Genomic DNA, 115,343 nt, shown 5'->3' with positions numbered 1-115,343 from the left:
GTTCGGCCAGGGCATTGCCCAGGTCATAGTCGAGCCCGGTGAGGGTGTTGGTGGCCGGGTCCTTGAAGTCCATCGGCGGGTAGTTCGGCATGATCGCTACCACGACCTCGCCTTTTTCTTTGATGCTGGCCGGTAGTTCGGCGGCCCAGGTAAAGCCGGAAGCCATAACGCCTGCGAGTACTGCTGGAATAACGAAGTTCTTCATGGTCGTTCTCTTATGAGTATTGTGAGGCGGCTCTTGATTTCCAAGCACTGCACTTAGGTTCGAACGGCAGAAATAAAGCTTTGGGTGCGCGGGTTTTGCGGACTTATCAGTATTTCTTCGGGGCTTCCAGCCTCCACGATCTGCCCGCCGTCCATGAACACCATGCGGTTGGACACCTCGCGTGCGAAGCCCAGCTCATGGGTGACGACGATCATGGTCATGCCGGTCTGCGCCAGGTCGCGCATCACCGACAGCACCTCACCGACCAGTTCCGGGTCGAGTGCCGAAGTGGGTTCATCGAACAACATCAGCTTGGGGCGCATGGCCAACGCGCGGGCAATGGCCACCCGTTGTTGCTGGCCACCCGACAATTCGATCGGGTAGCTGTTGCGCTTGTCGGCCAGGCCGACGCGGGCGAGCAGTTCCACGGCTTCTTCGTGCGCCTCCTTGGGCGAACGCTTGAGCACCTGGCACGGCCCTTCGATGATGTTTTGCAACACAGTCATGTGCGGGAACAGGTTGAAGCGCTGGAACACCATGCCGGTGGACAGCCGTTGCCGGGCGATCTGCGACTCGTTGAGCTCATACAGTTTATTGCCGGCGATGCGGTAACCCACCAGTTCACCGTCGACCCAGAGGCCGCCCTTGTCGATTTTTTCCAGCTGATTGATGCAGCGCAGCAAGGTGCTTTTGCCGGAGCCGGACGGGCCGATGATGCACAGCACTTCGCCTTGCTCGACTTCGATGTTGACGTCCTTGAGCGCGTGGAAATGGTCGTAGTACTTGTTCAGGCTCACGGCCTTGACGATGCTTCTCATGTCGGACTCCTCAAGAACGCTTGCCGGCGCCGCGAGCGAAACGACGCTCCAGGCGGCTTTGACCGAAGGACAGTACGGTGACGGTGGCCAGGTACCAGATACCGGCGACGATCAGCAGCTCCATCACCCGGGCGTTGGCGTAGTAGATGTTCTGGGCGTTGTAGAGCAGTTCCGAATACTGGATGACGCTCGCCAGGGACGTCATTTTGACCATGCCGATGAACTCGTTGCCGACCGGCGGAATGATCACCCGCATGGCCTGGGGCAGGATGATCCGGCGCAGCGCTTGCAGGCGCGGCATGCCGATCGACTTGGCGGCTTCGTATTGGCCGGTGTCCACCGACAACAGGCCGGCGCGCACCACTTCGGCGGTGTAGGCGCCCTGGTTGATGCTCAAGCCGAGCAGGGCCGCGACGAAGGGCGTCATCAGGCTGACGGTGTCCATTTCGAACAGGCCGGGGATGCCGATGGTGGGGAAGATCAGCGCCAGGTTGAACCACAACAGCAGTTGCAGGATCAGTGGCGTACCGCGAAACAGCCAGGTGTAGGTCACGGCCACGTAGCGCAGGATCGGATTGGCCGACATGCGCATGATCGCCGTGATCACCCCGAAGACGATGCCCAGGGCCATCGCCAGCACCGCCATGACGATGGTGTTGAGCAACCCCCACATGATCGCCTGGGAGGTGAGGAACTGGCCGATGTACGACCATTCGATCTTGCCTTCGGCGAAGGCCCGGATCAGGCCGAGAATGGCGATGACGATCACGGTGGCGAAAAAGATCCGCCCGTAATAGCGCCGTGGCACATGGTGATACTGGGTGATATCGAACTGGTTTTCCGCCAGTTTGCGCTCCGCCTGGAGTCGTTCTGCCTGAGTCTGGCTCATGTTGCTTCTCCGTACACTGGGTAATTCAGGCCATTAGCGATCCCCTGTAGGAGCTGGCTTGCCAGCGAAAGCGGTGTGTCAGTCAACATGGATTTCGACTGTGCCGCCGCCTTCGCTGGCAAGCCAGCTCCTACAAGGGTCTTGCGTCGTTTATCAGAGCCGGAAACCCTGATAGTTCCCGGTCCATTCTTGCTGCGCGGCGAGGGCGGTCTTCAAGCGGCCGATCTGCTCGCGCACCTGTTGCGGCGCGGTGCCTCCCCAGCCACTGCGTGCAGCGATGGCGGCTTCAAGGGTCAGGCTGTCACGCACCTCAGGCGTCAGCCGCGGATCGATCTCCGCCAGCAGCGCCGGCGAGGCTTCCCACAGTTCGATGTCATGTTTCTCGCAGGCCTGGACCAGCGCACCGGTAATTTCGTGGGCCTCCTTGAACGGCACACCGCGCATGGCCAGCCAGTCGGCGACTTCGGTGGCGAGGGTGAAGCCCAACGGCGCCTGACGCCGCAACTCTTCGACATTGACCGTCATGGTCGCGACCATTCCAGCCATGGCCGGCAGCACCAGCAGCAAGGTGTCGACGCTGTCGAGCACGCCGTGCTTGTCTTCGCTCAAGTCGCGGTTGTACGACAGCGGCAGGGATTTGAGGGTCGACAGCAGGCCGGTCAGGTTACCGATCAGGCGGCCAGCCTTGCCCCGGGCCAGTTCAGCAATGTCCGGGTTCTTCTTCTGCGGCATGATCGAGCTGCCGGTGGCGTAGGCATCGTCCAGCGCAACCCAGCGAAACTGCCGGGACGACCACAGGCAGAACTCTTCGGCGAGGCGGGAAATGTTGATCCCGAGCATGCTGGCGATAAACAGGAATTCGGCAACGTGATCGCGGCTGGCCACGGCGTCGATGGAATTTTCGCAGACACCGCTGTAGCCCATTTCCCTGGCCGACTGCTGGGGCAGGCGGGCAATGGCGGAGCCGGCCATGGCCGCCGCGCCGAGTGGCGATAGCGAAGTGCGCACGTCCCAGTCCACCAGGCGCTGCACATCGCGCAGCATGGATTGGGCGTGAGCCAGCAAGTGGTGCGCGAAGACGATCGGCTGGGCCTGCTGCAGGTGAGTGAACCCCGGGCAGATGCTGTCGACGTGTTGCTCGGCCTGTTCCACCAGGGCTTGCTGCAAGGCCAGGACTTCAACGGCCAGGGTGCGCACATGATCACGCAGGAACAGGCGCAGGTCGTTGGCGGTCTGGTCGTTGCGCGAGCGGCCGGCGCGCAGTTTGCCACCCAGGGCGCCGAGGCGCTCGGTCAACAGGCGTTCGATGAAGGTGTGGACGTCTTCGTCGTCCAGGGTCGGGGCGATGCTGCCGGCGCGGAAGTCAGCGCCAATGCGTTCCAGCGCATCGACCATGGTCCGGGTTTCCTGCTCGCTCAACAGCCCGGCGCGTTGCAGCTCACGGGCATGTGCCCTGGAACCGGCGAGGTCGTACGGGGTAAGCCGGAAATAGCGCTCAGGGCAACGGGACAGGGCCGCCAGGGCTTCGGACGGGCCGGTTTTGAAGCGGGCACCCCAGAGACGGTCGGTGGGTTGGGACATTGTTGTTTTCCTCGTCGTTGCTCGCGGGTAAATGGTGTTTTGGCCAGGAGCTTCGCTGGCAAGCCAGCTCCTACACGAGCCAGCGCCTACATGGGATGGGTTTGCGAAAGCTCACCGGAAATGATTCGGGCGTGACTCGGTCCAGGCAGTGTTCAAGAGGGCAGTTGCGCAGTGGCGTAAGTTGATCGAAATGTCAGCTTTTAACAGTTCGAAATCAGTGAGTTGGCACTGATGGGCGCAATTGATTAGCGGTTGCCAAGCCTGGTTTTCTGTGTTCATTATTATTGGCCAGCCATGTTTTTGTTGTTGTGCACAGAGTGTTGATCAGGGCGCCAGAGGTAAATAAGCATTATGGAAACCCCACTTTCCAATTCCGGAAACCCGCCGCCGAAAACGTCGCATCGGGCACCGTTGACCCTCAGTGGCCTGGACTTCAAATTGCTCAAAGTGTTCAAGGCCGTGGTCGAGGCGGGCGGGTTCAGTGCGGCTCAGAACGAGCTGAACGTGGGGCTGGCAGCCATCAGCAAACAGATCTCCGACCTTGAAATTCGCATTGGCATGCGCCTGTGCACGCGCGGCCGGGAAGGCTTTCACCTGACCGAAGAAGGCAGCTTGGTGTATCAGGCATCAATTGATCTGTTTGCCTCGGTCGATAACTTTCGTGATCGTCTTAGTTCAGCACAGAATGAACTTGTCGGCGACCTTGGCGTGGGGGTGATAGACAATACGATATCCGATGATCACTCACCTTTAATTGCTGCGCTGAGACGCATCAATGAAGAATCGCCTAAAGTAAGATTCCAACTTCAAACCTCGCAACTGGACGAAGTGGAAAGGGGCGTGGTAGAGGGGCGATTGCTGGCAGGGATAGTCCCGGTTTATCAACGAAGGGAAGAGTTTGATTACTACGCGCTGTATGAGGAGCGTTCGCAGGTTTACTGCGCGGTCGGGCACCCATTGTTCAACTTGCCGGAGGCGGAAATGGGCAGCAATGTGCTCAAGGACTACGCCTGCATCAACCACCGTTATGCCATACATCGCGACAAACTGAATTTTGCCCACTACGACAGCTTCTCGGCCTCCGCGACCCAGGTCGAAGCCGTGGCACTGTTGATCAAGACCGGGCGTTTCGTGGGTTTTCTACCCCAGCATTACGCCGCTTCGCTGGTGGCCCGGGGGCAACTTCGAGCCGTACTTCCGGACCTGATCCACATCGATACCCCGTTCAACCTGATCCTGCGTCACAACACCGTGCGCAGCCCGCTGGTCAAGGCGTTTGCACGGGCCTTGGGGGTGGATCTGAAGGCGACGGCGGGGTGATTAACGCGTAAGTGCTGCCTCCAGGCTTTTTAAATGTAAGTGCATAAATCATTCGCACCAAGGCAATGGCGCGCTTTTTTTCTCTTTCTTCACTTTGTTATTGCAGCCTGTCGATTTCCGCAATCAACGGTAATCCTTTCGTCTTGCGTCTGATCCTTTCGATACTACGCTTACCCACCAAGTGACTTGTCGTCTGCACAAAGCCATTCAGAACGGCTGAATGAAACGCACTCAATTGTTGGGATTAACATGGCCTTGATCGATGAAGTGAAGATGATTTGCGACCGTCTGGCAATGGACGCTGGTTGGCATGATCTTTTGTTGCAGCATGGGCTGGACATCAAGGCATGCCCGTTGGAGGCCGAATTAAAAAAACAATTACCTGTCGATCGTACTGTAAACGGATTTGAGGATTTTTCCCTGAAGGGGAACTGTGCCATTGAAGCGGGAAACCCCTCTCGCAGCCTGCTGTACCACGCTTTTGCATCACCCAATGTCACTACGGATTCAAAAGGCAACGCATTAACGATCTATCCCACCGCCGCTGAACTAGAGACGGTTTTAAATTATGTGTATGGCGTATGTCCGCCTGACCTTGAGGCGTTGTTTGAGCAAGCGGGCGACGGGGCGGTTTTAGCGATAGTCGTGTTTGCCATCGAGTATCGTCCGGGACCCGGTACGGCTCACGGAAAACATGCCGATCTGTGTTTTTCCCGCACCGGTATCGCTCGAGTAGGGACGGCCCCGGCATGGTATGACTCCCGGCGCCGCGGCTTCTTGCCTTGGGTTGAAGACGACCCCAAGGCAATACGGGTGATGCCTGCTCGGTTCAGTGTTTATATCGCAGTACAACGCAAAGGGGATGCAGCCCGTTTCGGACCGCAGTCTTTTCAACCCGGCGATGAGGAACGCGATTTCTGGGTGCCGTTACACAGGTTGTTCGAGGGGACGGAATGCATCGCAGGCATGGAGCTGAATGTGAACCTCGAGTGTTATCACATCAACGACAAATTACGCAGATTCCATCTTAAGTTTCCCGAACCGGATTGGCAGGAACCGGTTCTTTCCGGTCCGCCGTTTGTGCTCACTGAAGGGTTGGCACACTGGGCTGATGGACCCGGGTCTGGCCAGGGCCTGCTCTTGCCCGTGGCACAACGCTGCCTGGTTGAAAAAGCAACTTATGACCATCAGGATGTCTTTTTTACAATCCCGGCCGAACCCAACTATCGCGGTTACATCATCAATAGACGGTACAAACTGCTTGAGGACGGATCGATTGACGATTTAAACCTGAATCCCGATGTCGTCAATATCGTCAAGGCCGGTGGCTACAAGGCTCTACACTTTATCGACTTTACGGCGGAAGGTTGGGTGCGGGCGAGTTGCCCGACGCTTGACGCGGTGATACCAGCCAATGCCGTGGCTTACTCGATAATTGCCGCGCCCGACTTTTATCCTGAGTCCTCACAGCGTGAACTACTCGAGTGGAGCGACCAACAACAGTTCCCTCAACCTTTCTTTGGCCAGTCCTTGCGGGTCCTTTCGAATCTGCGTGCGGCTGGCAACCCCGATCTGAACGGAAACCATTTCCAGCCTGACGACAAGGGTATAACAGCGATCGTTTCGCACCCTGTCGACGAGGAAGACCGCGCAGCATCGGGTGCTTGCACAACAAATGGTCGTCCATCCTGGTTATCCGATCGGGCAGCCGGCTCCCTCAGCCCGGGCTGGGAGATCAGTGGCCCAGATGGCGGGGGACCGCGTCCAGCATCGCTTTGCGGCTACGAGTTGGGAAGCCCGTTTACCGAGGATGTGAGGATTTGTGCATCGATTGGCGGCTATTGGCCAGCGGTCTCCCCGGATACCTCACGGACATTTGAACCCAACGCATCCCGGGTTCCAATTATTCCACTCACCGACGAAGAGGGCGGGCAGGCAGATTCCGGCTCTTGGGACGGAGTCGACGGACCAAGACTCATCACCGATGCCCAAGGCAAGCAGGTCGTGGAATATACGGCTTTTGACCATTGCGACTACACCAAAAATGCCTTGGCAGGCCTGTTATCCCTGCATCGTACGGCGCAAACGAGCGCGGATGATTATGCGAGACGCATATGGACGCTCCATAACGCGTTCAATGCTTTAGGGGCCAGTACCCGACAGCAGAAGGCAGACTGGTCAGTCCTGTCGTTCCGGAAGATAACCCGACCTCATGTCGAGCTGGAGTTCGCAGAGCAGGAAGCGGGAGCCGTGCTGAAGGGCGATATTCATTGCTATCAAATCTATAAACCCGATAAGGGCAGCCTCTCGACGCCTCCCGGGGACTTTACCAAACGGCAGGTCGAAATCCTTGAAATGACCTATTCATTTGTTGGCGAAGAAGCACTCTTGAGCAAGCGGGGTGACGCTGCCTGGACGGTTCAATACCTTGGGTGACTACGATGTCGTGGTGATTGGCGCCGGCCCTGCCGGTTGCGCCGCGGCCATTTTTTGCGCACAGCATGGCTTGCGTGTAGCGCTGCTTGAGCAATCCGTTTTTCCTCGTGAGCGACCTGGCGAGACATTACCCCCCGGTATTGAACCGTTATTGCAGCAACTGGATGTGGCGGATGCGGTGGTGCAAGGGGGTTTTATTCGTCATACGGGGCATTGGGTGCAATGGGGCGCAGGGCGCCGGTTTTCCGCGTTTGGAGGTGGACCAGCCAATCCGTGGCGTGGCTTTCAAATTCCCCGGGCCACGTTCGACAGCCTGTTGCTTGAAAAAGCCGTTGAGCGGGGTGTCCATGTTGTACAGCCATGCCGGGTCAATGAAGTGGTTCGGCACAACGATCGGGTTATCGGTGCCAGAACAACCGCAGGCAATTTTTTTTCACGACAGCTCATTGATGCCAGCGGCTCACACTCGTGGCTGATGCGGCAATTGGCACTCGATCAATCGCGGTTTTCCCCGCTGCTGATCGCAAAATACGGTTACGCAACGGGAGAACGGGCTGCATGTGATGAGGCGCCCGGCATCGTTGCCGACGCTTATGGTTGGTACTGGACTGCCAGAGTGGCGCCGAATGTATACAACTGGACCCGTCTGTACTTTGACAAAGCCCAGGCCTGGCAAGCCGGGCCGCCGGCAATGTTCGATCACCTGACCGCCGTGGGAGGGGTCCGGGGCGCCGATGTGACCTGGCGAAGCTGTCACCGAACGGCCGGGGATGGCTATTTCATTGTGGGCGATGCCGCATTCGTGCTTGATCCAGGCACCTCCCATGGCGTACTCAAGGCCATCATGTCCGGAATGATGGCCGCACACGCCGTTATCCGTGAGAACGCTTTGCCGCGGCATCGAAGCGCAATACACACGCAATATCGACAATGGATGCAGCGCTGGTTCGTCCGTGACATGAACGCAATGGGTGAGTTGTACCGTTCGCACCCATCACCCCCGCATTGGCTGCCGATGACCGATCGGCGACATCAGGCGACGACCGAAGCCGCCGGCCATCGCTGAAGCGGAAGCGGCAATCCGCGCGATTCCCCACGCCCCATCGGGAAGTACAGGAAACCCGCGCGCGCCAGGCGTTCGGCGTCATACAGGTTACGCCCGTCGAAGATCACCGGCGCGTTGAGCCGCTGCTGGATCAGGTTGAAATCCGGCGCCTTGAATTGTTGCCACTCGGTGCAGATGATCAGTGCATCGGCACCGGACAGCGCGGACTCCGGCGAGCCCATGAGCGTCAACTTCGATTTATGGGGATACAGCTGCCGGGTTTGCTGCATGGCTTCCGGATCGAACGCACGCACGTTGGCCCCGGCCGCCCACAGCGCTTCCAGCAGCACCCGGCTCGGCGCATCGCGCATGTCATCGGTGTTGGGCTTGAACGCCAGGCCCCACAGGGCAAACGTTCTGCCGCGTAAGTTACCCTGGTAGAACGCGTTGATCCGCTCGAACAGCTTGTGTTTCTGCCGCTGGTTGATCGCTTCCACCGCTTGCAGCAGGTCGCTGGAGCAGTGGGCTTGTTCGGCGCTGTGGATCAGGGCGCGCATGTCCTTGGGGAAACACGATCCGCCATAACCGCACCCCGGGTAGATAAAGTGATAGCCAATCCGGAAGTCGGCACCGATGCCCAGGCGCACGGACTCGATGTCGGCGCCCATGTGTTCCGCCAGTTCAGCGATCTGGTTGATGAAGCTGATCTTGGTCGCCAGCATGCCGTTGGCGGCGTACTTGGTCAGCTCCGCGCTGCGCAGGTCCATGAACATGATGCGGTCGTGGTTGCGGTTGAACGGCCCATAGAGGTCACGCATCACCTCGCGTATGTCATCGCGTTCGCAGCCGATGATGATCCGGTCCGGGCGCCGGCAATCGGCCACGGCCGAGCCTTCTTTCAAAAACTCCGGGTTGGAAACGATATCGAACTGCAACAGCCGGCCGACCTTGAGCAGGCATTTGTCGATATGCGCGCGCAGGGCATCGCCGGTGCCCACCGGGACCGTGGACTTCTCCACCAGAATCACCGGTTGTTCGCGATGACGCGCCACCGCTTCGCCCACTGCCATCACGTAGCGCAGATCCGCCGAGCCATCGTCCCGGGACGGGGTCCCGACGGCTATGAACAGCACCTGGCCATGTTGTACCGCGAGTTTCTCGTCAGTGGTGAACTGCAGCCGCCTGGCGTCCAGGTTTTCACGCACCAGGCTGGCCAGTCCCGGTTCGAAAATGCTCACATGGCCTTGCTGCAACAACTCGACTTTCTGTGGGTCAATGTCCATGCACACCACGTCGTGGCCGACTTCAGCCAGGACAGCGGCTTGCACCAGGCCAACGTAACCGCTACCGAATACACTGATTTTCATCGGGGCTCTCCTGACCTGAACGACACCCTTTCAGGAGTAACAGCGCCATGTTTCAGTTCATCTATCGCGTTAACCTTGACCTGCCGGGCATGACAATTCACATTCCCGGCCACGCCCGGCAGCGTAACCGCCAGTTCTTCATCTATCGTTGTGCTTTTCCTTTGGACTTTTCATTCAAGGCCGTTTCGTTTGACTGACTTACCCGCTGTTGTTGCCATTACGCCAAAAATCAATCCGCTGACCCTGTACCTGGCGCGACTGGCCCCGTCCAGCCAGCTGACCATGCGCTACGTCTTGCAGGACGCGGCCGACCGCCTGGGTTTCGAAGACATGAATGTCGAGGAGATTCCCTGGCATGAGTTGCAGCCCGAAGATGTGATTGCGCTGGTGGCCACCTTGCGCGCGGACGGCTACGCGCCCAACACTTCTTCGCTGTACGTCAATGCCGTGCGCGGGGTGATGAACGAAGCATGGCGCATGAGCCTGATCAGTCAGGAACACCTGCTGAAAATGCGTTCGGTCAAGGGCATCTCCGGTACCCGGCTGTCCCAGGGGCGCAATTTGCGCCGCAGCCTGATCCAGGAAATGATGGCGGTCTGCGCAGCCGATCCTCGGCCGCAAGGCCTGCGGGACGCAGCGATCATCGGGATTCTGTACGGATCGGGGATGCGCAAGTCGGAATCGGTGAACCTGGACCTCAATCAGGTCGACTTCGCCGAACGCAGCCTGCGGGTCACCGCCAAGGGCAACAAGCAGTTGATCAAGTACGCGCCGGCCTGGGCCTTCGCCAAACTGGATGCCTGGCTGGAGCTGCGCCGCTCGCAACTCAAGGAAGGCGAAGAGGACGATTCCTTCCTGTTCAATCGCATCCGCCGCGGCAGTCACATCACCCGCGAGCGCATCACCAAGCACGCGATCTATTACATTGCCCGCCAGCGTGGCGCGCAAGTCGGGGTCAAGATCATGCCCCATGACTTTCGGCGCTCGTTCATTACCCGAGTGATCGAAGAGCATGACTTGTCGATCGCCCAGAAACTGGCGCATCACAGCAATATCCAGACGACCGCCAACTACGACGTGCGCGATGACAACGAGCGGCGTCGGGCGGTTGATCGCTTCGATCTGTGAGGGCGGGGGTTCAGGCTTCGCTCAGAACGTGGGCGTGGCCGATCATCGAGACGTGAACCGCGCTACCCATGGGTGGCGCATACAACCCCGAACTGCGCACCATCAAGGATCGGCCTGGCTGTTGCGCGCAATTGTGCGACTGCAACTCCACGGTCAAGGTACAGGTATTACCGCTGAAATCGCGCTCGGTCACCACGGCACGGCAGCCGACGGCCCCTGCCGGATTCGACTGGATGCTGACCAGGTGCAATTGCTCGGGCCGCAGCATGATCTGCGCGCAGTGGTTGTTCCGGTGATTGTTGACCGGAATCCGCCCCAGGTCGCAATGGGCCCAGCCTGCTTCGATCCGTGCCGGCATGACCACCGCATCGCCGAGAAACAGGGCAGTCTGTTCATCGTCGGGATAGCGGTACAGGTCCAGCGGATGGCCCGACTGCACCAGTCGTCCCTGACGCATCACCGCCAGCTGATCGGCAAACGACAAGGCTTCACTCTGGTCATGGGTGACCAGAATGGTGGTGACACCCGTATCGGCCAGCAGCCGCGCGACCAATTTGCGCATGTTGGCGCGCAAGCCGGTATCCAGGGCCGAAAACGGTTCGTCCAGCAGCATCAGGCGCGGCTGTTGGGCCAGGGCGCGCGCCAGGGCCACCCGTTGCTGCTGGCCGCCGGACAGCTCATGGGGCCAACGCTTGGCCATGCTGGCGTCCAGCGCCACGCTGTCCATCAGTTCGGCAATGCGTTCGCGTTTTTCAAGGCCCCTGGTCGACAGCCCGAAGCCGATGTTGGCGGCGACGGTCATGTGCGGGAACAGCGCGCCGTCCTGGGGCACATAGCCAATCAATCGTTGGTGGGCCGGCACCTCATGGGTGCTGTCGACCAGCGTCTGACCATTGAGCAGAAGGCGGCCCGAATCCGGGAATTCGAAGCCGGCGATCATGCGCAGCAAGGTGGTCTTGCCCGAGCCCGAAGGGCCGACTATCACCGTGCGGCTGCCCGCGGGCACCGACAGGCTGATGTTTGCCAGGGCCGTCTGGGCACCGTAGGCCTTGCAGATCGAGTGCAGTTCGAGCGTGTTCATCGGCCCGCCGTTCGTTTGGATTGATGATAAAGAATGGCGGTCAGCGGCAGCGACAGGACGATCATCAGCAGGGCATAGGGCGCCGCGGCGGCATAATCGATTTCGCTGGTCAACGCCCAGAACCCGGTCGCCAGGGTGCGTGTCCCGTTCGGCGCCAGCAGCAGGGTGGCCGTCAGTTCATTGGTAATCGCCAGAAACACCAGCGCGGCCCCCGCGGCAACGCCCGGTGCGGCCAGGCGCAAGGTGATCAGCCACAGCGCCAGGGCGGGCGAGCGACCGAGGCTGCGGGCCATGTTTTCCAACTCGATCGGTGCCTGGGCAATACCGGCACGCAAACTCACCAGCGCCCGGGGCAAGAACATCAGCAGATAAGCCAGCAGCACCGTGACCGTGGTCTGGTAAATCGGCCGGGCGAAATGAATCGTGAGGGTCACCAGCGCCAGGGCCACGACAATCCCGGGCAGCGAGCTGGTGATGTAGTTGCAGCTTTCCAGCACCCGCTGCAGGCGTCCCGGCGAGCGAATCGACAGCCAGGCAATCGGGATGGCCGCCAAGGTGGTCAATATCGCCCCGCTGATGCCCAGGAGCACGGACTGTTCCAGCGCCGGCAGCAGCTCGGACAATTGCCAGACTTGTGCGCCACCAGCGATCAACCATTTACCCAAGGTGATCAACGGCACACCCAGCGCCAGTGCGCAGGTCATGATCTGCAAGGCCAGCGCCAGTACGGTTGGCCCGGCAGACAGGCGCACGATCCGCTGCTCGCGGGGGCTGCCCGATCCGACGCGGGCATAACGCGCCTGGCCACGCGCGGCCGATTCGACGGTCAGCATCGCCAGGCAACACAAGGCGAGCACCCCGGCCAGCATGTGGGCGGCGGGTCCGTTGAAGGTTGACTTGAACTGATCGAAGATCGCCGTGGTAAAGGTGTCGAAACGGATCATCGCGTACAGGCCATATTCGGCCAGCAGGTGCAGCCCCACCAGCAAGGCGCCGCCGCAGATGGCCAGGCGCAATTGCGGCAGCACCACCCGGAAAAATACCGCCCAGGGCTTGAGCCCCAGTGACTCTGCGACATCTTCGATGGTCGGGTCGATCCGTCGCAGGGATGCCGCAATGGGCAGGTACAAGAACGGGAAGTAAGCGATGACCGACACCAGAACGGCGGCAAACAGTCCGTGAATCGGTGGCACCAGGCTGACCCAGGCATAGCTGTGGACGAAGGCGGGGACTGCCAGCGGCGCCGTGGCCAACAACGACCACCAGCGCCGCCCCGGCAGATCGGTACGCTCGGTGAGCCAGGCCAGGGCCACACCGAGCATTACACACAAGGGAATCGTGATCACCACCAGCAACAGGGTGTTGATCATCAACTCGCCAACCCGTGGCCGGAAGATCAGCGGTACCAGGGTCGCCCAGCCTGTCTCGAAGGACACGCCGATGACGAAAGCGATTGGCAGCAGGGCCAGCAGCGACACCAGCACCGACAAACCGGTCACCCACGCGCCGCCGCGGCCCGCGAACAGGCCGCGGGAACGTCGGCGTAACTGGGGCGGGATCGCCTCTGCGACACCCGCCGGTAGCGTTTCAGGCATCAATCAGAGCAGTCCGGCCTGAGTCATCAGCTCCACGGCTTTTTTACTGTCGAGTTTCGAAACGTCGACTTTCGGCGCGTCAAGCTGCTGCAAAGGCACCAGTTTTGGGTTGGATTCGGCGTTTTTGCCCACCGCGTATTCGAACGAATTGCCGGTCTTGAGGATGGCCTGGCCGTCTTTGCCGGTGACCCACTTGAGGAAGGCCTGAGCCTGATCCTTGTGTTTGCTGGACGCCAGGACGCCGCCACCGGACAGGCTGACAAAGGCGCCGGGATCCTGGTGCCTGAAGTAGTGCAGGGCGGTGTTCTTGCTGTTTTCACCGGTCTTGGCCTGATCGCCGAAACGGTAATAGTGGTAGATCACGCCGCTATCGATCTGGCCGGCATTGACCGCCTTGAGCACGGCGCTGTTACCCCGGTACGCAGTGAAGTTGCTTTTCATCCCTTTCAACCACTCGAGGGTCGCGGCTTCACCCTTGAGTGCCAACACGGCGGCGACGATCGCCTGGAAGTCGGCGCCGGCCGGCGAAGCGCCCCAGCGGCCTTTCCAGTCCGGACCTGCGAGGTCCATCAACGACTTGGGCAGCCCGGCTTCCGGCAGTTTGCCCGGGTTGTAGACGAATACCGTGGAGCGCGCGGCAATGGCTACCCATTTGCCATGGGCCGGACGGTAGGCCGCGTCGACTTGTTCAAGGGTCGCCGGTGCCACCGGTGCGAACAGTCCGGCGTTGTCCACCAGTACCATGGCCGGGGAGTTCTCGGTCAGGAACACATCCGCCGGGGAGGACGCGCCTTCCTGCACGATCTGATTGCCCATCTCGGTGTCGTCACCATTGCGCACGGTGACCTTGATCCCGGTTTCCTTGGTGAAGCCTGCAATCCAGGCTTTGGTCAGGCTTTCGTGCTGGGCGTTGTAGACCACGATGCCGTCGGCATCAGCGGCGTACCCATGGCCGGCGCTCAACAGCACGGCCGTCAGCACTGCATATTTAAGAAAAGACGGGATAGGGGGGATCATGCCGGGCAGCTCCTGTTTTTTAGAATCATGCACGCAGACGTGACCGGGACGGTCGTCAATTATTGTAGGCCAATACGAATCATTTGCAGGTTTAAGCCTGGTAAATCTCCTGTGCCGGATGCGAAAAATCGTCAGGTCACTGGGCGGACGGGCAACCTCTTTGTGTTCCATTCGCCGCCTGGGTGATGAGCGCGGCCAGGCGTTTGACGTTGCTCTGCTGGGCCGCCACCAAATCATCGATGCTAGGCCCCGAAGGCGTCTGTAAGGTGCTGCGGCACGTCACCAGCGCGTTATCGCTTTCGCCCAGATTACGCAGGCGCCATTTGACGTCGATCAGGCCGTACTGGCCGGGAATCGAGTCAAAGCGTTGCACATCGAGCCGCACTGACATCCTGCGTTGGGAATTGCCGTTGATCAGTTGATCCTGCAACGCGCTGCTCAACTCATCCACCAGGCTCGCGGCCCACCACTCGGTTTCCAGGATCGCCAGGCCACTGTTGCCCTGGCGGATGACGATCTGCGGACGATCGACCTGGGGCGGGACGCTGATCGCTTCGATCTGGATATCCGCAACGGCGGACTTCGAGTGGCCGCCCGGTTGGGTCGGGACCAGGGTGTGAAATTGAATCGGGTCACTGCGACAAGCGGTGAGCAGTAGCAGCGCGCCAACCAAGGTGATCTTCAGCGGAAAAGCCATGGGTAATGCTCCTGTGCTCAATTGCGCGGTGGCGCTTGCAGATCCATTGGCGCGGCATTGTTGGGACGCCCGCGCAGCAGCGCTTCCGGATGTCGGCCCAGGTAATCGGAAAGGTCGCGCAAGGAGCGTGACATGCGTCCCAGCTCGTCCAGGGTCTGGGTCAGTTGTTCACGTTGCGGTGAGTCTTCGGCCAGGGTCGAGGTCGCCGATTGCAGGGTTTTGCTGACGTCCGCCAGGGTGGTTTGCACGCCGGGCAGGGTCTTGGCATTGAATTGGACCAGGCCTTTGCGCAGCTCGACGAGGTTGCTGTCGAGGTTGCCGGCGATGCGCTCGATCGGCAGCTGGTTGATCTTGTTGACCATGCCCTCGAGTTTTTCCTGCAACTGCTCGAGGCTGCCGGGAATCGTTGGAATGCTGACGGGACGGGCACTCGGATCGAACGCGACTTTCTCTGCCTTGGGGTAGAAATCGAGCGCGATGTACAGCTGGCCGGTCAACAGATTGCCGCTACGGGCCTGGGCCCGCAGACCGTTTTCGATAAAGCTGCCCATCAACCGCACGCCGGCGGCCTCATCATTGGGATCATGATTTAAGGCCTTGAGCATTTTGGAGTGGGCCGTACCGAGGCGTTGCGGGTAGATGAGAATGCCGACATTGACCGGAAAACTGCGCTTTTTCGCATCATAATCCAGGTTGATCGACACCACTTTGCCGAATTCGATGCCGAGAAACTCCACTGGCGCATCGACTTTGAGCCCGCGCAACGCCTGGTCGAAACGCAAACTCAGGTACTGCCCCTTGCCGTGGGGCGGGGCGAGGGCGGTTTGCTGGTCGTCGAACAGGTCGAAGGCTTTATCCTCGCTGGCCGGCTGATCGTTGGGGCTGTATTCCGGGGCGCGGAAGGCAATGCCGCCCACCAGCAAGGACGATAGCGACTCGGTCTTCACCGCAACGCCGTTGGCGCCAACGTTGACGTCAATGCCGCTGGCATTCCAGAACCGGGTGTTCTCGGTGACGTAGGCATCGTTGGGCGCGTGGATGAACACTTCGATATTCACCCCTTTGCCGTCGGCGTTCAGGGCATAGGCCACCACCTGGCCGACCGGAATCTTGCGGTAGTAAACCGGCGAGCCGATGTCCAGCGAGCCGAGGTCCTGGGTATTGAGCGTGAAGCGCTTGCCCGGTTCGCCATAGGTGATGGGCGGCGGGTTTTCCAGCCCCGTGAAGTTCTTCGCACGGGTGTTGGACTGACCGATATCGGCGCCGATGTAGTCCCCGGACAGCAAGGTATCGATACCCGAAACCCCGCCGGCGCCGATACGCGGGCGCACCACCCAGAATTGCGAGTCCTGGCGGGTGAAACTTTCTGCCTGCTTGGACAGTTTGACGGTGGCGTTGACACTCTTCTGGTCGTCGCTCAGTTCCACGTCCGAGACATGCCCGATCACCACATTGCGGTATTTGACCTCGGTCTTGTTGGCGGTCAGGCCGCTGCCGGTCTTGAAGGTGATGGTGATGGTCGGCCCTTCCTGCATGAGGCTGTGCACCACCAGTGAAATCCCCACCAGGACGGCGACGATCGGAACGATCCATACCAGCGAAATACTGAAACGGCGGGTCTTGACCGGGGCCGGGCCGGGGGCTTGCGGCCCGTCAGTGGCTTGCGACTTCATCCATGACCTCCTCGTTGGGTGGGCTGTTGCGTGCTTTATCCTGCTTGTCCCAGATCAGGCGCGGGTCGAAACTCATCGCCGACAGCATGGTGAACACCACCACCAGGCCAAAGAACAGAATGCCCTGGCGCGGTTCGATATCGCCCAGGGCCTGGAACTTCACCAGCGCCGCCACGAGGGCGACGACAATCACGTCGAGCATCGACCAGTAACCGATGAGTTCGACGAATCGGTACAGCTTCGAGCGTTCCTTGAGCGCCCAGGAACTCCCGCGCTGGACCGTCACCAGCAGCATCGTCAGGGCGACGAACTTGATGCCCGGCACCGCGATGCTGGCGATGAAGATAATCAGGGCGATGTCCCAGGCGCCGTGCTGCCAGAATTCCAGCACGCCGCCCATGATGGTGCTCTCGGAACCGGAACCGAGCATGGTGGTGTTCATCACCGGCAACAGGTTGGCCGGCACATAAAATATCAGCGACGCCAGCAGGTAAGCCCAGGTCCGGGTCAGCGAGTCGGTCTTGCGCCGGTGCAGCGGTGCGCCGCACCGTTCGCATTCATGGGGGTCATGGGTGATGTCACAGGCCAGGCCGCAGCTGTGGCACAGGCACAGGTTGAGTTCGCTGGCGACCGGTGGCGTGGTCATGAGATGTCCCACAGTTCGCGGATATCGCGTCCGGCAATGCGGATCATCATCAAGCTGAGTACCGCCAGGGCGAACAGACCGATACCGGGCAACACATCGAGCAATCCGGCGAGTTTGAACACCGCGACCATGGTCCCCAACAGGCAGACTTCGAGCATGCTCCAGGGGCGCAGGGTTTCCAGCCAGCGCATGCAGAACCTGAAGCCGGGCGAGCGCTGGTTCGCGAGGGCATAACTCAGGACCCAGATCAGCAGCAACAGCTGGAACACCGGCGCGATGATCATTGAAATCGCCGCCACTAGCGCAATGAAGGTGATCGGGCCCTGGCTGAGGGCCAGCACCGAGTCCCAGAGCGTCGCGCTGTTTTTCAGGCCTTTGAGGCTGATGCTCATGACCGGATAGAAATTGGCGAATGCCCACAGGACTGCCGCCGTGAAGGTCAGCGCCAGACGCTGTTCCACTGAAAGACCGTTATAGCGCTGGAGCACGCCGCCGCAGCGCGTGCACAGGGTTTTCTGATGTTTGGCGAGCGTGACTTTTTCATACACGCAGTCGCAGTGCTCGCAGATGATCAGGTGGTCAGTCGTAGCCATAGGCCGCACTCGCCAGGAGACAGGAAAGTCAGAGCACCCCCTCAATATAGAAGTGCCTTGCGATTGAGCAAATCGAAAGGTTGAACGAAGCGCTGGGGGCATGATGTCGTAACGAATTAATCAAGCCACCGATGCCCCCCTGTAGGAGCCGGCTTGCCGGCGAAGGCGTCTTCAAGGGCGGTGCAGGGCTCCAGGCCGCCTTCGCCAGCAAGCCGGCTCCTACAGGGGGATGCGGTGGACATTCGAATGTCAGCCAAGCAATTCGCGCAACCGATACCAGAACATGCCCAGGGCCAGCAGCGGCGAGCGCAGCATCGGCCCGCCAGGGAAGGTCATGTGCGGCACGGCGCTGAACACGTCGAACCCCTGGCTGTGTCCGGCATGGATCGCTTCGGCCAACAGCCTGGCACACCAGTGGGTCACGTTCAGGCCATGGCCCGAGTAACCCTGGGCGTAAAACACGTTCGGATGCTGGCTCAGACGCCCGACCTGGGGGAAGCGGTTGGCGGTGATGCCAATCTTGCCGCCCCATTGATAGTCGATGCGCACGTCCGACAGTTGCGGGAACACCTTGAGCATTTGTGGACGCATATACGCCGCGATGTCTACCGGATCGCGCCCGGAATAATGGCAGGCCCCGCCAAACAGCAGGCGCCGGTCCGCCGAGAGCCGGTAATAATCCAGGCCGACTTTCTGGTCGCACAACGCCAGGTTCTGCGGGATCAACCGCACTGCAACCTCGGGAGCCAAAGGCTCGGTGGCGATGATGTAGCTGCCCGCCGGCAGTACTTTGCCACTAAGTTTCGGTTCCAGCTCTTCCAGGTGCGCATTGCACGCCAGCACCAGCGTGCCGGCGCGTACCGTGCCAGCGGCACAGCGCACCTGCACGGTGCTGCCATGAATCAACTCCAGCACCGGGCTTTGCTCGAAGATCCGCACGCCGAGGCTGTGCGCCAGTCGCGCTTCACCGAGGACCAGGTTGAGCGGGTGCAAGTGTCCCGAGCCCATGTCCACCAGACCGCCGGCATACACCCCGGAGTCCACCACTTGCTGACGGATCTGCTCCGGCCCCACGAGACAGGTCTGATGGGCGTATCCCGACTCGGCCAGGCTTTGTTGCTCCGCCTTGAAGGCGGCGAACTGCGCCTTGGTATTGGCCAGCTCACAGAAGCCCCAGTGCAAGTCGCAGTCAATCTTGTGTTCGCGGACGCGGTTACCCACCAGTTCCACCGACTCGATCCCGGCGCGCTCGAGGTAACGCACGCCTTCTTCACCGACATGCCGGGCAAAACCGCTGACGTCATGACCGACCCCGCGGATCAACTGCCCGCCGTTGCGCCCGCTGGCGCCCCAGCCGATCCGCCGGGCTTCCAGCACAATTACCGAGAGCCCGCGCTGCGCCAGTTCGATTGCCGTGTTGACCCCGGTGAACCCGCCGCCGATCACGCACACATCGGCGACCAGGTCCTGGTCCAGCGTAGGGTAGGGCGCCATGCTGTTCGCTGTCGCCGCGTAATAGGACTGCGCGTGTAGGTTGTTCATTGGCTGGATTTCACTTTGCTCCAGGAACGGGTCATCAGTCGCATGATCGGCTGGGGCGGGGTGGTCGAGATGTAGAGCTTGTCGAGGACTGCCTGAGGCGGATACACCTCTGGATTATTGACCAGTTCGGCGTTCATGTATTGCTGGGAAGCCGGGTTCGGGTTGGCGTAACCGACCGAAGCGCTGACGTTGGCGATCACGTGCGGGTCGAGCAGGTTGTTGATGAACGCATGGGCTTCTTTCTGGTTGCCGGCGTCGGCGGGAATCGCCAGCAAATCGAACCACAGGTTGCTGCCTTCCTTGGGGATCGCGTAGGCGATGTTCACGCCGTTGTTCGCTTCCTTGGCCCGGTTGGCGGCCTGGAACACGTCGCCCGAGTAACCGAACGCTACGCAAATGTCGCCATTGGCCAGGTCCGACACGTACTTGGAGGAATGGAAATAGGTGATGTAAGGGCGAATGGTCAGCAGCTTGGCTTCAGCCTTTTTGTAGTCCTCAGGCTTTTCGCTGCGCGGGTCCATGCCCATGTAATTGAGGACCGCCGGGAACACTTCATCCGCCGAATCCATCATCGACACGCCGCACTGGCTGAGCTTTTTCAGGTTTTCCGGCTCGAAAAACACGGCCCAGGAATCGATGCGGTCGATGCCCAGCACCTGCTTGACCTTGTCGACGTTGTAGCCGATACCGTTGGTGCCCCACAGATAGGGTACCGAATGCTCGTTGCCCGGATCGTTCTGCTCCAGCAACGTCAGCAGTTTCGGGTCAAGATTCTTGAAGTTGGGCAACTGCGAGCGGTCCAGCTTGAGGAAGGCCCCGGCCTTCACCTGGCGGGCGAGGAAGTGGTTGGACGGCACCACTACGTCGTACCCGGTGCGCCCGGCGAGCAGTTTGCCCTCCAGGGTTTCGTTGGAATCGAATACGTCGTAGATCACCTTGATCCCGGTGTTGGCCTGGAAGTCGGCGAGGGTGGTCTCGCCGATGTAATCGGTCCAGTTGTAGACGCTGACGCTTTGCACAGCCTGCGCACCGGAGCTGAACAGCACGGCCAGGGCGGCGGGGAGCATGGATTTCAATAGATGCATGGCGACACCTCTTATTAATTTTTTGTCAGGCTTTTTTTGTTGTATTTGAGGCCGCTTTCGCGAGCAGGCTCGCTCCCACATTTGGAAAGCATTCCCCTGTGGGACGGGTCCTCCCACATTTGGAAAGCATTCCCCTGTGGGAGCGAGCCTGCTCGCGAAGAGGCCCTGAAAGACAGCGCAAATCTCAGACGCTGAGCATCAGGAATTCCCGCTCCCAGGAACTGATCACCCGCTTGAAGTTCTCGTGCTCGGCGCGCTTGACCGCGACATACCCACGGACAAACTTGCTGCCCAGGTAGCGCCCGATGGTTGCGCATTCCTCCATCTGCGTCAGGGCGTCTTCGATGGTGATCGGCAGGCGCAGATTGCGCCGTTCGTAGGCACGGCCCTGGACCGCAGCGCTGGGTTCAATGCCTTCGACCATGCCGAGGTACCCGCACAACAGACTCGCCGCAATCGCCAGATAAGGGTTGGCATCGGCGCCCGGCAAGCGGTTCTCCACCCGCATCGAATCCGGCGTGGAGGTCGGCACGCGCAGGCCGACGGTGCGGTTTTCTTCGCCCCATTCGACGTTCACCGGCGCCGAAGTGTCCGGCAGGAACCGGCGGAAGGAGTTCACGTTGGGGGCGAACATCGGCAGCACTTTGGGGATGTACTTCTGCAGTCCGCCGATATGGTGCAGGAACAGCTCGCTCATGCTGCCGTCGGCATTGGCAAAGATCGGTTGCCCGCTGGCGATATCGACCACGCTCTGGTGAATGTGCATGGCGCTGCCGGGCTCGTCACCGATCGGCTTGGCCATGAAAGTCGCCGCAACGTTGTGCTTGAGCGCCGCCTCACGCATGGTGCGTTTGAACACGGTGATCTGGTCCGCCAGGTCCAGTGCGTCGCCGTGGCGGAAGTTGATTTCCATCTGCGCCGGGCCGTCTTCGTGGATCAAGGTGTCGAGGTCCAGGCCCTGCAATTCGCACCAGTCGTAGACGTCCTCGAACAGCGGATCGAACTCGTTGGCGGCGTCGATGGAAAACGACTGCCGGCCACTTTCCGCGCGGCCCGAACGCCCCAGCGGCGCCTTGAGCGGCAAGTCCGGATCTTCGCAGCGCTGAGTCAGGTAGAACTCCATTTCCGGCGCGACGATCGGCTTCCAGCCTTTGTCGGTGTACAGCTGCAACACTTTCTTCAACACGTTGCGCGGCGACAGTTCGATCGGATTGCCGAACTTGTCGAAGGTGTCGTGGATCACGATCGCGGTCGGCTCGATGGCCCAGGGAATCACGTAGACCGCATCGGAAACGGGCTTGCACACCATGTCGATGTCGGCCGGATCGAGCAGGTCGTAGTAGATGTCATCGTCGACAAAGTCCCCGGTTACCGTTTGCAACAGCACACTTTCCGGCAGGCGCATGCCTCGCTCATGCAGGAACTTGTTGGTCGGTGCGATCTTGCCGCGTGCAATGCCGGTCAGGTCGCTGACGACACACTCGACTTCGGTAATCTTGTGATCTTTCAGCCACGTGAACAGCTGATCGAAAGGGGCATTCATAGAGACCTCGTTATTGGTTTTATTAACGCCGGGGAGGGTGGTTTCATCCACCACCCACTTCCCCTGTGGCGCGTTGACGACTATCTTGGGCGAGCCTTGCGGTTCCATCTATCCACTTTCAGCAGCACCAAAACGCACCAAACGAGTGCGTAAGGTCACCCATGACAGCGTGCAATCCCTTACAAGTCCAAGCCTTCAACACCGCCGATGTCGCCGAGCAAATCCGCGCCACACCCGGTTGGGTCCAGCACTACCAGCAGATGTCGCCGGGGCATTTTGCCGGGCGGGTGCGCTACCTGGACCTGCAAGGCGTGGAGATCTACGAGGAACACATGAACACCCGGGTCGAGCAGAATTTCAGTGCGCCCGAGGGCTCGCTGGCGTTCTGTTTCGATCGCAGCGACAACGCGCTGTACGTGTTGAATGAGGAAAGCCGCAACATCTGGATTACCCCGGAGAACTACCAGGAAATTGCCGTGGTGTTCGGCCCTGCGTTCGTTCAGCGCCACGGCCTGAATGTCGCCCGGCTCGAAGGGCTGTTCATGGCGCCGCTGAATTCGGGGCAGAACGCGCTGTTCAGCCGCTGGCTGAGCGGGACCCTGACCCGCCTGACGCAGACGCTCGATCCGCCGAGCAAGGAGGCATTGACCCAGCAGTTGCTGGAGGACTGTCTTTACATCCTCGATAACGCCTGCGTCTGCCTCGATCGCGGAGGCTTGCGGCGCCGCGCCGAAGAACGGGCGGTGATGAAGCGAATCGGTGAATGGGCGGCCGACATTCCGGAAGAAACCCTCAACCTGCTGGAGCTTTCCCAAGTGGCCGGGGTGTCCCTGCGTCAGTTGCAGCAGGCCTTCAAGGCCTACACCGGCATGACGCCCACCCATTGGCTACGCTTGCGCCGGCTCAACAGCGCGCACCGCGAACTGCTCAAGCGCTCGCCCGCGGAGACCACGGTGGCGGAAGTGGCGATGCAGTGGTCGTTCTGGCATCTGGGCAGGTTTTCGAGCAGCTATCGGGCGCTGTTTCAAGAATTGCCAAGTGAGACGCTCAAGCGGAGTTGTCGTTAAATAAAGCTCATCCAGGTGAGCTTTATCCAGGATAATACTCGCCGTGGTCGCTATTAATATCTAAAGTGCAAACTTAATGCGTGCCCGCGAACACGCCGAGCACTTGCTGGATGAAGTGATTGGCTGGGAGGAGGAGCTGAAAGACTATTACGCCCAGTGGTTGCAAGGCGAAGAATTGCAGATGGCGCGCGGCGCGGTCAGTAGCGTGCGTATGCGTTAGCAAGCCTGGGACTGGATCAGTCCCAGGGTGGATAATCAGATCCGTATCAACTGCCCGGATTGTCAAATCCCAGAAGCGCCGGTAACAAAGTCCTGCCCAAGGAATAGTTTTTCTTCTGCTCTTTACGATTTCCGGCGGCCGGGCAGCATCCTCATTGATAAATGACTCCCTCAACTTCGTTGCGTGGACGAGCGTCGAGGGCGTTGGTTTGGAACCAAGCTGCTGCGGGAGAACTTAGAGCGCCATCAAATCGCGATGAACTTCGAGGGCGTTGCGTTCGACCCAGTTGTGCGCCAGCAAGCCATCCGGGCGTACTTCCCAGACGGCAGTGCCAAGCATTTCGAATGGCGTGCGGCATGAGCGTGCGCCGACGAAACCAAGGTTTTTCCCCGTGAGTTTCCAGCGCGAAGCCACACGAGTGCCTTCCTGATTTTGAAAAGTTTCGATGCTGTCAAAGTTGAAGTCTTCGATTTTCGACAGGAAAACGCCGATCCATTCTATAAAGGCTTCGAGCCCGACAATGTCGACGCCGCCAGAGGTAATGACAAAGTCCTCTGCAACGAAGCGTGCTGCGGCTTGCGGGTCTTTCGCCTGCCAGACTTCACGCCAGAAGCGCTCAACAATTTCTACAGCTTTATGGTCCACCATCAGGGTTTCCTCGATTTTTTGGGGCGTTAAGGCCCCTTCAGTAGTGACGCTAAATAGATCTCAGTGGGGCAGGGGCGTAAGCGATGCACCCGTGCAGGTACGACGATAAGGCTCCATGGTTGGGATATTCGGAGTTTGCTATCAAGAACTCAAACGCATAAAGTTAATGGCATCTAGTAGAAAGACGAATTCATCATGCAAGCTGGAGACGTTGAAATCGATTTGTTGCGGGCGTTCATTGCCGTGGCGGAAACCGGCAGTTTTACCGCAGCGGCCGAGGTGATTTCCCGGTCGCAATCGGCCGTCAGCCAGAAGATCATCCGCCTGGAAGAAGTGCTGGGCATGCGGGTGTTCGCACGTACCAGCCGAACCTTGACCCTGACGCCGGACGGCGAGCGCCTGCTGGTCGGCGCGCGCAAGATGATGGTGCACTTCGACAATTTCGTTCGGGAGATCAAGGAGCCAGCGGCAGTTAACCTGCTACGCCTGGGGATCTCGGAAAATCTCGTGCCCACACAATTGCCGAGGCTGTTGTCGCGGTTCAGCAAGCTTTACCCCGATGTCCAGCTTGAACTCACAACAGGCCTGAGTAGCGACCTGTTGAGCGACTACGAAGCCGGCCAACTGGATGTAGTGATTGCCAAACGCAAGATCGGCAACAACGCTCAGCGCGGTCGAATCATTTGGCGCGAGCCGCTGGTGTGGATCGCCGCCAAGGACTATGAAATCGAGGCCTCGCGCCCGGTTCGCCTGGTGATGATGCGACCACCGTGCGCCTATCGCGCAATCATGATCGAAGCGATGGCGTCGGTACGACGTGAATGGTCTTCAGCCTGCCTTGCCAGCAACCTGATGGGTGTTCAGGCAGCCGTCGCGGCCGGACTCGGCATTACCGCGCTGGGCACTTCGTTCCTGCAGGAAGGCATGCGGATTGTCGAGCCCTCGGAAAAACTGCCGACGTTGCCAACGACGGAGGTGGCGGTGATTGGTGATGAGTTGCGCACGCAGCATCTGGTCCAGCCTCTGGTTTCGTTGCTGACCGAAGGCTTGATGTCGGGAACCAGTTTGACCTGAGGTCTAAGGCTGCGCGGGCGGATGAGCCGCGCAGCCTGGTTTCATTGCATTTGTTGCTTTGTCGAAGATTGATGCAGATTCAATAGACGCGCTGATCGCGTTTGCGCCCCTTTACCCACGACAAATGCGATTTGACGGGCGCTCTTCGGCTTACTCGAAATATGGGAAGTCGGTATAACCCTTCTCACCGTCGCGTGTATAGAAGGCGCAATGATGAGCCTCAGCCAGCGGCCAATTGTTTGTCATACGATCCACCAAATCAGGATTGGCAATGAAGGGTCTGCCGAAAGCTATCAGGTCTGCCCAGCCTTCATCCAATGCCGCCTGAGCCGACTGTTTGTCAAATCCTCCACACCAGATCAATGTTCCCTGAAAGGCTTCACGCACCTTTCGCACCAGGTCGTCACTGAGATTGAATTCGTTGAACTCGCTGTCCACGGTGTTGCCTGCAGGTAACGGTTGATAGACGACATGCAGATAGGCAATTTCACGGCGACTCAACTCGCTGCACAGGTACAGCAAAGTTTCTTCAGCGAATGGATCAGAGGGCATGCTATTGAATTTTCCGAATGGGGAGACGCGAACGCCGACCTTGTCGGTCCCTAGTTCCCGAATCGCAATGTCGACCACATCCAGCAGCAGGCGCGTGCGTGTTTGAGGTGTCTGCCCCCCATATTGATCAGTGCGGGTGTTAAGGGTCGAGTTCATGAACTGGTCGAAGAGATAACCATTGGCTCCGTGAATTTCCACACCATCAAACTCGGCAGCCTTCGCATTTCTGAAGGCAAGGGTGAACTCATCGAACAATCCCGCAACCTCCTCGGTTTCGATCTTGCGCGGGGTGTCTGCGCGAACGAAAACCGCCGAGCCATCGCTGTCGTAGATAAAGACATCGGATTGTCCTGCTCTCTCATCGGTCGCGCCACGCGGTGCCTCTCCGTCAGGTAGCATTGTGTGGTGGGCCATTCTGCCGACATGCCAGATTTGCAGAAAAACCGTACCGCCGTGGCGATGGACCCGGTCGGTCACCAGGCGCCAACCTTGAGTCTGCTCCGCTGTATAAATACCAGGAGTGCAGGCATAGCCGTTGCTGAACGCAGAGACATCGGTTGCTTCCGTAATGATCAGGCCAGCACTCACCCGTTGCGCATAGTAGGTCGCCATCAGCGCATTGGGGATGTCCCCGGTGGATGTGCGAGATCGGGTCATCGGGGCCATGACGATGCGGTTTTGCAGCCTGCGGGTACCTAGTGCATAGGTATTGAACAAGGAGGACATCTGAATTATCTCCAAAGTGAGCTGGAGAACCAGATTAGTTAGCGCTTATTCTCCTATCTACACACCCTTTGGTATGCAAGATCAGATCGCCCTATGACCCTTACAAAATTGCTTCCCCGTCTACCTATCGAGCGAACCCTGGGCATCATTTCAGGACGCTGGAAAGCAGTCATCATCCATGTCTTGCTGGAGGGTCCCAAGCGAACGTGCGAGATAGAGGCTCAAATTACCGGCATCTCGCAGAAAGTCCTGATCCAGCAGCTCAAGTCGCTCGAAGAACACGGCATTGTCTGGCGAAAAACCTGTCCTGAAGAGCCGCAACGCGTCGATTACACGTTGACGCCATTGGGATTGAGTCTTCAGCCGCTGATTGCGTCGCTTCAGGATTGGGGCCAGCAACATGCCGAAGAACTGGGGGATACCCACCGACTGCTACCGTGCGACGCGGTCGTGCGTCCGCTTGACGGCCAGCGGTAGTGCGAGTCTGCCGCTAACTAGACGTTTGAAGGGCAGGAGCAGTTGGCTCCCCCCGTCGTTCATCAAACTTGAGGAGAGCATCAAGGCCCATGGGCCTTCCCAACGCGGGCAGCAGTACCCTTGACCACCGGCCCTGCAAGCATCGCCATCATAAAAAATGAACCACCCCAGACCATAATCTGTGCGATGGCCAACAAAACGGAAACAGCAACCGTCGGTTTTGGGTGCGGGTCTGTCACTGACATCCTCGAAGGGCATTGAAAGATTGATCGGGCATTCGATATGCCATTTTTGCCGCTGGATGTACCCGCTCGCCAGCCTGAAAAAGTGCGGACGGTGTCCGCAAAAATGCACAACCGTGCTGACTCAGTTTTCAAAACAGGACACAAGGAAACTCATCACCGCCTGGACCGCCGGGGTATACCGGATGTCGCTATGGACCACTAACCACACATCCCGCGCAAAATCCGCTCCCACGGTCTCCATCGCTTGCAGGCCGTAGTGGCGACCAAGGAAGTAGGGCAGTGCGGCAATACCGGCGCCTGCTTGAGCGCAGGTGGCCTGGATATTCAGGTCATTGCTGCGCAGCAGGATAGCTCGGTCACCCGCTTGCGCCTTGAGCCAGTCCTGCTGTGGTGTTTGTTCCATCGTCTCGTCGTAAGCGATGAAGGTCAGGTCTTGCGCGGCTGTGTTGGCTAGATAGTCCGGCGAGCCATACAGGTGAAACGGCAACGTCGCGACCTTGCGGGCCACCAGGTCCGGCTCCGTGGGGCGGCTCAGGCGCACGGCTATATCCGCCTCGCGTCGTGATAAGGAAGCGCTGCCCAGGCTACCAATCAATTGCAGGGACAGCTGCGGATGTTTCATGCGCAATCCATTGATGCGGGGCGCGATCAGGGTACAGGCCAGCGCTGGTGGGGCACTGACGATGACTTCGCCGGTATAGCTGTCCTGCCCGGCCAACGCAGTGCGCTGCACCGCGAAGGACTCGCTTTCCATGCGTCGCCCCAACTGGGCGATACGTTCCCCGTCCTCGGTGATGACGTACGAGCGCGGGCGGCGGTCCACCAGTTTCAGGTTAAGCGAGCCCTCCAGCGCACTGATGCGCCGCGCCACGGTGGCATGGTCGACCTTGAGCTTGCGTGCCGCCGCGGATAACGACTGCTCATGGGCGAAGACAATGAAATAGCGAAGATCCTCCCAGTCAAACATGGGCGTTTTCTCATATGGAAGGTGAATTAATGGGGAGTTTTGCCCCGTCGGTAGGCCTGCAAGAATCTTTCAGCACCTGACAAACAGGTGCAAAGAGCCCCGCGTGCTGCCGGGTTTTCATCGCACGACTTGACGAGGAAAAAGCCATGTCTAAATCAACGCCTCTCGCGTATGCCGGCATCGTGGGTGCCACATTTTTCTGGGGCACCAACTTCAACGCGGGTGCCTACATCATTAAGAGCATGGCACCCATCAGCGCTTCCATTGAGCGCTTTTCGATTTCTACCCTGTTACTCGTACTGATTTTCGGTCTGGCCGGCAAGTTGCGCCTGAGCACGCTGAAGAACAATCTGGTGGCTTTTATCGGCCTGGGCCTGCTTGGATTTACTGCGTTCAACCTCGCGACATTCTTTGGCCTGCAAAGCACCACCCCCATCAACGGCGCACTGATCCTGGCGACCACGCCGCTGTGGACCATGATTTTTGCGGTGCTGCTTGAAGGCGAACGCATTGATCGGGGCCGTGCCACAGGTCTCGTGTTGGGCTTGCTGGGCGTAGGCCTGGTGATCACCCGAGGGGATATCCAGGTGCTTCTGGGGCTGAAAGTGGCCACCGGTGATGCGATCATTCTGGCCGGCAGCATTGCATGGGCTGCGAACATGGTCGGCACACGGCGCTTTGTCAAAAATGCAACGCCGCTGGAAACAACAACCTTCTCCATGTTGTTCGGTGTAATTGGCCTGATCGTTCTGGGCTTCATCTATGAGGCTCCGATGACCAACATCAGTAGCGCTTCGCTGTCCATTCATGGTGCAGTCATCTACCTGGCGGTCTGCGGTTCGTTGATCGCGTACTTGCTGTGGTTCAAAGGTATCCACGCCATCGGTGCCGCACGCACGTCGATCTTTTTCAACCTGGCCCCGGTGTTCACCATGCTGGTTTCTTCGGTGTTGGGTGTAGCGCCCAATGTCTGGCAACTGCTTGGCGCCGGTGGCGTCATTCTGGGCGTGGTGTTTGCCTCGGGTCTGGTGTTCAGGCCGACACAACCTGACCCGTTAGCCGCTGCTGCCAGCCCGCGCTGAGCTCCGCAAGGCGTTCAGCAACCCATCGCTGGCAAGCAGGCGGCTGACGTGATGCTATCCGGGCTTGATATCCAGCCGTTTGAACCTTGAAGCCAACGTCGTGGGTTTCAGCCCAAGAAGTTCGGCTGCTCCACCTTTGCCAAACAACCTGCCGTCAGCGGCCTTGAGCGCAGCCTGCATGTTGTTGCGCTCCAGTTCGCGCAACTGGGCATCGGTCATGATCGTGGGGGAGACGCTGGATGGTTGAGTCAGCAGAGGGCTGTGTTTGTTCTCTTCGGGCAGATCGAGCGTCAGGTCTACGCCGATTGAAGTGATCAGCGCACGCTCGATGACGTTTTGCAGTTCGCGGATATTGCCCGGCCAGGAGTAGTGCTGCAGGCGCTCGATATCCAGGTTGCGCAGACGACGCCCAGGCATGTTCAGCCGCTTTGCGGTTTGTTTAAGGAAGTGCGCAGCGAGAGGAGCGATGTCCATGGGACGATCGCGTAGTGCGGGAGACTGGATCGGGAATACGTTGAGGCGAAAATACAAGTCTTCGCGAAAGCGCTTGGCCGCGACCTCCAGGCGCAGGTCGCGATTGGTGGCGGCGATGATCCTGACATCGACCTTGCGCGTGCGCTCCTCGCCGACCCGCTCGAACTGGCCCTCCTGCAAAACCCGCAGCAGCTTGCTTTGCAGTTCCAGGGGGATTTCGCCGATCTCGTCGAGGAAAAGCGTGCCACCATCGGCCAGTTCGAAACGCCCGACACGATCGCGGACAGCGCCGGTGAAGGCGCCACGGATATGCCCGAAGAATTCGCTTTCGAACAGCTCGGTGGGAATGGCTGCGCAGTTGACCCGGATCAGCGGACTTGCGTTGCGGCGGCTGGCCTGGTGAATCGCACGGGCGATCAATTCCTTGCCGGTGCCCGACTCGCCGTTGATCAGCACGCTGGCATCGGTAGGGGCGACTACGTCGATCTGCTTGATGATTTTCAGAATGGGCGCGCTCTGGCCGACGATCTCGCGGAAGTTGTGCTCGATGTGAATTTCCTCCTGCAAGTAGGCGTTTTGCTCTTCCAGGCGCTTTTTCAGTACCTGCAGTTCATCAAGCGCACTTTGCAGTTGGGTTTCGGTATTGCGCCGTTCGGTGATATCGCGAAACACCACCACGGCCCCGACGATTCGGCCATCGGAAATCACTGGCGTACTGGTGAACTCCACCGGGAACGAACTACCATCGCGGCGCCAGAAGATCTCCTGTCGTCCTTCGTGAACCACGCCATCACGCACCGCCTTGTAGATCGGACAGTTCTCGACCGGGTATTGGCTGCCGTCGGCATGGGTGTGGTGGTGAATGCGGTGGATGTTCTTGCCGATCATGTCCCTGGGCTCCCAGCCCAGCATGCGAGCCCCGGCCGGATTTACAAAAGTAGCCAGGCCCTCACTGTTGATGCTGTAGATACCGTCCCCCACCGAACTGAGCAGCAACTGGTTATCACGTTCCGATTCCTGGAACAGGTTGAGGATATTGCGCCACTCGATCAGCCCGCCGCGCATGGTGCGCTCGGTGTGGGCCTGGTCGCGCTGGTATTGCTCATGGCTCAGTTCGCGCAGTACCACAATAAGCTGCTGCTGGCCCTTGATCTGCAAGGTCGTGGCGGAAATCGCCAATTCGATGCGCTCACCGGTCTTGCAATTGCAACTCAGTTCTTCAGTCCAGCCGCGACCTTTATCCATGACGGCTTGGGTAAACACGATCAAGTCCGCCAACTGATGCCCAAACAACTTGCTCACAGGCAGATCAAGCAGCTCCTGACGCGGGTAACCGAGCAACTTGCAGGTTGCGATGTTCAGGTCCATCAAGCGGTCAGAGAAGGGGTTGAGTAGCGCAATGGCTTCGGCGCAATGCTCGAAAACCATGTGTCGTGAAGAGTAGGCCAGGTCGGCCCAGCCATTGATGGAGTCAGTCTCGTTCATGGGTACGATATCTCGTGACATTACGAATTTTCGTATATCTACGGGAGTGCGTGATTCATTGACAGCATCAGATGCGCAATAAAAAACCATCTCAGATTAATTCGATTAACCTGAGTAAACAGAAACATCAAATTTTAAAAAAACGATATCAGATCAGGCGCGAGTACCGGATGCATTCATCCTGATCTGATCCGGTTTTTTATGCAGAAGCTGAATCTGTAACGAATATCGGCGCAAGTGCATATTGACCCCATCGAAGTTGCCCCGTGTGAGAGGGCAAACACTGATGAGGTCCCGAGCATGTATCAATACGACGACTACGACCGTGCACTGGTGCTGGAGCGCGTAGAGCAGTTTCGCGATCAGGTCGAACGCTATCAGGCGGGCGAGTTGAGCGAAGAAGAGTTTCTGCCGCTGCGTCTGCAGAACGGCCTGTATATGCAAAAGCATGCCTATATGCTGCGGGTCGCCATACCCTACGGCACTCTGTCGGCGCGGCAGTTGCGCACCCTGGCGCGAATCGCTCGCGACTATGATCGCGGCTACGGGCACTTCACCACCCGGCAAAACCTGCAGTTCAACTGGATCGAGCTGCAGCAGGTGCCTGAGATTCTGCAGCACCTGGCAGAAGTGGACATGCATGCGATCCAGACCTCGGGAAACTGCGTGCGCAATATCACCACAGAAGCCTTTGCCGGGGTCGCGGCCGATGAACTGATGGATCCGCGACCTTTGGCCGAAATCCTGCGCCAGTGGTCGACGATCAACCCGGAGTTTTTGTACCTGCCGCGCAAGTTCAAGATTGCTATCTGTTCTGCAAAACAGGATCGCGCGGCGATCATGATGCACGACATCGGCCTGTACCTGTATGCCGACGAAGCAGGCCATATGCGCTTGCGGGTGATGGTCGGCGGTGGATTGGGGCGTACTCCGATCTTGTCCCAGCAGATCCGCGAGGACCTGCCCTGGGAGCACTTGCTGTCTTATGTCGAAGCGGTGCTGCGGGTCTACAACCGTCACGGACGGCGGGACAACAAGTACAAGGCGCGAATCAAGATCCTGGTCAAGTCGCTGGGCATCGAAGCCTTTGCTGCTGAAGTCGAACAGGAGTGGCAGCAAATCAAAGATGGCCCGGCACAACTGACAGAGGCCGAATACCAGCGCGTCGCCCGTGCCTTTGTCGCACCGGCGTATCAATCGGTGAGTGATACCGAACTGAGTTTTGGCAGTCAGCTGATGGCTTCTCCTGACTTTGCACGCTGGGTCTCGCGTAATACCCAGGGACATAAAGTCCCGGGCTATGTGAGTGCAGTGCTGTCGACAAAACCCGGGGCGGACACACCGCCTGGCGACTTGACGGCAGAGCAGATGGAGGCGGTGGCCGACTGGTCGCAGCTTTTTGGTTTCGGTGAGATACGTATCGCTCATGAGCAGAATCTGATTTTGCCGGATGTGCACAAGAGCGATTTGTTCGCGCTGTGGACGCGGGCCTGCGAGCAGGGTCTGGGGGTGGCCAATGCCGGCTTGTTGACTGACATCATTGCCTGCCCCGGTGGTGACTTTTGCGCCTTGGCCAATGCTCGTTCGCTGCCCATTACCGCGGCGATCCAGGCGCGTTTCAAAGACCTGGACTTCCTGCATGACCTGGGCGATTTCAGCTTGAACATTTCCGGCTGCATGAATGCCTGTGGTCATCACCACATCGGCAATATAGGCATCCTTGGCGTCGATAAAAATGGCATGGAGTGGTACCAGATCACCCTGGGTGGCGCTCAGGGCAAAGCCGCGGCATTGGGCAAAGTGATCGGCCCGTCGTTCAGCGCCGAGCAAATCCCGGATGTTATCGAGCGCATCGTCGACACCTTCGTCGACTATCGCGAAGTCGAGGAAAACTTCATAGATACCTTCTCCCGCATCGGTATCGAGCCGTTCAAGGAGCGGGTCTACCCCAAGCACGCGGAGGCCCTGGCATGAACAATTTGCTGATGTTGTGCGAAGGGCGGGCGCGCCACGTTGTGGATGATCACTGGACCTTGATCCGCGACACCGAGGGCGAACTCCCGGCCGGCCCGCTGATCCTGCCATTGGCTCGCTGGCGCCAGCGACAGGAGAAGGACGAGCTGCAAAAAATCAGCGTGGATGGCGTATGGCTCGGGCCCGATGACGATCTGGAAAGCCTGGAAATGTGGCTGGATGTCTTGCCACTGATCGCCCTGGATTTTCCCAGCTTTCGCGATGGACGCGGCTACAGCCAAGCCTATCTGCTGCGAACGAGACTGGGCTGGGAAGGCGAGTTGCGCGCCATCGGCGACGTGCTGCGCGATCAGCTCAGCCATATGCGCCAGTGCGGGTTCACCAGTTTTGCCGTGCGTGAAGACAAATCCCCTGAAGATGCCCTGAAAGGGCTGGCCGGTATGAGCGTGCTGTATGGGCGTTCGGTGATTGAACCCCGGCCGCTGTTTCGGCGCCGCTGATCTGTACTCGTCAATCAGTGATACTCAGGCCTTGGCAAAGGCCTGGGTGGCCGGATTAACGACAGGAAACGAGTGTCGCTCGACAAGGCTCATCAACTGTTGGGCAATGTCGACCAGATCTTCCCCGGGACCGAAGACAGCACTGACACCCTGCGCGGTGAGCGAGGCGATGTCCGATTGCGCAATGATCCCGCCCAACACAACGGGGACGTCGATGCGCTGGCGATGCAGATGGTCGAGCAGGTCGCAGAGTATTTCGTTGTGCGCACCTGCCAGGCTGGAAAACCCGATCAGGTCAACCGGCCCGGCGTCGTCCATGGAGGCCAGCAACTCAGTTGGACTCTGAAACAGTGGCAGCATCCTGACCCTGAATCCTGCCTCGACGAGTACTGATGCGATCAAGCGGATCCCGCGATCATGGCCATCCTGGCCGAGTTTTCCGAGCAGTGCCTGTGGCGGCCGGCCATGCTGTGTCGAAAAGCGTGAAGTACGTTCACAAAGTGCCGCCCAACCAGGCAATTGGCCGCGCAGGGCACCATAGCCGTCGGGTTGAAAAGCAGGCGCCTGACGGTGACGAGGCCATGCTTTTTCCAGTGCCGTCGTGCACTCGCCTACGGTCGCTCTGGCGCTCATCGCGGCCATGTTGAGTTCCAGCAGATTGCCCTGGCCGCTCCGCGCGCAATGGGTGAGTGCCTGAAGGTGCGCCTGTACCTTTGCCTCGTCTCGCCTGATACGCATATGCTTGAGTCGGTGAATTTGGCGCTGACGGACCGAGAGGCTATCCACCGAATGTGTCGTATGGAGGGCCTGCGATGTCGCGCTCGCAGTCTTTTCTCCGACCCGCCGCAGCTCACCGCTATCGAGCCGCGCCTGTGTCCGAACTGCCTGGGCATGGATCATCATGCTGATCGAGCCATTGTTGATAGCCGCGACCACGCCGCCTTCGCCGTCTATGCGTGCAATGCACGCGCGCACCTCACGGCACATCGTCGCGGTCAGGGACTCCATCATGTAAGAACCGGCCCAAGGATCGATGACATCGCACAGACCGGTTTCTTCTTGCAGGATTTGTTGGGTATTGCTTGCCAGCCGTGCCGAACTTTCGCTGGGTAGCGCGAGGGCTTCATCCCAGGCGTTGGTATGCAGTGACTGGGTACCGCCAAATACCGCGGCCATGGCCTGCGCGGTCGTGCGCACGACATTGTTCATCGGCTCCTGTGCAGATAACGTCCAGCCGGAGGTTTGGCAATGCATGCGCATGGCCCTGGCGCTCGGGTTGTCAGCTCCCGATTGTTCGCTGATCTCGTTCCACAAAACCCGCGCGGCCCGCAGCTTTGCCACCTCGGTAAAGAAGTCGTTGCCGACACCAAAGAAGAAGCTCATCCGCGAGCAAAAGGCGTTGATATCCAGACCTCGAAGTCGCACCTGCTCGACGTAGGTACGTGCGTTGAGGAGGGTCAGTGCCAATTCGAGTATCGGATCGGCCCCGGCTTCCTGGAAGTGATAGCCGGACACCGAAATCGGGTTGAAGCGAGGCATGTGCCGGGCGAGGTATTCGATGACATCGGTGCAGATACGCAGCGAAGGTTCGGGGGCAAAGATGTAAGTGTTGCGCACCATAAACTCTTTGAGAATGTCGTTCTGGATGGTCCCGCTCAGTTGCTCCCTGGCGATGCCGCGCTCCTGGGCGGCCACGATAAAGGCGGCCAGAACTGGCAATACCGCGCCGTTCATGGTCATTGACACCGAGACCCGGTCCAGCGCGATGCCATCGAACAACTCGAGCATGTCCTCGACACTGTCGATGGCCACGCCAGCCTTGCCGACGTCGGCGGCGCAGTGAGCGTCGTTGGAGTCGTAGCCACGATGGGTCGGCAGATCGAATGCAACGGACAGTCCCTGGGCGCCCTCGGCGAGGCTTTGGCGCAAACGCTGATTGGACAGCTGCGCGTCGGCAAAACCGCTGTATTGACGGATCGTCCAGGGTTTGTGGGCGTACATGCTGGCGTAGGGGCCGCGCAGATAAGGCGGCGTTCCTGGATCGCTGTCCAGATGCTCGATGCCGGTCAGGTCGCCGGGGCGGTAAAGCGCTTTGAGTTGCAGGCCTTGGGGGCGGTGCAAGGGCGATCGAGTCATGGTCGTGTGCACTCCCGAGGCCAGGTTTTCTCGGTAAAGACATCGGCGAGCTTGTAGCCGTCGGACTGGCGAAAAATCTCGCACCAATGCCGTGAGTGTTGGCCAGCTTCGGCGGTACGCATATGAACGTGAACGCTGTCACCTATGTTGAGGTTGCCGTGGAAGTGAATTTCCCGTTGCCGTACCAAACCCGGGCGGCGTAGCTCCAGGACACTCCATTCGGCGCGCTCGACCAGCGCCTGGAAGTTGGCAAAATAAAGAAATTCGGCGCCATTGAAGTCGACGTCGGGACAGGGAGTAAATGAGAACACAGGCGTTGGTACCGACGCGGTACGGCTGATCTCGAAGTGCTCGAGCCAGTCGCCTTTACGCAACTGCTTGCCGAGCGCATGCAAGGCCTGCATGGCGACGGGGAGGGTGGCCTCGATCGGCTGGGCGCCCTTGAGGCAGGCTTTGGCGACACTACGATTGTCCCCCGGCGTGTGGCGGCTGACAAAGGTCGACATCAGGCTGATTTGTGCGACACAGCGCTGGCCGAGCATCAGCCGTTGTTCGCTGTAATGCCGGGTTTGGCCGGCCCGGCCGAGTGTTGTTTCTATCCTGAACGAGCGATTCTCGGTGATCGCCTGCAACTGCAGCCCCTGGCTTTTGACCAGGGTGAAGGCGGCATAGGCGATGCGCCCCTGTGGGTCGAGAAAGTCCGGCAACGGGCGGTCGTACAATGCGGCAAGCGCCAGCCAATGTTGGTGACCGCATTCCTTGAGCAGCCAGTTTTCGGACAAGCCGGTGTAAGCCAGATTGGGCATGCCGGCGAGGTAAGTCTGTTCGAGGCTGACGTTATGCATGCTGAACCCCTGATGTCGGCCCGCGCAGGGCCGACGGATAAATGCCAGTCGAAAAGTCAGCGGCCAGCGGCCAGATGCTCGACCACAAACTGCGCATCCCGGGCCACCCCGGAAAACCGCCCCGAGCCCCAGGTGTGTAGCCAGGGCAAGCCGAGGAAGTACAGGCCCTTCTGGGCGGTCACGCCGCGTTGGTGCCCGGGATAGCTGCGGCCGTTGAACACGGGGACGTCGACCCAGGTGAAGTCCGGCTGGAAGCCGATGCACCAGATGATGCTGGTGATGCCGGAGCCTGCCAGGTCGAGCTCGGTGATTTCCTGCCCGGGCTTCCACAGCGGTTCGTAGACAACGCCGGCGGGAGCCTCGATGCCTTTTTCCGCAATGTACTTGTCGATGCTCGCGTTGATTCTGTTGTACACGGCGTCAGCGGCGTCGAGGTTGCTGCCAAGGTCCGGGGCGAACTTGAGGGTGGTGCCGTCCAGGCTGTCCAGGCGACCGAACAGTTGCATGCCTTCGCTGGCGAAGCGACGCAGGTCGATGTCGCGCCCGCCGTCGCGGCCGGTGACGTAATGGTTGGTGTTGTCGCGTACCCCCTCACGCAGCGGGTGTATATCAACGCCCATGTCGTAGTAGCCCATCTCGGCCAACCAGTCGACCACGTCCTTGCCACGGTGAAAGCGTGCACAGCGGGGCGCATCGCCCACCGCAAGGAACACTTTGCGACCGGCCAGGTGCAGGTCTTCGGCGATTTGCGCGCCGGACTGCCCGGAGCCGACCACCAGGACTGCGCCCTCTGGCAGCTCATCGGGGTTGCGGTATTGTTCGGAGTGGATCTGCCGGATCTCGAGCGGCAGGCGTTCGGCCAGGCGCGGAATGATCGGGGTGTGGTATCCGCCGCTGGCGACGATCACCTGGTCGGCGCTGAAGTCGCCTGCACTGGTGTTGAGCAGGTAGCCGCCTTCTGCGCGGGTGGTCATGCGCAGTACGGTCACGCCTTCGCGCACCGGGGCGTTGACCTTGGCGATGAAGCCGTCCAGGTAGTTGATGATCTGCTCCTTTTTCATGAATCCGTGCGGGTCGTCACCGGCATAGGGATAGCCGGGCAGGGCGCATTGCCAGTTTGGCGTCACCAGGCAGAAGGCGTCCCAGCGCTGGTTACGCCAGGTGTGGGTCAGGGTGTGTTTTTCCAGCACCAGGTGGTCGATGTCTTGCTGTTGCAGGTAGTAACTGGCCGAAAGGCCGGCCTGGCCGCCGCCGATAACGATCGCTTTGTAGTGGGTCATGCTGTGGTCCTCTGAAAAGTCGTGATTCAAATCTCGGAAAATCCGGCGTAATTCACCTGGCCGGCGCCCTGGTTTTTGATTTCCAGTACCTCGACCTGCGCCTCGCTCGCGGTGAATTTGTTCGCGGTCAGGCGCAGGCTGCCGAGCGTGTCCATCGCTGCGCTGCAATAGAAACCCTTGACCTGCCTGACCCGTTCGGAGGCATTGTTGAGGCCGGTTTCGGCACGGCGCAGAAAATCGGCCATGGGGTAGCTTTGGCCCGCTTGCAGGTGTTCGTAGATGGTGGTGGACGGCGAGTAGGCGTTGCTCTCCTGGCCATCGGGCCAGCGCAAGCGGATGTTGACGGCGGGCATGTCAGTGCTCCTTGATCAGGTTGGGGTAGCTGAAGCCGGTAAAGGGCTGCTGTCGCAGGTTCCAGAATTGGTGGTGCTGGTCGGCCAGCTGTACGTCGAGGCAGGCGCTGTCGTTGATCGTGCCGATTGGCGCGCAGTGCAAACCTTCGAAGGCGAAGGCTGCCTGCACGGTGGCCAGGTCTTCCGGCTTGAGGGTCAACAGGAAGCCGTAGCTGGGGAAGGCTTGCAGCCAGCGCTCCAGGGACGCATCGCCAGGCCGGGGCAGGCAATCCAGATTGATGCGAGCCCCGCATCCTGTGGGCTCGAGCAACATCAGCAAGGAACCGAGAATCCCGGCGTTGCTGATGTCCTTGGCGGCCACTAACAGGCCGGCCTCGGCCAGGCGCGGGATGACTTCGAGCTTTTCCCGCAAGCGTTCGCCGGATACGCCTTCGAAGGCTTTCCAGTAGGGCGCTTGACCGTGCCATTGGCCGTTAAGATCCACGACCATGGCCAGGGTCTGGCCGGGTGCGACGTGCAGGGTCGAGAGCAGGCTGCGGGCCCAGCCGGTGATCGCCACGGCAAGTGCCGCCGGGTTGTCGGGGCTGAGGCTGGTATGACCGCCCGCGAGGATCAGGCCATAGGCGCTGCAGGCGTCGCGGATGCCGGCGAGCAGGCTGTCGGCGGCGTCGAGATCGTGGTGCCAATAGGCATTGACCACTGCCGTGGCACGGCCGCCCATGGCGGTTATATCGCTGACGTTGGCCATGACCGCCGACCAGCCGGCGAACCACGGGGCCTGGGCGACAAAGTTCGGCAACATGCCCTCGATGGCGAGCAGTTGGTATTGGTCGCCACAACGGATGGCTGCGGTGTCGTCACCGGGTAACGCGTAGCGTTCATCGTCGCTGCACGCCCGCGCCGGGATCGCTCGCGCCGGTTGCTGGATGGCTTGTTTGGAAAGCATGGCCGGCGTGTTTTTCAGGGCCGCCAACAGGGTGCGCAGATCAATCACCATGGCGACGGCTCCGGCGAGACGTCAAGGCAACCTGACGCCGCATGAAAGGGTAGCAATCAAGGTCTGCCTGCATCAGCACATGGGGCTGGCCAAGCAGTTCGATGGCCTCAAGCGTCTGCCAGTGCAAGCCATGGAAGTACTGCTGGTTGGCGATCTGCACGGTGGCCAGGAAGGTCTGGCAGCCCAGGTCGATGGCCCGTGATACGGCTTCGTTGACCAGTGCTTTGCCGATCATGCCGTGGCGGCGGTAGGCCCGGTCCACGCAAAGACGACCACCGAACCAGACGCCGGACTCGGTCTGGTAGATCCGCACGGCGCCGATCACCTGTTCCGGCATGCCGCAGTGGTGGGCGATGGCAACAATGGCAATGGCCTGAAAGTCGCGCTCGTCCTTGTCTTTCTCCAGCAAGCGCTGCTCCTCACAGAACACCGCGCGGCGCAGTGCGTAGTAGCCGCTGCGCTCCCAGGTTTCATCGGCCGGCTTGACCAGCAAATCGTCGGCGAGGAAATCCCGGAACGTGTCGTCGCTCAAGGCGAAAGCGTGTTCGGCCATGGTCAGGCTCCTGTCACTCGTGATGTTTCAGGGCCGAGCAGGCGCCGCATTTGGCGCAGCCGGCGTTGATGTTGTCCGAATGCAGGCCATGCCGGCGCAGGCTCGCACCGATACGCGGATAGAGCCGTTGCATGAAGGCACTGTCGGGTTTCGGGTGGTGGGCCAGTGGGGTGCCATCGATCGGCACGAAGGGCACCACGAAGGGGTACACGCCCATGCGTGCGAGCCTTTCGCACATGTTGGCGATGGCCTCCTCGCTGTCGCCCAGTCCGGCGAGGATGTAGGTGCTGACCTGGCCGTGGCCGAAGACCTTGACCGCGGCCTCGAAGGCGCTGAAGTAGCGTTGCAAAGGCACTTCGGCCTTGCCCGGCATGATCCGCCGGCGCACTTCGTCGGTGACGGCCTCCAGGTGCATGCCAAGCGAGACCACGCCGCTTTCCCTGAGGCGCTGGAACCAGACATCCTCGTCCGGCGGCTCGCATTGGGCCTGGATCGGCAGGTCCACCGCGGCCGTCACGGCCGCCGCCGATTCGCAAAGGATTGCCGCGCCACGGTCGGGCGTCTGCGGCGTGCCGGTGGTCATCACCATGTGCTTGACGCCGTCCAGTTCGACCGCCGCCCTGGCGACCTCGGCCAGTTGTGCCGGGCGCTTGCGGGCAATGGTCTTGCCCGATGCCAGCGACTGGTCGATGGCGCAGAACTGGCACGAAGTGGCTGCTTCGTTCATGCGGATGCAGTGCTGCAGGACGGTGGTCGCCAACACGTCCTTGCTGTGCAGCGTCGCGATCTTCCAGTACGGCGTGCCGTCTTCGGTGCTCAAACCATAGAAATTCGGCACGCCCGGCAGTTGCACCTGGCCAACCTGCAAGCCTTCGCGAAAGATCAGCGCCTGGCCGCCGCTGGCGTCAGGTACGGCAGAGTAGGGCGAGTCCAGGGAGGCGCGGTTGAGCATCGGCACCATGGCGGTGTGGGCGCCCAGACTCAACGCCTTGTGGTCCGACGGCCCCGCTCCGCCTTTGCGGCTGAGACCTTCAGAGCCTTGCCAGCGAACGCCATGGCATTGCAATTGGGCCAGCAGATCGTTGGCGATCACTTGGCTATTCATGCTCGCAAGCCTCGCGACGTTCATGCACATGCGCAGTGGCGCGGCGGTCGATCTGCAGGCTGAGCAGTTCCGGGCGGCTGTAATGACCGACCGAATCCATCATGCGTTTGCGCTTGTCGATCAAGGCGAAGTCCAGGTCGGCAATGATCACCCCTTCGCCTTCGGTCAACTGCGCGAGCAGCTTGCCTTCCGGCGAGACGATGGCCGTGAAGCAACCACCGGAGATGGGTTCGATGGCACAACCGGTGTCGGCCATGATTTGCGCCTGTTGCCCGGCATCGAGCCAGGCCGTGGCGTTGACCACGAAGCAGCCGCTTTCCAGGGCGTGGTGGCGGATGGTCACTTCAATTTGATCGGCGAAGATCTGCCCGACCAGGGAGCCGGGGAACATCGCCGCGTGAATCTGTTCGGAGTCGGCCATCAGGGCGTAGCGCGCCAGCGGGTTGTAATGTTCCCAGCAGGCCAGCGCGCCGATGCGGCCAACGGCGCTGTCGGTGGCGCGCAGACCGGAGCCATCGCCCTGGCCCCAGACCATGCGCTCGTGATAGGTGGGGGTTATCTTGCGTCGGTGCTGGATAAGCGTGCCGTCGGCGTCGAACAGCAGTTGAGCGTTGTAGATCGTGCCGCCATCGCGTTCGTTGACGCCGATACAGGCGACGAGGTTGGCTTCGCGGCAGGCTTCACCAATCTGGCGGGTGACGTCCGAGGGCACGGTGACCGACTCTTCGAGCAGCTTGAGGTGTTGCCTGGCCATGGCAAAGGGCGGCTGCACAAAAGAGAAATAGGGGTAGTACGGCACCACGGTTTCCGGAAAGACAGCAAACTGCACGCCTTCGCGGCCCAGTTCCAACAGCTGGCGGCAGAGTTTGTCGACGGTTGCCTGGCGCGAGTAGAGCACGGGACTGAACTGCACGGCGGCGGCGCGAATAACGGGCATGGGCTAATTCCTTGAGGCGGAGGCGGGAGGCTGGAGGTCTTTGCAGGCCCGCCCGCTTCCTGCGTGGGGGCGGGCGGGCCGCGATTCAGGCAGTCCAGGTATCGATGATCATCGCGCCCTCACGACGCATCAGCAGACGCAGGTCCATGACATCCAGCGGGTTGATTGGACGAATGCCTTCGATCAGGGCTTTTTCGGTCTGGCCATACAGGGCCTGCAAGGCGAAGCGGCAGGCATAGACCTCACCGCCTTCAGCCATGAATGCCTTGATCTGGTTATTGACGGCCAGGTGGCCGGGGAAGGCTTCAGCGCCCAGGGTGGGGAAGCCGCGTTGCACGCCAAGTTGCACGCCTGGCCCGTAGAGCAGGATCTTGGTTTCAAAACCTTTGCGCAGCAGGCGCTTGGCTTGCAGCATGTTGACCAGGCCGATGGAGCCTTCGAAGGCGATCGTGTGGAAGGTCAGCAGGGCCTTGTCACCGGGTGCGGCCTTGACGTCCTCGAAGACCTTTTCTTCGTAGTTGACCAAAAAGTCGCCGTCTTGGTAGTGGGCAATGTCCACATTGGGCATGGTGTCGTCTCCAGTAGTGCTTGCTGTTATCGATGGCCGGGATCGGCCGATCGGTTACAGGGACTGGAGCGAGAAGCGTGCCACTTGAATTCCGTTGATTTAACTAATGTTCAAGCTATTGATATACAAAGATATTTTATTGTTTTTTCGAATTTTTCAGAGCCCTCTGGGTCCATCGCCGGATCACGAATTTGCGTATAAATACGGAGTTTCGTAGTCGCCTGATACGAGATGTCGTAGTGGTGCGCGAGTCAGGGCCCCGCGACATTTGCAGCGAGCTTGAATAGCGCAGTGTTTTGCAGAAAAGAAAAAACCCGGGCCCCTTCACCGCGTCGCGATGAAAGGGCCCGGGTTTTAGCCGTTGGCGATCAGAGGGGTTCGCTACAGTGCAATGCCTGCGATGCCTCTAGCGCGCTGATCTGCGCTTCGGAAAACGCAAAGTCGCGTAGCACCGAGCGAGAATGTTCACCGTTTTGCGGGGCGGGCGCATAGGGCGTTTGCGCAGCCTGCGCGCTGTTGATGGGGAACCCCGGGACCCGCACCACACCCTGCACAGGATCGTTGAGCTCGACCAGCATGCCATTGCTGGCGAGCTGCGGATGCTTCAGCAGATCGCTGTAGTCGGCCACCTTCGAACAGAGAATGTCCGCTTCATGCAACACGTGCAGCCAATGTGCCGTTGGCTTGCTCATGAATACATCGGTCAGCGCTGCGCACATCTCGGCACGGTGGATGACCCTTTGCGCGGAGTTGACGAAGCGTGGGTCGGCGATCCATTCTTCGTGATTCAGCACCTTGCACAAGGTCGGCCAGCGGTTGCCGTTGTAGGCCGCTACCATCAGCCAGCCGTCCTCGGTCTGGAAGGCTTCGTTGGGTGCCGAGTAGGGGGCGCTACTGCCGATGCGCGTCGGCAGCTTGCCATCGCTCAGATAACTGGTGATGGACGACTGTTGCAGAGCCAGCGCCGAGTTCATCAGGCTGACATCCAGATGGCCGCCCAGCCCATCGCTCTGACGGGCGTGCAGCTTGGCCAATACGGCCATGCAGGCCATGTATCCGGTGACCACATCCACCACCGGCGCCTGTACCTTGCAGGGGGCCGCGCCCGGCGTGCCGATCAGGCTCATCAGGCCGGAATCGGCCTGAAGAATCCCGTCGACGCCCGCCCGGTCCGAATAGGGACCTTCCTGGCCGTAGGCCGAGATCGAGCAATAGATCAGGTCGGGCTTGAGTGCTGCCAGGGCTTCATAACCCAGGCCAAGCCGGGTCATCACGCCCGGGCGCATGCTTTCGATCAGCACGTCGGCTTGCAGCACCAGGCGCTTGATGACCTCGATGCTGTCGGGGTGCTTGAGGTCCAGGCCGATGCATTGCTTGCCGCGGTTGAATGCGTGGTAGAGCGCGCTGTCTTCACCCACCCAGGCTGGCCCCAGGGTGCGCCCCAACTCACCTTCGCGGGGTTCGACCTTAATCACCCGCGCGCCCATGTCGGCCAGCAGCATGGTCGCCGTGGGGCCTGCGGCGATCTGGGTGAAATCGAGGACGGTGAGGCCGTCCAGTGCGTTACGTAACATGATTATCTCCTCGGATCGACGCCCGGGGTTTCTTGAAGGTACCTTGGGCGGTGGCCAAAAGAGTTCCAGTGTCGGACAGCAGCTCGGCTTCGGCGAAGTAGAGGCTCCTGCCGGCGCGGCGGACCCGGCCCAATGCGCTGACGCTCCCTTCGAATGCCGGTTGCAGGTAGGCAATGTTCAACATCGCGGTGAGTCCATGGACCTCTGCTTCGCCTTCGTTACTGTGCAGGCCGGCGTAGCCGCAAGCCGCGTCCATGAGCGTGGCGATCATCCCGCCGTGCAAGGCGCCCTGGCGGTTGAGATGGTGCTCGGCGATGTGCAGCTGGAATTCGGCCTCTCCCGGCACCCAGCGGACCAGCGTGACGCCCAGGCCCTGAAGAAAGGGATTGTGCAATTGCATGATCGCTCCTCGGGCCACCTAGCGGCCCTTGTAGTGCGGTACACGTTTCTCGGCGAAGGCTTGACGGCCCTCGATGCGATCTTCGGTATCGCGCAGCACCCCCCAATACAACTCGGTCAAACGCTGGGCATCGCGGTCGCTGAGGTGCGCTGTGCTGCGTGACAGGGTTTGCAGTGCCTGTATGGCCAGGGGCGCCTGCCGTGCAATGCGCTCGGCGAGCGCCATGGCACGGGCCAGCAATGCGTCGTGGCTGTCCAGCCGTTCGGAGATCAGGCCGATAGTCAGTGCCTGATGGGCATCGATGCGTTGCCCGGTCAAGGCCATCTGCATGGCAGGGGCCGCCGGTATCGCCCGCATCAGTCGATGCAAACCACTGACTGCCGGGATGGAGCCCACGGCAGCTTCGGGCAGCCCGAAGGAGGCGCTGCTGCTGGCGATACGCAGGTCGCATTGCAACGCCAGCTCCAGACCACCGCCCAGGCAGTGACCGTTGACAGCGGCAATCAGCGGCTTGTGCAGGTCAAGGTCGGTGAGGTCCATCAAGCGGATGTACAGTCCGGCATCCGCCGCTGGTTCATTGGCCAGGAACAGCGCCTGGGCATATGAGGCGGACGAGGAACGGGTACTTTTAAGGTCCGCGCCGACGCAGAACGCCCGCTCGCCGGCACCGGTGATGACGGCGACGCGCAGCTCGGGGTCGTCGCGCACCTGCACCAAGTGTTCGCGAAGGGCCTGGAGCGAGTCCAGGTCCAGCGCGTTCAAGGCCTGTGGACGATCAAGCGTTATCAGCGCAATCGCACCCTGTATTTGCATTGAGACTGGCATGGTGCTCACCTCAGACACTGGCCGACGACAGACTGCGTCCGCCACAGACATACAAGGTTTGCCCGGTCACATAGGCGCTGGCCGGATCGAGGAAAAATTCCACGGCGTTGGCGATGTCCTCGGGGGTACCGATGCGTTTTACCGGTACGGTTTCCTTGAGTTTTGCCTGCACGTCCGCGGCGAAGCCCTGGAACAGCGGGGTATCGACAATGCCAGGCGCGATGGCGTTGACGGTGATGCCCTTGGCGGCGAACTCGATGGCCAGGCTGCGGGTCAAGCTCACCACGCCGCCCTTGGCCGCCGAGTAGTTGGCCTGGCCGAATCCGCCGAGCCAGGCCCTGGAGGACATGTTGACGATACGGCCGAAGCCTTTTTCCAGCATCAACGGCAGGGCGGCCTTGCAGCACAGGAACTGGGCGCGCAGGTTGGTATCGACGACCAGGTCCCAGTCCTGTTCGGTCATGTTCAGGAAACGCTTGTCCCTGACCACGCCGGCGTTGTTGACCAGAAAGTCGAGCGAGCCGTGGGCTTCGCGGATCCGCGCAAACGCTGCGTTGACGGCCTCACCTTCGGTCAGATCCAGCGCAATGCCGGCGACGTTCAACCCTTGCCCCGTCAAGGCATCAACGCTTGCGGCGAGGGCTGCTTCGTCGCGGTCCAACAGATAGACAAACAAGCCCTGGCGCGCCAGTCGTTCGGCGATTGCAAGGCCGATGCCGCGAGCGGCGCCGGTGATCGCGGCGACCTGTGTGGCAGTGAAATTTCGTGTGCTCATCTCAAACTCCCAGAATGTGGACAGCAGAGGCGGCGTGATCGACACCGGCGATACCGCCACCGGTGCACTGCGCCAGGCCCAGCTTCGGTGTACCGGCCTGGCGACTGCCGGCGCGCCCTTGCAATTGCCAGGTCAGCTCGACCATTTGCGCGACGCCGGTGGCACCCAGCGGATGGCCCTTGGCAAGCAGACCGCCGCTGGGGTTGACCGGAACGCGACCGCCGAGGGCGGTGGCACCCGAGTGCAACAGCGACACGGCTTCGCCCGGTGCCGCCAGGCCGAGGGCTTCGTAATAGAGCAGTTCGGCGATCGTGAAGGCGTCATGCAGCTCGACCACGCCGATGTCGGCGGGCGCAACCCCGGCTTGCTCATAGGCCAGGCGCGCCGCGCGTGCGGTGATTTCGGCATCGAGAATGTCGTCATCACCGGTTTCGCGCATGCCCGAGACAATGATCGACCCCAGCACCTTGACGGCTTTGGCCTGTGGACCCGGCTGCGTTCCGAGCACCATTGCGGCGGCGCCATCGACTTGCGACGGGCAGCACTGCAACAGGGTCAGCGGATCGGCGATCATCCGCGAGCTCAACACCTGTTCCAGGGTGACTTCGGTACGCTGCTGCGCATACTCATTGAGCGAACCATGGTGGCGGTTTTTCACGGCAACAGCTGCGAGGTCGGCTGGCTTGGCTTCTCGCTCATGGATAAAGCGGGTGGCGCGCATGGCATACACTGCCGGCAGAACCATACCGGCGGTGGCGTACAGGTCGGTCATGCGATCGTTGCGCTGCATGGGGATGGTGCCGCCGCCCAACGCCGTCAGTTGCTCGATACCAAACACCAGTACCCGCTCGTATTGCCCGGACAGCAGTGCATGCCGAGCCAGGTGGACAGCGGTGGCGCCGCTGGCGCAGGCGTTCTCGATGTTGTAGACCGGAATACCCTTGAGGCCCAGGTCACGCAAGATCACCTGACCGAGAATCATCCCGCCCAGCACATTGGCGCAATAAACTGCCTGGATGTCGGCCAGGGCGACGCCGGCATCGGCCACCGCGTCAAGGATCGCTCGCTGGGCAAGTTCCGGCGCCATCACGCCGGTGTGGCGGCCAAAGGGCGTCATCGCAGCGCCCATTACATGCATCTGGGTCATGGACGTACCTCCAGGGATTCGAATACGTAGCCAAACGTCTCGTCGGCAACCACTCGGCATTTTTCGCCAATGAACGGGCGGTCGCTGCTGCCCTTGAGGCGGCCGAAAAGGCGCACGGGACCTGGCAGGTCGACGTAGGCCAGAACGAAGGGGTTCAAACCGCTCTTGGGGCTGGGGTGCATGATGGTGAAGCTGTACACGCGGCCTTCCACGCTCAGAATGGTGTCCTGGAACTGGTCGGCCAGTGGCGAATCGTCAGGTACCGCGGGAAAGAAGACTTCGTCAGTGCCCAGATGTCGCGAGGCAGCAAGACCGGGCGGTGTGGTGGATGCCCAGATGGGTGACGGACTGTTCATGTGACCTCCTGTTTTTATCGACGCTCGATAGCGACGTCTGGAGGTATGTTCGGCCACGCCTCAATGGGCGACAAACGATATAAAAACGCGGTTCAATTGAGAAAAAGTAAAGCCAGCAGCGGCGGAGGGGCTCATTGAGTGATGCAGATGGAGGCGGGCCTTAACGGCCCGCCTGGATTATCCTACGCCTTGAAATCAGTGGACAAAGACAACTCACGCCACTGTTCCAGCTCAGAGGCAACGGCCGCGTTCTTCTGTTCAATCCTTTCTATGGCGTCACTGCCCAAAGGTAAACGCAAGGGTGGGTTGGGCGCGTCGACCAATGCCAGGATGGCCCCTGCAAGCTTCTCGGGATCACCGGGCTGACCATGATTGGCCGTTTCGGCAAACCGGCGCATGGCACCGACAGTGGCGTCGTAGTCCGCGATCACCACGGGGGATGTGACAAGCGACTGCTCATCGAGAAAGTCGGTGCGGAAAAAACCCGGCTCAACCACCGTAGCCTTTACACCGAGTGGCATCAGTTCCTGCGCCAAGGCTTCGGTCAAGCCCTCGACAGCGAACTTGGTCGCGCCATAAACCCCCCAACCGACGTAGGCTTGGTAACCTCCGAGCGAGGAAAAGTTGATGATGTGCCCCGAGCGCTGCTTGCGCATATGCGGTAGCACGGCCCGCGTGACGTTGAGCAAACCGAAGACGTTGGTGCTGAAAATGTTGTGCACCTCAGCAGTGCTTGCTTCTTCGACCGCCCCCAACAAGCCATAGCCTGCGTTGTTGACCAGAATATCGATCCGGCCAAAACGCTGGATGCCTTCTGCGATTGCTTCATGGGCATCGCTCTCGCGCGTCACGTCCAGTTTCACCGCGAACAACCGCGGGTGCTCGCCGAACCTGGCCGTCACATCGGCCGGTTTTCTTGCGGTGGCGATAACGTTGTCGCCAGCCTCCAGCGCCCGTTGCGTGAGCAGGGCACCAAAACCACGGGATGAACCGGTAATCAACCAAGTACGCATGACAGTGTCTCCACGTATCGAATTGAATCGAATTGAATCGAAAATTCCTTCGTCGGTAACTTGCTTGCATCCATGGAAAAAAGAGGAGGTGAGGCTATGGGGACGTATGCCCGTCGATGGTCGTTCCGGCCATTTTCTCGAGCACTTTGACCACATGGGTCATATCCCGCGCCGGATCGCCTTCGCTCATGGCCTGATCGAAGAACTGTTTGACCACAGCGCAGGTGAAAGCCGGTGTGCCGATGTTTTCCGCCTCGGCCAGGAACAGCCGTACATCCTTGCGCATCAGGTCCAGGCGAAAGCCGAAGTCGAATTGGCGCGGCAGGACGGTACCGGCCAGTATATGTTCGCTGCTGAAGCTGCGCGCGGTGCTTGCGTTGAGCATTTCCAGCATTTGCCCGGGTTCGAGCCCGGACTTGATACCGAACAGCAGTGCTTCGCTGGTGGCCACCAGAGTGGCGCCAACGATCATGTTGTTGACCAGCTTCAAGGTCTGGCCCAGGCCTGGCGTTGTGCCGATATGCTCGACTTTTTTGCCGAAACAGGCGAACACCGGCTCGCACTGTTGGTAGGCGGTCTTGTCACCCCCCACCATCACCGACAGGGTGCCATTGAGTGCGCCTGTCACGCCACCGGCCAACGGCGCGTCCAATGCCTGGATACCCCGATCGCGCAGCGCCTGTTCGATACGCCTGGCCATGCTCGGACCGGTGGTCGAGTGGTCCACCAGGATTTTCACCTGTTGCCCGTGGATGACCCCGTTGTCGCCCAGCACCACGTGCTCGACGATATCCGGAGTCGGCACGCAAATCAGCACGATCCGCGCGTGATCGGCGACATCGCGGGGGCTGCCATGGCTGCGCGCTCCGCGTGCGAGCAAGGGCGCCAATACCTGCGGATTGGGGTCGAAGAGGCTCAGGCCATAGCCATTGTCGAGCAGGTGGTGGGCCATTTTCTGGCCCATGGCGCCTAACCCGATAAAGCCGATGGTTTCGCTCGCTGCAGCGTCTGAATGCGGAGGAAGAGGGCTCATCGCGTGTCGTCCTTATTATTGGGAAGACATCATCCTAGGTGCGGCGATTGCCCTGCGACAAAGGAGTTATTGGCCCCTTTGGGTTGACAAAAACTCAAGCGCCTTCGCGGGTCAAACGTGCCTGTTCCAGGATCCACTCGCGAAAAACCCGCGTGTCATCGCTCTCTTCGCGGTGCCTGGGCGTGAGCAGATAATAGGTGTACACGCCCATGTCGACGATCTGTTCGAATGGCCTGATCAGGGTGCCGTCCCGCAGTTCCTTCTCGACCAGGAACAACTGCGCCATGGCAATCCCCTGGCCACCGGCGGCAGCGGCATAGACCATCGAAGAGCTCTGATATGACATTCCGGCAAGCGCATCGACGTCACGGCTCACACCGCTTGCCTCCAGCCAGTAGCGCCAGTCTTCGGGCCTGGCGATCGAGTGCAGCATGGTGTACTGCGCGATGTCGGCGGGTGCATTGAGGCCCGGGCCGTGCTGCAGAAGGGAAGGGCTGCAGACCGGTGCAAGGCGGTTATCGCTCAACACGTAACAATTGCAATTGGGCCATTCGCCGGCACCGAGACGGATCGCCGCGTCGATGTCTTCCTTGTAAAAATCGACCGGTTCAAGCGATGCGGTCAACAACACCTCGATCTTGGGATGTTCGGCGTGAAAGCTGGCAAGCCTGGGTATCAACCATTGCATGGCAAACGTGGTGTAGGCGCGCACCTTGATTTGCCGACGCAGGGGCGGCGACATGAGTTTCTTCGTGGCGCCGCGCAAGTCTTCGATCACCCTCGCCACCGCACGAAAATATTGTTCGCCGGAGTGGGTCAAGGTGATTTGCCGATGCCCCCGCACAAACAGGTCGAGTCCGAGAAATTCCTCGAGCGCGCGGATCTGCCGACTGACCGCACCGGGCGTGACATTCAACTCATCGGCGGCATGGGTGATGCTCAGATGACGCGCAACGGACTCAAAGGCACGGATGGCATTCAGTGGCGGCAGTCGGTCCATGGAAGTCATCTCTTGTTGTTGGAAGTTACTGTATTGGAAAAAACGGGGACGCGGAGTGTATTTAATTGCCCGGCGCATCCCAACAATAAAGTGAACGCTTGATAAAAGCTCAAGGTGGGCGCCCGTTTTAATCGATTGTCGTCCGGGGTCTGCGATTTCTACGATCGGCGCGCACGCGCCATGCGGTCGTGGTGCAGCTCCCGACAACAATAAGAGATCCATTTATGAAGATCGCTAAAACGCGCCATCGCAAGCATTTTCAACGCGCCTCAGGACTGGCATTGTGCGGCGCAGTCAGCACTGTGCATTCGCCGGCTCATGCGGACTTCATCACCGACAGCAAAGCCAGCATGGATTTACGCAACTACTACTTCAATCGCGACTTTCGCCAATCAGGTGCGGCGCAAAGCAAGGCGCAAGAGTGGGCCCAGGGTTTTGTCCTGCGCTATGAATCCGGCTTTACCCCCGGAGCGATCGGCGTTGGCCTGGATGCATTGGGCATGCTCGGCGTCAAATTGGACTCGGGCCCATCCAGAACCGGCACGGGTTTGCTCGTTACTGATCGCGACCCGGCCGGGCGCGCCCAGGATGAATACAGCAAATTGGGGCTGACCGCCAAGTTACGCATGGCGCAAAGCACGCTGAAAGCCGGCACCCTGATGCCCAAAATGCCCGTGGCGATGTACAACGACACGCGTTTGTTGCCGCAGACATTTCGTGGTGCCTGGCTCAACAGTGCCGACCTGAGCAATACCACCTTCGATCTCGGGCGATTCGACCGGATCAACCTGCGTAACTCAAGCGACAATGAGCTCATGACGGTTTTCAACGGCGCTGCACGCAATATCCGGTCAGGCCGGAAAACAAGCAGTGAGCGCTTCGATTTCGCAGGGGCGACCTATCGCTGGACGCCGGCATTGAGTACGGCCTACCACTATGGTGCTCTGGATGGCATCTACCAGCAGCATTACCTGACCTTGAACCACAAGCTGGCGCTCACCGAACGACAAACGCTCACGTCCGATATCCGCTGGGCGCGTAGCCTCGGGGAGGGCGGCAGCAACGTCGAAAACTCCGCCCTCGGCGCGATGTTCACCTACAGCGCGATCGGCCATTCGGTAGGCCTTGGCTATCAACGCATGAGCGGGGCCACCGGCTTCGCCAACCTCAACGGCACCGACGCGTATCTGATCAACCTAGTGCAGATCAATGATTTCGGTAATCAGGATGAGCGTTCCTGGCAACTGCGCTACGACTACAACTTCACGGCGCTTGGCATTCCTGGCCTGACCTTCATGACCCGCTATCTATCGGGCGACGAGGTGAGTGTGCGCAACCGCGCTCAGGCTGGAAAGGAGTGGGAACGAGACACTGAATTGGCGTACGTCATTCAGAGTGGCGTATTGAAAAACCTGGGTGTGAGATGGAAGAACGCCAGCACGCGCAGCAACTTTGCCAGCGATATCGACGAAAACAGGTTGGTCCTCAGCTATTCCCTGGCGATCTGGTAAACAGTCTCCGCCAGTAAACGAAAAGGGCGCAGTCAATGGCTGCGCCCTTTTGTTTGGTTCTTCACGCAATCCCGGGAAACACCGATAACGCAATACCCGTAGGAGCCGGCTTGCCGGCGATGGACTCAAGTGCGCCGCGTTTATCCAAGTCACACGCGTTATCGTTAACGACCATCGCTGCGATGCGGCGACCCGACAAGCCAGCTCCTACAAGCGGATAATCACGGATTTGAGCTGGGTATAGTGGGAGAGGGCGTCGATACCTTGCTCGCGACCGTAGCCACTTTGCTTGAAGCCACCGCATGGCGTCTGGACGAAACCTCCGCTGTACTCGTTGACGACAATCCGGCCGGCCTCCAGCTGCGCGGCAACCCGATGTACCCGGCCGATGTCACGGCTCCAGATACCGGCACCGAGGCCGAATTCGCTGTCGTTGGCGATCCGCAGCGCATCGGCTTCGTCCTTGAAGGGAATGACGCAGACAATAGGCCCGAAGATCTCCTCGCGCGCCAGGGTCATATCGTTGGTCACACCGGTATAGACCGTCGGTTCGATGTACCAGCCATTCTCATAGCCTGCTCGCGTGGCCACCTTGCCGCCGATCGCAGGCTTGAGCCCCTCGCGCTCGGCGATGGCGAAGTAGCTCTGGATCTTCTCGAACTGCGCATGAGTGGTAATCGGCCCGGACGTCGAGTCATCCTCCGGGCCGACACGCAAGGCACCCACCTCGGCAACCAGCTTGTCGACGAAGCGGTCATGGATGTTTTCCTGGACCAGCAACCGCGTGCCTGCCGCGCACCATTGGCCGCTGTTCCAGGTAAACGCCTTGGTCGAGCCTTTGGCGGCCGCATCGAGGTCTGCGTCGTCGAACACGATGTTGGCGGATTTGCCGCCCAATTCAAGGGTCAGCGGCAGGATGCGCTCGGCGGCGATGTGTCCCAGTTCCTGGCCGGCGCGTAGGCCGCCAGTAAAGGAGATTTTGCGGATGTGCGGGTTGTGCGCCATGGCAGGACCGATCACGCTGCCTTTACCCACGATGACGTTGAAGACGCCGGCAGGCACTCCGGCTTGCACGGCAATGCGCGCCAGCTCCACCAAAGAGGCAGAGGTGTGTTCGGAGGGTTTGGCCACCACGGTATTGCCGGTAGCGAGGGCGGGCGCGATGGCGCGCGCTGCCTGATGGAGCGGGGCGTTCCAGGGCAGAATGACGCCAATCACGCCAAAGGGATCACGGCGTGTATAGATGTGATAGTCAGGCCCCTGGTTGATGACGTCCCCGTCCATGACGTTGACGATGCCACCATAAAACTCGAAGTACTGGGCGGTCAGGTCCATCAGTGCCGCCATCTCGCTGCCGGGTTTGCCGGTATCGGCTTTTTCCAGCGCACCCAGGGTGTTTTCGCTTTGACGGATGATGCGCCCGAATTCGTTGAGGATGCGCCCGCGCTCGGCGGGGCGCATGTCGCGCCAACCTTGCAGTGCCGAGGCTGCCGACTCGATTGCCAGAGCCACATCCTTCGGCCCGCTGTTGGCGACTTCACTGATCTTGGCGCCGGTGCGCGGATCGATCTTGTCGACATACTGGCCGTCAGCAGGCTCCAGGGAACGGCCATCGACGAAGCTGTTAACTTTTACAAACATTGTGTGTCTCCTCTGAAACTGCAGTGAGGCTCGTCTTTATTGTTTAAAACTCCATTACGAATACCTATTACATCCAGCGGCCTCAAATTGCTCAACTGAGTTTTATGGCGTTGGCGATTGAGCAAATATCAAACGATTTCAAATAACCTGAAATATTCAATAGATGCCTATGCATTGAGATTTAGTCAACGATGCAGCGCGAAAATCTCGATTCACCGGAGCGCGGGTAAATAGCAGTATTAACCCGTAACAAGGCCGCCACTAAAGGTCAATAATAATAGCGCCCACGGGAGCCGTAGAAATGAGTAACGACAATAGTTTGATGAGTGCACTGGCGCCGGAGTCTGCATCAGGCGCCAGTGCGAATGTTCAAGGCCGACAACTGACTTATGGTGAAAAAAAGGCCATTGTCGCCGCAACGCTCGGCACCATCGTCGAATATACCGATTGGGTGATATACGCCACGTTTTCTTCCATTCTTGCCCGCCAGTTTTTCCCGGCTGGGGATGGCCTTACCAGCTTGCTGTCGGTGTTGGCGATCTTTGCCGTCGGTTTCATCATGCGGCCTATCGGTGGTGCGGTTCTCGGCCAGATAGCCGACCGCTACGGCCGCAAGAAAGGCTTGACGCTTTCTATCCTGCTGATGTCGCTGGCCTCGCTGGTCATCGGGCTTTGCCCCAACTACGACAGCATCGGAATTGCCGCTCCGATCATTCTGGTCTTTGCGCGCCTGGTCCAGGGGTTTTCCGCTGGCGGTGAGTTCGGCTCCGCTTCGGCGTTTTTGATCGAGTCGGCACCTGCACACCGGCGCGCATTCGCCGGCTCCTGGCAATGGTTTGCGATCAATGCCGGGACCATGGTCTCGTTCCTCCTGGGCTTTGGCCTGGCATCACTGGGCAATGACGATGCGTTGAACGACTGGGGTTGGCGCGTTGCGTTTATCATTGCCGCCCTGATGGGACTGATCGTGCTGTGGATCCGCCTGTCGGTGCGCGAGACTGAAATCTTCAGGGCACGCGCCGCGACCAACGTCAAGAAACGACCTCTGCGTGAGCTGTTATTCAGCCACAGGAAAGATGCGATGCGGGTGATCGGCATCGCCATGGCCGGCAACTTGCTGAATTATGTATGGATGGTGAGCTATCCCTCGCAGGTACATTTGATCACCGGAATGTCGATCCGCGAAACATTGCTGGCAGGCGTGATCTCGGTAGGGGTATCGCTGGTGCTGATGCCTTTTGCCGGCAGACTTGCCGACCGTGTCGGTCGCCGGCCGGTGCTGATTGCATTCGCCGTCGCATCAATGCTGTGGGCCTGGCCAAGTTTCGGTCTGTTGCATGCAGGCATCAGCTTGACGGAAGTGACCATCCTGCAGACCATTTCCATGGTCATCATGACAGGGTTCGGCGCAGCCTCTGCAGTCACCATGGCGGAACAATTTCCGGCTGAAGTTCGCGTGACCGGTATCGCTTTGCCGTACGCATTGTCCGTGACGCTGTTTGGTGGAACCGCGCCATATCTCATGGCCGCGATGGCCGGGTGGGGCTACGGGCACCTGTTCTGGATCTACCTGGCCGTGATCAGTGCCATCAGTGCGGTCGTCTATCTGCGCATGCCAGAAACCAAAGGCCTGCCACTGCGCTGATTATTTTGGGCTGGTGAGTTTTACCGGTCCTGGAATGGTTTACACCTGTTTCACTTAACGCCCGATGCGCTGCATTGGGCGTTTTGCATTTTGCGGTGCGTGCCAGCGTAACCAAGTAAGATCCATAGGGCGGAACTCAAATGCGGTTATTTGTCTTTGGACCTCAAAACTATGGAAGGAAAGGGGACTCAAGTGCGATCGTCGTACCATTTGATACACTAGTCTGATGAGCAGATCAATTAACTCAACTAAATAGATGTTTAGTTTAATTATAATTACTGGCTTTATTTCTAAACACTGGCAGGTGGCTTGCCCCATGGCTCAGAACAGACGCGACAACCAAACTCCCAAGGCTCAAGACGTGGTCGCTGCGCTCGACCTCCAGCCCCACATGGAAGGTGGATTCTATCGCAGAACCTTCCAGACAGATCATTGCACAGTCGAGACTGCTGGCGGTCATCGGTATTTGATGAGCTCCATTTATTATCTGCTGACCCGCGATTCGCCGATCGGCTACTTTCACCTGAACCGGTCCGACATCGTGCATTACTACCATCTGGGCGATGCGATTCAGTACAGCCTGATTTATCCGGACGGCACATTGAAAACTGTCGTGATGGGCAACGATATTCTCGCAGGAGAATGTTTACAGCTGCACGTGCCTGGAGGAATCTGGAAAGCTTCGCAGCTGCTGGATGGGTTCGCGGGATACGGATTGATTAGTGAGGCGGTTTCACCAGGGTTTGATTATGCGGATATGGAGATGGGGATTCGGGAGAAGCTTGGCCAGCGGTTTCCGGAGCATTCGATGTTGATTGAGAAGCTGGCACGTGAATGAGTGGTTGGTGGTCAAGTTGTCGAGGGTTGGTGGTTATGTCGTTGAGGGTTATGTCGTTGAGGGTTGAGGGTTGAGGGTTGAGGGGAATCATCTCCTCAAAATGTGCGTGCAACTCGGCTGATCCCCGAATACGGCATTACGTATAATGTATATTATGTTAAATCAAGTATGTAGAAACGTAACTCAACCTATGTCACCAATGCCTTGCGTCTTGGTCCGTACGTTGATGCCGATACTCCCACTAGCGCGGCACTCAAAATCGCAATACTCAGACAGTAGGAATTGTCCCGCCATCGATTACGTACTCGACACCTGTCAGGGCGCTTGCCTTGGCTGAAACTAAAAAGCTGATAAGGTCAGCAACCTCCTGCGGTTGGTTGGGACGACCGAGGGGAATTCCCCCCAGGGAGTCCATTACAGACTGCCTGGCTGTCTCTTCGTCAATCTCGCCTGACTGCGCAATTCGCTTGACCAAACCAACAGCAGCCTCCGTTTCCACCCATCCTGGAGACACCCGCACTACCCGTACACCCTGCGGGCTGAGTTCTTTGGATAACGCCTTGCTGTAATTTGAAAGCGCCGCTTTTGCGGCCGCGTACGCTGTGGTTGCCTCGCAAAGCGGCAACTGGCTTTGGATCGAAGTGACATGAACGATCACCCCGGAACGTTGCGCAACCATGAGGGGCGCCAACGCGCGGTCTATTCGAACCGAGGGGTAGAAATTCAGGTCGAACGCAGCGCTCCAATGTTCCTCCGTCAAAGCCTGGAATCCGCCGCCTGGGGCCGAGGAGCCACCCAATACATGGACGATGATATCGATGCCGCCCCATCTCCGTTGCACTTCGCCGGCAACGGCTTGGCAACCGTGCAGCGTGGTTAAGTCCGCGGCGAAGAAATGTTCGTCTGAAAGCCATTCAGGAGGATGCCTGGAAGTCGCAAGAACGTCGGCGCCCTGCCCCTGCAACGTTTGAACGACCGCCTTCCCTATCCCCTGTGTGCCTCCAGTCACAAGAGCGCGGCAACCTTCCAGCCCATTATCGGCACTCATCAACCAATCTCCAGGGCATTTATCTTTCCATCATTAACACTGAAGGTATATGTCACTACCGCAGGGCTGCCGGGAAAATTACCGGAGAGCCGCACGCTGATCACCGACTTCGCCTCGTCCTCCTGACTGTCCAAGGGTTCGGCAGTGTATTGGTACTTCGCTTTCGCAGCCGCTCTCCATGCGGCGATGGCATCAATACCCATGATGGTTTCCCCCTCATCCAGGACAGTCGCATCATGCGTAAATACCGCCTTTAAGGTGCCGATGTCGGTGCCGGTCTCACTTGTAAAATATGCTTCAATGGCTGGGTGCCGAGTGATACTCATCGGGTTACTCTCCTGATGGACAAGTGTTACTCATGATCAGCGCCTCGGCCAAACTCGACAAGAACGCACGAAAAAGTAAGTAACTATGATGAGCCACAACAAGATCTATACGCCTGATTCAGCGGCCAAAGATGTCAATGCCGTACTTGCACTGCTGCGTGGCAGATGGAAACTGGTCATTCTGTTTCACCTTTTCGATGGCAAAATTCAACGCTTTTCAGATCTTGAACGCGTTGTCAGTGGCATTTCTCAAAAAATGCTGGCTCAACAACTGCGGGGGCTGGAACAGGATGGGCTGGTGATACGTACCGTCTACGACGAAAAACCGCCTCGAGTAGATTATCGCCTGACGGAATGGGGACAAAAGCTTTGTCCAGTGCTTGATGGAATGTTGAAGTGGGCTGATTCAGCTAATTGATCAACCAAAATGCTTGTAACCGACGTAAGCGGCCAGCCATCACACCCTGCTGACCGGTTCCCAGGTCTCGGCGCCTATACGGGCTCAACGGTAGACTTTGCATCCTCTTCCTCCTCACCAGACACACCCTCAATTTCGAAGCGAGTTTCGATGCCCGGACAGGCGGTGTTCACTTCATCAAGCATGGCATTCACCAAGTGCAGCGCATCAGCTATGGTGGACTCCAGCATGTGATGCGTCGGCAGCGGAATCCTGTGGAAACGATTCAGCGGATTCAGGCAGTGAGTGAAATCACTGTCTCTCGGGGCTTCTAAGCAGCTGGCGTGACGGGCACCATGATGCTTTACTGAGCACTGCTTTGAGCGAGGCCGATGATCTCGGCAGTCGCTGAAATATATAAATACATACTCTACGGCGCTAATGCAGAGATCCTGTAGCTCGTACCCAAAGCAATGAAAGTTGTGTTTTTTCTGTTTATTGGATGTTCCACGCATTAGTCAGGCTAAAGCGTATGATTGGAAACCAACGCTCTTTACCAGGAAGGTAAGCTCTGGTTTCCGCTTAACAGACTATCTTTTACTGTATGGGGTACACTACCCATGTTCGAGACTGACAATAACGCTCCCTGTACGTTCGAGCCCGTTTGCGGCAAGCCTTCTGGAACTCAAAGTATCGAGCGCGCAGCCAATATCCTGCGCGAGATTGCCTCCTATAACGACCAAGGACTTCGCCTCTCCGATCTCTCTACCATCCTGAAACTCGAACGTCCGACTATCCATCGAATACTCTCGTGCCTGGTGCGTGAGGGGTTGGTTATGCAGGATCCGGTAACACGGCATTATATGCTTGGTCACGGGCTTTTCGAGCTCGGCCTGACTGCCGCTACACAATTCAAGCTCAAGGCCTTGTGCCGCCCTTCAATGGCCCGCCTGGCAGAGGCCACTGGCGAGATGGCCTTCCTCACCATCAGAAGCAATCGCGATGCAATCTCCATCGAGCGCGTCGAAGGCACGCGGCCGGTAAACGCACCCGTCATCGAAATCGGGGTTCACCGGCCACTGGGGGTAGGTGCTGGAAGCCTGGCGCTAATGATGCTCCTGCCGGACGATGAAATCTCCCGCCTCTGCGATTTGAATGCAAAGCGCCTCATCAAATACGGCGGCCTCTCTACACCGAAACTGTTGAAGATCATTCGCCAATCGCAAGATATCGGCTACGCGGTACATGACGGCAACCTGATCCCTGGCTTCAGCGGAGTGGGTACAGTGATCAACGATCACAAAGGCGCTCCACTGTGCGCCCTCAGCGTCACTTTGGTCTGCGACTCGATCTCGACAGCGAAACACCAAGAGATCATCTCACTGCTCCGGCAGGAATCTCGGACAATCCAGAATCTGATCTACCAATCAGGTGGTTTGATGAATTAGGTTCTTCCCGATAGACAAAAAGGCCAGCTTCCCCAAGCTGGCCTTTTTCATGCACGACTTTCAGAGGCTACTGCGCGAACCCCGGCGGCACTGTATCCCAGAGGCACTGTTCACCTTCCAATGCAGAGGCGGCACGGAAGATGTCTTTCTCCTGGTTCACCTTTGCGACTATCTGCAGACCGACAGGCAGGCCTGCCGCCGTGAAGCCCACCGGAACCGACGCCGCCGGCTGACCTGTCACGTTGAATGGATAGGTGTAGTACTGCCAAGTGCAAAGACTTCGACCACCGAACTGCGGGGGAACGTCCACCCCGACATCACAAGCCGCAATAGGTACGGTCGGCGATAGCAGCAAATCAAAAGACTCGAACAGCGCGCTCACCTTTTCACGAAAGGCGTAACGTGCAAAGACGTTCTCGTAATAAGAAGAGAAGGATTGGCCTCCGGCCGCCTCAAGTACTTCGCAAAGTGCAGGATCCAGCAGATCTCGCGAATCACGCATGGCCCCGCTCAATCGGGTGCTGATGCCGGCGTAGAACTCGGACAACCAGATATTGGCGGGATCAATACTAATCCCCTCCTCCAACTGGATGACTTCACAACCCAACTTTTCCAGGATCCTCACCGCGTTTTCAGTGATCCGGAGGATCTCGGAATCAGGTTTCGCAAAGCCTAACGTCGGGCTCCAGGCTACACGCATTCCTTTAACGGGAAGCTCGCAGGCTGCTAGATAATCTGGGACATCGCTGCTCACCGAGAACGGATCACGCCGATCAAAGCCGGAGAGCACCCCTAACAGCAATGCGCTGTCACGCACTGTCCTGGCCAGTGGGCCCACATGGGCCAAGGTCGGCGTCGCCGATGTTGGAAAGACCGGAACCCGGGCAAACTGAGCCTTGATACCGACCAAACCCGTGAACGACGCAGGTGTGCGAATCGAACCGCCGCCATCTGTGCCCAGAGCGAAGGGTGTCACACCGGCCGCTACACTGGCAGCGGCCCCGCAACTTGAGCCTCCCGGGGTCTTGCCCAGGTTCCACGGATTGCGAGTGATTCCCGTCATGGGTGAATCGCCGACCGCCTTGCAGCCGAATTCGCTGGTGGTGGTCGTCCCGATGATGCAGGCACCTGCGGCCTTGATCCGCTCCACGGAAGGGGCATCCGAGGCGGCGATATTTTCAGCCATGACACGCGACCCAAAAGTCTGCCGCACACCGCCAACCGAGATAAGATCTTTGACCGAAATGGGGAGGCCATGCAGCGCGCCGAGCTTTTCCCCCGCCATCACGGTTTTCTCGGCAGCCCGTGCGGCGCTCAAGGCAAGTTCGGGAGTTTGGGTCACAAATGCGTTCAACTGTGGTTCTAGTGACTGCATCCTATCGATGGCCGCCGTCACCACCTCAACGGGCGAAATCTCTTTGCTCGTGATAGCGTTACGCAAGTCCAGAGCCGAGCGGAATGGGTAAGAAGTCATACTTTGATGCGCCTTTTTCAGAGTCAAATCATTCCCAGAGCTCGATCCAGCACCGGTTGCGCTTTCGCGATGCACGCCTCAAACCGTTCCCTGATTTTGTTGTGATCGAGCTCCTTGCCAATGATCACCAGACGAGTTTCGGCTACCCCTCCAGGCCAGGCATCGGCGTAGCTCAATGGACTGAACACGTTTTGGACGCCTTGGAGCACCACTAGCCGCCCTACTCCGCTGAACCTGATCAATCCCTTGATGCGGTAGAGATTCGGCCCGTACTCCTCCGTCAACTGAAGGAGGCAGCTCATCAGTTCCTGGTAATCGACCTCGCGCGAGTCGCGCAGGCTTATGGCCGACACATCGGTATGGTGATGGCCTTTGTGAGGGTGGCAAGAATGGCAATCTGCCCCGTGATGCTCGCACCCCTCCGGCTCCTTACCCCCGAGCCAGCCACTCAGGTCGGCGTTCTTGGTCGCCGGATCAAAGAACGACCCACGAAGCAACTGGTCTATGTCGATCTCACTGAAGGAGGTGAACTCCTTTGGCGCGAAGGGGTTTAGTTTTGAAACTGCGGCGAGGGCCTGGCCGAATTCATCATCGCTCACCAGGTCGCGCTTATTCAACACCACCTTGTCTGCCAGAGCGATTTGTCGCTCGGCCTCAGGACAGTCTCTCAGCTGCAGGCTAATGTGCTTGGCGTCTACAAGCGTAACGATTGCATCCAGCCGGTAGGTCAGGCTCAGTGACATGTCGGTGTAGAACGCCTGCGCCAAGGGCGCCGGGTTCGCGAGCCCCGTCGTTTCAATCACGATCCGGTCGAAATCGATCTTCGGCTCGAGCAGTCCGGATTTGCGCATGTACAACTTATACAGCGACTCGATTAAGTCGTCCTTGCTCGAACAGCAGATACATCCATTGCTCAGTTCGAGCATGTCATCCGAAGCACGGCTGATCAGATCGCCATCAATTCCGATCTCGCCGAACTCGTTGACGATGACCGCCACCCGCTCCTTATTGGGGTTAGACAGGATTCGGTTAACCAACGTCGTTTTGCCGGCGCCCAAAAACCCAGTGAGAAGAGTTATCGGGATTCGCTGATCCTGATCGATCGAATCATTCATATCATCACCTGACTTGATATAGGGCGATGAAGCTCATCGCCCTGATACTGGAAAGTTCAGTTACTCGTCGAGAACAGCCCAGGCGCGCACAGGGGAGCCGCTGCCATTCTTGATCTTCAGCGGGGGGCCATAGAACATGAATTCCCCTTTGCCAACCAATTCTTCAAGGTTCACCAGCCACTCGTAGTGGGTGATCCCCCTGTCTCGGCAAACACGGTGGCTGGGGAAAAGGTTATGGGAAGGCTTGTCGGTGGACGGCCCTTCCACGCCGTGTAACTTCGAGCCGCGGTCGGCCAGCCAGTGGGTCGCCTCGGCGGTCAGGCCAGGGTTCGACCAGACAACCTTGATGTCGGGGTAGTGCCGTTTGTGCAACCCAGTATTCAGCAGCACGATATGCCCGTCGACCTTCACACCCGTGGCATCCTCGGCTGCCTCCAGATCGGCAACATCGATGTCGCCCAGATCGGGGACGTGGGTCATGTCAAAGCAGACGGCCTTGCCCATAAACATGGACAGGGGCATCTCATCAACCGGAGCTCCGTTTGGACTGGTGTGGTAAAACGCATCGACGTGAGTCGCAATATGATCGAGTGTGCTGATGAAGGTGGTCGCGAACGTCATCGGATCACCTGGCACGCCCAGACCGAGTTCGAGAGATTTTTCGTGAGTGAGGTGAGGCGCTACGATTGGCCGCTGGAAAAGTTTGTGCGCCGGCATGTTATCAGAGAGCGTCAGGGTTAGATCGACAATGCGCTGAGTCATATGGCCTACTTTTTATTCGAGTTGATAGATTCGGCAGATTTACAATTTCTCTTTTCCTGAACAAAGCCACCACATTGCCTGAGCAATTTGTTTTAACCCAAAACTTCCAACTCAACGCTAAAACTTGGCCACATTGAATTGATTGGGCTGGCGCTTTTCCAGTGGGGAAACCTTAACGCTCGTACCTCTGCCCTACAACCACCGACCCTTACAAACAAGTCCACATCGTGGAACGCTTTTCATAACTGCTTCGCCAACGTGCACCGTTACCAATCCACGCTCACTCAAAAGGGCTTGCCAGAGCCATCCTTAAAAAACAGGCTATCTCTTTTCAGCACTACAAGGCCTGAAAAAGTGGTTTTTAATCACTTAAATGAACGATGCCATGCGCCCCGGACCGGAGCGTCCATCATGTGGAATCCTTTGTTGGGCACGCTATTGCAATGCTCCATGCCATCGATAAAGCTTGATTCAGCTCCAAAAAACTCCAGCAACCATGGAACGCATCCAGGTCGATCTGAAACGTTTTAGATCGAATATTACAAAGCTAATACATATGGCTTACTTATCGATCCGCGACGATAAGTAGGCCCCTTGATTTCACAAGAGACATAAACATGACGTGAAATAGCGATGCCGGTGAAGTTCTAAATCCAGCCATACATGCCTTCCGCAGGAGATAACCATGGAACATGCATATCTACAAGATGGTGCCCCGGTCGTGTCCGTTGACCAGGTTGGTGACACGATTTGCAATCCGATTCTCGAAAACCCACAGTTTCGTGCTTTGGTAAAACAGCGACGAATATTTTCGTGGAGCATGACGGCTCTTATGCTGGCGGTGTATTTCGGTTTTATTCTATCACTGGCATTTATACCTGCCAGCTTAGGCACACCTATCACCGTAGGGCAGCCGATGACTTGGGGTGTGCCTATTGGCTTCGGAATGCTCGCTTTCACGATTCTTATCGTGGCTGTCTATGTATGGCGCACGAACACCTGCTACGACCCTAAAATAAAAACAATCATCAGGAGCTTCAACAAATGAAGCGTCTAATTATTGCAATCTCGGCCATCCTTGGTTCAGTCGCGGTATACGCAGCCGACGTCCCTTCCGCAGCACACAAGCACAACCCCATTGCCATCGGCATGTTTTTAGCATTCGTTATTTTCACTTTGTTTGTCACGCGATGGGCGGCACGTAAAAACAATAGCGTTGCGGATCACTATGCTGCAGGAGGAAAAATCACCGGTTTCCAGAATGGTTGGGCCATCGCCGGCGACTATATGTCAGCGGCGTCTTTACTGGGCATTTCCGCGTTGGTTTTTACCAGTGGTTTTGATGGACTGATCTACTCCATCGGCTTCCTTGCAAGCTGGCCAATTATTTTGTTTCTGATTGCGGAGCCATTGCGAAACCTGGGGCGCTACACCTTGGCGGACGTACTGTCATATCGGTTGAAACAACGACCTATACGAGCATTTTCGGCCTCCAGTTCTATTGTGATCGTGTTGCTTTATCTGGTTTCCCAACTGGTAGGCGCTGGAAAACTGGTTGAATTGCTATTCGGCTTCGATTACACCGCGGCGGTGCTTCTCGTGGGTACGCTGATGGTTATCTATGTTTTCTTTGGTGGGATGCTAGCAACCACCTGGATTCAGATTATCAAGGCGGTGTTACTGCTCACCGGCTGCGTCTTCATGGCCTTTATGGTGTTGTCCCAGTTCGGATTCAGCTTGAATCAACTGTTCACTCAAGCTACCGAAGTGCATCCATCCCATATCGCAATCATGAGCCCAGGAGGCTTGATTACAGATCCGGTGTCTGCCATTTCATTAGGATTGGCACTTGTCTTCGGCACGGCAGGTCTCCCACATATTCTCATGCGGTTCTTCACCGTCGGTAACGTCAAAGCGGCGCGCCAAAGTATTCTGTATGCCACTGGTCTGGTCGGCATAGGCTATGCGCTGATCGTTATCATCGGCTTCGGCACCATTGCCCTGGTTGCCAGCAACCCTGCCTATCACGATGCATCAGGTGGGATTTTGGGCGGCGTTAACATGGTTGCAATTCACCTCGCGCAGAACGTTGGCGGTAACGTCTTCCTGGGTTTTATGTGCGCGGTATCGTTCTCGACGATACTGGCGGTAGTGGCTGGGCTAACCCTGGCAGGTTCTTCTGCGGTTTCTCATGACCTCTATGCTCATGCGTTATGCCGCGGTACAGCCAGCGATCGTGATGAAATGCGCGTATCGCGTGTAACAACCATTGTTATGGGGCTGCTATCGATACTTTTAGCGATTGCATTTGAGAAGCAAAATATTGCGTTTATTGTAAGCCTCACCTTCTCCATCGCGGCAAGTTCCAATTTTCCAGTTCTGTTGTTGTCTATCTACTGGAAAGGTTTGACGACGCGCGGTGCCGTGATTGGGGGATCGCTGGGCCTTGTATCTGCAATCACTCTATGCGTACTCAGTCCAACGGTATGGGTCAAGATACTCCATCATCAACAAGCTTGGTTCCCGTACGAATATCCAGCGCTGTTCTCTATGGTCGTCGCATTTGTCGGTATCTTTGTGTTCTCCATTACCGATTGCTCCGCCAGTGCCGTGCGCGAACGCAGCCTTTTCGATAATCAATTAGTCGATTCTGAGTTGGGTGCGCCAGCAACCTGGAAGGCGCAGTTGAAAGGCGAGTAACAAATTGTTTTGATGGTTTTCCTGTGCGTCTCAAGGCGTTGTCATACGTACGTCTATGGAAGGCCTGAAGTACCTACCGATTTTTTGATACTGCAACCATTGGGTGTTAAAAAATCGGTGACCTGCCAAAAAACCAGACTTCGGCTCTCATTAATTCATTGTGCCTCCTTGAGCAATACCTTTCTCCGCGCATTTCGCGCATCACAGACGCGCGAACTGTTGCATGACCGTACCGCGAGCCCATGCTGAGCTACGTTCAGGATCGGCAATTGCTCATCACCAACGTTCAGACCCCTAGCTTGTATGAGTATCGATCACGCTCGTTGCGCATATATGGAGTGATCACGACTCTGCGGCTGGAAAATCAGTTTTGGGACATCCTGTTGCACTCGGTACTTGGCTCGTACGGCCTAATCCACGCTCACGCTTGTTGGCAAATTCATCATTCTTCTAAAAGAAACCCGACTTGGGTGGAGTCGGGTTTCTAGTCTCTAGCTCTCGGTTTGTGCCGGTGTCGCTCTACTTGAGAGTTCCTAACTTTTGTCCCAGCGTGCGCTTGATGCTGACGTCGATGTGATATCTGGGCAACACCGCAGCCGTCAGTGCATTTTCGTCCCAGAGTCTGCATGCTTCCTCTGTGCTCCACTTCCCGCCTTTTCTCAGCGCATGGGCGCTCATGACGGTTTCAATCAGCTGTTGCTCGAACCATTCGCGGACGACTTGCTCAATCGCCCCACCTGAGCCACCGGCGCCGGGAACATTGGAGTACCGTTGCTCCCAACGTTCAACCATATCTGTGACGACCCGAAAGTCGGCATTTACCTTAATGAGATTGCTGTCGAAGATGTAGTTTGCAGCGCGATCGTCCATCTCCTCCTTGGCTCGTGAGCCATCTTCAATGCTCACCCATGCCACTTGAGGTTCCGTATTCTGGTCGATGAACTCTGCCTGTGTGCCCTCTTCAGCCGTGAAGAGCGCGTAGAGATCACCCTGTCGACCTCCCTTGCTACCTGACGAGCCAGATCCTGTGCCTGCTTGGTCTCCTTTTTGCTGTGGCTCCCCGCCGGCATTGCTGTTGACATGAATGATCGTGTGCGCACCTTTAGGATTGGGGCGGTATCGACCAAACCTAAACAGCTCCTGGATTGTTTTCAATCTCTCGCGAATTGCAGCGCGGTGGTCACTGCTCTTCGCTTTGTGGCCGATCTGATCCTGGAAGGCAGCCAGCTCCTGAGGCATGTTTTCTCTGAACTCCGCTGCGTACGCGGCCCAATCCAGTTGTTCGCCACCAATGAGGAGCGCCGTACGAGCGGTGTTAGCGGTAACGGCGAATGTATTGTCTGGTTTGACATAAATCACGACGCGCTCACAACCAAAGATCACGCCGAACGATTGAAGGCGAGCGTACCCGGCATTGCTCATTACAACCTCGTACAACTCATCCTGATACAACGCCGAAACATGACCTGGTGGTGTGTAATGCCCGCTGTTGAGATCCACACCATCTCTTAGGATGTACCAAAAAAACGTTGCGTCGGTACGGGGCAATTTCATGTTGCCGCGAGCCTGGCTGTTGGCCTCTAACCAAGGAGCCATCCCAGTCACGGTACGCAGGAAACGATGTTGATCACGGGGAGGGTTTTCCCAGCCCTCAATGGCAGACACCACTACGCCTTCGGGAAATTTGAAGAACCGCGCATTTAGGTAGCGCAGAATCCACTTGCGGGGCATTCGGCCGTTTTCAGGTGGTTCGATAGTGTTATGAGCGGAATGCTTTCCAAGCAATATCACCATGGTTCCATGCTTTTTGATGATGTCGGGCTTGGGTTTGTTCGTGATATGTGACCAGAACTCGCCACTGGGGTAGCGTTTCAAGCCATACTGGCCATTAGCATCTCTGTGCAAATGAATCATGTAGCCATGCCCATCGACCCAACTCATGTAGATCAAGCCTTCGGGGTTTGCAGGGGCAGCGGATATCTTGGCCCCTACACCAAAATTACCCGAGGTCGATTGCTTGCTAATGGAAGAGCTTAAATGGTTGATGTACTTGACCATCTCCTCCCCGGTCATGCCGACCCCGGTGTCGATGATGCAAAGCTTCTGCTCGCCCGTCAGGGCTTCTAGATTTTCCTCGACAGTCCACCTGATCACACCCACGCCTCCGCCACGCAGACACGTTACCATTGCCGACTTAGACGCAATGGAGACCACACGTGAGAAAGCCACCTATGAAAATCATGATCGAAGAATGGGATGGTGATGGTGCGATTCGAATTCCCGATGAGGCTTTGCAGGAACTCGAACTGGATGTCGGCGACGCTGTGTATCTGATAGAGGAATTTGTTGGCAGCACTCGATGCCTTGTCCTATCCAAAACACCTCAAATTGCGGATCGAATAGACGAGCTCACTGAAGCCTGGGATAGCGAACAGCACGGTAGCGCCGAGGACAAATGAGGAAAAAATAAAACGTTCGTGGAACCAGCACATCATGCTTCTAGCGCCCTCTCCTACTCGACCTCTATCGCCTCAGCCCAAGTCCACAGCGCCAGGAAACGCAACGACGTCCTTCTGCATTCAACCAGGCCGCGAAATCCCATGCTGACGCAATTTGCGATAAAGCGTATTACGACTGATCCCCAGGCGCGCCGCAACACGGGCAATATGCCAATGTTCCGCCTCAATCAACGTCAGCAGCGTCTGCCGTTCGGACACTCCAAGCGGATTTTCGGCTGGCGCGGCTGGCGCTGCCGGCAGCAACTCCGCCAAATCATCCAGCGTGACACGCCCCTCCAACGCCAACGCTACCAGTGTGCGCAGACACGTACGCAGTTGCCGGACATTGCCCGGCCAGGGATGGGTCAACAAGCGTTCTCTAACTCCAGCATCCAGCCGAATCCTTGCACCTTTTGTCTCTTCGCGCAGTAGAAGGTCGAGCAAACGGCCTTTGTCTGAACGCTCACGCAGCGGCGGGAGTTGCACGGCGAACCCGGCAATGCGGTAAAACAGATCTTCGCGAAAGCGCCCTTCGGCCACACAGGCTTGCAGATTCTGGTGGCTGGCACTGATAAGGCGTACGTCGAGCGGACGCGCTGTCGCGCCGCCTAGTGGCACCACCTGGCGTTCCTCCAGCACACGCAGCAGGCGAGTCTGTAACGCCAGTGGCATATCGGCGATCTCATCGAGAAACAGAATGCCGCCATGGGCCTGCTCCAGCTTACCGACCATCCCGTCCTTGCGTGCGCCGGTGAAGCTGCCGCCGCGATAGCCGAACAGCTCGCTCTCGATCAGCGTTTCTGGAATGGCCGCGCAATTGATCGCCACAAACGGCTGGCTCGCTCTGGAGCTGGCACGATGCAGCGCCGCAGAAAAAGCTTCTTTGCCGGTACCGGTTTCGCCTTGTAGAAACACCGGAACGTCACGCTCCAACACACGCAATGCGCGAGCAAAGCCCCGTTGCAGGCGCGGGTCCTCCAGGCACACGTGGACGTCGTTGATTTTGGGGATTGCAGGCGTGACTAAAGGCGTCTGGCGTAAGGGTTCGCGCAACTGGCCGTAGAGCAGGCGTCCGTCCACCAGCCGCATTGGCCAACAGACGCTCGGCTGAGCGCTGGCCTGACTCATCACCTGATCGATAGGCGTTTCCAGCAGCATCGTCAGGGATTGCCCAACCACCTGGTCACGGCTGAGGCCCAGCAGATCCAGCGCAGTCTGATTGACTGAACAGATTCGGGCACTTTCGTCGAAACTGAGCAGGCCTTCACCTAGCAGCCCAACGAAGCCGGCCTCTGGGTGGAAGCGCAGCAAGTACCGCTGCGGATCATGCCCCAGGAAATAACAGCTCTCGATCAAATTGGCGGTCAGGCTGGTCAACGCCATGGCCTTGAAGTGTTGCTGAAGACTCTGTTCCTCCCGCACAGAGGACAGGTTGAGCACGGCAAGCAACTCACCGTTCGCAGCAAATATCGGACTGGCCGAACACGTCAAGCCGACATGCTTGCCGCGGAAATGTTCATCACGACGGATGGTTACGTGCTGTCGCTCGACCAGGCAGGTGCCGACACCGTTGGTACCCTCGCAATCCTCGCTCCATACCGAACCGAGCCACAGTCCGGAACGCTGGAACTCGGCTCGTTCGGATTCGTTGAACACACTGTCAATCGCCACGCCGCGCGCATCGGTGAGTAGCACCACGTGGCCATCACGCCCGAGTTGCTGGTGCAAACTGCTCATCTGCCAGTGCGCCACGGAGATGATGTGTTCCAGTGGCGCGCGGTGATCCTGTAACCGTGGGTGCTCAACTACATTAGGCGCGCGGCGGCTGGCGGGATCCAGCTGATGCTGATCCAGGCATCGACGCCAGGACCGCGTGATAGCCAGGTCCGTGGTATGGCCGTGACTGGCGGCAGTGCCCTGCACGGCTTGTAGCACTTGTTGTGCATGGGCGTTGATCAAGGCCGGCTTCATCGTTCTTGTTCTCCGTTACGGTCAGGACACGGGGCTGTTTGCAGCTTATATGAAAAGATCGCAACGAGCGCTTTTTGTACCGAGTGACACTCTGTCATCCGCCATTCCCGGAATCGTGACATGGATCCGTGTCGAAACCTGAGCAGTGCTGCGGCAGCCGCTCTGCAACAGGGCTTTCATGAAGATGGCCCGGGCTTTGCTCCAGGGCAAGTTGTTACAAAAACAACAAGAATGGAGAAGCCCTATGAACATCGCTATCGAAACACCTCTGCAAACGCCAACCGATCAGCTAGCGGCTTGGGTCGAAAACCTCAACGCGTGTCTCGCCCAACGTGATCTGGACGGTGCACTCGAACTATTTGCCGATGAGTGTTACTGGCGCGACCTGCTACTTTTCAGCTGGAACCTGGTGACCCTGGAAGGCAAGCCTGCCATCCGGGACATGCTTGAAACACGCCTGGACCAGACGCGTCCTGAGCAGTGGAAAGTGGAAGGTGAGGCAACGCTGAATAACGGTGTGCTCGAAGGTTGGATCAGCCTGGAAACCGAAGCGGCGCGAGGTAAAGGCTACGTGCGCCTGAAGGAAGGCCTGTGCTGGACGCTGCTGACGACCATGCGCGAGCTCAAAGGCTTTGAAGAACCCAGCGGCCGCCGTCGCCCAATGGGTGCCCATCATGGTCACGCCCACGCCGACAAACGCAACTGGCTGGAACGCCGCCGTGACGAAGAAGCTTCGCTAGGCATCACCACCCAACCTTACTGCCTGATCGTGGGCGGCGGCCAGGGTGGGCTGGGGCTCGCTGCGCGGCTCAAGCGAATGGGTGTGCCAACCCTGATCGTCGACAAGGCCGAGCGTCCTGGCGATCAGTGGCGCGGTCGCTACAAGTCGCTGTGCCTGCACGACCCTGTCTGGTACGACCATATGCCTTACCTGCCCTTCCCCGATCACTGGCCAGTCTTCACCCCTAAAGACCAGATTGGCGACTGGCTGGAAATGTACACCAAAGTCATGGAGCTCAATTATTGGCCGCGTACAGAATGCGTGAGCGCCAGCTTTGACGAGCAAAGTGGCACCTGGCAAGTTGAAGTGCAGCGCGATGGCGAGCGTGTGACTTTACGGCCGACCCAGTTGATCCTCGCCACCGGCATGTCTGGCGTACCCAATGTGCCTGGTTATCCGGGTGCCGAGGTCTTCAATGGCCAGCAGCATCATTCCAGTCGCCATCCCGGCGGAGACGCCTGGAGCGGCAAGCGCGCGGTGGTCATCGGTGCCAACAATTCGGCTCACGATATCTGCGCCGACCTGGTGGAGAACGGCGCCGAGGTGACCATGGTGCAACGCTCGAGCACCCACATCGTGCGTTCCGACAGTTTAATGGATCTGGTCTTCGGCGGGCTCTACTCAGAAGACGCCCTGGAGACGGGTTTGACCACGGACAAGGCCGACATGCTGTTCGCCTCGATCCCCTACAAGGTAATGCCAAGCTTTCATCAACCCATCTTTGACGCGATCAAGGAGCGTGACAAGGACTTCTACGGGCGCTTGGCCGAGGCCGGCTTCATGCTCGATTTCGGTGACGACGACTCTGGCCTTTTCATGAAGTACGTGCGCCGTGGCTCTGGTTACTACATCGATGTCGGTGCCTCGGAACTGATCGCTAATGGCACGATCAAGCTCAAGAGCGCGCCTGGCCTGGGTGTCGAACGCATCGAAGCAGATGCCGTCGTACTCAACGATGGCAGCCGACTACCGGCAGACCTGATCGTCTACGCCACGGGCTATGGCTCAATGAATGGTTGGGCGGCGAAGCTGATTTCCCAGGAAGTAGCTGACAAGGTCGGCCGCTGCTGGGGCTTGGGCTCTGGAACCACGAATGATCCTGGCCCCTACGAGGGCGAACTGCGGAACATGTGGAAGCCAACACAGCAGGAAAACCTCTGGTTCCATGGTGGCAACCTGCATCAGTCGCGGCATTATTCGCTGTATCTGGCGCTGCAGTTAAAGGCGCGCTTCGAAGGCATTGACACATCCGTCTACGGCCTTGCCGAGAGTCACCACACGGGCTGAGTCAAATGGCGCCCAGCCGTGGTTGGGCGCCTTCGCCTACGGGGCTTCGAAGCACCCTATAGATCTCGGAAACCACCTGCATCGTTGCGTCTTCGATCGTTCCTTCATTACGGCATAAAACCCAGCCGTGATCTGCAATCGCTCGCTCGAACGCCTTGGTACAAGCGTCATGCGCTTCCAGGTTATGGATGACTGTACTGCCCAACCCACGAGACCGTGCCGCTGCCCTCGCCCATGAAATATCAGGGGCGGTGACAACCCCGACATGCAGGTCTGGCACTTGCACATTTCGATCAATGTTCAACTGTAGAATCTCTGCAAACGGGACTATCCGGCGAAACGCGGCATCAGACGGATACCAGCGATCGATCAAGATGATGCTGCCCGGTGGCTGTTTAGCCAGCACGTGCTCTGAAATCCAGGTACGGCTATCAGCAAAGCGCTCACAAACCTCCAACTCCAGATCCCGGGTGGGATTTCTGACGAGTTTGTTGACGAGGGCCATTGTTTCACCCCTGTAGGGATCGCTTTTACTCTCGCTAAGCCGGATCACCTTCTTGTTGTCTGCCCTCAGTACTTTCGTGACGGCCTCCAACAGTGTGGTTTTGCCGGCTCCCTTGGGCCCATCCAGAGAAACAAACAGCGGGCGATTCATTCTTCAAAAAACGATTGGTACACGGTTTCTCCAAGACTCGAATCGTGCAATAGCATCTTGCTTCCTTATCTATTTAATATCGCTGGAACCGCTTGGCGACTACGCGATCCGAGTGGTGGGCTCTTCTGAATAGCCATGGGTGAACATTCTAACCTGAAGGCACGTCCTCCCAGCGATTGGTGGACGAGACACGCCATCCCAGATCCCCCGTTCTCCATCGGCAGCCGTGAAGTCGTGCGTATAATGCGTTCCCTTTCAATTGCTTAAGCTGTCCAATGAAAAAACTGCTTTCCGTAGTAGCACTGGCCTTCTCGGTCATCACCCCCGCCTTCTCAAGCCCTCCATCGACCTTTTCCGAAGCCAAGGTCATCGCAAAGCAAAAGATCTACCTCGACCAGGCGAACAGTGCCTTTGGCGAGTTGTATTGTGGCTGCAAGTGGACGTGGGTAGGCAAGTCGGGTGGCCGGATTGACGCTGAGTCTTGCGGCTATCAAACCAGGAAACAACAGAACCGTGCTGAACGGACTGAGTGGGAACACATCGTTCCTGCCTGGACATTCGGAAATCAACGTCAATGCTGGCAGAACGGTGGTCGAGAGCACTGCGTAGACGATGATCCGGTTTTTCGAGCAATGGAGGCAGACCTGTTCAACCTCTACCCATCCGTTGGCGAGGTGAACGGCGACCGTAGCAATTTCAACTACGGTATGGCTTCCGGCGTGGCGCCGCAGTATGGGCAGTGCAAGACGCGAGTCGATTTCGATCAACGAGCGGCGGAACCGCGTGACGAGGTCAAGGGGCTGGTCGCCAGGACAACCTTTTACATGTTCGACCGATACAATCTGAACATGTCTCGCCAGCAGCAACAACTCCTGATGGCCTGGGACAAACAGCACCCCGTTTCGGCTTGGGAGAAAGAGCGTGACAGGCGCATTGCGGCAATCATGGGGTATTCCAACCCGTTCGTAACCGGTGACCGTCGATGGACCCAAGGATACAAGGCGGTTGGCGATGGAGTGGTTAGCGCCATTCCTGTGAAGACCCCGCCAGCAGCAGCCCAGCCGTCCCTGGCGAGCACAACCAGAGCAGGTGCGATCATTGGCAACCGGAAAAGCCAGATCTATCACCTGTCAATGGGGTGCCCAGGTTATGGTCAGGTGTCGGCGAAAAACCAGATAACCTTTGATTCTGAATCTGGAGCCCAGGCGGCGGGATATCGGAAAGCGGGCAACTGTAAGTAGCATCTTTCTAGCTCTGTCCGTAGGTCGATTCAATACCGGCGAGATGTGCACCTTCCTCCGCTGGTGGTGTTTTAGGCTCATCACTGGGTAGAAAAAATCTTCCTCCTGGCAGGGCTGCTCGACGATTCTTTTGATCTGGCCGCTTGGCTGTGCGCGCCTGGCTGTCGAAGTCTTTCAGGCCAACCACTTTGGGTTCTACGTTGCCCTGGAGCACGAAAATTGGAAGGTTTGCGTGAACCATAGCGTCGTATCGGCTGCTTCCGGAGAACCAAAGCATGCTCCGAGGGTGAGGTGCTACCTGCTTGGGATGGTCAAGCACATCGTCATCACTCAGATTGGATAGGGCTCGTAAGTCCATCCATTCGGGCGTTTGCTCAATGGCAACACCTTCACGCTGGGCGCGACCTTGGGCCTCGGCAAGCAAGTACTCGCGGACCGCCCCTACCCCAACTTTCTCCTTCCCGGAAGTGTGCCCGGCCCATGTAAACGTAATCTGTCTCGGGGTGGCGTCGAAGACTTGAATGCACCGTTTGAGTTGATTCAGGGAAAAATCTTTACCCAGGGCGCGGCGCATGATGTGCGATCGCCGACTTATAGAGACATTTTGGGCGACTCGCTCGGCTTCAATGGCAGCCTGGAGGGCTGCTTTGCAGCGGTTGACCGCCCTGCCCTGTTCAAGGACAGAACTGCTAAGAATGAAGAATCCCGGCAACCGCATGACCGTTCCTGGTGCTTGGCCAATATCACGCTCGAACTCACTGAACGCTGCCCGACTGGCATTCACTGCCGCAAGGCCAGTCAGGTGTTCGACAGGAATATACGATGGAGTTTTCTGGGTATTCAAGAGTGGCAGCTGCCAAGCATGTCCGGCGCAAACCAGGGATGGCCACGTAGCGTCAAAAATGGCGAGAGAACTCAATAATTCCTGATAGGCGGCTTTGACGGAATCGGACATTGGGCAACCTTCGAAATAATACCACCCCTTTATGCAGGGTAGCTTATAGCGTCCACCTTACCTCATAACCCTGCCCCGCCGCTCTGGCGCTACGCGCCGTGATCAACAAAACATACGACGGGAATCGAAACACGGGGCTCAGAGTGCAGGGGTGGTATTATCTACTTCCCAGAGGATATCTTCCTCTCACCTCCACATAGCCGGCAGCCGCAGCTTGGCTTGCGCCAAACGCCCTCGCCGGAACACCGCGACCCACCCTATAATCGGTCTATAGTCACTCTATAATTAGCCATAAAAATCACATTCCTGCTTTAAAACCCCGACTATAATTGGTCTATAATCACTCTATAATCCACTATAGACCTGAATTAGAGGCCTCAAATGACTGAAACCCTCTTTCACCGTCCAGCTTTGGCTACCCGGCTTTCGAAGTTGATCATGCAGGTCGCCGTGGGCAGTTCGGCAAGTTCTGGTGTCTTCCTGGCAGCGCCACGACGCACCGGCAAATCCACTTTCGCCCGTGAAGACCTGCGGCCCGCCCTGGAAGCAGCAGGGGCAATTGTGCTGTATGCCGACTTGTGGAAGGACCTGACGAAAGACCCCGGTCTGGTCATCGTAGAGGCCGTTCGCGAAGCGGTTGGGCGTAACGACGGGTTTATCACACGGCTGGCAAAGTCATCCGGCATGGACAAGGTCACTGTCGGCGGCATGAATTTCAGCCTGGATAAAATCGGCCTCGGCAAAGACATCGATCTCACCACTGCGCTTGTGGCGCTCTCCGATGAGTCGCAGAAGATCATCGTCCTGATGATCGATGAAGCGCAGCATGCAATAACAACGAGCGAAGGTGTGGCGGCTCTGTTCGCCCTCAAGGCGGCAAGGGACGAACTCAACAGTTCGAAGCATCATGGCCTTCGCATCGTCTGCACGGGATCGAACAGGGATAAGCTGGCCATGCTGCGCAACAGCAAGGATCAGGCATTCTTTGGCGCTTCCATGGTGCAGTTCCCCACCCTGGATCAAGACTTCATCGATTGGTTATGTGCCAACCTTGATCTGCCCTGCGCGCTCGATCCAACAGAGGTGTTCCAGCTATTCAAGGAAAGTGGCTACCGCCCTGAACTGCTCGGCGCGGCGGCTGACGAAATCCGCTTTGACTTCACCATTGACCCTGCAACCATACCGGCACGGTTTACCGAGCTGGTTCGAGCGCAAGCTGATGAGTTGTACGCGAACCTGAAGAAGGTGATCCATAGCCTCACCCCTATCCAGTCTGCCGTTATTCGCGTCATGAGCGTGAAGGGCGATAACTACGCGCCATTCGAGGCTCCGACCATGGCGCTGTACGCCAAAGCGCTGGCACAGGCGGGGATTGCAGCAAGCGAAATAAAGGTTGAAGTACCGGGTGTCCAGCAAGCACTCATTGCCTTACAGGAGAAGAAGTTGGTCTGGAAGGCTTCCCGAGGTGTGTATGCAGTCGATGAACATGTGATTGTCGATCTGCTTCGCGCCGATGGCCTGCTGGGAGGGTTGTCCTGATTGTAGGAGCGAGCTTGCTCGCGATGGTCGTCAACGATAACGCTATCAACCTGACACCCCGCGGCGCTTTCAGGTTTTTCGCGAGCAAGCTCGCTCCTACAGTTGATCGTCAAGTGTGCCGATGGCAGTGCTCATTGCCCAAACAAGCGTCAAAATAACGTTACTTTCTAAAAAACCCTCAGATCCGCTCATCAGTTAGATCGGTTTGTTGACGATTCTCCGATGTGCGGTCACAACTTTTACGCTCCCCCAGGTCCTAACACCGTGCTCGTCGATGGAATATTGGCATTTACGCGGTTTTAGCCTGACACGGAGATAAGTTTATGATTTTCAACGTACAAAGTTTTGGCGCTAAAGGCGATGGCATCACAGACGACACGGCGGCGATACAAAAAGCGATTGATGCGGCCGCCGCCGCAGGCGGTGGGCAAGTCTATATGCCGACCGGGACTTATATCGTTTCCGGAGGTGAGGAACCCTCCGACGGCTGCCTGATGCTCAAGAGCAATGTCTACCTGTACGGCGATGGCATGGGCGCAACCAACGTCAAGGTGGCTGATGGCTCCGACACCAAGATCACGGGGGTCATCCGCTCCGCCTATGGCGAGGAAACCCACGACTTCGGCGTCAGCAACCTCACCATCGACGGCAACCGCGACAGCACCACGGGCAAGGTCGACGGTTGGTTCAATGGCTACATTCCCGGCCAAGAAGGCTACGACTCCAACGTCACCCTCGACAGCGTCGAGATCAAGGATTGCTCCGGGTACGGTTTCGACCCCCACGAGCAGACCGTCAACATGGTCATCAAGAACAGCGTCTCCCACGGCAACGGCCTGGACGGCTTCGTGGCTGACTTCCTCAGCGACAGCACCTTCGAAAACAACGTCGCCTACGACAATGACCGCCACGGGTTCAACGTCGTTACCAGTACCCACGACTTCACCCTCGCCAACAACGTTGCCTACAACAACGGCGGCAATGGCATCGTGGTGCAGCGCGGCAGCGAAGACATCCCCTCCCCCAGCAACATCACCATCACCGCTGGCGAGGTGTATGGCAACGGCGCCGAAGGGGTGCTGATCAAGATGTCCAGCGCGGTGACTGTCAGCGACGTCGACATTCATGACAATGCCAGCGCCGGGATCCGCGTCTATGGCAGCAACCACGTCGAGATCATCGACAACACGCTCAACAACAATTCCCTGGGCAATCCCGTACCGGAAATCATCATCCAGTCCTACGACGATACCCTGGGCGTGTCCGGCAAGTACTTCAACGGCAGCGACAACACCATCCAGGGCAACATTATCAGCGGCAGCGACCTGTCGACCTACGGCGTTGCAGAGCGCAATGAAGACGGCACCGATCGCAACGCCATTATTGGCAACACCATCAGTCACACCAGCAAGGGTGCCACGTTGGTCTACGGTGACGGCAGCTACGTCAGCGCCACGGTGCCGATGACCGCCGTGCAAGGTACGGCTGGCAACGACACCCTGTCGGGCAGCGCCGCCAGCGAGATTTTCTACGGCGGTGCCGGCAACGACACTATCAATGGCGGGGCCGGTGACGACATTCTGGTGGGTGGTGCAGGCATCGACAAACTCACTGGCGGTACCGGCGCCGATACGTTCCGTTTCGCTGCGCAGTCCGACAGTTACCGCAACGCAACTGCAAGCTTCGATGACACCCTCCTCGACTTCGACGTCACCCAGGACAAGATCGACCTCGCCGGTCTCGGCTTCACCGGCCTGGGCAATGGCCGTGGGGGCACCTTGCAGGTCAGCTACAGCGCCAGCAACGACCGCACCTACATCAAGGACTACGACGCCGATGCCAGTGGCAATCGCTTCGAGTTGATCCTGTCGGGCAACCTGGCCAGCACCCTGACCGCCAGCCACTTCATCTTCAACCGGGTGGTCAGCGGCACCAGCGGCAGCGACTCGCTGCTGGGTAGTGATTCGGCCGACACCCTGCTAGGCCTGGCGGGCAATGACAGCCTCAGTGGCGGCGCGGGCGACGACAAGCTCGATGGCGGTGCCGGCATGGACACCCTCACCGGTGGCACCGGGGCAGACACCTTCGTGTTCTCCGATCGCCTGGACAGTTACCGCAATTACAACACCGGCGGTGTCAACCTGAGCGACCTGGTCACCGATTTTGATATCAGCGCCGACAAGATCGACCTCTCGGCCATGGGTTTCACCGGCCTGGGCGATGGCAAGAACAACACCGTGTACCTGGTGCTCAACAGTGCCGGCACCAAGACTTATATCAAGTCCCTGAGCGCCGACGCCAATGGCAACCGCTTTGAAATGACACTGAATGGCAACTACCTCGACACGCTGACCAGCGCCAATTTCGTCTTCGCCACCGCGTCGCCGACCAATCAGGCGCCGGTGCTGGCCACGCCACTGCTGGATCAGAACGCGACCGAAAACACTGCATTCAGCTATGTGGTGCCGACCACCAGTTTTACCGATCCGGATAACGACAGCCTCAGCTACACCGCCAAACTGGCCAATGGCAACGCCCTGCCCAACTGGCTGACATTCGATGCAGCCACGCGTACGTTCAGCGGCACACCCAGCGACACCGCGTCGGGCACTTATTCCATCCAGGTCACCGCGACCGACGCCAGCAATGCAACCGTCAACGACACCTTTACCTTGGCCGTGCAAGACGTACCCGCTGGCCCCGCCGTGATCAATGGCACGCCGAACAACGACACCCTGACCGGCACCGACGCCAACGAACAACTGTTCGGGGGTGCCGGTAACGACACGCTGAATGGCGGCGGGGGCAACGACATCCTCGTCGGCGGTACCGGTGCGGACAAGCTCACCGGCGGCGCGGGTGCCGATGTGTTCCGCTACACCGCAACACTCGACAGTTACCGCACCAGCGCCACCAGCAGCAGTGACCAGATCCTCGATTTCGACGTGGCCGCCGACAAGATCGATGTCTCGGCACTCGGATATACCGGCCTGGGCAATGGCCTGAACGGTACGCTGCAAGTGACCTACAGCGCTACGAGCAACCGCACCTACCTCAAGGACCTCACCGTCGATGCCAATGGCAACCGCTTCGAAGTGTCGCTGGCGGGCAACCTGGTAAATAGCCTGACGGCGAGTCATTTTGTCTTCGCCGACCAGAACACCCCCGGCAATGTAGCGCCGGTGGTGGCCATCCCCCTCCTCGACCAGAACGCCACCGAAAGTGCACCGTTCAGCTACACCCTGACCAATGACAGCTTCACCGACGCCAACCAGGATGTGCTGACCTACACCGCGACGCTTGCCGACGGCAGCGCCCTGCCCGCCTGGTTGAGTTTCAATGCCACCAACCTGACGTTCACCGGTACGCCGGTCAGCACTGCGTCCGGCAATTACACCGTCCTGGTCAAGGCCAGCGATCCCTCGGGGGCGTCGGTCAGCGACAGCTTCGCCCTGGCGGTGGCCGATGCACCTGCCAATACCATCGCCGGCACCAACAATGCCGACACCCTCAATGGCACAGTGGAAGCGGACTTGATCCTCGGCCTCGGTGGCAATGACACGATCAAGGCTGGCATCGGCGCGGACATCGTCGACGGCGGCGCCGGACGCGATTCGCTGTATGGCGGCGACGGTGCCGACACCTTCCGCTACACCAACGTGCTCGATAGCTACCGCGACTATGACACCGGCGGTGTAACGGCCACGGACACGATCTATGACTTCACCGCGGGCGTCGACAGGATCGATGTCTCGGGCCTGGGTTTTCTTGGCCTGGGCGACGGCAGCAACGGCACCTTGTACATGACCCTTAACACGGCCGGCGACAAGACCTACATCAAGTCCGCCGAAGCGGATGCCGATGGCAATCGTTTTGAAATCGCCCTCAACGGCAACTACCTCGACACACTGACCGCCAGTGACTTCGTGTTCGCAGAGCGCGCCCAGCAAGACATCCTCTACCTGCCCACCCTCGGCCAATCCAATGCACGCCTGCTGCGCATGACGGAGGACGACGATCAGTCCGGCACCTCGATGCTGGTCAATGACCTGGACCGCTACACCCCCTATGACGTGCGCAGCCAGTTCACCGACGCCGATGGCAACGGCATCGATATCGCAGTGGGTGGGAGCACCGTCAATGGCCTGTCGACCCTGGGCCCAGAGGAACTCAAGTTGTGCTGGTGGCTGACCGACACCAACCAACCCGGGCCTGCACTGCTGCGCGCCGAGGCGCTGCTGCGGGACCAGCTCACCGAGCTGCAATCCATCGACAACGTCACCATGGGCATTATTTGGGGCCAGGGCGAGGAAGCCGCCCAGGAAATCGGCCGCGCCACGGACAAACCAGCGGCAGCTGCGGCCTACAAGGCCGCAACCCTGAAGGTCTTCGATTACCTGCATGCCCAGTTCGGCAGCTTTAGCGTTTACATGATGGAAACCGGTCACTACGAGCAGGACGCAGCGCGTGCCCGTGGTTACTCGGAAGAGAAGATAGCCTCCATCGTCGAAGGGGTCGGTTATGTTCGCGCCGCCCAGGAAGCCGTCGCCGCCGAGCGCGCCGATGTCAAGCTGGCGGTGGACTACACCGACCTGCCCTTGCGCTACGAGGTCGATCCACTGGTGTATCCCGATGACGTCTGGCACCTGCACGAGGAATCGGCGGAGATCGTCGGCCAGCGCCTGGCCGACTTCATTGCCGATGACCTTGGCTTCCAGGGCGACCCCGGCGACAACAACAGCGTGCAGGACATTTTCGACAACGCTCAGAACCAGGGCGGGATGATTTCCGGTACTGACCAGGCGGATACCCTGGTGGGCAGCTCGGGCAACGACACGCTGGATGGCGACCTGGGCGCCGACACCATGACCGGTGGCGATGGCAACGACATCTATGTGGTCGATAACGCTTTCGACAGCGTGGAGGAAACCAACACCTCGACCGCGCAGATCGATACCGTACAGGCCTCGGTCAGCTGGACCCTGGGCGCCAATCTCGAGAACCTGGTGCTCACCGGCGTGTCGGACATCGACGGCACCGGCAATGAACGGCGCAACTTCATCACCGGCAATGCCGCCAATAACGTGATCGATGGTGCCGCAGGGGCCGACAGCATGAGCGGCGGCGATGGCAACGACACCTACTATGTCGACAACGCCGACGACACCGTGATCGAGACCAACAACAGTGCCGGGCCGGGAGGGATCGACAGCGTGCACAGCAGCCTGGCGGCCTATACCCTCGCCAACAACGTCGAGCAGCTGTATATCGATAGCGCTGGCGCCGCCAACGCCACGGGCAACGGGCTGGACAACACGCTGTTCGCCGGCGCCGGCAACAACGTGCTGGACGGACGCGAGGGCAGTGACACCGTGTCTTTCGAGCGCGCCCTGTCCGGCGTGAACGTAAACCTTTCGACCTCAGCGCAACAAAACACCTCGGGTTCGGGACTCGACACCTTGAAATTCTTCGAAAACCTGACGGGAAGCGCCTATGCCGACAGTCTGTCGGGCAACAGCGCCGCGAACGTGCTGAACGGTGGTGCGGGCAACGATACCCTGGTGGGCGGTTCGGGCGATGACCGGCTGATCGGCGGAGCAGGCACCGACAACCTCAGTGGCGGCACGGGCGCGGATACCTACGCGTTTGGTGCTCTGTCGGACATGGGCGTCGGGGCGTTGCGCGATGTGATCAACGGTTTCAAGACCGCCGACGGCGATCATCTGGATTTCACCGGCCTGGACGCCAACCCGCTGACCACCACTGTCGACGCCTTCACCTTCATCGGCAGCAATGCCTTTGACCCTGCCAATGCCACCGGCCAACTGCGCTTTGCCGATGGCATTGTCTACGGCAGTGTCAATGCCGACGCCACCCCCGAGTTCGAAATCCAACTGGTGGGCGTCAAGGAGCTGCAGGCCAGCGATTTCACAGCCTGAGTCAACCCGCTCCCCATGGGAGCGGGCTTGCCCGCGAAGGCGGCGGCACATTCGATATGGATGCTGACTGACCCACCGCCATCGCGAGCAAGCTCGCTCCCACAAGGGATTGGCAGTGCCCGAAAAATCGAGGACAACCACAGATCAAAATGTGGGAGCGAGCCTGCTCGCGATGACGGCGGCACATTCGATATGGATGCTGACTGATCCACCGCTATCGCGAGCAAGCTCGCTCCCACAAGGGATTGGCAGTGCCCGAAAAATCGAGGACAACCACAGATCAAAATGTGGGAGCGAGCCTGCTCGCGATGACGGCGGTACATCCAACATGGATGCTGACTGACCCACCGCTATCGCGAGCAAGCTCGCTCCCACAAGGGATTGGCAGTGTCACAAAATCGAGGGCAACCACAGATCAAATGTGGGAGCGAGCTTGCTCGCGAAGGCGGCGGCACGTTCGAAATGGATGCTGACTGACCCACCGCTTTCGCGAGCAGGCTCGCTCCCACAGGGATAGGCGCCAGTCTTTGAGTTTGAGTTTTGTTGCAACCTGACTTCTTAAAACAGGCGTTGCACCTGTTCCAGGACCGCGCGGTTCATCTGGCCGGTGTGGGTGTGCAGGCTTACATAGCTTTGCAGCATGTCGAGCTTGGTGTCGAGCAGGTCTCGACGGGCCTGAAACACCCGCTGCTGGGCATCAAGAATGTCCACCGTGGAACGCACTCCACCCTGGAAGCCTTTTTCCGTCGAGGTCAGCGCCCGCTGATTGGAGTCCACCGCACGCTGCATGGCCTTGCTCTTGGCAAACCCGGCCACGACCCCCAGATAATCGGCCTCGATGTCCTCGGCCAACTGTTGACGCTGCACATCGTAGTCGGACTGGGCACCGGCCAATTGCGCTTCGGCCTTCGCAACCGAAGCACGTACCGCCCCGCCGCGATACAACGGAATATCCAGCTGAACCCCCACGTAATAAGAGTCCTGGCGCGGGTCGAGCTCCTGGTACTGAGGGCTTTCCCGGCGCGTTAGCTGGGTGGTCAGCGACAAGGTCGGATAATGCCCGGCGCGCTGACTGTCAGCCTGCGCCTCGGCGACTTTCACTGCCGCCAGCCGGGACGCCAGATCGGGGCTGGCTTCGCGGGCAATCGCCGTCCAGTACGGCAAATCCCGCTCCGGCGGTATCGGGCTACCGGCGGGCAGTTCTTCGCGCATCGGCTGAATGTCATCGATCGGCACGCTGGAGCGCCCGGACAACGCCCGCAACGCAGCCATGCGGCGGGCCTGGGCTTCAGCCTCCTGGGCATCGACGAGATCGAGCCGGGCCTGGGCCTCATCAATATCGGTGATCGTGCCCTGGCCGCCCTGATAAAGCTTTTTGCTCTGCATCACCAACCCATTGATGGCCACCTTTTGCTGGGCGATCAACTTGATCTCGTTCTCTGCACGGGCGACGTCGAAATAACCTTTGGCCACCCGGTCGAACAAGGTCTGGCCGGCAACATCGAACAGTTGGGTACCCAACTCCCCCCGCGCCTTGCCCTCCTCATACGCCGCCCAGCGCCCCTTGTCATAGAGCGGTTGTTGCGCCGCCAGGGTGACGCTGTTCGCCTGGTAGTCGTTACTGTTGACGTAGGTGTTGTCATCACCGCCGTCGATACGTCCGCCGTAACCGTAGCGTGACGAAAGCGACACTTGCGGGTAGAGGCCGCCGCGGCCAATCGCCTCTTCATGGCTGGAAGCATCAAAGGCATGGGCTGCCGATTGCACGGTCGGGTCATTGAGCCGCGAGGCGTCATAGGCAGCGGTCAGGTTCAGGCCTTCTTCGGCGGCTCCTGCGGGATTGATCGCGGCCCAGTTGGCACACAAACCCAGTAGTACAGCGTAGCGATAGCGGCAACGGTCGGTCATGCTCATTCCTCTTTGAACGCTGCGAGCAAGCGTTCGCGCAGGGGTTTCATCAGGTAATTCATCAAGGTGCGTTCCCCCGTTACCACCGTGACATCGGCGAGCATGCCGGGGCGCACCAGCAGGCCGGCGACCTGCAGCGAGGCGACGGTGTCGGCGGCAATCTCGACCTTGGCGGAGAAGTACGGCTGGTGCGTCTGTTCATCGATCAACTGGTCCGCCGACACGGTCGCCACCGTGCCGGTGACGGTCGGCGTATCCACCCGTTGCAGCGCGGTGAAATGCACATGCACCGGCAGGCCCGGGCGCAACTTGTTGGCCATCAGCGGTTCGAAGCGCGCGGTGATCGCCATCGGCGCATCCAGCGGCACCACCTGCATCAGGGTCTGGCCGGCCTGGGCAACGCCGCCGACCGTATGGATGCTCACGTCCATGACCTGCCCGGACACCGGCGCCCGGATCGCACCGTTGTCGACTTCAAACTGCAAGGCACGAATCTGATCGGCATAACCTGCCGCCTCGGCAGAGACCTCGCTGAGCTGGGTTTCGGCATCGCGGCGAAATTCCTGCTGCGCCTGCAGGGCCTTGAGCCGGCTTTCGTTGATCGCCTGGCGGGTCCTGCCGACATCGCCCACCCCGGAGGCAATCTGCCCGGCCAATTGGGCGGCGTTGCGCTCGGACTCGAAGAGCTTGTTGCGCGGAACGTAGCCTTCACGGGCCAAATCACGCAGGCCTTCGAGTTCCTGCTGCTGGAAGCGCATCTGCGCGTCGTAGTTGCGCTTGACGCCTTCGTAGCCGAGCAATTGCTGGTGCAATGCCGCGGCTTCGTGTTCGATGATCTGCAAGCGGCTGCCCAGTTCTGCGCGGCGCGTCAGGAACAACTGGCTCTGCAAGGCCATGGTCGCCTTGACCCGCGGCTCGTCGGCATGTGCCAGCAGTTCAGCGGGCCATTGGATCTGGGCCGAGCCCAGGCGCTCGGCAATCAACCGCGCTTCGACGCTGCGATCGTTGAGCAGCTTGCCCAGGGTCACGTCCAGTTGCGACTGCGCCTGCACCGTGTTGAACTGCACCAGCAACTGTCCCTGGGTGACGCGGTCGCCATCGCTGACCAACAGCTTTTCCACCACCCCACCGACCAACGACTGCACAGCCTTGCGTTCACCCGCTACCACCACGGTGCCGCTGCCCACGACACCCTGGTCGAGCGGCGCCAGGCAGGCCCAGAGCAGGAAGCCGCCCAGGGTCAGGACCAGGAAACCCACACCATAGCGTGCCGCCCCCCGGGCGTCGGTACTGGCGCCGGGCAGCGTGGTGTCGCCACGTACGCTCAGCCCCTGCTCGCTGTACGTTTTAGCCTTTGGGGTCAGATCACGCATCTTTGCCAGCCTCTTTGACCGCGGCCGGTCTTGGTACCGGCGTCAATGCCTTGAGCACCCGATCCCGTGGACCGAATGCTTGTTGAGTGCCGTCCTTGAGCACCAGGATGTGATCGACCACCGCCAGCACATTAGGCCGATGGGTAATCAGCACCACGGTGCTGCCGGCAGCCTTGAGCGCACTGATGGCCTGCACCAGCGCCAGTTCACCGGCTTCATCGAGGTTGGAGTTGGGCTCATCGAGCACGATCAGCGACGGGCGCCCGTAAAGCGCGCGGGCCAGGCCGAGGCGTTGCTTTTGTCCACCGGACAAGCCAAGCCCGCCGGGGCCCAGCGGCGTGTCGTAACCCTTGGGGAACCGCAGGATCATCTCGTGGATACCGGCGTGACGCCCGGCGGTGATGATCTTGTCGGCGTCCTGCTCGCCGAAGCGGGCAATGTTGTCCGCCACACTGCCGTCGAACAGTTCGATGTCCTGCGGCAGGTACCCGAGGTGCGGGCCCAGGGCGTCGTGGGACCATTGGCTGATCTCGGCGTCGTCCAGGCGCACCGACCCACCCATGGCCGGCCATACCCCGACCAGCGCCCTGGCCAATGTCGATTTACCACTGGCGCTGGGGCCGACAACGGCAAGCACCTCTCCTTTGGACAGGCTGAAATTGATGCCCCGCACAATCGGTTGCGCAGCACCGGGCGGGCCGACATACAACTGCTCCAGGCGCACCGCGCCGGTGGGCGGTGGCAAAGGCATGCGCAGGCGCTCGCGCGGATGCTCGGCCAGCAGTTGGCTCAGGCGCTGGTAGCTCTGGCGGCCGGCGTTGAATTGCTTCCATGAGCCAATGGCGATTTCCACGGGCGCCAGGGCACGCCCCAGCAGCAGCGACATCGCAATCATCATGCCCGCCGACAATTGGCCTTCCAGCACCAGCAGCGCCCCCAGGCCCAAGGCCAGCGACTGGCCGGAGATGCGCACGAAACGGGTCATCGAAGTGATGCGGGCGCTGCGATCGCTGGCATGGGCCTGGGCGGCAATGATGCGTTGCTGCAGCAAGCTCCAGCGCTGGCGCAACGGCCCGAGCATGCCCAAGGCCTGGATAACCTCGGCGTTGTGCAACGTGCTGTTGACATAACTTGAAGACTGCACGCCCAGCCGATTGGCTTCGCCCAGGCGCGTGCGGGTCGCCAGCTCGCCCCACAGCGCCAGGCCGATCAGCACCAGGGCCAGAACCAGCGTCAGCAAACCGAACCATGGATGGAAGATGAACGCCACCAGCAGGAAGATGGGCAACCACGGCGCGTCGAGCAAGGCGATCAGGCCCTGGCCGGTAAGCAACTGTCGCAGCGTCGCCAGGTCAGTGAGCACCTGCGCCGGGTTGGCGTTGTGCTCGCGCAGGCTGCGGGCAAAGGCCGCGTCGAAAATCCGCTCTCCCAAGGCATCGTCCAGCCCCGCGCTCATGCGAATCATCACCTCGCCGCGCACCCACTCGATCAGGGCGCTGAACATGAACAGTCCCAAGGCGATCAAGGTGAGCATGAACAAGGTGGTTTCGTTGCGACTGGTGAGGACCCGGTCGTACACCTGCATCATGTAGAGCGACGGCACCAGCACCAGCAGGTTGATCACGCCACTGAACAGTGCCAGGGACCAGAACACCCGGCGATAGCTTAATAACGCGGCATCAATGTCATGACGCGGATCGAGAAGCAAACCCATTAGAATGTCGCTCACAAAAGGAAAAGTCGGTCCAGGACGCAATCCATCGCGAGCGTTTTGCCCAGAAAATTGGAGAAAACACTGAATGTAGGCTGACGAGCTGCTATCAGAGACGGTCCTCGTCGCTACAGGCGCCCATTACTGACAATGCCTTCACGGGTTAGTGCCGGATCCAAGGGCCGGGTTTTCAGGTGGGTGACGGGCGGGAATGTTGCGGCGCCACGCTCGCTCGTCGCTCGACCTCGCAAGTCCGCCTTCGGACCAGTGAATCGATGGACGCTCCAGACGATCCGAGCTGCGCACGAAGGTGAAAGGTGATCTAACGCCTGTCCGCTTATTCCCTGCTCGATGTTGGTATCGCAATCCGGCTACTGGCCTTGACCTCCCGTAAAGCCAGGCTGGACTGAATGGAGGCAATACCCACCTGACGCCTGAGCACCTGCTCGATGAAATCACTGTAGCTATCAAGATCCTCTGCCAACACTTGCAGCACGTAATCGGCATCCCCGGTGATCTTGTGACAGGACAGCACTTCAGGCAATTGCGCAATCACCGCCTCGAAGGCGTCGGGCGCGTGATCGGCGTGGGTGGAAAAACGGATGTGCACGAATGCCATGATATCCAGCCCCAGCATTCGTCGATCAAGGTTCGCCTGGTAGCCCTTGATCACGCCCGCCTCCTCCATTCTCTTACGCCGCCGCCAGCAAGGCGTAAGGCTTAACGACAGGCGCTCACTGAGCTCGGCATTGGAAATGCTCGCGTCTTCCTGCAGCAACGCAAGTATCGCCAGGTCGCTGTCGTCGAGAGTGATGCGTTTGGATATTTTTTTCTGCATCGCGCCATTCCCGAGTAAGTTCGCCCGTAATATCACCCAAACCCTGAACATAAAGCAAAGAAATCGCCGCCGTACCAGAACAAAATATTTGCACTGGTTCACTTCAGCGGATGCGCACAATGTTTACAGTTTTCAGTGATTCCCACCGTTTGCACCACGGCACCGAATTGAAAGACGGCGTGCTCAAGCCGTCCTTCGAACAGCCCAGTCGGGCCGATACCGTCCATAACCGGGTCAAGCAGGTGGGACTTGGCCAGATCATCGAGCCGCGAGCATTTGACCGGTCGTGCTATGTGAACGCGCACAGCGAGCGCTACGTGGCCTTTCTGGAAAATGCCTGGTCTGAATGGCGCGCAACCGGGCGCGCCCACGATGCCTTGCCGCTGGTATGGCCAGTGCGTGATCTGGCCAACGAGACAGTGCCGGCTTTCATCGACGGCAAGCTGGGTTTCTACGCCATGGACGCCGGCTCCCCCATCACCGCCACCACCTGGCAAGCGGTAAAAACCAGCGCCGATATCGCGCTGACGGGACTGGCGCTGATCGATGAAGGCCACGACAGTGCCTTTGCCCTGTGCCGCCCGCCCGGCCATCACGCCGCGCGGGAATACATGGGCGGCTACTGCTATCTGAACAACGCCGCCATTGCCGCACAGCAGGCCATTACCCAAGGCGCCCAGCGTGTCGCGGTATTGGACGTCGACTTTCATCATGGCAACGGCACGCAGAACATTTTCTACGGGCGCAGCGACGTCATGTTTGTCTCACTGCACGGCGAGCCTGCAGTGTCCTATCCGTACTACTCCGGTTTCAGCCACGAAGTCGGCGCAGGCCACGGCGAAGGTTACAACCTGAACTATCCGATGCCGAAGAACACCACTTGGGAAAGCTACCGCGACGCCTTGCTCCACGCCTGCAAGAAGCTCCAGCAATTTGCCCCTGAAGTGCTGGTTATTTCACTGGGCGTCGACACGTTCAAGGACGACCCCATCAGTCACTTCCTGCTGGAAAGCGAAGACTTCATCGGCATCGGCGAGCTGATCGCGGGCGTGGGCTGCCCCACCCTGTTCGTGATGGAGGGCGGCTACATGGTCGATGAAATCGGGATCAATGCGGTCAATGTGCTGCATGGCTACGAGAGCAAACGCGCCTGAGTCATCCCCTGAGTCGCAGCGTTTCAACTACTGAATCGGAGAATAAAAACATGACTCTTTTTATAGATGTCGATCATGCCGCACGCCTGTTCGCCACAGTGGGAATCCGCCGGGCAATCCGCGAGATGGCCGCTTACATCGAAACTGACTATTCACGCTGGGCGCAGTTTGATAAGTCGCCCCGCACCGCCAATCATTCGGCCGAGGGTGTGATCGAGTTGATGCCGACCGACGATGGCCAACAGTACTCGTTCAAATACGTGAACGGTCACCCGGACAACGGTCAAAGGGACTTGCTGACAGTCATGGCCTTCGGTGTGCTGGCCGATGTCCACAGTGGCTATCCGACCTTGCTCAGTGAACTGACGCTGACCACAGCCGTGCGCACTGCCGCGACCTCCGCCCTGGTCGCGCAGTCCCTGGCGCGCCCGGGTGCAAGCACTATGGCAATCATCGGCAATGGCGCCCAGAGCGAATTTCAGGCCCTCGCCTTCCACGAAATGCTGTCCATCAAGGAAATTCGCATTTTCGATATCGATCGCGACGCTTCACTTAAGTTAAAGCAGAACCTGGCCACCTTCCCGGATATCGAGGTGATTGTGGCCGACTCGGTACAGGCCGCGGTCAAGGGCGCACACATCGTCACCACGGTCACCGCCGACAAGGCCTATGCAACGATTCTGACGCCCGAGATGATCGAACCCGGCATGCATATCAATGCCGTCGGCGGTGACTGCCCGGGGAAAACCGAACTGCACGCCGAGATCCTGCGCAATGCCCGGGTCATCGTTGAGTTTGAACCTCAAACCCGGATCGAAGGCGATATTCAACAATTGGCGGCCGACTTTCCCGTCGTCGAGTTCTTCCGGATTGTTCAGGGCGAAGTCCCGGGCCGCGAGAACGACGCGCAGGTCACCGTTTTCGATTCGGTGGGTTTTGCCCTGGAAGACTTTTCGTCACTGCGCTACATGCACGACCTGGCGCGCAAGCATGCCATCGGTGAGCGCATCCATCTGGTGCCGACGCCCGCCAACATAAAAAACCTCTACCAACTGCTTGATCAGCAGCCAGCAACCGTCCCCTCGCGCCTGCGCACAGTGAGCTGATAGCCACAGGTGAGGCCCCCTGAGCAAAGTACCAAGGGGCTACTCACCGTGTGAGTGGACGAGAAAACCTGCCACCCGCAAACCACCACCGTCAGTAGCCGTTGCATCTCTAACAAGAACGCTAGACAGCCACTTTCTGCCAAAACTCAAAAAACATAAAATCAAGAGGTTTTGTAATGGAATCGACTCCGTCCGAACGGGTTGAACAGCCCGCGCTGCAGCGCACGCTCAGCAATCGTCACATTCAGTTAATGGCCATGGGAGGTGCCATCGGTACAGGCCTGTTCATGGGTTCCGGGAAGATCATTGCCCTCTCCGGCACCTCGATCATCCTCATTTATATGATCATCGGGATGTTCGTCTACTTCGTCATGCGCGCCATGGGCGAACTGTTGCTCTCCAACTTGAACTTCAAAAGCTTCGCGGATTTTGCCGGTACCTACCTGGGCCCGCGAGCGGCATTCTTCCTCGGCTGGTCGTACTGGCTGAGTTGGAGCGTCGCGGTGGTAGGCGATGCCGTGGTGGTCGGCGGCTTCTTTCAATACTGGTTCCCCGATGTACCCGCCTGGATACCCGCCATCGGTATGCTAATGACGCTGTTTGCCTTGAACGTGCTGACCGTCAGGCTTTTCGGTGAAGTGGAGTTCTGGTTCGCGATCATCAAGATCATTGCCGTCGTCACTCTGATCGGTGTCAGCATGGTGCTGATTGCCAGCTCCTTTGTCTCTCCCAATGGAGTCACGGCATCCCTGAGCCACCTGCTGGACAAACAGGCAACCTTTCCCAACGGCTTGTTCGGTTTCTTCGCCGGTTTCCAGATGGCCATTTTCTCATTTGCCGGCACCGAACTGATCGGCATCGCAGCCGCGGAAACCCGCTCCCCAGAGAAGACCCTGCCTAAAGCCATCAACTCGATTCCGCTGAGAATCATCCTGTTTTATGTGCTGGCACTGGCCTGCATTATTGCAGTGACGTCCTGGCAACAGGTTTCGCCCAACAAGAGCCCCTTCGTCGAACTGTTTCTGGTGGCCGGGTTTCCCGCAGCAGCCGGCATCGTCAACTTCGTGGTGTTGACGTCTGCCGCCTCTTCGGCCAACAGCGGCGTATTTTCATCCAGCCGCATGTTGTTCGGGCTGGCGAACCAGGACAATGCGCCAGGGGTTTTTCGACGCCTGTCGAGCAGTAGCGTGCCCCTGCTGAGCCTGGCGTTCACCACAGTGTTGATGCTGGTGGGCGTACTGTTGCTGTTCATCGTTCCGGAAGTCATGACAGCGTTCACCATTGTCTCTACCGTGTCGGCGATCCTGGTGATTTTCACGTGGTCGACCATCCTCGCATCGTACATTGCGTATCGCAGAAGCCGGCCCGACCTGCATGCGCAATCGGCCTACAAGATGCCTGGCGGCGTGCCGATGGCCTGGTTCTCTTTGGCGTTCCTGGGCTTTGTTCTCTGTTTGCTGGCATTAAGACCTGACACCCGTATTGCCTTGATGGTCATGCCGGGCTGGTTCATATGGTTGGCAATTGCCTATCAGCTGACCCACACCTGGAAGCCCAAACCCGCTTCTGGATCGACAAGTCAGTACAGCTGAGTTTGATGTAGCGCTCTACAGCTGCTGCAACGGAAGCGTGCGTGGCGCCCATGAAGCAGCGGCTGCAGAACACAACTCTTTTACCCTAACTCCCGTTGGAGCTGCTCGCGATCCAAAGCCCCGTCCCAACGAGCGATGAAGATGGTTGCTACGCCATTGCCGATGACGTTGATCAGCGCACCGCCTTCAGAGATGAAACGATAGACCCCAAGCACCAACACCAGCCCTGCCGCGGGAATAACGTCCATCGACCCCAATGTTGCGGCAAGCGTGATGAACGCTCCTCCCGTGACACTGGCGGCGCCCTTCGAAGTCAGGAGCAAGATCAGCAGCAAAGTGACCTGATGGTAGAGGGACACATCGATATCGAGCGCCTGAGCGATAAAAATCGGTGTCACGTAATAGCAGATCAGCAAATTTCCGTAGGAGACCAGCGATCCCACGCCATACTTGCCTACGGTAAACGCCATCCCGCCGAAAGCGCCCAAGGGAGCGACATACATGACGATCTTGAGCATCCGGAAAAAGGCGTTGGCGATCAGATCGATGATGTTCAACAGGGGCTTACCCAGATCGCCCATCAACTGCAAGGCGAAGGCGAATAAGACCGAGATAAATAACACCTGCAGGATGTCACCCTCGGTAAAAGCGCCGAACACCGTGGACGGAATAATGTGGGTAAGGAAACCAACCACGCTTTGATCGTGCGCGGCCTTGGCATAACCGGCGATGGCAGTTGCATCCAATGATGCAGGGTCAATGTGCATGCCGGCGCCATGCCCCGGGTGTTGTGAAAGTGCAAGGTCAATTGGGCGTAATCCTGAGGCGGCGCTTTAACCGGTTTAAGGTGTTGAGAGGGCAAGGTCTCACTCTGTGAGGCCTTGAACCCGGCCGCACCCGATCGCCGAAGATGGTCTAGGATGCTTCTGACCCCATGAAACGGAGAAGCCAACGTGAACACCTTGAAACTTCACCCTGCACTGGACAATGGCATCCAACCCGCCGCCGCGAATTTCACCGGTGGCACCCTGCAATGCCTGTGTGCGACCGACAAGGTCGAGGTAAAAATCGACGCGCAAACCCTGCATAACCACGCATGCGGCTGCAGCAAATGCTGGAAACCGCAAAACGCGATCTTCTCCGTTGTTGCCGTGGTCCCTCGGGATAAGGTCAGCGTCACGGCCCACGGTGAAAAACTGGAAATTGTCGACGAAACCGCCACCATCCAGCGGCACGCCTGCAAGCAGTGCCACGCCCATCTCTTTGGGCGCATCGAAAACAAGGACCATGGGTTTTATGGCCTTGACTTCGTCCACACCGAGCTCTCTCCCCAAAGCGGATGGGCGACGCCGGGCTTCGCAGCGTTCGTGTCCTCCATCATCGAAACCGGCACGCCGCCAGCGCAAATGAAGGCCATCCGTGAGCGCCTGCGCTCGATCGGCCTGGAGCCCTATGACTGCCTGTCGCCAGACTTGATGGACGCACTGGCGACCCATGTCGCCAAACAGAAAGGCCTGCTCCCCGCCGCCTGATTCGCAGGCAAAAAAAAGCCCCGCCACCGAATGCGGTGCGGGGCAAGGATTGGTTGGTTGCGGCCAACCAAAGGAGCTCGTTGAAAAGCCTTTACGTTCCGGGGTCAGATGCAATCCTGTGCGGCGCGCTCAAAACTTGAAGGCAGGAAGTTCGTGGCCAGCAAATGCCGCTCGTAGATGAACACCTTGCCGCCGCTCCCGGCCTTGTAGGCTTCCAGCACGTTGTCCGCCGAGACTTTGCTCGGCACCACGATCCGGTAGCTGCGCTGGGTCTGCGAGACTGTCGGGTTCAACGCACTGCCCTGCAATTTCGGTACGACGCAGTCGGCGTATTGGGCAGGCGTCTTGTTGGTCTGCAAGGTCAGGGTCGGATCGTTCGGTGCGCAGGCACAACCGGCAAGCAACAAGGAGGCAAACGCCATGGCAGGCACGATTAAAGGGCGCATCGGTCTCATCCTGAAAAATAAAAGGTTCGGTTCATCCAGCAACGGAACTGCGTCATTCGATGCAAGCGATTTTCCAACTATTGCCGACAAAGCAGAACTTATGTTTCGTAATGGTCACTATCACTTCCAGCAATAGTTGCGCGCCGTGCAGACGGATACACACGGCATCACGACTGGAAAGGCGACTGTTCCAGGACGCTCTGCGTCGGGCGATAGTCAGTCATCCTTGATCCAACACCTGCCTCATGCCACGGTGTGCGTCGCGTGCGCTTTCGCATATCGCCCCAGGCCAATCTTGATGGCGACCAGCATGGGCGCGGCGAAGACGAACAGCAGGGCCACGGCGAAAAAAGCGCTGTCGAAGGCAATCACCGTGGCCTGCCCCGACACCGCCTTGCCCAGCAGGCTGGTCGCCGCCCGTGCAGCGGCGGCCTGATCCATGCCCTTCCCCGCCAGCATCGCCGCGGTGGCGGTCAGCCGTTGTTTGGCGCGATAGTCGCGGTCATCGATCCGGAACAGCACATTACCTGCGCGCACGGTCTGGTTGTCCTCGACCTCCAGTGCCGTGACATAGCCGTTGTCCTGGAGCGAGTTCATTTTTTCATTTCCTGTTCAATGCCTGGAACTACAGCAACCACGGAGCGGCAGTGACCTGCCGCCCGGCTGTCGAGCGTTCGTGAGCGCGGGATCGGCTCACTTTTTGATCGGTGTAACCAGCGGCGTTTTATCGGTATCGAGGACGAACACAGCCAACAGGCGCGCAGGTTCGGTGTCGCTGGCGTTGGCGCTGACTTCGTGCACGGAGCCCGGCTCCTCGACGAAGTTTTCGCCGACCTTGTAGATCTTTTCCGGCTCGCCTTTGACTTTGATGCGAAACGAGCCCTCCAGGACCGTTGCATAGATGAAGGCGGTTTTAGGATGGGTATGGGACGGCGAAGCGGCGCCCGGCCCATATTCGACCAGCACGCCTTTCAGGCTCTTGCCAGGAATATTGGGAATCGGACGGTCGAATACCACCGTCACCTTGCCTGCGGGCGGCTCAGCGGCCGACACCGCGCTGATCGAGAGCGCTGCGAAGGCAGCGGCTAATACAAATCGAGTCACCATGACATGGCTCCTTCGTGGATGAGGGGTGATGGCGCGCGTCGTTACCGGGTCGCCGACTGAGCGAACCAGTCTTCGAAGCGGATTGCTCCCAGCCGCGCATTTTTGCCGGCGGTCAGCGATTGATCGTCGAGCACGGCGCCGAAGTAACGCGCGTTCACGTCCGGCACGACCTTGCGGTTGTCCTGGGTCAGCTGCAGAAAGCGCCTGGCCAGGTCGTCGATCGGCATGGCTTCGGGCCCCCCGACTTCGACCGTGCCATTGACCGGTGCTGCCAGCACGACATCGGCCAGCGCCGCCACCACGTCGTCGGACGCGATCGGCTGGATCAGCGCCGGCGAAACGTGAATCTCCTCGCCGACGGCGAACGACTGGACAATGCCGTCGACAAACTCGAAGAACTGCGTGGCACGCAACAGGGTGTAAGGAATGCCGGACGCCTTGATAAGGCTCTCCTGCGCGACCTTGGCCCGGAAATAACCGGCCTCGGGCAGCCGTTCGCTGCCGACAATCGACAGGGCAACGTGATGACGAACACCGGCCGCCGCTTCGGCCGCCAGCAGGTTTCGGCTCGAGGTTTCGAAGAAATCGAGCACGGCCTGGTCCTCCCACGACGGTGCGTTCGCCACGTCGACCACCACATCGGTACCATCCATCGCTTCGGCCAAGCCTTCGCGGGTGATGCTGTTCACGCCCGTGCTGGGGCTGGCGGCGAGCACGTCATGGCCGCGCTCGCGAAGGGTGTCTACAAGTTTCGATCCGATGAGGCCGGAGCCTCCGATGACAACGATCTTCATGGCTGTTCTCCACGTGTCGACTGCAACGATTGCGTCGGTGTAGGTAGAGATTGCCTGCGCCTGCGAGGCAAGTCCTTGCGCCGGGCTTGGGTTTGGCTTGGATTTACGTCCAAAGCAGCAGTTGTTTGTCCAGCTGCCCTTGGCGCGGACGGTGCAGCAGCTGTCGAGCTGCCGTATGATCAGCGTCAATTATTAATCGTCAGTCGCCTGGGACACGGAGTTGAGGGCGCTTCGCCGGGGATGCTTGCCTTGCAATTTGCGTTTGAAGACTTCGTGCTCGATCAGGATCGCCGGGAACTGACCTTGCGCGGGGACATCGTGGCCGTCGGGCCGCAGGTCTTCGACCTTTTGCTGCTGTTCGTCAACAACCCCGATCGCGTCGTCAGCAAGGACGACTTGCTCCAGGCGGTGTGGAGCGGTCGAATCGTCTCGGAATCGACGATCACCAGTCATATCAATGCGGTGCGCAAGGCCATCGGTGATACCGGTGAGGAACAGCGCCTGGTGCGCACGGTTCCTCGCAAGGGTTACAGGTTCGTCGGTCAGATCAAGCTCGACATCAGCGCAGAGTCACGCCCACCTGACATCGACCTGCCCTCGCCCGCTATCACGAGGCAGACGCCCGCCTCCACGCTGGTTCTCCCGGATAAACCCTCGATCACCGTCCTGCCCTTCCAGAACCTCAGCGGCGATCCGGAGCAGGAGTACTTCGCCGACGGCGTCGTGGAGGACATCATCGCCGCCCTGTCGCGGATCCGCTGGCTGTTCGTCATCGCACGCAATTCGAGCTTCACCTACAAGGGCCGGGCGGTGGACGTCAAAGGCGTCGGCCAGGACCTGGGCGTTCGCTACGTGCTCGAAGGCAGCGTGCGCAAAAGCGGGAACAAGGTGCGCATCACCGGGCAACTGATCGACGCGACAAGCGGAACGCATATCTGGGCGGAGCGCTTCGAAGGCCAGCTCGACGACCTCTTCGAATTGCAGGATCAGGTCTCCCAAAGCGTTGTCGGTGCCATCGCGCCGCAACTGGAACGGGCAGAAATCGAGCGCGCCAAACGCAAGCCGACCGAAAGCCTGGACGCCTACGATCATTACCTGCGCGGCATGGCCAAACTGCACAGCGGCAGCCGGGAAGCCATCGCGGATGCGCTGCCGATGTTCTACCAGGCGATTGCACTCGATCCGGAATTCGCCTCGGCCTATGGCATGGCCGCCTGGTGCATCTTGTGGCGCAAGCTCAATGGCTGGATGACCGACCGGACTGCAGAGACCGCCGAAGGCGCACGGCTTGCGCGCCTGGCGGTGACGCTGGGGCGCGATGATGCGGTCGCGTTGACACGGGGCGGACATGCGCTGGGGCATCTCACCGGCGATGTCGATGGCGGCATTGCGTTGCTCGACAGGGCACGCCTGCTCAATCCCAACCTCGCCCCCGCTTGGTTCCTGGGCGGTATCTTGCGGGCACTGCGCGGTGAAACAGACGCCGCCATCAAGGATCTGACCCATGCCGTTCGCTTGAGTCCGCTGGACCCGGAAATGTTCAGGATGCAGGTCGGCATGGCACTCGCGCATTTTTTCGCCGGGCGCTTCGATCTCGCTGCGCAGTGGGCGGAAAAAGCCCTGGGCAACCTGCCCAGTCTGCTGGCCTCCGCGGCCATAGTGGCGGCCAGTTATGCGCTCAGCGGACGAATGGACAAAGCGAAGCAGGCGATGCAGCACCTGAACGAGCTGGATCCGTCTTTGCGCGTCTGCAATCTCAAAGACTGGCTGCCCATCCAACGGCCGGAGGATCTCGGACGGTTCGCGGAGGGATTGCGGCTGGCCGGGCTGCCCGAGTGACGGCAACCTGACCCTGAAATGACTGTGTGCGAGATAGAGAAACCCCTATCTCGCCACACAAGTGTCGGCGTACTCGGCGCCCCCCTATCAGCCCTGCGCTTTGCTCATTTTGGTGAACAGCTCGGTCGGCACTTTCTTGCCATTGGTGGTGAACTGGTTGGTGCGGAACTTGTAGACCTCGCCTTCGGAGAGGAAACCGTCGTTGTTGGTGTCCATCGCCTTGAATTCCTCACTGCCCTGGGGGGCCACGGTCAGCAACTCTTTCAGGGACACGCGGCCGTCGTCGTCAGTGTCGGTACGGGCGAAGGAAGCATCGCCGCATTTGCCTTCACCGCACTTGCCTTCGCCGGCCTTGGTGACCTTGGCACCGGTTTCGCCGGCACCGCACTTGCCTTCGCCACACTTGCCTTCACTGGTCTTTTCCGCCGCGGCAAGTTGGTAGCCTTGCGGCAGTGCGTCAGCGGCGAAGGCGGACGAAGCGAGGTTCATGCTGCCGACCAGTGCAACAGCGATCAGGCCAATACGGGATTTGCTCGAGATACGGGACATGGTTATTTCTCCGGGTACTGTGTGCGGCGAGGCCGCTCAGGGTCATGCCACCAGGGCGATAAGCCGTGGTGCGAGGTGCGTTTGCTTTCTCGCCAAGGCCAGGCTATTTGACTGCAGCCATGTATCCCGGATGTATCCGGATCGAGGGGCATTTGTACGCCAGCATCCGTACGGGGGGGCCGGATACACAGCGATACACATGTCCCGCTCTTTTTATCCTGGCGGCCTGGAAGTGCCTGAATAAATCATGGGGCCCTTGTTCGCCAACGCGCCCTGGCAGCCAATGCCCTCTACGCGCGCCTGGCGGAATTTGCGGAGGGTGACTAGCTGTTTCTCGAAGCGCCGGAGAATAACGGGGGCGTAGTAGTATGGATCTGGTGACATAATCGCAGACTGTTTATAACAGGGCCGTATAAATGACAGTCGAAAGCTATGACCAACTCGCGATCTTCTCCGCCGTGGCCCAAGAGCGCAGTTTCACCCGTGCCGCCGCCAGGCTCGGCATGTCTCAACCGGCCTTGAGCCGCGCGATGCGTCAGTTGGAGGAGCGACTGGGGGTCAGGTTGCTTGCTCGCACCACTCGAAGCGTCTCCCCCACCGAAGCCGGCGAGCATTTGCTGCGGGTGATCGCCCCCCGGTTCGAAGAAATCGACAGTGAGCTGGCGTTGCTCAGCAAATTCCGCGACAAACCGGCCGGCAAATTGCGCATCACCGCGGGTGAGCATTCGGCGATCACGCTGTTGCATCCGGTGCTGGCGAAACTGCTGCCCGATAATCCCGACCTGGATATCGAAATCATCGTCGACTATGGCCTTACCGACATCGTGGCGGAGGGTTTCGACGCTGGCGTACGGCTGGGTCAGCAAGTGGCCAAGGACATGATCGCGATGCGCATCGGCCCGGACATGCGGATGGCGGTGGTGGGTTCCCCGGCGTATTTCACCCGATATCCCAGGCCGGTCATCCCCAGTGACCTCATGCTGCACAACTGCATCACCCTGCGCATGCCGACTTACGGCGGCCTGTTCCTCTGGGAGTTCGAAAAAGACGGGCAAGAACTGAAAGTGCGGGTCGAAGGCCAGCTGGTATTCAATAACATCGCCATGCGCCTGGAGGCGGCCCTCCAGGGACTGGGGCTGGCCTATATGCCGGAAGACCTGGTGTTGGAGCATGTCGCGCAGGGTCGGCTGATTCACGTACTCAAGGACTGGTGCGAACCCTTCTCTGGCTACCACCTCTATTATCCGAGCCGGCGCCAGAGTTCACCGGCCTTCACCTTGCTGCGCGAAGCCCTGCGCTATTTGGGTTGATTAGCCTGGACACTGTCCAGCGCTTCACCGGCACGCCTGGCCGCAGCGGCATCACCTTGGTCAGCCAGCAGTTGAACCAGCTGACGCAACTGCGCAACCGTCAGGCCGACCCGCAGGCTGGCAGCCATGTGCGAGCGCAGTTGCGGCTCGACACCGGGAGTGACGGCTAAAGCAGCGACGGTGGCCAGTTCACGACTTTGCCAGTCCAGGTTATCGCGCTCGAAGATGTCGCCGAACAGATGCGCCTGCAAGTACTGGTTGATGACGGGAACGAAGTCGAACAACGGGCCTTGGACAGGCGCACCGGCGATTCGCGTCTGATTGGCTTTGCCCGCCACCAGCAGTTCATCGCCGACGGGAATGACCCGGCCGGGCTCGCGCCCCGGATCGTCCTGAACGCCGCGTTGCTTGCGTGCCTCGACCACGTTCATCAGCTCGCCGAGTGCATTGAGACTGCGTGGAAAACCGCTATAGGCGTAGAGTTGCACCAGAATTTCCTTCGCCTCGCTGACCGTCAGGCCCGCATCCAGCCCTTGATTCAATGCGGTATTGAGCCCGGACATATTGCTCGTGGCCATGGCGGCGGCCATCAACGGGATGGCCTGTTGCTTGGTGGACAGCGTCTCCGACACCGGTTGGGCCGTAGACCCGTCTTTCGGTGCCACCGACACCCGGGCGCTGTATTGCTCGTCGGTCACTTTCTCCAGCCATTGCACACTCTTGCCATCCACCGCGCCAGTCACGGCCAGGTGCGTCATGGCGCTCGTCGGAGCGGCGCCATGCCAGTGCTTGACGCCCGGAGGGCAGACGATGACGTCGCCCGGGCGGATTTCCTGCATCGGCTTGCCCCATTCCTGGACCAGTCCCAGACCGGAAGTCACCACCAACCGCTGTCCTGCGGGGTGGGTATGCCAGGCCGAGCGTGCGCCCGGCTCGAAGCTGACATAAGCGCCGGAAGCATTGATCTCGTTCGTGGCGGGAAACAAGGGATCGACGCGTACCCGCCCGGTGAAATAGTCCGTAGATCCCGCAAACGCAGCCTGAGTGCCCGCCCGGCTGATCTGCTGCTCGGTCCGGCGGGGCTCACTGGCTTTGTCTGCACCGACAGCGTCGGCAAAAGGGGCCGCGGCGCACACCGCGATGCCTATCAAGGTATTCTTCATGAGGACGTATTCCTTCAAGTCAGAGCGTTCTGGCGTAAAACGCGGTCAGCTGGTCCATTGCGACGTCCACATACGCAGGCACCCAGTAGGTGTCGATATGGGTAGCGCCATCAATGGTGAACAATTTTTTGTCCTGGGTACCGGTGGCCTTGGCAAAGGCTTGTTGCGACATGTACAGGCTGTCGGCCTTGCTGCCCGCGATCATCAGCAACGGCTTGTCGATCAGCGCGATCTGATCCGTGGCATCGAAGCTCATCAGGTCCATCAGGCTGCTCTGGGTGTAACGGAAAGTCGAGTTGGGGTGAGCGTGGGTCTTGCCGTAGTACTCGAAGCCCTGTCGGTACAGATCAAACGGCAGCTTGGCGATCTGTTCATCAGTCAGCTTGGCATCACCGACGTAGAGGACTTCTCCACCCGACGCTTCCCGGGCGCGGGCCGCCGACGCCTGCTGCAAGCGTTGCTGAATCGTCGACAGCTGCGAATCCTGGTAGCCATTGCGGCGAACCAGCCCGGAGTTGAACATGCTCAAGGTCGCAATCGACTGGAAGCGCTTGTCGGTTTGCGCCGCCGCCAATGAATAACCGCCACCGCCACAGATACCCAGCAAGCCCAGACGCTTGCTGTCGGCACCGGGATAGCTGGCAATGAAGTCAGCCATGCCATGGATGTCTTCAATGCGATGTGCCGGTTTGTCCACATTGCGCGGTTCACCGCCACTGGCCCCTTGATACGCCGCATCTGCGGTGATCGTGATGTAGCCCTGATCCGCCAGACGCTGGGCATACAGGCCCGCGACCTGTTCCTTCACCCCACCATTGGGGTGCGCCACGACGACGACCGGGTATTTTTTCGTCGCATCATAGTTCGCCGGTGTGTAAACGTTGGCGGCAATGTCCAGGCCATCAAGTGTGTAGGTGGCCGGATGGATGTTGACCTTGCCCGGTTCGTTCTTCGTCAGCGCGCCACCGTAGGTCAACGTGAATGGATTCTGCTTGTAGTCCGCAGCCTCGGCTTCGACGCCCGACATCCCGATCATGGCCGCCATCAACGTGGCCTTCAGCGTGGTTCGCATCATAGGAATACTCCTGACATTTAAAGTGTGTGAGAGGGGTGGCCGCTATCGCCGCGCTCCTGGTCAATCCAGATGTTTTTCAGCGAGAAACTGCGAAACCAGATCAGCGATCTCGACGTTGTTCATGTCCGAAAAAGGAAAGTGGCTATTGCCCTTGATACCGATCTGCGGCAGGTGAACGAGCCTGACGTCACCGCCATGGCGATTCACCGTATCGCGCCACAGGCGCGCCATCTCGAGCCGCGCGCGCCAACTGTCCTGGGCCGGTTGGCGAACCGGTTGGTCGGGGATGTTGTCGCCGTAGAAAATAACGATGGGGATTCGGGTCAGTGCTTTGAACTGCTCCAGCGCCGCCTGCCCACGTGGAAACCGGCTGCCCTCGAAGCTCTCGGGCCACAGGCCGATGCGGAATTGGTTGAACCACAGCTGTTCGTCCGGCACCGGTTTGATCGTCGTTTCAACCAGGCTGCGTCCCGCATCGCCACGGCGCGGCTGGTCGATCAGGTACGTGGAGAATCCTCGCCGCAGGAAAATGTTCTGGAATCCTTCACGGCCGTCGGCCGTTGTCTCCCATGCAGCAGCGGGCACGCATTGGCGGATGAAACGCTGAATCATGGCTTGCTCTCGATTTGATGTCGCTGAGAAGCAAATTACCTTTCAACGATTAATCGATAAACCGCGCCAATCACATAGCACTAATACCAGATTCACATAAGTTGGAATAAAACGAATAGCTCGCCCACCCTCCCCTATAGCTTTATAGATCGTGAAAATTCCCCGGCACTGATCAACTTGATCTGAAACTCTGAAACTGCATTCCCTACCAGCTTCTTCGATACACAAATAATTCACATAGACAGGTCATCATGACCAGGATCGTCACCAGCACGGTGCATGTCGACATTTGATGCCTGCTAATAGCGCATTTTAACTACCTTTTTCCGATGCCCTGAATGAGGCCCTGAACCTATGACTCCCAAACGAGCATAACTGCCCAGAGCCTGAGGTCTCGGGCACCGATTTTGCTTAAGCAGTCATGGACGCCTGATTGAACAGAGAGATGGGATCGTTATGTATAAAATGAGTACAGCCTATGCCCGCGTGCTGGTGAACACACTGTCGGAGCAAGGATTGGATGCCGAACGCCTGTGCCAGGAGGCTGGGCTTGATATGAAGCTCACAGCGATACCGGGATCCTTCTGCGAACGAAGCACTCTCTACCGCCTATGGGAGCTGGCAGCCCAGGCCTGCGACGATCCGAACATTGGTTTGAAGTCCGCCAAAAACTTTCATCCGGACATTTTTCAGCTCGTCGGCTATACCATGATGTCCAGTTCGACCCTGAAACAGGCATTCGAACGACTGGTTCATTTCAGCCCATTGATCGGAACGGGTTTCACCCTGTTTGTTGTTCAGGAACAGCAGCATTACCGCCTGGTTACGATCGATCACCATCAGCGCGGCTCGATCAAGCCCCGCCAGTACACCGATGCCAGCCTTGGGACACTGCTGGGTGCCTATCGCTGGCTGAGCAGCGGCACATCGCTGAGACCGCTGAGTGTGGAATTCAGCTACCCCCAACCGCAAGACATCCACGAGCATCAACAGCTGTTTGGCTGTGAGCTGCATTTCGGGGCGGCCTATGACAGCATCCTGTTCGATGGTGAGGAGCTGCTGCGTCCGTTGAGCACCGCCAACGAAGGGTTGGCCAAGCTCCATTACAGCTATGCCAATGCTCAGCTCGATCTGTTGAATGATTCCACCATGGTCTGCATGACGCGTGCACTGATCACCAAACGCCTGAGTCTGGAACAAAGCCAGGTACGGTGTGATATGGAATCGATTGCGGCCGCGCTGAGCATCAGCAAGCGAACACTGCAACGGGCACTGGAAAGAGCAGGTACGCAGTTCACGGATATCCTGAACTATGTGCGTCAGCAGTTAGCCGACTTCTATCTGCGTCATTCCCATTTCAATGTGCAGCATGTGACTCACCTGCTCGGCTTTCATGACCACAGCAGTTTCCACAAGGCGTGCCTGCGCTGGTTCGGCATGACGCCTGGTGAGTATCGAGTGATTCAATCAAATTTGCGCCAACCGTACACCTTGGGCCTGGATGTGCGGAAGGTAAAACAGTGACGCGTTCCGTGGTGCTTGGCAGCGCCTTCGGCCTCGGCCCCTCTACATTGCCTACGCCTTGGCGGCACCCGCGGGTGGCGGCTGCCAATCGTTACCAGGCATGATTCGTTTCATATACTGATCGAACATCGGTACGGTGAATGCGGTATCACCGTGGTTTGGGCTCCAGATCATGCCTTTGGTAATAAGGCTACTGCGTATTGGCCCCAGCGACTGACTTGTCCGGCCAAGCCGTCCGGCGATATCGCCAGACCGATGAGGACCTGCACCCAGATCGGCCATCGCTCTTAAAAATATTTTTTCAGCGACCGTCATCCGGTCAAAACGAACCCGAAAAAAACTTTCATCCAGAGCGGCTATCGCCAGTGGCGAGGCCTCCCGAACGTCTTCAACGGTGATGCGGTCGTTGTTCGCTACATCCCAGGAACTCTTGCCCCATTCTTGAATGAAGTACGGGTAGCCTTGTGTCATCGTGACCACCAGATCGGCTGCGTCCGGATCGACAATCACGCCCTCGTCCTCAGACGGCTTTACGAACGCCACTTGGGCCGCGGCCGGCTCTAACGGACCAATCTCCGGATAATCGAACAATCGCTCAGCGTATGACTTTGCGTTCCCAGCGCGACCACGGAGCTGCGGTAGGCCCGCACCCACAATTGTCACTGGAAGGCTCAATTGAGATACGCGATGGAGCGCAGTAATCAGAGCGGCTAATTCCTCCTCGACGACGTACTGAAGTTCGTCGATGAAGATGACTAATGCGGTCTCGGCACCGCGGGCCGCTTCACCCACCTGAGTCAGCAACGTGGTTAGATCGCCTTCGAGATCGCCGTTGTCGGCCAGTCCTGCTTCAGGCTCGTAATCGAAGCCAACTTCAATGTCCGAATAGGTCACCTTCAGAGACCGGGCAAACCCTGTGAGTGCTCTGAGTGCCCGTATGGCCTTATCTTTGGCGGCCTCCACTCTACTGATGCGAAGCAACGCGGAACGCAGCTGCGGAGCCAGCAACGAAGGCAAAGAACGTCCTTCCGGGGCCTCCGCATATACGGTATAGATACCGGCAGTTTCTGCATCGATGAGCATTCGATTCAACAAGACGGTCTTGCCTACACCTCGTAGGCCGACCATCACGATACTTTTTGACGGACGCCCAACCCGCAGGCGCTCGATGGAAATGCGTAGCTTCTCGCGGATAACGTCACGCCCGGCAAGCTCGGGGGGACGAGTACCGGCACCAGGAGCGTAAGGATTGCGGATGGCATCCATTAATTCTACTCAAATTAGGTAGTTTATCTAAATTCGATAATATGCCTATATTTCGATAGATTCAACTCGGTCTCCCCCTCTGCAGCCCCCTCAGTCGCGACCTGTCCTATCCGCTTGACTGGGGGCGTCGAACCCTCCATCCACGGCCAGAATGCGGCGAAGCAAGCCATGCGCCTCGCGGTATGATGGTTCCTCACGACAGTCAGGTGCGGAGTTATCGATGAACCGGAGCATTTTATATGCGCTGGCCGCCGCCGCGTTATTTGGTGCGAGCACACCGCTTGCCAAGCTCCTTGGTCTCGACGTCTCCCCTGTATTACTCGCAGGCCTTCTGTACTTGGGAAGTGGCCTGGGCCTGACCATCGTCCGCTTTGTGCGTGACCATGGCTGGAAAACGGTGGGCCTCGCGTCGTCTGAATGGCCCTGGCTTATCGGCGCCATCGCGTTCGGGGGAGTCCTCGGGCCCGTCGCGCTGATGTTTGGATTAACCAGGACGTCCGGCGCAACCGCTTCTCTGATGCTTAACCTGGAAGCAGTGCTTACCGCGTTGTTGGCTTGGGTCGTATTCAAGGAGAACGCTGACCGGCGCATTGTGGGGGGGATGGTAGCGATCATTGCCGGAGGTGTCGTCCTGGCATGGCCTCAAGAAACCACCCAGGCTCATGACTGGCTGGGGCCGTTGGCGGTCTCGCTGGCCTGTTTGTGCTGGGCCATCGATAACAACCTGACACGCAAGATGTCAGCATCCGACGCGCTCTTTTTGGCAGGTTTCAAAGGCTTGGTAGCTGGGGTGGTCAACTGTTCATTGGCGTTGCTTTTGGGCGCCAGGTTTCCTGATTTCCCGGTGCTTGCCCCAACGCTAGTACTTGGTTTTCTGGGGTATGGTGTCAGCTTGGTACTCTTTGTCCTTGCTCTGCGAGGCCTCGGTTCAGCACGTACAGGGGCCTATTTCTCGACGGCGCCGTTCCTGGGGGCGGCGATCGCAATCCTGGCTCTGGGCGAGCCTGTGGCATTGTCGTTCTGGGCCGCCGCCGTATTGATGGGAGTGGGGGTTTGGCTTCACCTTACCGAAAGCCACGCGCATGAGCACCAGCACTTACCGCTGACGCATGAACATCGCCACGTTCATGATGAGCACCACCAGCACGAACATTCGTTTGAGTGGAGTGGGACAGGCGCACACAGCCATGTTCATGAACATGCGCAGATCCGGCACAGCCATCCACACTTTCCGGATATCCATCACAGGCATACACATTAGCCAGCCCCCCACTCACTGGCTTGATTAAAAGACTGTGGGGGCATGCTTCTTCTTCCTTTGTGGGTCACGAGTCAATCCTGGTGCGTGCCCCTTTGTGCCACTGTCTCCTTTCCATCCCCCCCGGATAGCAGGTGAATCCCGTTACGTTGTAGGCAAAGTCCGAGAACTGCGCAGGAAGGTGCATTAGCTGCACGTCTGCCTCATGCATGCCGGTTCAAGCCCTAGGCAAGTGCTTTCCAGCCCAGTTGATTGCGAGCCTCTTGCAGGTCGGACTGCATGTCGTGATCCCACAGCCATTCGAAACGCTCCGCGAGGGTTTTACCCAGCATCAGCTCGTTGTCGGCGACAACAGGATCGCGCATTTCATACAGTTCGCCGGCTTCCCAGGATGTGCGCTGCACACGACAGGCCCGTGGCCGGCGGATGGCGTCATAGGCCTCCAGCACAGCCTGTGGCCGGCTCGCCAGCACTTGCGGGTCAGCCAGCAAACGGGCCAGGAGCCAGGCGTCTTCCAGGCCCTGTCCTGCGCCGGCCCCCTGATGTGGCAACATCGCGTGGGCCGCATCGCCGATCAGCCCTACGCGGCCGTGTACGTAACCTGGCAGCTCTTCGAGCTCATGCAGCGCCCAAAGGGTGGGTGACGCAATGCATTCGAGCAGCACACGCGCGGCATCACCCCAGTCGGTGAAGGCAGCCAGCATCTCTTCCTGGGTGGCATTGCGAACCCATGGGGAATCACTCGGCCAGGTCGGGTCAGGCCGACTGCGGTCGGAAGTGAAGGCCACTACGTTGATCAGTCGACCTTGTTTGATCGGGAATGTGAGGATGTGGGCATCACGTCCCAAGTACATCTGCGGCACGTCGACCAGGTGCTCATCGACACCCCGGGCCCGGTAGGTCGCACGCAACTGTTGACTGTCGATCATCCCGCGGTAGGCACAGGTACCGCTGAAGCGGGGTGCCGCCAGGGGGTGGCCCAGGCCTTGAAGAACATGATCACGAATCGAAGACTTGATGCCGTCAGCAGCGATCAGCAGATCGCAACGATGTTCGCTGCCATCGGTGAACACCACGCGGGCCTGTTGGTCATCCTGCTCGACGCTAACCGCGCGCTTGCCGAATTGTGCGATGCCCTCCGGCAGTTGGCTGGCCAACGCGTCGAGAAAATCCGCACGGTGCACCGAAGACTGCCCTACCCCTTCGGCCAGGCTGGCGCCAAGGTAGCCGGCATCCTCGCCACGGCGCCATTCGAACCAGATATCCTGCCATGGATCAAGCGTGCGGTCGGCGATCTGCCGATAGGGTTCGGCAATGCCCAGACCGGCGATGGCGCGAACGGCATTGGCGCCGAAGGAGACACCTGCGCCGACCTCGCCAAAGGCCGATGCCGCTTCGAACAACTGCACGCTGAGATGGGAGTGGCGGCACAGATCCAGGGCCAGGGCAACGCCGGCGATACCACCGCCGACAATACCGATGTGCAAGGTAGAGTGAGAAGAATGCATAGCAAGGTACCCATGTGGCTGTTTGTTATTGGAGTTACTGATCATCGCCAGCTGAGTGCTATTGATAAATACCGCAACTCCAATACATAGCATCATCAATGTGAATATTGGCTGGAAGCTGAGCCCTGACGGCTCGATGCGTTTTGGATCAGAAAGACCAGAATGGCTATGGCCCCGACCAATCCCGGAATGGCGAAGATGAGGAAGCTGGCCTGTAACGGCAGCGAAGAGGCATGCAAGGCGCCGCCCAGCAACGGACCAATGATTGCACCGGTGCGACCCACGCCCATCGCCCAACCGAGGCCGGTAGCCCGTATCTGCGGCGGGTAATACTGGACGGTACAGGCGTTGGCCAGGATTTGCGTGCCTATGGTGCACGCACCGGCGACGGCAATGAGCAAATAGAGCACGGGCAATGGCGCCTTGAGCGCAAGCAGACTCAGGGCCAACGCCCCGCAGCAGAAGAAGACGAACAAGACCTTGCCAATGCCGATTCGATCGCCCAGCCAACCGCCGGCTACCGCGCCGATGATCGCACCCAGGTTCAGCGCCACCAGAAACGCCAGGCTCGAGTTCAATCCGTACCCTGCGGCGCTCATGAGTTTTGGCAACCAGGAGCTCAGTGCATAGACCATCAGCAGGCAACAGAAAAACGCCAGCCAGAGCATGAAGGTGCTCAACTTGCGTCCCTCCCGGAATAGCTGTGAAATCGACACGTTCGAGCCTTTGGCGGCGATGCGGTTCAACTGGTCGTTTGCGCCTGGCACATAACCCGGTACGGCCTGCGACAATAGCGACTGAGCCTTGCTCGTCTGCCCGGTGCGCAGGAGGAAATCCATCGACTCGGGCAACTGGCGTATCAGAAATGGCAATGCCAACAGCGGAATCAAGGCCACATAGAACACCGCTTGCCAGCCCCACAGGGGGATCAGCACCATCCCCAGGCCGGCAGACAACATCCCCCCTAACGAGTAGCCACTGAACATGAGGGCAACCAGGGTACTGCGCGACCGCTTGGGTGCGTACTCGTTCATCAACGCGACAACGTTCGGCATGACCCCGCCGATACCCAGGCCGGCCACAAACCGGCACAGCGCAAACGTCTCCGGGCTCTGCGCCAGGCCGTTGAGCGCTGTAACCCCGCTGAACAGGGTGACGCAAATCATGATGGTTTTACGTCGGCCTATCCGGTCGGACAATGATCCGAAAAACAGCGCACCCAACATCATGCCCACCAGCGCACAGCTACCCAAGGCTCCAGCTTGCAATGAGCTCAGGCCCCACTCGGCCATCAGTGAGGGCAACACAACGCCATAGATGACCAGGTCATAGCCGTCGAAGATGATAATCAGCGCGCACCAGAACAGTACGCGCGCGTGGAAGGCATTGAAACGTGCCCCGTCAATCAGGGCTGATACATCGATCGTACGCATGGCATCGCTCTTTTTGTCATTGTTATAGAGCCGCAGGTTCGCAGGCCTGCGGAGGTTGCACGGTGCCCAACGGGCTGATCGGTGTACGTGTCGTTCTTGCGTGACGTAAACCGTTCAGGATCTGGGCATTGCAGCGATCATGGCCAAGGCGTCAAGCGTGATAAATGCAGTGATCCACATACCTGTTATTTCGAGTGTGAATACAGCTCAGGCACGAGCAAAAGCCGCGCAGCCGTTGCGATGGACGCGACGCTATGGCAGTTGATAGGCTTGCGGCTCTTGCAGCGGCCCTTTCAGAGCGGTGCAGACCCAACGTCGGGCAATGGGTTTATTGCCCTGGCATGAGCCAACCTGCACGAGGCGTTATGGAATTACGGGAGCTGGATCTCAATCTTCTTTTGGTATTCAACCAACTGCTGATCGACCGAAGGGTCTCGACTGCGGCGGATAATCTTGAACTGACCCAGCCAGCGGTGAGCAACGCGCTCAAGCGGTTGCGCACCACCTTGAACGACGAGCTTTTCGTGCGCACCTACCAGGGAATGGAACCCACCCCCTATGCCCGGCAACTGGCCGAGCCGGTTGCGCTAGCCATTCAGACGTTACGCGATGCGCTCAGTCGACAGGACACGTTTGACCCGCTCAATTGCAATCGCAGATTCACCATGGCGATGACGGACATTGGTGAAATCTACTTCATGCCGCGGCTGATGGATGCCCTGGCTGAACGCGCTCCGGGTTGCTCGATCAGTACGCTGCGCACAACACCGATTCCCTGGCCGAAGGTCTGCAGAACGGCGCGATCGATCTTGCGGTCGGGTTGCTTCCTCACCTGCAGGCGGGCTTTTTTCAACAGCGCCTGTTCCATCATCGCTACGTCTGCCTGTGCCGTAAGGGCCATCCAGCCACCCGGGAACCGCTGACGCTCGAGCGCTTTTGCAGCTATGACCACGTTCGTGTTGTAGCGGCGAACACCGGACACGGCGTCGTTGATACCTTCCTCGCACGTGAAGGCATCGAGCGAAACATACGGTTGGAGGTGCCGCATTTCGTCGCGATAGGCCACATACTTCAACGCACGGATCTGCTGGCGACAGTGCCCGAACGATTCGCCCTCAGTTGTGAACAACCCTTCGGACTCGCTGTACTTGCGCCGCCCATGGAGTTGCCGAACATCGAGATCAATCTGTTCTGGCACACGCGATACAACAAGGACCCGGCCAATCGTTGGTTGCGTCAGCTGATGTTTGAGTTGTTCTCCGATTGAATGGACCCCATTCAAGCGGCTCGACGGGCTGAATATTCGACATCATCAAACTTTCCCTCCCAACCGCCTCTACCACCTTCACGCCAGCACCAAGCCCCCGGATGATCAGGACTCCTAACCTTTCACATCAAGGAGCCAGACATGCTGGATCAACAGTCCCGGGAAATTGTAAGCCGCGCGATAGCGCTGGCGAACGAGCAAGGTTTCGCAATCTGCATCAGCGTGGTCGATGAATCGGGCCTGCTTCGGGCCTTCCTGCGGATGGATGACGCCATACCCGGCGCAATAGAGGTCGCGATCAAGAAAGCCCGCACCGCGGCGCTGTTTCGTACCGACAGCGCTGAAATTGGTGCGCGGGCTCAGCCAGGCGGTGATATTTACAGCCTGGAGGGCACCAATGGCGGGCTGATCAGCTTCGGCGGCGGCATTGTCCTGCGCGACGCCCACGGCAAGGTCATAGGTGGACTGGGGATCTCGGGTGCGACGGTCGAGACGGACCAGGACATTGCCCTGCGAGCCGGTCGCCCCTGAGTCCACTGAAGCGATAGTCATCTTCGGTACAAGAATTCACCAAGGATTGCAGGTGGCCAATGCCAGTGCGTTGGCCACCATCAACTTCAAACCGTTATCTACTTGAGGAGTAACTCATGCAGCCGTCTACAAAAACAAAACTCGGCCGAGTGAACCTGGATGTGACCCGATTTGCCTTTGGAACCTCCCCCGTCGGCAACCTGTTTCGTCCCACCGACGAAGCCACCTCCGATGCCATGTTCCAGCGCGCCTGGGAGGGTGGAGTCCGCCTCTTCGACACAGCCCCCATGTATGGACACGGTCTGGCCGAACTGCGCACGGGACATTCATTGCGCTGGAAGAATCGCGATGAGTTCGTGATCTCCTCCAAGGTCGGACGCGTTCTCAAGGCCAAGCCGCGTTCGCAAATCGACTTCAGTCCCTGGAGCAACGCGGCCCCGAACGAAATGACCTTCGACTACAGCTATGACGGCACCATGCGCTCGTTCGAAGACTCTCTGCAGAGATTGGCGCTGGAGCGGATAGACATTTGCTTCATCCACGACATCGACGTGTTTACGCGTGGATCGGAGCAACCCGAGGTCTTCAAGCAAGCCATGGACGGCGCCTGGCGCGCCCTTTCACAGTTGCGCGACGAAGGGGTGGTCAAGGCCATTGGTGTTGGGGTCAACGAATGGCAAGTCTGCCATGAAGCCCTGAAACAGCGGGATTTCGACTGCTTTCTGCTGGCCGGTCGCTACACGCTGCTTGAGCAGGACTCACTCGATGAGTTCTTGCCCCTGTGCGAGGAACGGGGTGCCGCCGTTCTGATCGGAGGCGGATTCAATTCAGGCATATTGGCCACTGGCGCCATCGAGGGCGCCCGATATAACTATGCCCCGGCTCCTGCCCCGATCCTGGAGCGGGTTCGTGCAATCGAAGGGGTATGCAAAGCGTATGGCGTGCCTCTACCGGCCGCCGCCATGCAATTTGTGGTGGCTCACCCGGCTATTCCTTCATTCGTCGCCGGTACCCGGACGCCGGAACAACTGGAGAAGAATCTTGAATGGTTCAGTCACCCGATTCCCGTCGAGTTCTGGGCGGAACTCAAGCATAAAGGGTTACTGAGGGAAGACGCGCCGACCCCGCACTGATGACTGAAAAAAGCCACGACCTGGTGTCGTGGCTTTAATGCATGGGGCCTTGAGCCTTGCACCGCCCTTGAAGACGCCTTCGCCAGCAAGCCGGCTCCTACAGGGGTTCGGCATTGAGCACAATCCATCGGTACACATCTGATCATGTAGGAGCTGGCTTGCCAGCGAAGGCGGCCTTGAGCCTTGCACCGCCCTTGAAGACGCCTTCGCCAGCAAGCCGGCTCCTACAGGGGTTCGGCATTGAGCACAATCCATGGGTACACATCTGATTATGTAGGAGCTGGCTTGCCAGCGAAGGCGGCCTTGAGCCTTGCACCGCCCTTGAAGACGCCTTCGCCAGCAAGCCGGCTCCTACAGGGGTTCGGCATTGAGCACAATCCATCGGTACACATCTGATCATGTAGGAGCTGGCTTGCCAGCGAAGGCGGCCTTGAGCCTTGCACCGCCCTTGAAGACGCCTTCGCCAGCAAGCCGGCTCCTACAGGGGTTCGGCATTGAGCACAATCCATGGGTACACATCTGATTATGTAGGAGCTGGCTTGCCAGCGAAGGCGGCCTTGAGCCTTGCACCGCCCTTGAAGACGCCTTCGCCAGCAAGCCGGCTCCTACAGGGGTTCGGCATTGAGCACAATCCATCGGTACACATCTGATCATGTAGGAGCTGGCTTGCCAGCGAAGGCGGCCTTGAGCCTTGCACCGCCCTTGAAGACGCCTTCGCCAGCAAGCCGGCTCCTGCAGCGAAGGCGATGGGGCTAAAAACTGCTCTGGATTTTCACCCCCGCCACCCAGGCATTATCCACCTCGCTGACGCCTCCCGGATGGCGTACGTACTGGACATTGGGACGAATGATCAACCACTTCGTCGCATGCACGCCATAGTACAACTCGGCGTCATACTCGTTGCCTTGCACCGGCTGATAGGCGGGGTTGTCATAGTCCGTCTGGTTGTTGGCCTGGTTGAGGGCTTTTTGATTGTTGCGATAACGCGAGTTGGTGCTGACCCGCGCCACACCCAATCCGAGGTCGTCCTGGGGACGGGCATCGAACAGACCTTTGTAGGTCAAGCCGGCCTGAATAAAATGCCCGACCTGACTGGTTTCCCGATCCTGCACCGTGACGTTGGCGAACAGCGACAAACCCCGTGCGGGATCACCGTCATGCGTGGTGACCTGCTGCTGCGCGACCAGCCAGTAACCATATTTGCTGTCGCGTGAGACCAGGTCGCTGGAAACATCACCAGGCACTTCACGGCTTTCAACGTCGGCAGCATCGGCTGTGCTGTAATAGGCGCCAACCCGATACTCGCCAGGTAGCGAGTTCACAGTCGGCGTCCAGAGCAGCTCGATCGGCAGGATCAAACCCTCACCGCCACTCAAGTTCAGTTTGAAGCCATTGTTGTCCTCCAGCAGCGACGGGTTGTGTTCGTAAGCGCCCACTTGCACGAACACTTGCGGTGCCAGTTCATATTTGACTCGCCCGGCCCACTGCGAAATCGGCCAGTTGAACCAGATTCCGCTACCCGCCCAGTTGCCCATTTGCGAGCCGCACAACGCCAGGTTCTGGAAGTCGCAGGGAAAGCTGTTGAAATCCTCGCCTTCGCCGAAACGCCCGAATTTGACGTTGAGTTTCTGGTCGAGGTACGACTGGCTGATCCACATTTGCGTCAACCGCCACGTCTGCCCTCTTCCCCAGACTTCCTGGGTCGAGGAATACATCGGCGCACGCAGGTCGCTGATGCGGTCATTGGTGATGTTACGACCTTCCCGTTCGGTGATGGCCAACTTGAAGGTCGCGTCGTGCCAACCGAAAATCTTCTCCAGGTCCAGTTTCGCGCCCAAGGTGAACTGCCCACTCCAGCGTGCCGTTCGATCCTGGTCATAACCGCCGCGGGCGTTGTAACCCAGCTCCCCGACATAATCGAGGGTGAAGTCATAACCCTTCTGCAAAAGTTCGCTGCGTGTGCCCCCCCAATCACCTGTCATACCCGCTGCATCGGGGTCGAAAGGCCCGGCGGCGATGGCCTGGCCAGACATTGAGAACGCTGAGCCGGTAGCGATAAAACCTGTAATCAGGGCGCAGGAAAGCCTCCCGCGCGAATGAGCGTTATACATTTTGTGGCGACCTCTGTTGTTATTGATATGAGTCTTGAGCGCACAACCCTTCGATCACGGCACGTTTGAAAACATGCCGCGTCGATTCACTGACAACGTTTAAATCATTGTTTAACTAATGTTCCTTCATCGCTTACAACGAAGACTGAAGTTGCGGCAATGCCTCGAACAAGTCGGCCACCAGGCCATAATCGGCCACCTGGAAGATCGGCGCTTCTTCGTCCTTGTTGATTGCCACGATCACTTTGGAGTCTTTCATGCCGGCCAGGTGCTGGATCGCGCCGGAGATACCGACCGCGATGTACAGCTGGGGCGCGACGATCTTGCCGGTCTGACCGACCTGCATGTCGTTGGGGACGAAACCTGCGTCGACCGCGGCGCGGGAAGCGCCGACGGCTGCGCCCAGCTTGTCGGCCAGGGCGTACAGGTGTTTGAAGTTGTCGCCGTTCTGCAGGCCGCGACCGCCGGAAACGACGATCCTGGCGGCGGTCAGTTCCGGACGATCGGACTTGGCCAGCGTCTCAAAGACGAAGCTGGAAATGCCAGCGTCGTGGGCAGCCGCAACGGCTTCGACCGATGCCGAACCACCAACAGCAGCCACCGGGTCGAAACCGGTGGCGCGCACGGTGATGACTTTCACCGCAGCGCTGGACTGAACGGTAGCAATGGCGTTACCGGCGTAGATCGGGCGCTTGAAGGTATCGGCGCTTTCTACCGAGATGATCTCGGAGATCTGGTCAACGTCCAGCTGGGCGGCAACGCGCGGCAGGATGTTTTTGCCGT

General features: G+C 58.9%; 99 protein-coding genes and 5 pseudogenes (1 of these 104 running past the window's edge). 38 read left to right on the top strand and 66 right to left on the bottom strand.

The window, feature by feature from the left end; translation table 11 throughout:
* The 4 genes from F8N96_RS29720 to argH all read right to left on the bottom strand — a co-directional run.
* Window positions 1-205, bottom strand: the start of a protein-coding gene (locus F8N96_RS29720) for an ABC transporter substrate-binding protein (protein WP_150800823.1). 620 nt of this gene lie to the left of the window's left edge; 205 of the gene's 825 nt are visible here — the first part of the coding sequence; its start codon is at window positions 203-205; its stop codon lies off the left edge, out of view.
* Window positions 206-258: 53 nt separating this feature from the next.
* The gene (locus F8N96_RS29715; RefSeq protein WP_064677852.1) at window positions 259-1,023 is read right to left on the bottom strand and encodes an amino acid ABC transporter ATP-binding protein; all 765 of its coding nucleotides are present in this window, start codon (window positions 1,021-1,023) and stop codon (window positions 259-261) included.
* 10 nt (window positions 1,024-1,033) lie between these two features.
* Window positions 1,034-1,912 carry an amino acid ABC transporter permease gene (locus F8N96_RS29710; RefSeq protein WP_150766341.1) on the bottom strand — a complete coding sequence of 293 codons (879 nt, stop codon included), beginning with the start codon at window positions 1,910-1,912 and terminating at the stop codon, window positions 1,034-1,036.
* A 153-nt stretch (window positions 1,913-2,065) separates the two neighbouring features.
* The gene (argH, locus tag F8N96_RS29700) at window positions 2,066-3,493 is read right to left on the bottom strand and encodes an argininosuccinate lyase (protein WP_150800822.1); all 1,428 of its coding nucleotides are present in this window, start codon (window positions 3,491-3,493) and stop codon (window positions 2,066-2,068) included.
* A gap of 351 nt (window positions 3,494-3,844) precedes the next feature.
* Here argH and F8N96_RS29695 point away from each other — a divergent pair, with 351 nt between their 5' ends.
* The 3 genes from F8N96_RS29695 (at window position 3,845) to F8N96_RS29685 (ending at window position 8,315) form a co-directional block, all read left to right on the top strand.
* Window positions 3,845-4,813 carry a LysR family transcriptional regulator gene (locus F8N96_RS29695; protein ID WP_150800821.1) on the top strand — a complete coding sequence of 323 codons (969 nt, stop codon included), beginning with the start codon at window positions 3,845-3,847 and terminating at the stop codon, window positions 4,811-4,813.
* 249 nt (window positions 4,814-5,062) lie between these two features.
* Window positions 5,063-7,249 carry a hypothetical protein gene (locus tag F8N96_RS29690; protein ID WP_150800820.1) on the top strand — a complete coding sequence of 729 codons (2,187 nt, stop codon included), beginning with the start codon at window positions 5,063-5,065 and terminating at the stop codon, window positions 7,247-7,249.
* On the top strand, window positions 7,242-8,315 hold the full coding sequence (locus F8N96_RS29685) for an NAD(P)/FAD-dependent oxidoreductase (protein ID WP_150800819.1): 1,074 nt from the start codon (window positions 7,242-7,244) through the stop codon (window positions 8,313-8,315). The genes F8N96_RS29690 and F8N96_RS29685 overlap by 8 nt, the downstream gene beginning before the upstream one ends.
* Here F8N96_RS29685 and F8N96_RS29680 read toward each other — a convergent pair.
* Window positions 8,282-9,661: a UDP-glucose dehydrogenase family protein gene (locus F8N96_RS29680; protein WP_150800818.1), complete on the bottom strand. Its 1,380-nt coding sequence runs from the start codon at window positions 9,659-9,661 to the stop codon at window positions 8,282-8,284. The two genes, F8N96_RS29685 and F8N96_RS29680, sit on opposite strands and share 34 nt — an antisense overlap.
* A 47-nt stretch (window positions 9,662-9,708) precedes the next feature.
* On the opposite strand from F8N96_RS29680, the gene F8N96_RS35155 reads away from it, so the two are divergent.
* Together F8N96_RS35155 and xerC are read left to right on the top strand one after the other, a co-directional pair.
* Window positions 9,709-9,858, top strand: a complete 150-nt coding sequence (locus F8N96_RS35155) for a hypothetical protein (RefSeq protein WP_191630779.1) — start codon at window positions 9,709-9,711, stop codon at window positions 9,856-9,858.
* A gap of 19 nt (window positions 9,859-9,877) precedes the next feature.
* The gene (gene xerC, locus F8N96_RS29675) at window positions 9,878-10,789 is read left to right on the top strand and encodes a tyrosine recombinase XerC (protein WP_150800843.1); all 912 of its coding nucleotides are present in this window, start codon (window positions 9,878-9,880) and stop codon (window positions 10,787-10,789) included.
* A gap of 10 nt (window positions 10,790-10,799) precedes the next feature.
* On the opposite strand, the gene F8N96_RS29670 is transcribed toward xerC, so the two are convergent.
* The 10 genes from F8N96_RS29670 to F8N96_RS29625 form a co-directional block, all read right to left on the bottom strand.
* Window positions 10,800-11,870 carry an ABC transporter ATP-binding protein gene (locus F8N96_RS29670; RefSeq protein ID WP_150800817.1) on the bottom strand — a complete coding sequence of 357 codons (1,071 nt, stop codon included), beginning with the start codon at window positions 11,868-11,870 and terminating at the stop codon, window positions 10,800-10,802.
* A complete protein-coding gene (locus tag F8N96_RS29665) occupies window positions 11,867-13,465 on the bottom strand; it encodes an ABC transporter permease (protein ID WP_150800816.1) in 1,599 nt (532 codons plus the stop codon). Before F8N96_RS29665 ends, F8N96_RS29670 begins: the two co-directional genes overlap by 4 nt.
* Before the next feature lie 3 nt (window positions 13,466-13,468).
* Window positions 13,469-14,482, bottom strand: coding sequence for an iron ABC transporter substrate-binding protein (locus F8N96_RS29660; RefSeq protein ID WP_150800815.1), 1,014 nt, complete (start codon window positions 14,480-14,482; stop codon window positions 13,469-13,471).
* Window positions 14,483-14,618: 136 nt separating this feature from the next.
* Window positions 14,619-15,179 (bottom strand): membrane integrity-associated transporter subunit PqiC, encoded by a 561-nt coding sequence (locus F8N96_RS29655; protein ID WP_150800814.1) that lies wholly within the window; start codon window positions 15,177-15,179, stop codon window positions 14,619-14,621.
* A gap of 17 nt (window positions 15,180-15,196) precedes the next feature.
* Window positions 15,197-16,852 (bottom strand): intermembrane transport protein PqiB, encoded by a 1,656-nt coding sequence (locus tag F8N96_RS29650; protein WP_150800813.1) that lies wholly within the window; start codon window positions 16,850-16,852, stop codon window positions 15,197-15,199.
* Entirely contained in the window at window positions 16,833-17,498 is a 666-nt protein-coding gene (locus F8N96_RS29645) for a paraquat-inducible protein A (protein ID WP_150800812.1), read from the bottom strand. Before F8N96_RS29645 ends, F8N96_RS29650 begins: the two co-directional genes overlap by 20 nt.
* Window positions 17,495-18,091 carry a paraquat-inducible protein A gene (locus F8N96_RS29640; protein ID WP_150800811.1) on the bottom strand — a complete coding sequence of 199 codons (597 nt, stop codon included), beginning with the start codon at window positions 18,089-18,091 and terminating at the stop codon, window positions 17,495-17,497. Before F8N96_RS29640 ends, F8N96_RS29645 begins: the two co-directional genes overlap by 4 nt.
* Window positions 18,092-18,340: 249 nt before the next feature.
* On the bottom strand, window positions 18,341-19,633 hold the full coding sequence (locus F8N96_RS29635; protein WP_150800810.1) for an NAD(P)/FAD-dependent oxidoreductase: 1,293 nt from the start codon (window positions 19,631-19,633) through the stop codon (window positions 18,341-18,343).
* Window positions 19,630-20,718 (bottom strand): polyamine ABC transporter substrate-binding protein, encoded by a 1,089-nt coding sequence (locus F8N96_RS29630; protein WP_150800809.1) that lies wholly within the window; start codon window positions 20,716-20,718, stop codon window positions 19,630-19,632. Before F8N96_RS29630 ends, F8N96_RS29635 begins: the two co-directional genes overlap by 4 nt.
* A gap of 184 nt (window positions 20,719-20,902) precedes the next feature.
* Window positions 20,903-22,261 (bottom strand): glutamine synthetase family protein, encoded by a 1,359-nt coding sequence (locus F8N96_RS29625; protein ID WP_150800808.1) that lies wholly within the window; start codon window positions 22,259-22,261, stop codon window positions 20,903-20,905.
* 161 nt (window positions 22,262-22,422) lie between these two features.
* On the opposite strand from F8N96_RS29625, the gene F8N96_RS29620 reads away from it, so the two are divergent.
* Both F8N96_RS29620 and F8N96_RS35150 read left to right on the top strand, forming a co-directional pair.
* Window positions 22,423-23,328 carry a helix-turn-helix domain-containing protein gene (locus tag F8N96_RS29620; protein ID WP_150800807.1) on the top strand — a complete coding sequence of 302 codons (906 nt, stop codon included), beginning with the start codon at window positions 22,423-22,425 and terminating at the stop codon, window positions 23,326-23,328.
* A gap of 76 nt (window positions 23,329-23,404) precedes the next feature.
* A complete protein-coding gene (locus F8N96_RS35150) occupies window positions 23,405-23,548 on the top strand; it encodes a hypothetical protein (protein WP_191630778.1) in 144 nt (47 codons plus the stop codon).
* 234 nt (window positions 23,549-23,782) lie between these two features.
* Here F8N96_RS35150 and F8N96_RS29615 read toward each other — a convergent pair whose 3' ends face one another.
* Entirely contained in the window at window positions 23,783-24,196 is a 414-nt protein-coding gene (locus F8N96_RS29615) for an ester cyclase (RefSeq protein ID WP_150800806.1), read from the bottom strand.
* 195 nt (window positions 24,197-24,391) lie between these two features.
* On the opposite strand from F8N96_RS29615, the gene F8N96_RS29610 reads away from it, so the two are divergent.
* Window positions 24,392-25,270: a LysR substrate-binding domain-containing protein gene (locus F8N96_RS29610; RefSeq protein ID WP_150800805.1), complete on the top strand. Its 879-nt coding sequence runs from the start codon at window positions 24,392-24,394 to the stop codon at window positions 25,268-25,270.
* A 150-nt stretch (window positions 25,271-25,420) separates the two neighbouring features.
* Here F8N96_RS29610 and F8N96_RS29605 read toward each other — a convergent pair whose 3' ends face one another.
* On the bottom strand, window positions 25,421-26,548 hold the full coding sequence (locus F8N96_RS29605; RefSeq protein ID WP_150800804.1) for an alkene reductase: 1,128 nt from the start codon (window positions 26,546-26,548) through the stop codon (window positions 25,421-25,423).
* Window positions 26,549-26,641: 93 nt separating this feature from the next.
* On the opposite strand from F8N96_RS29605, the gene F8N96_RS29600 reads away from it, so the two are divergent.
* Window positions 26,642-27,025, top strand: a complete 384-nt coding sequence (locus F8N96_RS29600) for a winged helix-turn-helix transcriptional regulator (protein ID WP_150800803.1) — start codon at window positions 26,642-26,644, stop codon at window positions 27,023-27,025.
* Window positions 27,026-27,391: 366 nt separating this feature from the next.
* On the opposite strand, the gene F8N96_RS29595 is transcribed toward F8N96_RS29600, so the two are convergent.
* Window positions 27,392-28,237, bottom strand: coding sequence for a LysR family transcriptional regulator (locus tag F8N96_RS29595; protein WP_150800802.1), 846 nt, complete (start codon window positions 28,235-28,237; stop codon window positions 27,392-27,394).
* 146 nt (window positions 28,238-28,383) lie between these two features.
* Between F8N96_RS29595 and F8N96_RS29590 the strand changes: the two genes are divergently transcribed.
* Complete coding sequence (locus F8N96_RS29590; protein ID WP_150800801.1) at window positions 28,384-29,319, top strand: DMT family transporter; 936 nt, start codon at window positions 28,384-28,386, stop codon at window positions 29,317-29,319.
* A 54-nt stretch (window positions 29,320-29,373) separates the two neighbouring features.
* Here the strand turns inward: F8N96_RS29590 and F8N96_RS29585 are convergent, their stop codons facing one another.
* Window positions 29,374-31,278 (bottom strand): sigma 54-interacting transcriptional regulator, encoded by a 1,905-nt coding sequence (locus tag F8N96_RS29585; RefSeq protein ID WP_150800800.1) that lies wholly within the window; start codon window positions 31,276-31,278, stop codon window positions 29,374-29,376.
* Between the two features lie 300 nt (window positions 31,279-31,578).
* Here F8N96_RS29585 and F8N96_RS29580 point away from each other — a divergent pair, with 300 nt between their 5' ends.
* Together F8N96_RS29580 and F8N96_RS29575 are read left to right on the top strand one after the other, a co-directional pair.
* Window positions 31,579-33,252: a nitrite/sulfite reductase gene (locus F8N96_RS29580; protein WP_150800799.1), complete on the top strand. Its 1,674-nt coding sequence runs from the start codon at window positions 31,579-31,581 to the stop codon at window positions 33,250-33,252.
* The gene (locus tag F8N96_RS29575; RefSeq protein ID WP_150800798.1) at window positions 33,249-33,752 is read left to right on the top strand and encodes a DUF934 domain-containing protein; all 504 of its coding nucleotides are present in this window, start codon (window positions 33,249-33,251) and stop codon (window positions 33,750-33,752) included. The genes F8N96_RS29580 and F8N96_RS29575 overlap by 4 nt, the downstream gene beginning before the upstream one ends.
* Before the next feature lie 24 nt (window positions 33,753-33,776).
* On the opposite strand, the gene scpA is transcribed toward F8N96_RS29575, so the two are convergent.
* The 18 genes from scpA to gcvA form a co-directional block, all read right to left on the bottom strand.
* On the bottom strand, window positions 33,777-35,873 hold the full coding sequence (gene scpA, locus F8N96_RS29570) for a methylmalonyl-CoA mutase (RefSeq protein ID WP_263596464.1): 2,097 nt from the start codon (window positions 35,871-35,873) through the stop codon (window positions 33,777-33,779).
* Between the two features lie 11 nt (window positions 35,874-35,884).
* A complete protein-coding gene (locus F8N96_RS29565; protein WP_150800797.1) occupies window positions 35,885-36,733 on the bottom strand; it encodes a Pnap_2097 family protein in 849 nt (282 codons plus the stop codon).
* Between the two features lie 56 nt (window positions 36,734-36,789).
* Window positions 36,790-38,013 carry an MSMEG_0569 family flavin-dependent oxidoreductase gene (locus F8N96_RS29560; RefSeq protein WP_150800796.1) on the bottom strand — a complete coding sequence of 408 codons (1,224 nt, stop codon included), beginning with the start codon at window positions 38,011-38,013 and terminating at the stop codon, window positions 36,790-36,792.
* A 26-nt stretch (window positions 38,014-38,039) separates the two neighbouring features.
* Window positions 38,040-38,366, bottom strand: coding sequence for an MSMEG_0570 family nitrogen starvation response protein (locus F8N96_RS29555; RefSeq protein WP_150800795.1), 327 nt, complete (start codon window positions 38,364-38,366; stop codon window positions 38,040-38,042).
* Window position 38,367: 1 nt separating this feature from the next.
* The gene (locus F8N96_RS29550) at window positions 38,368-39,363 is read right to left on the bottom strand and encodes a sll0787 family AIR synthase-like protein (RefSeq protein ID WP_150800794.1); all 996 of its coding nucleotides are present in this window, start codon (window positions 39,361-39,363) and stop codon (window positions 38,368-38,370) included.
* Window positions 39,353-39,916: an MSMEG_0567/Sll0786 family nitrogen starvation N-acetyltransferase gene (locus F8N96_RS29545; protein ID WP_150800793.1), complete on the bottom strand. Its 564-nt coding sequence runs from the start codon at window positions 39,914-39,916 to the stop codon at window positions 39,353-39,355. The genes F8N96_RS29550 and F8N96_RS29545 overlap by 11 nt, the downstream gene beginning before the upstream one ends.
* Window positions 39,917-39,929: 13 nt before the next feature.
* Complete coding sequence (locus F8N96_RS29540; protein WP_150800841.1) at window positions 39,930-41,009, bottom strand: MSMEG_0568 family radical SAM protein; 1,080 nt, start codon at window positions 41,007-41,009, stop codon at window positions 39,930-39,932.
* 4 nt (window positions 41,010-41,013) lie between these two features.
* On the bottom strand, window positions 41,014-41,958 hold the full coding sequence (locus F8N96_RS29535; protein ID WP_150800792.1) for a Nit6803 family nitrilase: 945 nt from the start codon (window positions 41,956-41,958) through the stop codon (window positions 41,014-41,016).
* An 85-nt stretch (window positions 41,959-42,043) separates the two neighbouring features.
* On the bottom strand, window positions 42,044-42,526 hold the full coding sequence (locus F8N96_RS29530) for an MSMEG_0572/Sll0783 family nitrogen starvation response protein (RefSeq protein WP_017338925.1): 483 nt from the start codon (window positions 42,524-42,526) through the stop codon (window positions 42,044-42,046).
* A 368-nt stretch (window positions 42,527-42,894) separates the two neighbouring features.
* Window positions 42,895-44,100: a CaiB/BaiF CoA transferase family protein gene (locus F8N96_RS29525; RefSeq protein ID WP_150800791.1), complete on the bottom strand. Its 1,206-nt coding sequence runs from the start codon at window positions 44,098-44,100 to the stop codon at window positions 42,895-42,897.
* Window positions 44,090-44,500, bottom strand: coding sequence for a PaaI family thioesterase (locus tag F8N96_RS29520; RefSeq protein WP_150800790.1), 411 nt, complete (start codon window positions 44,498-44,500; stop codon window positions 44,090-44,092). The genes F8N96_RS29525 and F8N96_RS29520 overlap by 11 nt, the downstream gene beginning before the upstream one ends.
* A gap of 18 nt (window positions 44,501-44,518) precedes the next feature.
* Window positions 44,519-45,325, bottom strand: coding sequence for an enoyl-CoA hydratase/isomerase family protein (locus F8N96_RS29515; protein ID WP_150800789.1), 807 nt, complete (start codon window positions 45,323-45,325; stop codon window positions 44,519-44,521).
* A 10-nt stretch (window positions 45,326-45,335) separates the two neighbouring features.
* Entirely contained in the window at window positions 45,336-46,100 is a 765-nt protein-coding gene (locus F8N96_RS29510; protein WP_150800788.1) for an SDR family NAD(P)-dependent oxidoreductase, read from the bottom strand.
* A 1-nt stretch (window position 46,101) separates the two neighbouring features.
* Complete coding sequence (locus F8N96_RS29505) at window positions 46,102-47,247, bottom strand: thiolase family protein (protein ID WP_150800787.1); 1,146 nt, start codon at window positions 47,245-47,247, stop codon at window positions 46,102-46,104.
* Entirely contained in the window at window positions 47,244-47,603 is a 360-nt protein-coding gene (locus F8N96_RS29500; protein ID WP_150800786.1) for an OB-fold domain-containing protein, read from the bottom strand. The genes F8N96_RS29505 and F8N96_RS29500 overlap by 4 nt, the downstream gene beginning before the upstream one ends.
* A gap of 182 nt (window positions 47,604-47,785) precedes the next feature.
* Window positions 47,786-48,616, bottom strand: a complete 831-nt coding sequence (locus tag F8N96_RS29495) for an oxidoreductase (protein ID WP_150800785.1) — start codon at window positions 48,614-48,616, stop codon at window positions 47,786-47,788.
* Window positions 48,617-48,710: 94 nt separating this feature from the next.
* Window positions 48,711-49,649, bottom strand: a complete 939-nt coding sequence (locus F8N96_RS29490; RefSeq protein WP_150800784.1) for an NAD(P)-dependent oxidoreductase — start codon at window positions 49,647-49,649, stop codon at window positions 48,711-48,713.
* Between the two features lie 94 nt (window positions 49,650-49,743).
* Window positions 49,744-50,649 carry a transcriptional regulator GcvA gene (gcvA, locus tag F8N96_RS29485; RefSeq protein ID WP_150800783.1) on the bottom strand — a complete coding sequence of 302 codons (906 nt, stop codon included), beginning with the start codon at window positions 50,647-50,649 and terminating at the stop codon, window positions 49,744-49,746.
* Between the two features lie 224 nt (window positions 50,650-50,873).
* On the opposite strand from gcvA, the gene F8N96_RS29480 reads away from it, so the two are divergent.
* Window positions 50,874-52,160, top strand: coding sequence for an OprD family porin (locus tag F8N96_RS29480; RefSeq protein WP_150800782.1), 1,287 nt, complete (start codon window positions 50,874-50,876; stop codon window positions 52,158-52,160).
* A 207-nt stretch (window positions 52,161-52,367) separates the two neighbouring features.
* On the opposite strand, the gene F8N96_RS29475 is transcribed toward F8N96_RS29480, so the two are convergent.
* Entirely contained in the window at window positions 52,368-53,801 is a 1,434-nt protein-coding gene (locus F8N96_RS29475) for an aldehyde dehydrogenase family protein (protein WP_150800781.1), read from the bottom strand.
* A 301-nt stretch (window positions 53,802-54,102) separates the two neighbouring features.
* Here F8N96_RS29475 and F8N96_RS29470 point away from each other — a divergent pair, with 301 nt between their 5' ends.
* Together F8N96_RS29470 and F8N96_RS29465 are read left to right on the top strand one after the other, a co-directional pair.
* Window positions 54,103-55,446, top strand: a complete 1,344-nt coding sequence (locus F8N96_RS29470) for an MFS transporter (protein ID WP_150800780.1) — start codon at window positions 54,103-54,105, stop codon at window positions 55,444-55,446.
* A gap of 316 nt (window positions 55,447-55,762) precedes the next feature.
* Window positions 55,763-56,284, top strand: coding sequence for a cupin domain-containing protein (locus tag F8N96_RS29465; protein ID WP_150800779.1), 522 nt, complete (start codon window positions 55,763-55,765; stop codon window positions 56,282-56,284).
* A 268-nt stretch (window positions 56,285-56,552) separates the two neighbouring features.
* Here F8N96_RS29465 and F8N96_RS29460 read toward each other — a convergent pair whose 3' ends face one another.
* Window positions 56,553-57,332 (bottom strand): SDR family oxidoreductase, encoded by a 780-nt coding sequence (locus F8N96_RS29460; RefSeq protein WP_150800778.1) that lies wholly within the window; start codon window positions 57,330-57,332, stop codon window positions 56,553-56,555.
* Entirely contained in the window at window positions 57,332-57,658 is a 327-nt protein-coding gene (locus tag F8N96_RS29455; RefSeq protein WP_150800777.1) for a nuclear transport factor 2 family protein, read from the bottom strand. Before F8N96_RS29455 ends, F8N96_RS29460 begins: the two co-directional genes overlap by 1 nt.
* Before the next feature lie 88 nt (window positions 57,659-57,746).
* Here F8N96_RS29455 and F8N96_RS29450 point away from each other — a divergent pair, with 88 nt between their 5' ends.
* On the top strand, window positions 57,747-58,076 hold the full coding sequence (locus F8N96_RS29450) for a winged helix-turn-helix transcriptional regulator (protein ID WP_150800840.1): 330 nt from the start codon (window positions 57,747-57,749) through the stop codon (window positions 58,074-58,076).
* 74 nt (window positions 58,077-58,150) lie between these two features.
* Here the strand turns inward: F8N96_RS29450 and F8N96_RS35145 are convergent, their stop codons facing one another.
* Window positions 58,151-58,306, bottom strand: coding sequence for a hypothetical protein (locus tag F8N96_RS35145; protein WP_191635390.1), 156 nt, complete (start codon window positions 58,304-58,306; stop codon window positions 58,151-58,153).
* A gap of 369 nt (window positions 58,307-58,675) precedes the next feature.
* Between F8N96_RS35145 and F8N96_RS29445 the strand changes: the two genes are divergently transcribed.
* Window positions 58,676-59,503 carry an IclR family transcriptional regulator gene (locus tag F8N96_RS29445; RefSeq protein ID WP_150800776.1) on the top strand — a complete coding sequence of 276 codons (828 nt, stop codon included), beginning with the start codon at window positions 58,676-58,678 and terminating at the stop codon, window positions 59,501-59,503.
* 67 nt (window positions 59,504-59,570) lie between these two features.
* Here F8N96_RS29445 and F8N96_RS29440 read toward each other — a convergent pair whose 3' ends face one another.
* Genes F8N96_RS29440 through F8N96_RS29430 form a run of 3 tightly spaced genes read right to left on the bottom strand, consistent with a single transcriptional unit; the run spans window position 59,571 to window position 62,854 of the window.
* Window positions 59,571-61,004 (bottom strand): amidase, encoded by a 1,434-nt coding sequence (locus F8N96_RS29440; protein WP_224794140.1) that lies wholly within the window; start codon window positions 61,002-61,004, stop codon window positions 59,571-59,573.
* Entirely contained in the window at window positions 61,001-62,092 is a 1,092-nt protein-coding gene (locus F8N96_RS29435; protein WP_150800775.1) for a CobW family GTP-binding protein, read from the bottom strand. The genes F8N96_RS29440 and F8N96_RS29435 overlap by 4 nt, the downstream gene beginning before the upstream one ends.
* Before the next feature lie 60 nt (window positions 62,093-62,152).
* Window positions 62,153-62,854, bottom strand: coding sequence for a cyclase family protein (locus tag F8N96_RS29430; RefSeq protein ID WP_064677827.1), 702 nt, complete (start codon window positions 62,852-62,854; stop codon window positions 62,153-62,155).
* A 685-nt stretch (window positions 62,855-63,539) separates the two neighbouring features.
* On the opposite strand from F8N96_RS29430, the gene F8N96_RS29425 reads away from it, so the two are divergent.
* From F8N96_RS29425 to F8N96_RS29415, 3 genes and pseudogenes are all read left to right on the top strand, one after another.
* Window positions 63,540-63,902, top strand: coding sequence for a DUF485 domain-containing protein (locus F8N96_RS29425; protein ID WP_150800774.1), 363 nt, complete (start codon window positions 63,540-63,542; stop codon window positions 63,900-63,902).
* On the top strand, window positions 63,899-65,554 hold the full coding sequence (locus F8N96_RS29420) for a cation acetate symporter (protein WP_150800773.1): 1,656 nt from the start codon (window positions 63,899-63,901) through the stop codon (window positions 65,552-65,554). The genes F8N96_RS29425 and F8N96_RS29420 overlap by 4 nt, the downstream gene beginning before the upstream one ends.
* 242 nt (window positions 65,555-65,796) lie before the next feature.
* Window positions 65,797-65,937 (top strand): annotated as a pseudogene (locus F8N96_RS29415) (ribbon-helix-helix domain-containing protein); the annotation flags it as partial.
* Window positions 65,938-66,073: 136 nt separating this feature from the next.
* Here the strand turns inward: F8N96_RS29415 and F8N96_RS29410 are convergent.
* Window positions 66,074-67,708 (bottom strand): hypothetical protein, encoded by a 1,635-nt coding sequence (locus tag F8N96_RS29410; RefSeq protein ID WP_150800772.1) that lies wholly within the window; start codon window positions 67,706-67,708, stop codon window positions 66,074-66,076.
* A gap of 77 nt (window positions 67,709-67,785) precedes the next feature.
* Here F8N96_RS29410 and F8N96_RS29405 point away from each other — a divergent pair, with 77 nt between their 5' ends.
* Entirely contained in the window at window positions 67,786-68,013 is a 228-nt protein-coding gene (locus F8N96_RS29405) for an AbrB/MazE/SpoVT family DNA-binding domain-containing protein (RefSeq protein ID WP_224794139.1), read from the top strand.
* Between the two features lie 120 nt (window positions 68,014-68,133).
* Here the strand turns inward: F8N96_RS29405 and F8N96_RS29400 are convergent, their stop codons facing one another.
* Window positions 68,134-70,023 (bottom strand): sigma-54-dependent Fis family transcriptional regulator, encoded by a 1,890-nt coding sequence (locus F8N96_RS29400; RefSeq protein WP_150800770.1) that lies wholly within the window; start codon window positions 70,021-70,023, stop codon window positions 68,134-68,136.
* A 244-nt stretch (window positions 70,024-70,267) separates the two neighbouring features.
* Here F8N96_RS29400 and F8N96_RS29395 point away from each other — a divergent pair, with 244 nt between their 5' ends.
* Window positions 70,268-72,091 (top strand): NAD(P)/FAD-dependent oxidoreductase, encoded by a 1,824-nt coding sequence (locus F8N96_RS29395; protein WP_150800769.1) that lies wholly within the window; start codon window positions 70,268-70,270, stop codon window positions 72,089-72,091.
* Between the two features lies 1 nt (window position 72,092).
* Here F8N96_RS29395 and F8N96_RS29390 read toward each other — a convergent pair whose 3' ends face one another.
* Window positions 72,093-72,746, bottom strand: coding sequence for a dTMP kinase (locus F8N96_RS29390; RefSeq protein WP_150800768.1), 654 nt, complete (start codon window positions 72,744-72,746; stop codon window positions 72,093-72,095).
* A gap of 275 nt (window positions 72,747-73,021) precedes the next feature.
* On the opposite strand from F8N96_RS29390, the gene F8N96_RS29385 reads away from it, so the two are divergent.
* On the top strand, window positions 73,022-73,987 hold the full coding sequence (locus F8N96_RS29385) for an endonuclease (RefSeq protein WP_150800767.1): 966 nt from the start codon (window positions 73,022-73,024) through the stop codon (window positions 73,985-73,987).
* A gap of 7 nt (window positions 73,988-73,994) precedes the next feature.
* Here the strand turns inward: F8N96_RS29385 and F8N96_RS29380 are convergent, their stop codons facing one another.
* Window positions 73,995-74,942, bottom strand: coding sequence for a DNA replication terminus site-binding protein (locus F8N96_RS29380; protein ID WP_150800766.1), 948 nt, complete (start codon window positions 74,940-74,942; stop codon window positions 73,995-73,997).
* Window positions 74,943-75,323: 381 nt separating this feature from the next.
* Here F8N96_RS29380 and F8N96_RS29375 point away from each other — a divergent pair, with 381 nt between their 5' ends.
* From F8N96_RS29375 to F8N96_RS29370, 3 genes and pseudogenes are all read left to right on the top strand, one after another.
* Entirely contained in the window at window positions 75,324-76,481 is a 1,158-nt protein-coding gene (locus F8N96_RS29375; RefSeq protein WP_150800765.1) for an ATP-binding protein, read from the top strand.
* 23 nt (window positions 76,482-76,504) lie between these two features.
* Window positions 76,505-76,585, top strand: a pseudogene (locus F8N96_RS35545) (outer membrane lipoprotein carrier protein LolA); the annotation flags it as partial.
* Between the two features lie 219 nt (window positions 76,586-76,804).
* Window positions 76,805-82,420, top strand: a complete 5,616-nt coding sequence (locus tag F8N96_RS29370) for a putative Ig domain-containing protein (RefSeq protein WP_150800764.1) — start codon at window positions 76,805-76,807, stop codon at window positions 82,418-82,420.
* A gap of 558 nt (window positions 82,421-82,978) precedes the next feature.
* Here F8N96_RS29370 and F8N96_RS29360 read toward each other — a convergent pair.
* The 4 genes from F8N96_RS29360 to F8N96_RS29345 all read right to left on the bottom strand — a co-directional run bounded on the left by F8N96_RS29360 (window position 82,979) and on the right by F8N96_RS29345 (window position 88,250).
* A complete protein-coding gene (locus tag F8N96_RS29360) occupies window positions 82,979-84,328 on the bottom strand; it encodes a TolC family outer membrane protein (protein WP_150800763.1) in 1,350 nt (449 codons plus the stop codon).
* Between the two features lie 2 nt (window positions 84,329-84,330).
* Window positions 84,331-85,701: an HlyD family type I secretion periplasmic adaptor subunit gene (locus tag F8N96_RS29355; RefSeq protein ID WP_150800762.1), complete on the bottom strand. Its 1,371-nt coding sequence runs from the start codon at window positions 85,699-85,701 to the stop codon at window positions 84,331-84,333.
* Window positions 85,694-87,415: a type I secretion system permease/ATPase gene (locus F8N96_RS29350; protein WP_150800761.1), complete on the bottom strand. Its 1,722-nt coding sequence runs from the start codon at window positions 87,413-87,415 to the stop codon at window positions 85,694-85,696. Before F8N96_RS29350 ends, F8N96_RS29355 begins: the two co-directional genes overlap by 8 nt.
* A gap of 334 nt (window positions 87,416-87,749) precedes the next feature.
* Window positions 87,750-88,250 carry an Lrp/AsnC family transcriptional regulator gene (locus F8N96_RS29345; protein ID WP_150800760.1) on the bottom strand — a complete coding sequence of 167 codons (501 nt, stop codon included), beginning with the start codon at window positions 88,248-88,250 and terminating at the stop codon, window positions 87,750-87,752.
* A 119-nt stretch (window positions 88,251-88,369) separates the two neighbouring features.
* Between F8N96_RS29345 and F8N96_RS29340 the strand changes: the two genes are divergently transcribed.
* The 3 genes from F8N96_RS29340 to F8N96_RS29330 all read left to right on the top strand — a co-directional run bounded on the left by F8N96_RS29340 (window position 88,370) and on the right by F8N96_RS29330 (window position 92,102).
* Window positions 88,370-89,404 carry a histone deacetylase family protein gene (locus tag F8N96_RS29340; protein ID WP_150800759.1) on the top strand — a complete coding sequence of 345 codons (1,035 nt, stop codon included), beginning with the start codon at window positions 88,370-88,372 and terminating at the stop codon, window positions 89,402-89,404.
* 50 nt (window positions 89,405-89,454) lie between these two features.
* The gene (locus F8N96_RS29335; RefSeq protein WP_150800758.1) at window positions 89,455-90,510 is read left to right on the top strand and encodes an ornithine cyclodeaminase; all 1,056 of its coding nucleotides are present in this window, start codon (window positions 89,455-89,457) and stop codon (window positions 90,508-90,510) included.
* 176 nt (window positions 90,511-90,686) lie between these two features.
* Complete coding sequence (locus F8N96_RS29330; protein WP_150800757.1) at window positions 90,687-92,102, top strand: amino acid permease; 1,416 nt, start codon at window positions 90,687-90,689, stop codon at window positions 92,100-92,102.
* 80 nt (window positions 92,103-92,182) lie between these two features.
* On the opposite strand, the pseudogene F8N96_RS29325 reads toward F8N96_RS29330, so the two are convergent.
* Window positions 92,183-92,878 (bottom strand): annotated as a pseudogene (locus tag F8N96_RS29325) (cation:dicarboxylate symporter family transporter); the annotation flags it as partial.
* 177 nt (window positions 92,879-93,055) lie between these two features.
* On the opposite strand from F8N96_RS29325, the gene gfa reads away from it, so the two are divergent.
* On the top strand, window positions 93,056-93,634 hold the full coding sequence (gfa, locus tag F8N96_RS29320; protein WP_150800756.1) for an S-(hydroxymethyl)glutathione synthase: 579 nt from the start codon (window positions 93,056-93,058) through the stop codon (window positions 93,632-93,634).
* 104 nt (window positions 93,635-93,738) lie between these two features.
* Here the strand turns inward: gfa and F8N96_RS29315 are convergent, their stop codons facing one another.
* Complete coding sequence (locus tag F8N96_RS29315; RefSeq protein WP_150800755.1) at window positions 93,739-94,080, bottom strand: hypothetical protein; 342 nt, start codon at window positions 94,078-94,080, stop codon at window positions 93,739-93,741.
* Between F8N96_RS29315 and F8N96_RS35140 the strand changes: the two genes are divergently transcribed.
* On the top strand, window positions 94,055-94,216 hold the full coding sequence (locus F8N96_RS35140) for a hypothetical protein (protein ID WP_191630780.1): 162 nt from the start codon (window positions 94,055-94,057) through the stop codon (window positions 94,214-94,216). The two genes, F8N96_RS29315 and F8N96_RS35140, sit on opposite strands and share 26 nt — an antisense overlap.
* A 107-nt stretch (window positions 94,217-94,323) precedes the next feature.
* On the opposite strand, the gene F8N96_RS29310 is transcribed toward F8N96_RS35140, so the two are convergent.
* The 3 genes from F8N96_RS29310 to F8N96_RS29295 all read right to left on the bottom strand — a co-directional run bounded on the left by F8N96_RS29310 (window position 94,324) and on the right by F8N96_RS29295 (window position 95,981).
* Complete coding sequence (locus F8N96_RS29310) at window positions 94,324-94,677, bottom strand: biotin/lipoyl-binding protein (protein WP_224794138.1); 354 nt, start codon at window positions 94,675-94,677, stop codon at window positions 94,324-94,326.
* Window positions 94,678-94,773: 96 nt separating this feature from the next.
* Entirely contained in the window at window positions 94,774-95,187 is a 414-nt protein-coding gene (locus tag F8N96_RS29300; RefSeq protein ID WP_150800754.1) for a cupin domain-containing protein, read from the bottom strand.
* A gap of 41 nt (window positions 95,188-95,228) precedes the next feature.
* A complete protein-coding gene (locus F8N96_RS29295; protein WP_150800753.1) occupies window positions 95,229-95,981 on the bottom strand; it encodes an SDR family oxidoreductase in 753 nt (250 codons plus the stop codon).
* Window positions 95,982-96,230: 249 nt separating this feature from the next.
* Here F8N96_RS29295 and F8N96_RS29290 point away from each other — a divergent pair, with 249 nt between their 5' ends.
* Window positions 96,231-97,820, top strand: a complete 1,590-nt coding sequence (locus F8N96_RS29290; protein ID WP_150800838.1) for a winged helix-turn-helix domain-containing tetratricopeptide repeat protein — start codon at window positions 96,231-96,233, stop codon at window positions 97,818-97,820.
* A gap of 87 nt (window positions 97,821-97,907) precedes the next feature.
* Here F8N96_RS29290 and F8N96_RS29285 read toward each other — a convergent pair whose 3' ends face one another.
* Window positions 97,908-98,369, bottom strand: a complete 462-nt coding sequence (locus F8N96_RS29285; RefSeq protein ID WP_150800752.1) for a hypothetical protein — start codon at window positions 98,367-98,369, stop codon at window positions 97,908-97,910.
* A gap of 416 nt (window positions 98,370-98,785) precedes the next feature.
* Here F8N96_RS29285 and F8N96_RS29280 point away from each other — a divergent pair, with 416 nt between their 5' ends.
* A complete protein-coding gene (locus F8N96_RS29280; protein WP_150800751.1) occupies window positions 98,786-99,679 on the top strand; it encodes a LysR family transcriptional regulator in 894 nt (297 codons plus the stop codon).
* On the opposite strand, the gene F8N96_RS29275 is transcribed toward F8N96_RS29280, so the two are convergent.
* The 3 genes and pseudogenes from F8N96_RS29275 to F8N96_RS29265 all read right to left on the bottom strand — a co-directional run.
* Window positions 99,667-100,842, bottom strand: coding sequence for a cupin domain-containing carboxymuconolactone decarboxylase family protein (locus F8N96_RS29275; protein WP_150800750.1), 1,176 nt, complete (start codon window positions 100,840-100,842; stop codon window positions 99,667-99,669). The two genes, F8N96_RS29280 and F8N96_RS29275, sit on opposite strands and share 13 nt — an antisense overlap.
* Before the next feature lie 19 nt (window positions 100,843-100,861).
* Window positions 100,862-101,917 (bottom strand): alpha/beta hydrolase, encoded by a 1,056-nt coding sequence (locus F8N96_RS29270; RefSeq protein ID WP_150800749.1) that lies wholly within the window; start codon window positions 101,915-101,917, stop codon window positions 100,862-100,864.
* 60 nt (window positions 101,918-101,977) lie between these two features.
* A pseudogene (locus F8N96_RS29265) lies at window positions 101,978-102,496 on the bottom strand (alpha/beta hydrolase); the annotation flags it as partial.
* Between the two features lie 489 nt (window positions 102,497-102,985).
* On the opposite strand from F8N96_RS29265, the gene F8N96_RS29260 reads away from it, so the two are divergent.
* On the top strand, window positions 102,986-104,053 hold the full coding sequence (locus F8N96_RS29260) for an AraC family transcriptional regulator (RefSeq protein ID WP_150800748.1): 1,068 nt from the start codon (window positions 102,986-102,988) through the stop codon (window positions 104,051-104,053).
* Window positions 104,054-104,104: 51 nt separating this feature from the next.
* On the opposite strand, the gene F8N96_RS29255 is transcribed toward F8N96_RS29260, so the two are convergent.
* The gene (locus F8N96_RS29255; RefSeq protein WP_150800747.1) at window positions 104,105-105,319 is read right to left on the bottom strand and encodes an ATP-binding protein; all 1,215 of its coding nucleotides are present in this window, start codon (window positions 105,317-105,319) and stop codon (window positions 104,105-104,107) included.
* A gap of 220 nt (window positions 105,320-105,539) precedes the next feature.
* On the opposite strand from F8N96_RS29255, the gene F8N96_RS29250 reads away from it, so the two are divergent.
* Entirely contained in the window at window positions 105,540-106,580 is a 1,041-nt protein-coding gene (locus tag F8N96_RS29250) for a DMT family transporter (protein WP_150800746.1), read from the top strand.
* A 221-nt stretch (window positions 106,581-106,801) separates the two neighbouring features.
* Here F8N96_RS29250 and salA read toward each other — a convergent pair whose 3' ends face one another.
* Entirely contained in the window at window positions 106,802-108,085 is a 1,284-nt protein-coding gene (gene salA / locus F8N96_RS29245) for a salicylate 1-monooxygenase (RefSeq protein ID WP_150800745.1), read from the bottom strand.
* Window positions 108,086-108,180: 95 nt separating this feature from the next.
* The gene (locus tag F8N96_RS29240; protein WP_150800744.1) at window positions 108,181-109,518 is read right to left on the bottom strand and encodes an MFS transporter; all 1,338 of its coding nucleotides are present in this window, start codon (window positions 109,516-109,518) and stop codon (window positions 108,181-108,183) included.
* A gap of 365 nt (window positions 109,519-109,883) precedes the next feature.
* Here F8N96_RS29240 and F8N96_RS29235 point away from each other — a divergent pair.
* The 3 genes and pseudogenes from F8N96_RS29235 (at window position 109,884) to F8N96_RS29225 (ending at window position 112,449) form a co-directional block, all read left to right on the top strand.
* A pseudogene (locus F8N96_RS29235) lies at window positions 109,884-110,785 on the top strand (LysR family transcriptional regulator).
* A 141-nt stretch (window positions 110,786-110,926) separates the two neighbouring features.
* The gene (locus tag F8N96_RS29230) at window positions 110,927-111,316 is read left to right on the top strand and encodes a GlcG/HbpS family heme-binding protein (protein WP_150800743.1); all 390 of its coding nucleotides are present in this window, start codon (window positions 110,927-110,929) and stop codon (window positions 111,314-111,316) included.
* 116 nt (window positions 111,317-111,432) lie between these two features.
* Window positions 111,433-112,449, top strand: a complete 1,017-nt coding sequence (locus F8N96_RS29225) for an aldo/keto reductase (protein ID WP_150800742.1) — start codon at window positions 111,433-111,435, stop codon at window positions 112,447-112,449.
* A gap of 752 nt (window positions 112,450-113,201) precedes the next feature.
* Here F8N96_RS29225 and F8N96_RS29200 read toward each other — a convergent pair.
* Both F8N96_RS29200 and F8N96_RS29195 read right to left on the bottom strand, forming a co-directional pair.
* Complete coding sequence (locus F8N96_RS29200) at window positions 113,202-114,482, bottom strand: carbohydrate porin (RefSeq protein ID WP_191635389.1); 1,281 nt, start codon at window positions 114,480-114,482, stop codon at window positions 113,202-113,204.
* A 211-nt stretch (window positions 114,483-114,693) separates the two neighbouring features.
* On the bottom strand, window positions 114,694-115,343 hold a 650-nt coding region (locus F8N96_RS29195), incomplete at its 5' end, for an electron transfer flavoprotein subunit alpha/FixB family protein (RefSeq protein ID WP_150800740.1).

The sequence above is a fragment of the Pseudomonas fluorescens genome (genome assembly GCF_902497855.1).
GTDB lineage: Bacteria > Pseudomonadota > Gammaproteobacteria > Pseudomonadales > Pseudomonadaceae > Aquipseudomonas > Aquipseudomonas fluorescens_BI.
The sequence above is the reverse complement of the archived record's forward strand: the minus strand, read 5'-3'. Positions and strand labels throughout refer to the sequence as shown.

Bases quoted from the DNA above. Each gene is read 5' to 3' on its own strand.
- F8N96_RS29355 (WP_150800762.1), bottom strand. From the start codon at position 85,701: ATGCGTGATCTGACCCCAAAGGCTAAAACGTACAGCGAGCAGGGGCTG.
- F8N96_RS29240 (WP_150800744.1), bottom strand. From the start codon at position 109,518: ATGCGTACGATCGATGTATCAGCCCTGATTGACGGGGCACGTTTCAAT.
- F8N96_RS29380 (WP_150800766.1), bottom strand. From the start codon at position 74,942: ATGTCCGATTCCGTCAAAGCCGCCTATCAGGAATTATTGAGTTCTCTC.
- F8N96_RS29495 (WP_150800785.1), bottom strand. From the start codon at position 48,616: ATGCGTACTTGGTTGATTACCGGTTCATCCCGTGGTTTTGGTGCCCTG.
- F8N96_RS29400 (WP_150800770.1), bottom strand. From the start codon at position 70,023: ATGAAGCCGGCCTTGATCAACGCCCATGCACAACAAGTGCTACAAGCC.
- F8N96_RS29625 (WP_150800808.1), bottom strand. From the start codon at position 22,261: ATGAATGCCCCTTTCGATCAGCTGTTCACGTGGCTGAAAGATCACAAG.
- F8N96_RS29580 (WP_150800799.1), top strand. From the start codon at position 31,579: ATGTATCAATACGACGACTACGACCGTGCACTGGTGCTGGAGCGCGTA.
- F8N96_RS29645 (WP_150800812.1), bottom strand. From the start codon at position 17,498: ATGACCACGCCACCGGTCGCCAGCGAACTCAACCTGTGCCTGTGCCAC.
- F8N96_RS29550 (WP_150800794.1), bottom strand. From the start codon at position 39,363: ATGGTGATTGATCTGCGCACCCTGTTGGCGGCCCTGAAAAACACGCCG.
- F8N96_RS29505 (WP_150800787.1), bottom strand. From the start codon at position 47,247: ATGACCCAGATGCATGTAATGGGCGCTGCGATGACGCCCTTTGGCCGC.
- F8N96_RS35155 (WP_191630779.1), top strand. From the start codon at position 9,709: ATGTTTCAGTTCATCTATCGCGTTAACCTTGACCTGCCGGGCATGACA.
- F8N96_RS29480 (WP_150800782.1), top strand. From the start codon at position 50,874: ATGAAGATCGCTAAAACGCGCCATCGCAAGCATTTTCAACGCGCCTCA.
- F8N96_RS29435 (WP_150800775.1), bottom strand. From the start codon at position 62,092: ATGAATGATTCGATCGATCAGGATCAGCGAATCCCGATAACTCTTCTC.
- F8N96_RS29615 (WP_150800806.1), bottom strand. From the start codon at position 24,196: ATGGTGGACCATAAAGCTGTAGAAATTGTTGAGCGCTTCTGGCGTGAA.
- F8N96_RS29710 (WP_150766341.1), bottom strand. From the start codon at position 1,912: ATGAGCCAGACTCAGGCAGAACGACTCCAGGCGGAGCGCAAACTGGCG.
- F8N96_RS29620 (WP_150800807.1), top strand. From the start codon at position 22,423: ATGACAGCGTGCAATCCCTTACAAGTCCAAGCCTTCAACACCGCCGAT.
- F8N96_RS29335 (WP_150800758.1), top strand. From the start codon at position 89,455: ATGACTCTTTTTATAGATGTCGATCATGCCGCACGCCTGTTCGCCACA.
- F8N96_RS29270 (WP_150800749.1), bottom strand. From the start codon at position 101,917: ATGATGCGAACCACGCTGAAGGCCACGTTGATGGCGGCCATGATCGGG.
- F8N96_RS29695 (WP_150800821.1), top strand. From the start codon at position 3,845: ATGGAAACCCCACTTTCCAATTCCGGAAACCCGCCGCCGAAAACGTCG.
- F8N96_RS29530 (WP_017338925.1), bottom strand. From the start codon at position 42,526: ATGCCCAATGTGGACATTGCCCACTACCAAGACGGCGACTTTTTGGTC.
- F8N96_RS29585 (WP_150800800.1), bottom strand. From the start codon at position 31,278: ATGAACGAGACTGACTCCATCAATGGCTGGGCCGACCTGGCCTACTCT.
- F8N96_RS29465 (WP_150800779.1), top strand. From the start codon at position 55,763: ATGGCTCAGAACAGACGCGACAACCAAACTCCCAAGGCTCAAGACGTG.
- F8N96_RS29715 (WP_064677852.1), bottom strand. From the start codon at position 1,023: ATGAGAAGCATCGTCAAGGCCGTGAGCCTGAACAAGTACTACGACCAT.
- F8N96_RS29315 (WP_150800755.1), bottom strand. From the start codon at position 94,080: ATGCGCCCTTTAATCGTGCCTGCCATGGCGTTTGCCTCCTTGTTGCTT.
- F8N96_RS29395 (WP_150800769.1), top strand. From the start codon at position 70,268: ATGAACATCGCTATCGAAACACCTCTGCAAACGCCAACCGATCAGCTA.
- F8N96_RS29610 (WP_150800805.1), top strand. From the start codon at position 24,392: ATGCAAGCTGGAGACGTTGAAATCGATTTGTTGCGGGCGTTCATTGCC.
- F8N96_RS29445 (WP_150800776.1), top strand. From the start codon at position 58,676: ATGTTCGAGACTGACAATAACGCTCCCTGTACGTTCGAGCCCGTTTGC.
- F8N96_RS29275 (WP_150800750.1), bottom strand. From the start codon at position 100,842: ATGAAGAATACCTTGATAGGCATCGCGGTGTGCGCCGCGGCCCCTTTT.
- F8N96_RS29375 (WP_150800765.1), top strand. From the start codon at position 75,324: ATGACTGAAACCCTCTTTCACCGTCCAGCTTTGGCTACCCGGCTTTCG.
- F8N96_RS29455 (WP_150800777.1), bottom strand. From the start codon at position 57,658: ATGAGTATCACTCGGCACCCAGCCATTGAAGCATATTTTACAAGTGAG.
- F8N96_RS29520 (WP_150800790.1), bottom strand. From the start codon at position 44,500: ATGCAATTGCACAATCCCTTTCTTCAGGGCCTGGGCGTCACGCTGGTC.
- F8N96_RS29680 (WP_150800818.1), bottom strand. From the start codon at position 9,661: ATGAAAATCAGTGTATTCGGTAGCGGTTACGTTGGCCTGGTGCAAGCC.
- F8N96_RS29310 (WP_224794138.1), bottom strand. From the start codon at position 94,677: ATGAACTCGCTCCAGGACAACGGCTATGTCACGGCACTGGAGGTCGAG.
- F8N96_RS29345 (WP_150800760.1), bottom strand. From the start codon at position 88,250: ATGCAGAAAAAAATATCCAAACGCATCACTCTCGACGACAGCGACCTG.
- F8N96_RS29590 (WP_150800801.1), top strand. From the start codon at position 28,384: ATGTCTAAATCAACGCCTCTCGCGTATGCCGGCATCGTGGGTGCCACA.
- F8N96_RS29260 (WP_150800748.1), top strand. From the start codon at position 102,986: ATGTATAAAATGAGTACAGCCTATGCCCGCGTGCTGGTGAACACACTG.
- F8N96_RS29690 (WP_150800820.1), top strand. From the start codon at position 5,063: ATGGCCTTGATCGATGAAGTGAAGATGATTTGCGACCGTCTGGCAATG.
- F8N96_RS29385 (WP_150800767.1), top strand. From the start codon at position 73,022: ATGAAAAAACTGCTTTCCGTAGTAGCACTGGCCTTCTCGGTCATCACC.
- F8N96_RS29655 (WP_150800814.1), bottom strand. From the start codon at position 15,179: ATGGCTTTTCCGCTGAAGATCACCTTGGTTGGCGCGCTGCTACTGCTC.
- F8N96_RS29390 (WP_150800768.1), bottom strand. From the start codon at position 72,746: ATGAATCGCCCGCTGTTTGTTTCTCTGGATGGGCCCAAGGGAGCCGGC.
- F8N96_RS29510 (WP_150800788.1), bottom strand. From the start codon at position 46,100: ATGAGCACACGAAATTTCACTGCCACACAGGTCGCCGCGATCACCGGC.
- F8N96_RS29560 (WP_150800796.1), bottom strand. From the start codon at position 38,013: ATGACCCACTACAAAGCGATCGTTATCGGCGGCGGCCAGGCCGGCCTT.
- F8N96_RS29460 (WP_150800778.1), bottom strand. From the start codon at position 57,332: ATGAGTGCCGATAATGGGCTGGAAGGTTGCCGCGCTCTTGTGACTGGA.
- F8N96_RS29640 (WP_150800811.1), bottom strand. From the start codon at position 18,091: ATGGCTACGACTGACCACCTGATCATCTGCGAGCACTGCGACTGCGTG.
- F8N96_RS29430 (WP_064677827.1), bottom strand. From the start codon at position 62,854: ATGACTCAGCGCATTGTCGATCTAACCCTGACGCTCTCTGATAACATG.
- F8N96_RS29250 (WP_150800746.1), top strand. From the start codon at position 105,540: ATGAACCGGAGCATTTTATATGCGCTGGCCGCCGCCGCGTTATTTGGT.
- F8N96_RS29420 (WP_150800773.1), top strand. From the start codon at position 63,899: ATGAAGCGTCTAATTATTGCAATCTCGGCCATCCTTGGTTCAGTCGCG.
- F8N96_RS29635 (WP_150800810.1), bottom strand. From the start codon at position 19,633: ATGAACAACCTACACGCGCAGTCCTATTACGCGGCGACAGCGAACAGC.
- F8N96_RS29670 (WP_150800817.1), bottom strand. From the start codon at position 11,870: ATGAACACGCTCGAACTGCACTCGATCTGCAAGGCCTACGGTGCCCAG.
- F8N96_RS29545 (WP_150800793.1), bottom strand. From the start codon at position 39,916: ATGGCCGAACACGCTTTCGCCTTGAGCGACGACACGTTCCGGGATTTC.
- F8N96_RS29330 (WP_150800757.1), top strand. From the start codon at position 90,687: ATGGAATCGACTCCGTCCGAACGGGTTGAACAGCCCGCGCTGCAGCGC.
- F8N96_RS29285 (WP_150800752.1), bottom strand. From the start codon at position 98,369: ATGTCCCGTATCTCGAGCAAATCCCGTATTGGCCTGATCGCTGTTGCA.
- F8N96_RS29515 (WP_150800789.1), bottom strand. From the start codon at position 45,325: ATGCCAGTCTCAATGCAAATACAGGGTGCGATTGCGCTGATAACGCTT.
- F8N96_RS29605 (WP_150800804.1), bottom strand. From the start codon at position 26,548: ATGTCCTCCTTGTTCAATACCTATGCACTAGGTACCCGCAGGCTGCAA.
- F8N96_RS29630 (WP_150800809.1), bottom strand. From the start codon at position 20,718: ATGCATCTATTGAAATCCATGCTCCCCGCCGCCCTGGCCGTGCTGTTC.
- F8N96_RS29255 (WP_150800747.1), bottom strand. From the start codon at position 105,319: ATGGATGCCATCCGCAATCCTTACGCTCCTGGTGCCGGTACTCGTCCC.
- F8N96_RS35150 (WP_191630778.1), top strand. From the start codon at position 23,405: ATGCGTGCCCGCGAACACGCCGAGCACTTGCTGGATGAAGTGATTGGC.
- F8N96_RS29555 (WP_150800795.1), bottom strand. From the start codon at position 38,366: ATGCCCGCCGTCAACATCCGCTTGCGCTGGCCCGATGGCCAGGAGAGC.
- F8N96_RS29225 (WP_150800742.1), top strand. From the start codon at position 111,433: ATGCAGCCGTCTACAAAAACAAAACTCGGCCGAGTGAACCTGGATGTG.
- F8N96_RS29280 (WP_150800751.1), top strand. From the start codon at position 98,786: ATGACAGTCGAAAGCTATGACCAACTCGCGATCTTCTCCGCCGTGGCC.
- F8N96_RS29525 (WP_150800791.1), bottom strand. From the start codon at position 44,100: ATGTTACGTAACGCACTGGACGGCCTCACCGTCCTCGATTTCACCCAG.
- F8N96_RS29575 (WP_150800798.1), top strand. From the start codon at position 33,249: ATGAACAATTTGCTGATGTTGTGCGAAGGGCGGGCGCGCCACGTTGTG.
- F8N96_RS29500 (WP_150800786.1), bottom strand. From the start codon at position 47,603: ATGAACAGTCCGTCACCCATCTGGGCATCCACCACACCGCCCGGTCTT.
- F8N96_RS29360 (WP_150800763.1), bottom strand. From the start codon at position 84,328: ATGACCGACCGTTGCCGCTATCGCTACGCTGTACTACTGGGTTTGTGT.
- F8N96_RS29350 (WP_150800761.1), bottom strand. From the start codon at position 87,415: ATGGGTTTGCTTCTCGATCCGCGTCATGACATTGATGCCGCGTTATTA.
- F8N96_RS29470 (WP_150800780.1), top strand. From the start codon at position 54,103: ATGAGTAACGACAATAGTTTGATGAGTGCACTGGCGCCGGAGTCTGCA.
- F8N96_RS29425 (WP_150800774.1), top strand. From the start codon at position 63,540: ATGGAACATGCATATCTACAAGATGGTGCCCCGGTCGTGTCCGTTGAC.
- F8N96_RS29665 (WP_150800816.1), bottom strand. From the start codon at position 13,465: ATGCCTGAAACGCTACCGGCGGGTGTCGCAGAGGCGATCCCGCCCCAG.
- F8N96_RS35140 (WP_191630780.1), top strand. From the start codon at position 94,055: ATGGCAGGCACGATTAAAGGGCGCATCGGTCTCATCCTGAAAAATAAA.
- F8N96_RS29600 (WP_150800803.1), top strand. From the start codon at position 26,642: ATGACCCTTACAAAATTGCTTCCCCGTCTACCTATCGAGCGAACCCTG.
- gcvA (WP_150800783.1), bottom strand. From the start codon at position 50,649: ATGGACCGACTGCCGCCACTGAATGCCATCCGTGCCTTTGAGTCCGTT.
- F8N96_RS29370 (WP_150800764.1), top strand. From the start codon at position 76,805: ATGATTTTCAACGTACAAAGTTTTGGCGCTAAAGGCGATGGCATCACA.
- F8N96_RS29405 (WP_224794139.1), top strand. From the start codon at position 67,786: ATGAAAATCATGATCGAAGAATGGGATGGTGATGGTGCGATTCGAATT.
- argH (WP_150800822.1), bottom strand. From the start codon at position 3,493: ATGTCCCAACCCACCGACCGTCTCTGGGGTGCCCGCTTCAAAACCGGC.
- F8N96_RS29490 (WP_150800784.1), bottom strand. From the start codon at position 49,649: ATGAGCCCTCTTCCTCCGCATTCAGACGCTGCAGCGAGCGAAACCATC.
- salA (WP_150800745.1), bottom strand. From the start codon at position 108,085: ATGCATTCTTCTCACTCTACCTTGCACATCGGTATTGTCGGCGGTGGT.
- F8N96_RS29565 (WP_150800797.1), bottom strand. From the start codon at position 36,733: ATGCATAACGTCAGCCTCGAACAGACTTACCTCGCCGGCATGCCCAAT.
- F8N96_RS29650 (WP_150800813.1), bottom strand. From the start codon at position 16,852: ATGAAGTCGCAAGCCACTGACGGGCCGCAAGCCCCCGGCCCGGCCCCG.
- F8N96_RS29660 (WP_150800815.1), bottom strand. From the start codon at position 14,482: ATGATCCCCCCTATCCCGTCTTTTCTTAAATATGCAGTGCTGACGGCC.
- F8N96_RS29300 (WP_150800754.1), bottom strand. From the start codon at position 95,187: ATGGTGACTCGATTTGTATTAGCCGCTGCCTTCGCAGCGCTCTCGATC.
- F8N96_RS29535 (WP_150800792.1), bottom strand. From the start codon at position 41,958: ATGCCCGTTATTCGCGCCGCCGCCGTGCAGTTCAGTCCCGTGCTCTAC.
- F8N96_RS29595 (WP_150800802.1), bottom strand. From the start codon at position 28,237: ATGTTTGACTGGGAGGATCTTCGCTATTTCATTGTCTTCGCCCATGAG.
- F8N96_RS29450 (WP_150800840.1), top strand. From the start codon at position 57,747: ATGAGCCACAACAAGATCTATACGCCTGATTCAGCGGCCAAAGATGTC.
- F8N96_RS29295 (WP_150800753.1), bottom strand. From the start codon at position 95,981: ATGAAGATCGTTGTCATCGGAGGCTCCGGCCTCATCGGATCGAAACTT.
- F8N96_RS29200 (WP_191635389.1), bottom strand. From the start codon at position 114,482: ATGTCTGGCCAGGCCATCGCCGCCGGGCCTTTCGACCCCGATGCAGCG.
- F8N96_RS29475 (WP_150800781.1), bottom strand. From the start codon at position 53,801: ATGTTTGTAAAAGTTAACAGCTTCGTCGATGGCCGTTCCCTGGAGCCT.
- F8N96_RS29230 (WP_150800743.1), top strand. From the start codon at position 110,927: ATGCTGGATCAACAGTCCCGGGAAATTGTAAGCCGCGCGATAGCGCTG.
- F8N96_RS35145 (WP_191635390.1), bottom strand. From the start codon at position 58,306: ATGCTGGAGTCCACCATAGCTGATGCGCTGCACTTGGTGAATGCCATG.
- F8N96_RS29340 (WP_150800759.1), top strand. From the start codon at position 88,370: ATGTTTACAGTTTTCAGTGATTCCCACCGTTTGCACCACGGCACCGAA.